Origin of the sequence: Streptomyces sp. enrichment culture (assembly GCF_964273255.1) — a bacterium.
In the GTDB taxonomy this organism is placed as follows: Bacteria; Actinomycetota; Actinomycetes; order Streptomycetales; family Streptomycetaceae; genus Streptomyces.
This window is the reverse complement of the sequence record NZ_OZ186835.1, coordinates 854,977-970,319: the sequence shown is the minus strand read 5'-3', so window position 1 is coordinate 970,319 and position 115,343 is coordinate 854,977. Positions and strand designations below refer to the sequence as shown.

Annotated in this window: 79 protein-coding genes, 1 tRNA gene and 3 pseudogenes (2 of these 83 only partly in view); 59 read left to right on the top strand and 24 right to left on the bottom strand. The window is 71.6% G+C overall.

The annotated features are described in order from the left end of the window. On the bottom strand, positions 1–459 hold the 5' portion of the coding sequence (locus ACSU53_RS04210; protein ID WP_437024813.1) for a helix-turn-helix domain-containing protein. 393 nt of this gene lie to the left of the window's left edge; the window shows 459 of its 852 coding nt (coding positions 1–459); it begins with the start codon at positions 457–459; the stop codon falls past the left edge of the window. Positions 460–596: 137 nt separating this feature from the next. Here ACSU53_RS04210 and ACSU53_RS04205 point away from each other — a divergent pair, with 137 nt between their 5' ends. The 5 genes from ACSU53_RS04205 (at position 597) to ACSU53_RS04185 (ending at position 4,364) form a co-directional block, all read left to right on the top strand. Beyond that, the gene (locus ACSU53_RS04205) at positions 597–902 is read left to right on the top strand and encodes a 4a-hydroxytetrahydrobiopterin dehydratase (RefSeq protein WP_437024812.1); all 306 of its coding nucleotides are present in this window, start codon (positions 597–599) and stop codon (positions 900–902) included. A gap of 5 nt (positions 903–907) precedes the next feature. Continuing rightward, on the top strand, positions 908–1,651 hold the full coding sequence (locus tag ACSU53_RS04200) for a class I SAM-dependent methyltransferase (RefSeq protein ID WP_437024811.1): 744 nt from the start codon (positions 908–910) through the stop codon (positions 1,649–1,651). Positions 1,652–1,865: 214 nt separating this feature from the next. Further along, a complete protein-coding gene (locus ACSU53_RS04195; protein ID WP_437024810.1) occupies positions 1,866–2,408 on the top strand; it encodes a SigE family RNA polymerase sigma factor in 543 nt (180 codons plus the stop codon). Positions 2,409–2,437: 29 nt separating this feature from the next. Further along, the gene (locus ACSU53_RS04190; RefSeq protein WP_437024809.1) at positions 2,438–3,226 is read left to right on the top strand and encodes a hypothetical protein; all 789 of its coding nucleotides are present in this window, start codon (positions 2,438–2,440) and stop codon (positions 3,224–3,226) included. 187 nt (positions 3,227–3,413) lie between these two features. Beyond that, complete coding sequence (locus ACSU53_RS04185; RefSeq protein ID WP_437024808.1) at positions 3,414–4,364, top strand: class I SAM-dependent methyltransferase; 951 nt, start codon at positions 3,414–3,416, stop codon at positions 4,362–4,364. A gap of 139 nt (positions 4,365–4,503) precedes the next feature. Here ACSU53_RS04185 and ACSU53_RS04180 read toward each other — a convergent pair whose 3' ends face one another. Next, entirely contained in the window at positions 4,504–4,887 is a 384-nt protein-coding gene (locus tag ACSU53_RS04180; protein WP_437024807.1) for a winged helix-turn-helix transcriptional regulator, read from the bottom strand. 108 nt (positions 4,888–4,995) lie between these two features. On the opposite strand from ACSU53_RS04180, the gene ACSU53_RS04175 reads away from it, so the two are divergent. Continuing rightward, positions 4,996–5,397 (top strand): RidA family protein, encoded by a 402-nt coding sequence (locus ACSU53_RS04175; protein WP_437024806.1) that lies wholly within the window; start codon positions 4,996–4,998, stop codon positions 5,395–5,397. A gap of 175 nt (positions 5,398–5,572) precedes the next feature. On the opposite strand, the gene ACSU53_RS04170 is transcribed toward ACSU53_RS04175, so the two are convergent. Next, positions 5,573–6,364 (bottom strand): aldo/keto reductase, encoded by a 792-nt coding sequence (locus ACSU53_RS04170; protein WP_437033020.1) that lies wholly within the window; start codon positions 6,362–6,364, stop codon positions 5,573–5,575. A gap of 125 nt (positions 6,365–6,489) precedes the next feature. After that, on the bottom strand, positions 6,490–8,316 hold the full coding sequence (locus ACSU53_RS04165; protein ID WP_437024805.1) for an AMP-dependent synthetase/ligase: 1,827 nt from the start codon (positions 8,314–8,316) through the stop codon (positions 6,490–6,492). 448 nt (positions 8,317–8,764) lie between these two features. On the opposite strand from ACSU53_RS04165, the pseudogene ACSU53_RS04160 reads away from it, so the two are divergent. After that, positions 8,765–8,956: pseudogene (locus ACSU53_RS04160) on the top strand (bile acid:sodium symporter); the annotation flags it as partial. On the opposite strand, the gene ACSU53_RS04155 reads toward ACSU53_RS04160, so the two are convergent. Then, positions 8,892–10,127, bottom strand: coding sequence for a DUF4185 domain-containing protein (locus ACSU53_RS04155; protein WP_437024804.1), 1,236 nt, complete (start codon positions 10,125–10,127; stop codon positions 8,892–8,894). The pseudogene ACSU53_RS04160 and the gene ACSU53_RS04155 sit on opposite strands and share 65 nt — an antisense overlap. Positions 10,128–10,207: 80 nt before the next feature. Then, a complete protein-coding gene (fdhD, locus tag ACSU53_RS04150; protein ID WP_437024803.1) occupies positions 10,208–11,056 on the bottom strand; it encodes a formate dehydrogenase accessory sulfurtransferase FdhD in 849 nt (282 codons plus the stop codon). Positions 11,057–11,608: 552 nt separating this feature from the next. Here fdhD and ACSU53_RS04145 point away from each other — a divergent pair. Beyond that, a complete protein-coding gene (locus ACSU53_RS04145) occupies positions 11,609–12,547 on the top strand; it encodes a beta-ketoacyl-ACP synthase III (protein ID WP_437024802.1) in 939 nt (312 codons plus the stop codon). 17 nt (positions 12,548–12,564) lie between these two features. Here ACSU53_RS04145 and ACSU53_RS04140 read toward each other — a convergent pair whose 3' ends face one another. Next, the gene (locus ACSU53_RS04140) at positions 12,565–13,329 is read right to left on the bottom strand and encodes a hypothetical protein (protein ID WP_437024801.1); all 765 of its coding nucleotides are present in this window, start codon (positions 13,327–13,329) and stop codon (positions 12,565–12,567) included. Next, complete coding sequence (locus ACSU53_RS04135) at positions 13,326–15,044, bottom strand: protein kinase domain-containing protein (RefSeq protein WP_437024800.1); 1,719 nt, start codon at positions 15,042–15,044, stop codon at positions 13,326–13,328. Before ACSU53_RS04135 ends, ACSU53_RS04140 begins: the two co-directional genes overlap by 4 nt. 366 nt (positions 15,045–15,410) lie before the next feature. Here ACSU53_RS04135 and ACSU53_RS04130 point away from each other — a divergent pair, with 366 nt between their 5' ends. The 15 genes and pseudogenes from ACSU53_RS04130 to ACSU53_RS04060 all read left to right on the top strand — a co-directional run bounded on the left by ACSU53_RS04130 (position 15,411) and on the right by ACSU53_RS04060 (position 36,411). Next, positions 15,411–16,592 carry an ROK family protein gene (locus ACSU53_RS04130; protein WP_437024799.1) on the top strand — a complete coding sequence of 394 codons (1,182 nt, stop codon included), beginning with the start codon at positions 15,411–15,413 and terminating at the stop codon, positions 16,590–16,592. Between the two features lie 364 nt (positions 16,593–16,956). Continuing rightward, on the top strand, positions 16,957–18,474 hold the full coding sequence (locus ACSU53_RS04125; RefSeq protein WP_437024798.1) for a sugar ABC transporter ATP-binding protein: 1,518 nt from the start codon (positions 16,957–16,959) through the stop codon (positions 18,472–18,474). Further along, entirely contained in the window at positions 18,471–19,490 is a 1,020-nt protein-coding gene (locus ACSU53_RS04120; protein ID WP_164336297.1) for an ABC transporter permease, read from the top strand. Before ACSU53_RS04125 ends, ACSU53_RS04120 begins: the two co-directional genes overlap by 4 nt. Before the next feature lie 16 nt (positions 19,491–19,506). Then, positions 19,507–20,556, top strand: coding sequence for a substrate-binding domain-containing protein (locus ACSU53_RS04115; protein WP_437024796.1), 1,050 nt, complete (start codon positions 19,507–19,509; stop codon positions 20,554–20,556). 80 nt (positions 20,557–20,636) lie between these two features. Further along, positions 20,637–21,848, top strand: a complete 1,212-nt coding sequence (locus ACSU53_RS04110; protein WP_203625861.1) for a Gfo/Idh/MocA family protein — start codon at positions 20,637–20,639, stop codon at positions 21,846–21,848. A 15-nt stretch (positions 21,849–21,863) separates the two neighbouring features. Then, positions 21,864–22,862 carry a sugar phosphate isomerase/epimerase family protein gene (locus ACSU53_RS04105; protein WP_437024795.1) on the top strand — a complete coding sequence of 333 codons (999 nt, stop codon included), beginning with the start codon at positions 21,864–21,866 and terminating at the stop codon, positions 22,860–22,862. A gap of 269 nt (positions 22,863–23,131) precedes the next feature. Then, entirely contained in the window at positions 23,132–26,845 is a 3,714-nt protein-coding gene (locus tag ACSU53_RS04100) for a ThuA domain-containing protein (protein ID WP_437024794.1), read from the top strand. A 197-nt stretch (positions 26,846–27,042) separates the two neighbouring features. Beyond that, a complete protein-coding gene (locus tag ACSU53_RS04095; RefSeq protein WP_437024792.1) occupies positions 27,043–28,341 on the top strand; it encodes an inositol-3-phosphate synthase in 1,299 nt (432 codons plus the stop codon). Positions 28,342–28,619: 278 nt separating this feature from the next. Beyond that, positions 28,620–29,651, top strand: coding sequence for an SCO3242 family prenyltransferase (locus ACSU53_RS04090; RefSeq protein WP_437033018.1), 1,032 nt, complete (start codon positions 28,620–28,622; stop codon positions 29,649–29,651). Continuing rightward, positions 29,648–30,658, top strand: coding sequence for a sugar phosphate isomerase/epimerase family protein (locus ACSU53_RS04085; protein WP_437024790.1), 1,011 nt, complete (start codon positions 29,648–29,650; stop codon positions 30,656–30,658). The genes ACSU53_RS04090 and ACSU53_RS04085 overlap by 4 nt, the downstream gene beginning before the upstream one ends. Further along, complete coding sequence (locus ACSU53_RS04080; RefSeq protein ID WP_437024789.1) at positions 30,655–31,554, top strand: EboA domain-containing protein; 900 nt, start codon at positions 30,655–30,657, stop codon at positions 31,552–31,554. Before ACSU53_RS04085 ends, ACSU53_RS04080 begins: the two co-directional genes overlap by 4 nt. Then, positions 31,554–32,444 (top strand): TatD family hydrolase, encoded by an 891-nt coding sequence (locus tag ACSU53_RS04075; protein ID WP_437024788.1) that lies wholly within the window; start codon positions 31,554–31,556, stop codon positions 32,442–32,444. The genes ACSU53_RS04080 and ACSU53_RS04075 overlap by 1 nt, the downstream gene beginning before the upstream one ends. A 3-nt stretch (positions 32,445–32,447) precedes the next feature. Then, positions 32,448–33,617, top strand: coding sequence for a metabolite traffic protein EboE (gene eboE, locus ACSU53_RS04070; RefSeq protein WP_437024787.1), 1,170 nt, complete (start codon positions 32,448–32,450; stop codon positions 33,615–33,617). Beyond that, positions 33,614–34,990: pseudogene (locus ACSU53_RS04065) on the top strand (nucleotide pyrophosphatase/phosphodiesterase family protein); the annotation flags it as partial. The gene eboE and the pseudogene ACSU53_RS04065, both read left to right, overlap by 4 nt. Before the next feature lie 212 nt (positions 34,991–35,202). Beyond that, positions 35,203–36,411: a sugar phosphate isomerase/epimerase family protein gene (locus ACSU53_RS04060; protein WP_437024785.1), complete on the top strand. Its 1,209-nt coding sequence runs from the start codon at positions 35,203–35,205 to the stop codon at positions 36,409–36,411. A gap of 106 nt (positions 36,412–36,517) precedes the next feature. Here the strand turns inward: ACSU53_RS04060 and ACSU53_RS04055 are convergent, their stop codons facing one another. Further along, positions 36,518–37,849, bottom strand: coding sequence for a DUF2254 domain-containing protein (locus ACSU53_RS04055; RefSeq protein ID WP_437024784.1), 1,332 nt, complete (start codon positions 37,847–37,849; stop codon positions 36,518–36,520). A 142-nt stretch (positions 37,850–37,991) separates the two neighbouring features. On the opposite strand from ACSU53_RS04055, the gene ACSU53_RS04050 reads away from it, so the two are divergent. Next, a tRNA-Leu gene (locus ACSU53_RS04050) sits at positions 37,992–38,076 on the top strand. A gap of 671 nt (positions 38,077–38,747) precedes the next feature. Beyond that, positions 38,748–40,877 carry an elongation factor G gene (locus ACSU53_RS04045; protein WP_437024783.1) on the top strand — a complete coding sequence of 710 codons (2,130 nt, stop codon included), beginning with the start codon at positions 38,748–38,750 and terminating at the stop codon, positions 40,875–40,877. A gap of 109 nt (positions 40,878–40,986) precedes the next feature. Here ACSU53_RS04045 and ACSU53_RS04040 read toward each other — a convergent pair whose 3' ends face one another. Continuing rightward, positions 40,987–42,798 carry a coagulation factor 5/8 type domain-containing protein gene (locus ACSU53_RS04040; RefSeq protein ID WP_437024782.1) on the bottom strand — a complete coding sequence of 604 codons (1,812 nt, stop codon included), beginning with the start codon at positions 42,796–42,798 and terminating at the stop codon, positions 40,987–40,989. Between the two features lie 736 nt (positions 42,799–43,534). Between ACSU53_RS04040 and ACSU53_RS04035 the strand changes: the two genes are divergently transcribed. Continuing rightward, on the top strand, positions 43,535–44,893 hold the full coding sequence (locus ACSU53_RS04035) for a GH1 family beta-glucosidase (protein ID WP_437024781.1): 1,359 nt from the start codon (positions 43,535–43,537) through the stop codon (positions 44,891–44,893). Between the two features lie 201 nt (positions 44,894–45,094). Here ACSU53_RS04035 and ACSU53_RS04030 read toward each other — a convergent pair whose 3' ends face one another. Continuing rightward, on the bottom strand, positions 45,095–45,988 hold the full coding sequence (locus ACSU53_RS04030; protein ID WP_437024780.1) for a restriction endonuclease: 894 nt from the start codon (positions 45,986–45,988) through the stop codon (positions 45,095–45,097). A gap of 257 nt (positions 45,989–46,245) precedes the next feature. Between ACSU53_RS04030 and ACSU53_RS04025 the strand changes: the two genes are divergently transcribed. Continuing rightward, positions 46,246–46,593, top strand: a complete 348-nt coding sequence (locus ACSU53_RS04025; RefSeq protein WP_437024779.1) for a hypothetical protein — start codon at positions 46,246–46,248, stop codon at positions 46,591–46,593. A 121-nt stretch (positions 46,594–46,714) separates the two neighbouring features. On the opposite strand, the gene ACSU53_RS04020 is transcribed toward ACSU53_RS04025, so the two are convergent. Continuing rightward, entirely contained in the window at positions 46,715–47,461 is a 747-nt protein-coding gene (locus ACSU53_RS04020) for a TioE family transcriptional regulator (protein WP_437024778.1), read from the bottom strand. A 107-nt stretch (positions 47,462–47,568) separates the two neighbouring features. Here ACSU53_RS04020 and ACSU53_RS04015 point away from each other — a divergent pair, with 107 nt between their 5' ends. From ACSU53_RS04015 to ACSU53_RS03990, 6 genes are all read left to right on the top strand, one after another. Beyond that, positions 47,569–48,771, top strand: a complete 1,203-nt coding sequence (locus tag ACSU53_RS04015; RefSeq protein WP_437033016.1) for an erythromycin esterase family protein — start codon at positions 47,569–47,571, stop codon at positions 48,769–48,771. Between the two features lie 315 nt (positions 48,772–49,086). Next, complete coding sequence (locus tag ACSU53_RS04010; protein WP_437024777.1) at positions 49,087–50,511, top strand: FAD-dependent oxidoreductase; 1,425 nt, start codon at positions 49,087–49,089, stop codon at positions 50,509–50,511. A 462-nt stretch (positions 50,512–50,973) separates the two neighbouring features. Further along, positions 50,974–51,516: a hypothetical protein gene (locus ACSU53_RS04005; protein WP_437024776.1), complete on the top strand. Its 543-nt coding sequence runs from the start codon at positions 50,974–50,976 to the stop codon at positions 51,514–51,516. After that, positions 51,513–51,668: a hypothetical protein gene (locus ACSU53_RS04000; protein WP_437024775.1), complete on the top strand. Its 156-nt coding sequence runs from the start codon at positions 51,513–51,515 to the stop codon at positions 51,666–51,668. Before ACSU53_RS04005 ends, ACSU53_RS04000 begins: the two co-directional genes overlap by 4 nt. Positions 51,669–52,034: 366 nt before the next feature. Continuing rightward, the gene (locus tag ACSU53_RS03995; RefSeq protein ID WP_437024774.1) at positions 52,035–53,924 is read left to right on the top strand and encodes a DNA/RNA helicase domain-containing protein; all 1,890 of its coding nucleotides are present in this window, start codon (positions 52,035–52,037) and stop codon (positions 53,922–53,924) included. 174 nt (positions 53,925–54,098) lie between these two features. Continuing rightward, positions 54,099–56,240, top strand: coding sequence for a DUF2075 domain-containing protein (locus ACSU53_RS03990; RefSeq protein ID WP_437024773.1), 2,142 nt, complete (start codon positions 54,099–54,101; stop codon positions 56,238–56,240). A gap of 58 nt (positions 56,241–56,298) precedes the next feature. On the opposite strand, the gene ACSU53_RS03985 is transcribed toward ACSU53_RS03990, so the two are convergent. Further along, entirely contained in the window at positions 56,299–56,427 is a 129-nt protein-coding gene (locus tag ACSU53_RS03985) for a DUF6408 family protein (protein WP_437024772.1), read from the bottom strand. A 414-nt stretch (positions 56,428–56,841) separates the two neighbouring features. Here ACSU53_RS03985 and pglW point away from each other — a divergent pair, with 414 nt between their 5' ends. Both pglW and pglX read left to right on the top strand, forming a co-directional pair. Further along, the gene (gene pglW / locus ACSU53_RS03980) at positions 56,842–61,518 is read left to right on the top strand and encodes a BREX system serine/threonine kinase PglW (protein WP_437024771.1); all 4,677 of its coding nucleotides are present in this window, start codon (positions 56,842–56,844) and stop codon (positions 61,516–61,518) included. Then, positions 61,515–65,126 carry a BREX-2 system adenine-specific DNA-methyltransferase PglX gene (pglX, locus tag ACSU53_RS03975; RefSeq protein ID WP_437024770.1) on the top strand — a complete coding sequence of 1,204 codons (3,612 nt, stop codon included), beginning with the start codon at positions 61,515–61,517 and terminating at the stop codon, positions 65,124–65,126. Before pglW ends, pglX begins: the two co-directional genes overlap by 4 nt. On the opposite strand, the gene ACSU53_RS03970 is transcribed toward pglX, so the two are convergent. Then, a complete protein-coding gene (locus tag ACSU53_RS03970) occupies positions 65,053–65,616 on the bottom strand; it encodes an ATP-binding protein (RefSeq protein ID WP_437024769.1) in 564 nt (187 codons plus the stop codon). The two genes, pglX and ACSU53_RS03970, sit on opposite strands and share 74 nt — an antisense overlap. Before the next feature lie 191 nt (positions 65,617–65,807). Here ACSU53_RS03970 and ACSU53_RS03965 point away from each other — a divergent pair, with 191 nt between their 5' ends. The 3 genes from ACSU53_RS03965 to ACSU53_RS03955 all read left to right on the top strand — a co-directional run bounded on the left by ACSU53_RS03965 (position 65,808) and on the right by ACSU53_RS03955 (position 67,828). Then, on the top strand, positions 65,808–66,641 hold the full coding sequence (locus ACSU53_RS03965; protein WP_437024768.1) for a helix-turn-helix domain-containing protein: 834 nt from the start codon (positions 65,808–65,810) through the stop codon (positions 66,639–66,641). Next, complete coding sequence (locus ACSU53_RS03960; protein ID WP_437024767.1) at positions 66,638–66,841, top strand: DUF397 domain-containing protein; 204 nt, start codon at positions 66,638–66,640, stop codon at positions 66,839–66,841. The genes ACSU53_RS03965 and ACSU53_RS03960 overlap by 4 nt, the downstream gene beginning before the upstream one ends. Before the next feature lie 243 nt (positions 66,842–67,084). Then, complete coding sequence (locus ACSU53_RS03955) at positions 67,085–67,828, top strand: hypothetical protein (protein ID WP_437024766.1); 744 nt, start codon at positions 67,085–67,087, stop codon at positions 67,826–67,828. A gap of 71 nt (positions 67,829–67,899) precedes the next feature. Here ACSU53_RS03955 and ACSU53_RS03950 read toward each other — a convergent pair whose 3' ends face one another. Both ACSU53_RS03950 and ACSU53_RS03945 read right to left on the bottom strand, forming a co-directional pair. Beyond that, positions 67,900–68,538, bottom strand: coding sequence for a DUF6879 family protein (locus tag ACSU53_RS03950; RefSeq protein WP_437024765.1), 639 nt, complete (start codon positions 68,536–68,538; stop codon positions 67,900–67,902). Then, positions 68,531–68,800: a hypothetical protein gene (locus tag ACSU53_RS03945; RefSeq protein WP_039986430.1), complete on the bottom strand. Its 270-nt coding sequence runs from the start codon at positions 68,798–68,800 to the stop codon at positions 68,531–68,533. Before ACSU53_RS03945 ends, ACSU53_RS03950 begins: the two co-directional genes overlap by 8 nt. Positions 68,801–69,029: 229 nt before the next feature. Here ACSU53_RS03945 and ACSU53_RS03940 point away from each other — a divergent pair, with 229 nt between their 5' ends. From ACSU53_RS03940 to pglZ, 4 genes are all read left to right on the top strand, one after another. Then, on the top strand, positions 69,030–69,440 hold the full coding sequence (locus tag ACSU53_RS03940; protein WP_437024764.1) for a hypothetical protein: 411 nt from the start codon (positions 69,030–69,032) through the stop codon (positions 69,438–69,440). Further along, complete coding sequence (locus tag ACSU53_RS03935) at positions 69,437–71,572, top strand: tetratricopeptide repeat protein (protein WP_437024763.1); 2,136 nt, start codon at positions 69,437–69,439, stop codon at positions 71,570–71,572. Before ACSU53_RS03940 ends, ACSU53_RS03935 begins: the two co-directional genes overlap by 4 nt. A 377-nt stretch (positions 71,573–71,949) precedes the next feature. Further along, positions 71,950–75,834: a BREX-2 system ATPase PglY gene (pglY, locus tag ACSU53_RS03930; RefSeq protein WP_437024762.1), complete on the top strand. Its 3,885-nt coding sequence runs from the start codon at positions 71,950–71,952 to the stop codon at positions 75,832–75,834. Continuing rightward, positions 75,831–78,755, top strand: a complete 2,925-nt coding sequence (gene pglZ / locus ACSU53_RS03925; RefSeq protein ID WP_437024761.1) for a BREX-2 system phosphatase PglZ — start codon at positions 75,831–75,833, stop codon at positions 78,753–78,755. The genes pglY and pglZ overlap by 4 nt, the downstream gene beginning before the upstream one ends. Before the next feature lie 145 nt (positions 78,756–78,900). Here pglZ and ACSU53_RS03920 read toward each other — a convergent pair whose 3' ends face one another. The 3 genes from ACSU53_RS03920 to ACSU53_RS03910 form a co-directional block, all read right to left on the bottom strand. Beyond that, complete coding sequence (locus tag ACSU53_RS03920; protein ID WP_437024760.1) at positions 78,901–79,953, bottom strand: CBS domain-containing protein; 1,053 nt, start codon at positions 79,951–79,953, stop codon at positions 78,901–78,903. Beyond that, positions 79,950–81,767 carry a GmrSD restriction endonuclease domain-containing protein gene (locus ACSU53_RS03915; protein ID WP_437024759.1) on the bottom strand — a complete coding sequence of 606 codons (1,818 nt, stop codon included), beginning with the start codon at positions 81,765–81,767 and terminating at the stop codon, positions 79,950–79,952. The genes ACSU53_RS03920 and ACSU53_RS03915 overlap by 4 nt, the downstream gene beginning before the upstream one ends. 123 nt (positions 81,768–81,890) lie before the next feature. After that, positions 81,891–82,106, bottom strand: coding sequence for a hypothetical protein (locus tag ACSU53_RS03910; RefSeq protein WP_437024757.1), 216 nt, complete (start codon positions 82,104–82,106; stop codon positions 81,891–81,893). Positions 82,107–82,520: 414 nt separating this feature from the next. On the opposite strand from ACSU53_RS03910, the gene brxD reads away from it, so the two are divergent. From brxD to ACSU53_RS03890, 4 genes are all read left to right on the top strand, one after another. Further along, a complete protein-coding gene (gene brxD / locus ACSU53_RS03905; protein ID WP_437024756.1) occupies positions 82,521–83,870 on the top strand; it encodes a BREX system ATP-binding protein BrxD in 1,350 nt (449 codons plus the stop codon). Further along, positions 83,870–86,068, top strand: a complete 2,199-nt coding sequence (locus ACSU53_RS03900) for a DEAD/DEAH box helicase (protein ID WP_437024755.1) — start codon at positions 83,870–83,872, stop codon at positions 86,066–86,068. Before brxD ends, ACSU53_RS03900 begins: the two co-directional genes overlap by 1 nt. Positions 86,069–86,865: 797 nt before the next feature. Next, a complete protein-coding gene (locus ACSU53_RS03895) occupies positions 86,866–87,300 on the top strand; it encodes a hypothetical protein (protein WP_437024754.1) in 435 nt (144 codons plus the stop codon). Further along, positions 87,297–87,707, top strand: coding sequence for a hypothetical protein (locus tag ACSU53_RS03890; protein ID WP_437024753.1), 411 nt, complete (start codon positions 87,297–87,299; stop codon positions 87,705–87,707). Before ACSU53_RS03895 ends, ACSU53_RS03890 begins: the two co-directional genes overlap by 4 nt. Before the next feature lie 91 nt (positions 87,708–87,798). On the opposite strand, the gene ACSU53_RS03885 is transcribed toward ACSU53_RS03890, so the two are convergent. Next, a complete protein-coding gene (locus ACSU53_RS03885) occupies positions 87,799–88,881 on the bottom strand; it encodes a hypothetical protein (RefSeq protein ID WP_437024752.1) in 1,083 nt (360 codons plus the stop codon). A gap of 484 nt (positions 88,882–89,365) precedes the next feature. Between ACSU53_RS03885 and ACSU53_RS03880 the strand changes: the two genes are divergently transcribed. From ACSU53_RS03880 to ACSU53_RS03865, 4 genes are all read left to right on the top strand, one after another. Further along, positions 89,366–90,637: an outer membrane protein assembly factor BamB family protein gene (locus tag ACSU53_RS03880; RefSeq protein ID WP_437024751.1), complete on the top strand. Its 1,272-nt coding sequence runs from the start codon at positions 89,366–89,368 to the stop codon at positions 90,635–90,637. Positions 90,638–91,084: 447 nt separating this feature from the next. Then, positions 91,085–92,755, top strand: coding sequence for an N-6 DNA methylase (locus ACSU53_RS03875; protein ID WP_437024750.1), 1,671 nt, complete (start codon positions 91,085–91,087; stop codon positions 92,753–92,755). A gap of 823 nt (positions 92,756–93,578) precedes the next feature. Next, positions 93,579–94,172, top strand: coding sequence for a DUF4352 domain-containing protein (locus ACSU53_RS03870; RefSeq protein ID WP_437024749.1), 594 nt, complete (start codon positions 93,579–93,581; stop codon positions 94,170–94,172). A 406-nt stretch (positions 94,173–94,578) separates the two neighbouring features. Then, the gene (locus tag ACSU53_RS03865; protein WP_437024748.1) at positions 94,579–94,878 is read left to right on the top strand and encodes an NIPSNAP family protein; all 300 of its coding nucleotides are present in this window, start codon (positions 94,579–94,581) and stop codon (positions 94,876–94,878) included. On the opposite strand, the gene ACSU53_RS03860 is transcribed toward ACSU53_RS03865, so the two are convergent. The 3 genes from ACSU53_RS03860 to ACSU53_RS03850 all read right to left on the bottom strand — a co-directional run bounded on the left by ACSU53_RS03860 (position 94,872) and on the right by ACSU53_RS03850 (position 101,660). Further along, complete coding sequence (locus ACSU53_RS03860) at positions 94,872–98,453, bottom strand: nSTAND1 domain-containing NTPase (protein WP_437024747.1); 3,582 nt, start codon at positions 98,451–98,453, stop codon at positions 94,872–94,874. The genes ACSU53_RS03865 and ACSU53_RS03860 overlap by 7 nt on opposite strands. 419 nt (positions 98,454–98,872) lie before the next feature. Continuing rightward, entirely contained in the window at positions 98,873–99,985 is a 1,113-nt protein-coding gene (locus ACSU53_RS03855; protein WP_437024746.1) for a PASTA domain-containing protein, read from the bottom strand. 421 nt (positions 99,986–100,406) lie between these two features. After that, positions 100,407–101,660, bottom strand: a complete 1,254-nt coding sequence (locus ACSU53_RS03850; RefSeq protein WP_437024745.1) for a hypothetical protein — start codon at positions 101,658–101,660, stop codon at positions 100,407–100,409. An 814-nt stretch (positions 101,661–102,474) separates the two neighbouring features. Here ACSU53_RS03850 and ACSU53_RS03845 point away from each other — a divergent pair. The 4 genes from ACSU53_RS03845 to ACSU53_RS03830 all read left to right on the top strand — a co-directional run bounded on the left by ACSU53_RS03845 (position 102,475) and on the right by ACSU53_RS03830 (position 109,450). Further along, a complete protein-coding gene (locus ACSU53_RS03845) occupies positions 102,475–103,941 on the top strand; it encodes an aldehyde dehydrogenase family protein (protein ID WP_437024744.1) in 1,467 nt (488 codons plus the stop codon). Between the two features lie 167 nt (positions 103,942–104,108). Next, positions 104,109–105,683, top strand: a complete 1,575-nt coding sequence (locus ACSU53_RS03840; protein ID WP_437024743.1) for a GMC family oxidoreductase — start codon at positions 104,109–104,111, stop codon at positions 105,681–105,683. A 588-nt stretch (positions 105,684–106,271) separates the two neighbouring features. Continuing rightward, the gene (gene betT / locus ACSU53_RS03835; RefSeq protein ID WP_437024742.1) at positions 106,272–108,401 is read left to right on the top strand and encodes a choline BCCT transporter BetT; all 2,130 of its coding nucleotides are present in this window, start codon (positions 106,272–106,274) and stop codon (positions 108,399–108,401) included. A 509-nt stretch (positions 108,402–108,910) separates the two neighbouring features. After that, complete coding sequence (locus ACSU53_RS03830) at positions 108,911–109,450, top strand: hypothetical protein (RefSeq protein ID WP_437024741.1); 540 nt, start codon at positions 108,911–108,913, stop codon at positions 109,448–109,450. Positions 109,451–109,729: 279 nt separating this feature from the next. On the opposite strand, the gene ACSU53_RS03825 is transcribed toward ACSU53_RS03830, so the two are convergent. Continuing rightward, positions 109,730–110,521: a CDP-alcohol phosphatidyltransferase family protein gene (locus tag ACSU53_RS03825; RefSeq protein WP_437024740.1), complete on the bottom strand. Its 792-nt coding sequence runs from the start codon at positions 110,519–110,521 to the stop codon at positions 109,730–109,732. Positions 110,522–110,629: 108 nt separating this feature from the next. Here ACSU53_RS03825 and ACSU53_RS03820 point away from each other — a divergent pair, with 108 nt between their 5' ends. The 5 genes and pseudogenes from ACSU53_RS03820 to ACSU53_RS03800 all read left to right on the top strand — a co-directional run. Further along, positions 110,630–111,607, top strand: a complete 978-nt coding sequence (locus tag ACSU53_RS03820; protein WP_437024739.1) for a zinc-dependent alcohol dehydrogenase — start codon at positions 110,630–110,632, stop codon at positions 111,605–111,607. 732 nt (positions 111,608–112,339) lie between these two features. Beyond that, entirely contained in the window at positions 112,340–112,738 is a 399-nt protein-coding gene (locus tag ACSU53_RS03815; RefSeq protein WP_437024738.1) for a 6-pyruvoyl trahydropterin synthase family protein, read from the top strand. Beyond that, positions 112,735–114,045, top strand: coding sequence for a glycosyltransferase family 4 protein (locus ACSU53_RS03810; RefSeq protein WP_437024737.1), 1,311 nt, complete (start codon positions 112,735–112,737; stop codon positions 114,043–114,045). Before ACSU53_RS03815 ends, ACSU53_RS03810 begins: the two co-directional genes overlap by 4 nt. A 95-nt stretch (positions 114,046–114,140) precedes the next feature. After that, positions 114,141–115,199, top strand: coding sequence for a class I SAM-dependent methyltransferase (locus ACSU53_RS03805; protein ID WP_437033014.1), 1,059 nt, complete (start codon positions 114,141–114,143; stop codon positions 115,197–115,199). Further along, positions 115,196–115,343 (top strand): annotated as a pseudogene (locus tag ACSU53_RS03800) (lysylphosphatidylglycerol synthase transmembrane domain-containing protein) (its annotated part continues 905 nt past the right edge of the window); the annotation flags it as partial. The gene ACSU53_RS03805 and the pseudogene ACSU53_RS03800, both read left to right, overlap by 4 nt.

Below are 115,343 nucleotides of genomic sequence, written 5' to 3'. Positions count from 1 at the left end.
CAGCGACCGGGGCACCCCCTCGATCAGCTCCATGACCCCGCTGTTGGCCGCCACGACGTCGTACAGGGCGTTCACCACCAGCGCCGGGTACGGTTCGAAGCCGGCGATCAGCCGCTCGATGCCCTCGCGGAGGGCGCCCAGCGCCGGGTCGTCCAGCGGGGTCTCCGGGAAGCGGGGCGCGTAACCGGCCGCCAGCAGCAGCGCGTTGCGCTCCCGCACGGGGACGTCCAGGTGCTCGGCCAGGCGCAGCACCATCTCCTCGCTGGGCCGGGCGCGACCGGTCTCGACGAAGCTGATGTGCCGGGCGGAGGAACCGGCCCGCAGGGCCAGGTCCAGCTGGCTGACCCGCCGCTGCTCCCGCCAGGCCCGCAGCAGGGGACCCACCCCCTCGCCCCGGGAAGGGGCGGGGGACGGAGAGGGGGAGGGGGAGACGGGGGAAGCGGGCGGGACGGTGGCCATCCGGTGACGTTAACCGACGGGCGCCCGCCCCGGGGAGCCGTACGCGTGCCCGCGGGTCCCCCGTCGCCCCCTGTGGCAGGCTGAGGACGAGCCCCCAGCGGGCGCGAGCGACGACCCGACCAGCGAAGGAGCACGCCATGCCCGTCGAACCGCTGTCGCCCGAGGAGATCGAGGACCGGCTCACCGAGCTGCCGGGCTGGACCCTCGACGGGGACCGCCTCACCCGCTCCTACCGGCTCGCCTCGCACGCCGCCGCCGCGGCGATGGTCGTCCACATCGCCCAGGTCCAGGACGAGCTCGACCACCACTCCGACCTCACCCTGGGCTACAACACCGTCGCCCTGTCCGTGCACACCCACAGCGCGGGCGGTGCCGTCACCGAGAAGGATCTCGAACTGGCCCGCCGAGTGCGGGACCTGGCGCCCGCCCACGGGGCACACTGAGGTGCGTGCTCGACTACGACGAGGAAGCCGGACGGTACGACGCCTCGCGCGGCGGTGAGCCCAGGGCCCGCGCCGCGGCCGAGGCCGTGCTCGCACTCCTCCCGGCCCGCCCCCGGGACCTGCTGGACGTGGCCTGCGGCACCGGCATCGTCACCCGGCGCTTCGCCGCCGCCCGTCCCGGGCTGCGCGTCACCGGTGTCGACCTCGCCCCCGCCATGACATGCCGGGCCGCCGCCCGCCTCCCCGGCGCCGTGGTGCGCGGCGACAGCCGCCGGCTGCCGGTGCGCGACGCCTCGGTCGACGCGGTGGTCAGCGTGTGGCTGCTGCACCTGCTGGCCGGTCCGGGCGAGGTGCGCCGGGTGATCGGTGAGTGCGCACGGGTGCTGCGCCCCGGCGGCATCTGGGTCACCACCGTGGGCAAGGCGGCCTCCCACAACGTCGGCAGTGACATCGACGCCGTCCTGGCCGCCCGGCCGCCCAGCCCGGTGCACGACGGTCCCGAGGACGTGACGGCGCACGCCGCGGGACTGGGGCTCCGGCCGGCCGGGCACGGCCGGTTCACCGGTCACGGCCAGGGCCGCAGCCCTCGCCGCACCATCGCCGACCTGCGCCGCGGCTGGTTCGTCACCCTGCCGCCCGGCGACCCGCGCACCGAGGGCTTCGCGGACCGGCTGGCGAGCCTGCCGGACCAGGACCGGCCCCGCCCCGACCCGGTGTTCCACCTGCGCGCCTTCCGCAAAGGGGGCTGAGGGGTCGCGGTACAGGAAGCAGCCCTGAGATGGATCGAGGCCCTGGGCCGTTGTTCCCGGTCCTGTCCTCCCGAGGCCGCCGCGAAGCGACAAGCAGCTCTCTGCGGCCGGAGTGCCGCCCGGTCAGAGGTGTCGGGGCGAGGATTCCGTTGGTGAGGCAACGGTCTCGGCCTCGCATGGACTCTCTTGAGCATCTACCAGGAGGGAGGTGCTCATGGGGGTTCGAAAGCAGGCGGGGGACGGAGAGTTCCACGATTTCGTCGTCGGCCGCTGGCCGCGCCTGATGCGCACGGCATTTCTGCTCACGGGTGAGCAGCACGCCGCGGAGGATCTGGTCCAGTCGACGCTGGAACAGGTCTATGTGGCCTGGCACAGAGTCGCCTCGGCCGACGCCCCTGAGGCGTATGTGCGACGCGTGATGATCAACACGCACGCCCGCAGATACCGAAGGAAGCTGCGGGAGTTCCTGTTGCCCAGGAGCGGGGACGCGGGCCTGACGCACGAGGTGGCCGACACCGGTGACCGGATCGCCCAGGCCGACGACCGTCACACGCTGCTGAAGGCGCTGGCCGAACTGCCGGCACGGCAGCGGGAGGCAGTGGTGCTGCGCTACTGGGAGGACCTGACCGAGACCCAGACGGCCGAGGCGATGGGCTGTTCGGTCGGCACGGTGAAGAGCAACGCGGCCAAGGGGATCGCGAAGCTGCGCGCGGCATTGGGACGGGTGGAGACAGTGACGCAGGGAGGACGAAAGTGAAGAGCGCGGACTGGGAGACGGATTCCGACATGACACAGCACGACATCGCCTTCCTGCTGGCCGACGCGACCGACGAGGTGAAGATCGGCACAGCCCCCGCCCAGGCGCTGATCCGTGGAGGCCGCCGCCGCAGGGCCCGTCGCTGGGCGGTCGTGGCGACCACCACCCTGGTCCTGGCCGGCTCCACAGGGGCGCTGGCACTGAACGGGCTGTCCGGTGACGGGGAACGGAAGGTGTCGTCGGCGAGCCGGCCGGTCGCCAGCGCGGAGGCGGTCGAGCCGCACATGCGGACGACCCTGGCGAGCGGCACCGACGCGGGAGTGCCGTGGAGGGTGTACATCGACGTGTGGGAGGCTCCGGCGGACACGGCGGAGGCCAAGGCCACCCTGGCGGCCATGGCGAAGTTCGGCGAGCACCCGCAGGACGTCTCCTCGCCCTCCGAACTGGTGGGCAAGGTCGCGCACTTCGTGCACCGGGTCACCGGCGAGGAGGCGAGGACCACTGAGATCGGGAACATGGTGGTGTCCGAGGGCGACGTCCTGACCGGCGGCGAGTACGGGACCGTGTCGCTCCCGCTGCTCCCGGGGGACGGCACGTCCACCCCGCGCCTGGTCTTCGCCCAGGTCGCCAAGACCGCCCAGGAGGTCACCTGCACGTGGAAGGACGGCACCTCCACCAAGGTCGGCCGTACGTCCGCGGACACCGGGGCGAACGCCGACGTTCCGGTCATCCACAGCCCCGAGCACTCCCCCTACGACTGGTTCGCCATCCTGGCGCCGGAGTCCACCGAGTTGAAGGGGATCAAGGTCACGAAGTAGATCAAGCGGGAGACCGACGCCGCGAGGGGCGCTGCGAAGTGGCCCTCCGCGGGAGCTGAGCGACGGTGGCGTCCCGGAGCAGGAACCGCTCCGCACCGGGGGAGGGCTTTGCGGAAGCGGCAACCCTGTTTGCCTCCTCCGGTGCGTCACCGCACCCTGGGGCTACCCGAGCGGAGAGGCTGACCCCATGGCGCACGATCACCACCCCGGCCACCACACCCCCGGCCCGCACGACCCGGATCGCCACGACGCGCCCGGTCACGGCGGGCACCACCACGGCCACGGCCACGACCACACCGACATCGACTGGGCCGAGCTGGCCCCGCTGCTCGAATCGCAGGCGGAACTGTTCACGCCGTTGTACGAGCGGGCGCTCGGCTGGCTGGCGAAGGAGGTCACCGAGCCCGGACTCGTCGTCGACGCCGGCAGCGGACCCGGCGTCATCTCCACCCTGTTCGCCGAGACCTTCCCGGGGGCCCGGGTCGTCGCCGTGGACGGCTCCGGCCCCCTGCTGGAACGGGCCCGGGAGCGCGCCGCCCGCCACGGGGCCGCCGACCGCTTCAGCACCCTCTGCGGCGACATCCCGGACGTGCTGGACGAGTTGGACTATCCGGCCGACCTGCTGTGGGCCAGCCGCAGTGTGCACCACCTGGGCGACCAGGCCGCCGCGCTGACCGCCCTCGCGGCCCGGCTCGCACCCGGCGGCACCCTCGCGGTGATGGAGGGCGGGCTGCCCGCGCGGTTCCTGCCCCGGGACATCGGCTTCGGGCGGCCCGGGCTCCAGGCCCGGATCGACGCGGTCGAGCAGGACTGGTTCACCCGGATGCGCGCCGACCTGCCGGGCGCGGTCGCCGCGACCGAGGACTGGCCCGCGCTGCTGGTGGCCGCCGGGCTCCGCCACACCCGTACCCGCACCTTCCTCCTGGACCTGCCCGCCCCCACCACCGACCGGGCCCGCGCGTACGTCGCCACCAGCCTCACCCGTACCCGCGAGACGCTCGCCGAGGACCTGGACGCCGAGGACCGTGCCACCCTCGACCGCCTCCTCGACCCCGACGACCCGGCGAGCGTCCACCACCGCCCGGACGTCTTCGTCCTCGCGGCCCACACGGTGCACACCGCCGTCCGGCCGGCGTGAGGGCACGGGGCCGCCGCCGCGCCGGCGGGTGAACGGGGCGGGCGTACGGGGCGCGCGGGCCGCGAGGGGCCGCAGGCGCACGCCGGAGCGTCCGGTGCCGCGCGGGCCCTCGGCCGTCGAGGCGCGGAGCCCCGCGTCCTCAGCCGTCGAAGCGGTGCCGCGCCGCCTCGATGTGGCCGAGGTGCTCGTGGGTCCAGCCGCAGATGGCGTCGACCGTGGTGCGCAGGGCCCGGCCCGCCCCGGTGAGGGTGTACTCGACCTTCGGCGGCACCGTGGGGTGCACCGTGCGCTCGGCCAGGCCGTTGCGCTCGAGCATGCGCAGGTTCTGGGTGAGCATCTTGTGGCTGATGCCCTCGACCTCGTTCCGCAGCTCGCTGAAGCGCAGGGTGCGGTCGCCGAGCGCCTCGATGATCAGGAGCGCCCACTTGTTGGCGACGTCGGAGAAGATCTCCCGCGCCAGGGAGTCCGCGCGCCTGAGGTCCGCGTCCGCCGGCAGGTCCTCGAGCAGTCGCTTGGTCACCATGAGGTTCCTCGGTTACTGAAAAGTGCGTTCTTCCAGGTCAGCCGTCACTCTCCTATGGTTTCCGAGTAACCGCAAGAGAGTGACCTGTCACCAGGAGAGGCGATCCCCATGGCCACCATCGATGTCTACAACCACGGCGTGCCGGCCGAGAGCGCATTCGGCTACTCGCAGGCGGTCAGGTCCGGCGACCTGATCCACGTGTCCGGCCAGCTCTCGCTCAGCGACTCGGGCGAGTTCGTCCACGCCGACGACTTCGCCGCCCAGCTCCGGCAGACCTACGTCAACCTGGACAAGGTGCTGGACCACTTCGGCGTCACCCGCAACCAGGTCGTCTCCCAGACGCTGTACGTGGTGGACCTGCAGCGGAACTCCGAGGCGATCATGAAGGGCAATCCGGCCTACTTCGGTGACCATCGTCCGGCCAGCACCGTCTTCGGGGTCACGGAACTGACCTTCCCCGGCCAGGCCGTCGAGATCGCCTTCGTGGTGGACATGAAGCTGCCCGCCTGAGCGGTGCCGCGGGGCGGGGGACGGCGGGCGGCCGGGCGCGGGCCGCCCCGCCGGTCCTTCCCGCCGGGACGGCCGCCCGTGCAGTCCTCCCGGGCCGGACGCGCGACGGCCTCCCCGCGGCCCGCGGAGTGCGGGAGCGGGGAGGCCGTCGCGGGCGGGCCGGGTGCGGTGGTGCTCAGGCGCCGTTCAGCCGGGCCGGGTCCGGGCCGAGGCGCCGGTCCTCGTTCAGCGCGCTGATCGCCGCCAGATCCTCGGCGTCCAGGGAGAAGTCGAACACGTCGAAGTTCTCCCGGATCCGGGACGGCGTCACCGACTTCGGGATGACGACGTTGCCCAGCTGGAGGTGCCAGCGCAGCACCACCTGTGCCGGGGTGCGCTCGTGCTTGCGCGCGATGGCCACGATCGCCGGGACCTCCAGCAGCCCCTTGCCCTGGCCCAGCGGCGACCACGCCTCCGTGGCGATGCCCCGCTCCGCGTGGTACTCGCGCGACGCGTGCTGCTGCAGGTGCGGGTGCAGCTCGATCTGGTTCACCGCCGGCACCACCGACGTCTCGGCCGTCAGCCGTTCCAGGTACTCCGGCAGGAAGTTGGACACGCCGATCGCCCGGACCCGGCCGTCCGCGTACAGCTTCTCGAACGCCTTGTACGTCTCCACGTACAGGTCGCGCTCCGGGGTCGGCCAGTGGATGAGGTACAGGTCCACGAAGTCCAGGCCCAGCTTCGACACGGACGCGTCGAAGGCGCGCAGCGTCGCGTCGTACCCCTGGTCGCTGTTCCACAGCTTGGTGGTGACGAACAGTTCCTCGCGGGGCACGCCCGACCGTGCGATCGCCCTGCCGGTGCCCTCCTCGTTGCCGTAGGCGGCCGCGGTGTCGATGCTGCGGTAGCCCGCCTCCAGAGCGGTCGCCACGGCCGTCTCGGCCTCGGCGTCCGGGACCTGCCAGACGCCGAAGCCCAGTTGGGGCATCTCCACGCCGTTGTTCAGGACGATCGGGGGGACCTTGCTCACGAGCTCTCGATCCTTCGGTTGTGGACGGTGAACAGCCCCATCCTCAACGATCACACCCCGCCGCGCATTCCCGACCGCACAATTCACGCGTGGTACAGCGCCTCGACCTCCTCGGTGTACGCCTTCTCGATGGCTCTGCGCTTCAGCTTCAACGACGGCGTGAGCAGTCCGTGCTCCTCGGTGAAGGGCTGCGCCAGGATGCGGAACGTGCGGATCGACTCGGCCTGCGACACCAGCGTGTTGGCCGCCACCACCGCCCTGCGCACCTCCGCCTCCAGCTCGGCGTCGTGCACCAACTCGGCGGCCGGCAGGGCGGGTTTGCCCCGCATCGCCAGCCAGTGCTCCACGGCCTCCGGATCCAGGGTGATCAGCGCCGCCACGTACGGCCGGTCGTTCCCGACGACGATGCACTGGTTGACCAGCGGATGGTCCCGCACCCGCTCCTCCAGCGGCCCCGGCGAGACGCTCTTGCCGCCGGAGGTCACCAGGATCTCCTTCTTGCGGCCGGTGATGGTGAGGTATCCGTCCTCGTCCAGGGTCCCCAGGTCACCGGTGGCCAGCCGGCCGTCGCGCAGTGCCTCGTGCGTGGCCTTCGGGTCGTTGAGGTAGCCCTGGAAGACGTTGTCGCCGCTCAGCCAGATCTCGCCGTCCTCGGCCAGGTGCACCGACACACCCGGCACCGGCCGGCCCACGGTGCCGAAGCGGGTGCGCTCGGGCGGGTTGGCGGTGGCCGCCGCCGTCGACTCGGTCAGGCCGTACCCCTCGTAGACGTGGATGCCCGCGCCCGCGAAGAACAGCCCGAGCCGGCGGTCCATCGCCGAGCCGCCCGACATGGCGTGCCGGATGCGCCCGCCCATCGCGGCCCGCATCTTCCCGTACACCAGCTTGTCGAACAGCTGGTGCTGCATCCGCAGGCCCGCGGACGGTCCCGGTCCGGTGCCCCACGCCTTCGCCTCCATGGCGTCCGCGTAGTTCACCGCCACCTCGACGGCCTTCTCGAACGCCCCCGAGCGGCCCTCCCGCTCGGCCTTGCGCCGCGCCGCGTTGAACACCTTCTCGAAGATGTACGGCACGGCCAGGAAGAACGTCGGCCGGAAGGCGGCCAGGTCGGGCATCAGCGCCGCCGCGTTCAGCTGCGGCTGGTGGCCGAACGTCACCCGCCCGCGGATGGCGGCCACCTGCACCATCCGTCCGAAGACGTGCGCGAGCGGCAGGAACAGCAGGGTCGCCGCCTCGTCGCCCTTGCGGGAGTGGAACACCGGCTCCCAGCGCTCGATGACGGTGTCCGCCTCGAACATGAAGTTGCCGTGCGTGAGCAGACAGCCCTTCGGGCGGCCCGTGGTGCCGGAGGTGTAGATGACGGTGGCCACCGTGTCGGGGGTGACCGCCCGGCGGTGCCGGTGCACGACGTCGTCGTCGAGGTGGGCGCCGGCGTCGTACAGCTCCTGCACCGCGCCGGCGTCGAGCTGCCACAGCCGCCGCATCCCGGGCAGCCGGTCGATGACGGTGGCGATGGTCATGGCGTGGTCCTCGTGCTCCACGACCGCCGCGCTGACCTCCGCGTCGTGCAGCATCCACAGGACCTGTTCCGCCGACGACGTCGGGTAGACCGGTACGACCTGCGCGCCGACCGTCCACAGCGCGAAGTCGAACAGCGTCCACTCGTAGCGGGTGCGGGACATGATCGCGACGCGGTCGCCGAACCGGACGCCCTGCGCGAGCAGGCCCTTGGCGAGGGCGAGCACCTCGTCGTGGAACCCGGCGCTGGTCACATCCCGCCAGGCGCCGTCGGCGTCCTTGCGGCCGAGCGCGACGCGCGACGGGTCCTCCTTCGCGTACCGGAACACGACGTCCGCCAGACCGCCCACCGGAGGGGGCAACGCCAGCGCAGGACTGGTGAACTCGCGCACGGCCGCTCCCGTTCTCCGCTCCCCGGTGACTCGCACGATTCGGACACTGGACCGCGCCGACGGGTGACGCCCGGCGCGGCGCGCTGAAAGGTACCCCACCCTCCCGGGACGGCGGGAGGGCTGGGAAACCTGAACGTCACTCGCGTTCGCGCAGGTCAGCGTCGCGGAATGCCCCCAACACGGGAAGGGCCGGACAGATTCCTGACTTTTGAGTAAGGATTGGGGAGGAAATCTCCACCGAATCTGTACGCCGGGGTTACCGGCGCTTGACGGTCGGACGCGGGAGGGCGGCGGGTCCCCGCGGCCGTGCCCCCGGACTCCACCCGCCCCTCCGGGCCCCAGCCCCGGCCCTCACCCGCCCCGGTGCAGCCGGTCCCCGCCCGCCAGGATGGCCCCCGCCAGCGCCTGCGCCGCGTCCCGGGCGGACGTCCGGCGGTCGCCGCGCGCGGCCGTGCTGCCGCTGATGCTGTTCCACCGGATGCAGCTGATGGTCTGCGCGGTGATCGCCGGGCGCCGCTCGCACGACCCGGAGCCCGGCGCGGCCCGCTCGGACGGCCCCGCGTCCGGCGAGGGCGTCACCCCACCGGGCCGAGCCGCACCGTCAGGAACCGGGGCCGGTACAGGGCCACGTTCCGGCTGAGCATCACGGCCGCGCCGGCCGTCTCCATCCAGTTGACGTCGTAGCTGAGCACCAGCTGCCCGTCGCCGCTCAGTTCGGGGTGCGTCTGGGGGTTGTAGGCGGCGGTGCCCTCCTGCGGCAGCCCGGGGCTGAACTCTTTCACCGGCCCGTGCCAGGGCCCGGCCGGCGAGCACGCCCAGTACGACGCCACCGTGGTGAGCCCCTTCGCGCCCGCCGCCATCGTGAACAGCACGTAGGTACCGCCGTCGCGGACCACCGAGAAGGCGCTGCCCACCCCGGCGCTCCGCCCGTCGCCGAGGACCGGGCGCGGGTCCGCCCGGGTCTGCCAGTCCGTGCCGTTCCAGAACTCCCAGGCCGCCGGATCCGCCAGGCCGCCCTCCGGGATCCGGGCCACGTACGCCCGCGAGACCGGCCGGGACACCGCCCGGCCGTCGTCCCCGCCGAAGACGTACGTCCAGCCGTCCACCTCGGTCAGGGTGGTACCGAACAGCACCCGGCGGGACGGGTCGGCCACCTGCTGCTGGTCGTGGACCGTGGTGACGGACTCCAGGCGCAGCCCGGGCAGCGAGAGCGTCGCCACCTCGGTGGCGGTGGGCACCCCGTAGATCCACGGGGACGGCCCCGTCCGGCGCACCCACAGCAGCACCCGCACGACCTTCTCGGCGGAGCCGGGGGAGCGGGGTTCCACCCGGGCGGCGACCGGCCAGCGCCAGTGGTCGGGTGCCGGGTCCGCGAACAGCGGGGCGGGCAGGGTCCGTTCCAGACGGCCGTCGCGCATCACCACGGCCGAGTTGCGGACCATCGGCGCGGTGGGCTCCCGCCAGGTGTACGACTCGCCGACCGGGTTCGGCGGGCCGTTCACCCGGCCCAGGAAGGTGTCGGAGAACAGCCACAGCAGCCGGCCGTCCGGCAGCCGCACCGAGTGCGTGCCGTCACCGCCCGTCCAGTCGTCGGTGCGGGTGGCGTCGTCGCCGTAGCGGGCGAACTCCGAGGTGAGGGAGTCGTCGGCCGACCAGGAGGCGACCGTGCGCGGTGCGCAGGCCTCGCTCCCGGGCCGGCCGTCGTCGTCGTGAGGGCCGGAGAGCAGCACGGCACCGAGCACCAGGGCCAGCAGCACCACGCCGATCCCGGTCCCCGTCCGCCGCCGTGCTCGTGCTGTGTCGTCGGGCACGCTCCGCGACGTTAGTGGCCGAAGCGGCCCGGGTCCATGGCGCCCCCGCGGATCCGCCGCCCCGGGAAGGCGGGGAGTCGTCAGGCACGGGCGGCGGTCTCCCGCAGCACGATCCGTTCCTCGCCCGCGTACACGTTCATGGAACCGCCCCGCAGGAAGCCCACCAGCGTCAGTCCCGTCTCCGCGGCCAGGTCCACCGCGAGGGACGACGGCGCGGACACCGCCGCCAGCATCGGAATGCCCGCCATCACCGCCTTCTGCGCCAGCTCGAAGGAGGCCCGTCCGGACACCAGCAGCACCGCCCGGGACAGGGGCAGACCGCCCTGCTGGAGGGCACGGCCGATCACCTTGTCGACCGCGTTGTGCCGGCCGACGTCCTCCCGCACGTCCAGCAGTTCACCGCTCTCGTCGAACAGGGCCGCCGCGTGCAGGCCGCCCGTCCGGTCGAAGACGCGCTGGGCGGCGCGCAGCCGCTCGGGCAGTTCCGCCAGGAGTTCCGGAGTCATCCGCAGCGGGGGAGTGTCGGCGACGGGCCAGCGGGTCGTGGTGCGCACGGCGTCCAGGCTCGCCTTGCCGCACAGCCCGCAGGAGGAGGTGGTGTACACGTTGCGTTCGAGGGTGATGTCCGGGACCGGGAGACCGGGGGCGGTCTGCACGTCCACCACGTTGTAGGTGTTGACGCCGTCCTCGGTGGCGCCCGCGCAGTAGACGATGGTGCGCAGGTCGGAGGCCGCGGCGAGGACGCCCTCGCTCACCAGGAAGCCGGCCGCGAGCGCGAAGTCGTCGCCGGGGGTGCGCATGGTGATCGCCAGCGGCCGCCCGTTCAGCCGGATCTCCAGGGGCTCCTCGGCGACGAGCGTGTCCGGCCGGCTGGACACCGCCCCGTCCCTGATGCGGAGCACCTTGCGTCGTTCCGTGACTCGTCCCATGTCCCCAGTCCCGATCGGTCCCCGTCCCGTCGTGGGTGCCGGGGCCGCGGCGTCCTTCGACGCCGGGTCCGCGCACCACGGCGGGCGGGAGAACTGCCGAGGTCACCCGGCCGCCGTGCGGCGGACGACCTCCGGACGTCCATTGTCCCGCACGCGCCGGGGGGACGGCCGGGCGGTCGGCGGGCGGACGGTGTGGCGGGCCGACGGCCGGGCGGAGGGGCCGGCGGCGGGCGCGGCGGAGGGGCACGGTGGGAGGGGCGCCCCCGGGCGCGGGTCCCGGATGCGGGCCGCCGGATGCGGCCGCGGTGTCCGGCGGCCGGGGTGTTCGGCGCCCGGGGCGCTCCGGGGCGGGTGGCCCGGTTCCGGCCGCCCGGGACGCGTCCCGCCGTGGCTGCCGCCGCACGGACGGTCGCCGCCCGTCACCCCGCGCCCGGCCGGGGCGGAAGCCGACAACACCGGGGCCCGATTCCTGTCGCTTCACCTGCACTCGTACCCGTGAGTCACTGATCAGACTGAGGGATCCCGCTTCCGAACGACGAGGGGACCCCGCCCATGATCGGCTCGCGCATCGCCGCCGTCGGCCACTACCAGCCCGCCCGGGTGCTCACCAACGAGGACCTGGCGGGCAGGGTGGACACCAGCGACGAGTGGATCACGAGCCGCGTGGGCATCCGCACCCGCCACATCGCCGGACCCGACGAACCCGTGGACGCACTGGCCGCCCAGGCCGCCGGCAAGGCCCTCGCGGCGGCCGGCCGGACCGCCGCCGACATCGACATGGTGCTGGTGGCCACGTCCACCGCCATCGACCGCTCGCCCAACATGGCCGCCCGGGTCGCCGCCCGGCTCGGCATCCCCGGCCCCGCCGCCCTGGACCTCAACGTCGTGTGCGCCGGCTTCACCCACGCGCTGGCCACCGCCGACCACGCCGTGCGGGCCGGTGCGGCGACCCGGGCCCTGGTGATCGGGGCGGACAAGATGTCCGAGGTGGCGGACTGGACCGACCGCTCCACCTGCGTGCTCGTCGGCGACGGGGCGGGGGCGGCCGTCGTGGAGGCGGCGGACGAACCCGGCATCGGGCCCGTGCTGTGGGGGTCCGTCCCCGAGATGGGGCACGCGGTGCGCATCGAGGGCACCCCGCCGCGCTTCGCCCAGGAGGGGCAGAGCGTCTACCGCTGGGCGGCCACCCAACTGCCCGTCGTCGCCCGCCAGGCGTGCGAGAAGGCCGGACTGGCCCCCGAGGAGCTGGCCGGGGTGGTGCTGCACCAGGCCAACCTGCGGATCATCGAGCCGCTCGCCGCCCGCCTCGGCGCGGTCGACGCCGTCGTCGCCCGGGACGTCACCGAGTCCGGCAACACCTCCGCCGCCAGCATCCCGCTCGCCCTGTCCAAGCTGGTGGAACGGGGAGAGGTGAGCACCGGCGACCCCGTCCTGCTGTTCGGCTTCGGCGGCAACCTGTCCTACGCGGGCCAGGTCGTCCGCTGCCCCTGAGGACCCGGGGGGCGGGGTCAGCGGCAGTCGTAGGCGACGTCCACCCGTGCCGTGCGCTCGGCCGGCGTCAGCAGGCGAAGTTCGGCGTGCCCCTCGTAGCGGCCGCGGCCCTCGAAGCTCCACAGCAGATGCAGCCGTGCCTGCGTCCGGCCCCGGGGCAGCTCCTCGCGGAGCACGCCCGAGGAGGTGCCGTCGCTGCGGGTCCAGCGGTAGGTCAGCACCCCGGGGCGGCCGTTCGTCGTCACGGTGCCGACGAGGTCCGCGGTGCCCTCGCAGCCCACCGTGGCCGGCCGGGCCGTGACCGCCGCGTCCCGGACCGCCAGGTCCGGACCGAGGCGCTGCCAGGCCAGGAAGGCCAGCACGCACAGCAGCACGACCGCCGGCAGTGCGTGCCGCCGCACCCCCCGCCGCACCGGCGGCGCGGACGGTGCGGGCGGCACCGGGACGAGGGGCGCCCCGTACGAGCGGTGCGCCAGCGCGCCCGCGACACCCGGGCCGAACCGCAGCACCGTCCCCTCCACCCGGTCCGGCATGACGGGGGGCGGTGGTTCCGGTGCCGCGTCCGCCGGGGGGTCCTCGCGGCGGGTGTCCGCCGCCCGCAGTGTCGCCGCGTCCGGGGTCCCGTCCCGGCCGGGGCCCTGGTCGTCGGTCCGCTCGCGGAGCGTCGCCGTCTCCGGTCCGGGCCGCTGGATCCAGTGGCTGGCCAGCACGGTGGCGCTGTAGTCGTCGTCCTCGCCGGGCGGGTTCCCGGGCCGGGAGGCGGGGTCGTTCGCCGAGGTCATCGCAGGTCGCACCGCCGGGTGAGGAGCTGCTGCGACGCGCCTCCGTCCGCCGACGCCGGCGAGGTGGCCGCGCGCACCGTCCAGTAGCAGCCGGGGGTGGCGAAGGAGTGCTCGGCGGTCACGGTGTACCGGGTGGCACCGCTGCGCCGGATCACCTGCGTGGCCCCGTCCTGGGCGGACGGCCGGCCGGACACGTCACCCGTGAACCAGCTGAGGGAGACCGACACCGGGCCGGTCCCGTCCGTCACCACCGTGACGGTGGTCATGGCGGTGGTGGCACCGGTCTGCCGGAACTCCGAGACGGCGATGTCCTTCACCGCCGGTGCGGCGGGCGCGGTGTCCGGCGGCGGGGGAGGGGAGGTGGGAGTGCCCGGGCCGGTCGCCGGGCCGCCCGGTGTGCCGGTGTCGGTGCTGGGGTCCGTGTCGGGGCCGGTGCCCGGGTCGGTCCCCGCGTCGGGGTCGGTGCCCGGGGCCGCGTCGGTGCCCGCCGGGTCCGGGCCGCCGGGCTCCGCCGCCGCCGTGCCGGACGGCTCGGGGGAGGCGTCGGCCGCGGTGGCGGACGCCGACGGGCCCTCCGGCCCGTCCGGACCGGCCGTCGCGCCCGGCGCGGTGGGGCCCGCGGTGACGCCCGGGCGGGCACTGGTGGTGGCGAACGCCTCGGCCGCCCGGCGCTCCGTGTCGCCGCCCGACGGCTGGGCCTGCGCCAGCAGGACGGCCAGGACGACGGCCGCCGCCGCGGCCAGCAGCCCCGGACCACTGGGCCGCCAGGCCCGCGCCCACCCGCCGCCGCCCGGCCCCTGCCGCAGCACCGTGCGCGCGGTGTCCGTCGTGGAGTACGCCTCCGAGCGGGCCGACGGCAGCAGCAGCGGCAGCAGGGCGGCCAGCGCGGCCAGCCGGCCCCGGCCGCGCTCCTCCCAGCAGGGCCCGTACGTGGCGCCCGCGACCGCTTCCAGCTCCGCCACGAACGCCCGCGCGTCGTCCGGCCGTTGCCCCGGGTCCTTGGCCAGCCCGCGACGCACCAGCGGCCGCAGGGCCTCGGCCACCTCGCCGTCGGGGACGGGCGCGTCGACGTGGCGCAGCGCGAGTTCCGCGACGTTCTCGCCCGGGTAGGGCTTCCGGCCGGTCAGGCACTCGAAGAAGGTGGCCGTCGCCGCGTACACGTCGGTGGCCGGCGAGGCGGGCTCGCCCCGCCACTGCTCGGGTGCCATGTAGGCGGGGGTGCCGGCCACCCCGGCGCGCGTTCCCGCGTCCGCCGCGATGCCGAAGTCGACCAGCTTCGAGGCCCCGTCCGGGGTGACCAGAACGTTCTCCGGCTTGTAGTCGCGGTGGACCACCCCGGCCCGGTGAGCGTCGGCCAGCCCCAGCAGCGACCCCTTGAGGACCGTCAGCGCGGCCTCCGGCTCCAGCGGGCCCCGCCGGGCCAGCAGGGCGCGCAGGGGGACACCGTCCACCAGTTCCATCACGATGGCCGCGCCGTCGGGACTCTCCACGTACTCGTACAGACCGGCGACATACGGACTGTCCAGGCCGCCCAGCAGCCGGGCCTCCGCGCGGAAGTCGTGCACGAAGCCGGGGCGGGTGCGCAGCGACGAGCTGAGGTACTTCACCGCCACGGGCACACCGGTGCCCTCGTGCACGGCGAGAACGACCCGGCCGCTCGCCCCGGCCCCCAGTTCCAGCGACTCGGTGTACCCCGGTACCGCCCATGTGCTCATCGATCCCCCCGGACCGCAGTCCGTCCCCCGGAGCATGGCGCGCCCCGGGGCATCCGGCCCTCGCGAACACAGACACGATTCAGGCCACCGCGGTTGCGGTCACCGGCCGACCGGCGGTCCGGGCCACCGGAGCCCCGGCGTCCGCCGCGACGGGCGGCAGAGCCGCGGGCACCCTGCGCGCGTCCGGTTCCGAGGGCTCCCCGCCCCGTCTTTGTCCTGTGAGTGGAAAAAGTGGGGGGCAATTCCTGCACGACTTCTTCCCAGCCCGGGCAGCCGCTGCTACGTTCCCTTCCGAAAGCAGGCCGCACACGTGGCCGGAATCCGGTGCGCGATGCCGATCGAGGCGGGGAGGGGCTCGTGAGACGCATGACAGCCCGACCCGCGAACGCCCACCAGGCCCGGCTGCTGCGGCTGCTGCGCGACGGCGGCCCCAACTCCCGTGCCCAGCTCGGCGATCAGGTCGACCTCTCCCGGTCCAAACTGGCCGTGGAGGTGGACCGGCTGCTGGAGACCGAGCTGGTCGTGGCCGACGGCCTCGCCGCCTCGCGCGGCGGACGGCGCTCCCACAACATCCGGCTCAACCCCCGTCTGCGCATGCTCGGTGTCGACATCGGCGCGACCTCGGTCGACGTCGCCGTCACCAACGCCGAGCTGGAGATCCTCGGACACATCACCCAGCCCCTGGACGTGCGCGAGGGACCGGTCGCGGTCTTCGAGCAGGTCCTCGCCATGGCCGCCAAGTTGCGCGCCTCGGGACTCGCGGAGGGGTTCGACGGCGCCGGCATCGGCGTCCCCGGCCCGGTCCGCTTCCCCGAGGGCGTCCCGGTGGCCCCGCCGATCATGCCGGGCTGGGACGGCTTCCCCGTGCGGGAGGCCCTCAGCCAGGAACTCGGCTGCCCCGTCATGGTCGACAACGACGTGAACCTGATGGCGATGGGCGAGCAGCACGCGGGCGTCGCCCGCACCGTCGCCGACTTCCTCTGCGTCAAGATCGGCACCGGCATCGGCTGCGGCATCGTCGTCGGCGGCGAGGTCTACCGCGGGACGACGGGCAGCGCGGGCGACATCGGCCACATCCAGGCCGTGCCCGGCGGCCGGCCCTGCGCCTGCGGCAACCGGGGCTGCCTGGAGGCCCACTTCTCCGGCGCGGCCCTCGCCCGGGACGCCACCGAGGCCGCCCAGCAGGGGCGTTCCGTGGAACTCGCGGCCCGGCTGGAGGCGAACGGCACGCTCAGCGCGGCCGATGTCGCCGCCGCTGCCGCCGCCGGGGACGCCACCGCCCTGGACCTGATCCGCGAGGGCGGCAACCGCACCGGCCAGGTCATCGCCGGACTCGTCAGCTTCTTCAACCCCGGCCTGGTGGTGATCGGCGGCGGAGTGACCGGCCTCGGCCACACCCTGCTCGCCGCGATCCGCACCCAGGTCTACCGCCAGTCGCTGCCCCTGGCGACCGGCAACCTCCCCATCGTCCTGGGCGAGTTGGGCCCCACCGCCGGCGTGATCGGCGCGGCCCGGCTCATCAGCGACCACCTGTTCTCACCGGCCTAGGCACCCCGCACCACGGCACACCCGCACCACGGCACACCCGCACCACGGCACACCTGCACCACGGCACACCTGCACCACGGCACGACGCACCGAGAGCGCACCGCGCCACCGCACCACAGCGCGACGCACCACCGCACACGGCACAACGACGCACCGCACAAGGCACCACCGCACAAGGCACCACAGGCACCACAGGCACCACCCAGCACCACCGAACTGCCGCACCGCGCACGGCCGCACCGCCCGACGACGCACCGCCGCACCGTTCCACCACCGCACGCCACCGGTACCACAGCCCTGCCCTGACAACGTTGGCCCGACCGCGCCCTGACACCGGCCCGCACGCCCGCCGAGGGGAATCCGCATGGCATCCCAAGCACCGCTGCTCCGCATGTCCGGCATCACCAAGTCGTTCCCGGGAGTCCGCGCCCTGGACGGAGTCGACCTCGACGTCCAGGCCGGTGAGGTGCACTGCCTGCTCGGCCAGAACGGGGCCGGCAAGTCCACCCTGATCAAGGTGCTGGCCGGGGCCCACCAGCCCGACACCGGCACCATCCACTGGCGCGGTGAAGCGGTCACGCTCCGCTCGCCGATCGCCGCCATGAAGCTGGGCATCGCCACCATCTACCAGGAACTCGACCTGGTGGAACACATGTCGGTCGCCGAGAACGTCCACCTCGGGCACGAACCCACCACCGCCGGCTTCGTCGTCCGCGGCCGGGCCGCCCGCACCGCGACCGCGGAGCTGCTCCAGCGCCTGGGGCACCCGGAGATCGACCCCGCCCGCCTGGTGGGCGAACTCTCCGCCGCGCAGCAGCAGATCGTGTCCATGGCGCGGGCGCTGTCCCACGACGTACGGCTCATCGTGATGGACGAACCGTCCGCCGCCCTGGACCCCGACGAGGTCGACAACCTCTTCCGGATCGTCGCCGGACTCACCGCCGAGGGAGTCGCCGTCGTCTACATCTCCCACCGCCTGGAGGAGATCCGCCGCATCGGCGACCGGGTGACCGTGCTGAAGGACGGCCGCGCCGTCGCCGGCGGGCTGCCCGCCGAGTCGACACCGACCAGCGAGGTCGTCTCCCTGATGACGGGCCGCAACGTCGAGTACGTCTTCCCCGAACGGCCCACCGGGCAGCCCCTCGGCGAACCGGTCCTGACGGTCGAAGGGCTGTCCCGCGACGGGGAGTTCGAGGCCCTGGACCTCCAGGTGCGGCCGGGGGAGATCGTCGGGCTCGCCGGGCTCGTCGGCTCCGGACGCTCCGAGATCCTGGAGACGGTCTACGGTGCCCGCAAACCGGACACCGGACGGGTCCTCGTCGACGGGCGGCCGCTCAGGCCCGGCAGCGTGCGGGCGGCCGTGCGGGCCGGGATCGGCCTGGCTCCCGAGGAACGCAAGGCCCAGGCGCTGCTGATGCTGGAGTCCGTCACCCGCAATGTGTCGGTCTCCACCATGTCCCGCTTCTCGCGGGCCGGCTGGATCGACCGCGGTGCCGAACTGGGGGCGGCACACGCGGCGATCCGTGAGCTGTCCCTGCGGCCCGACAACCCGCACGTGCCGGTGCGCACCCTCTCCGGCGGCAACCAGCAGAAGGCCGTGCTCGCGCGCTGGCTGCTGCGGGGCTGCCGGGTGCTGCTGCTGGACGAACCCACCCGCGGCGTCGACGTCGGCGCCCGCGCCGAGCTGTACGCGGTGGTCCGCCGGCTGGCCGACGAGGGCCTCGCCGTGCTGCTGGTCTCCAGCGAGGTGCCCGAGGTCCTCGGCCTCGCCGACCGCGTCCTGGTCCTGCGCGAGGGCCGGGTCGTCCACTCCGCGCCCGCCCGTGAACTCGACGAACACCGTGTACTCGACCTCGTCATGGAAGGAAGCCCGGCCACATGACGCAGCCCGTCTCCCCGCCGCGGGACACCATCGGCAAGACGCCGCCGTCCGCCGGCCCTCCGGCCTGGCGCGCCGTCCTGTTCCGCCCCGACGTGCGCACGCTCTCCCTGCTCGGGGTGCTCGCCGTCCTCGTCCTCATCGGAGGCTTCACCAAACCGGACGAGTTCCTCGACACCCGCAACCTGCAACTGGTCCTCACCCAGGCCTCCGTCATCGGTGTCGTCACCGTCGGCATGACCTTCGTCATCACCTCCGGCGGCATCGACCTGTCGGTCGGCGCGATCGTCGCCCTGTCCTCCGTCTGGGCGACCACCGTCGCCACCCAGGAGTTCGGCTTCGCCGGCATCCTCTTCACCGCCGTCCTCGTCGGCCTCGGCTGCGGACTGGTCAACGGGGTGCTCATCGCCTACGGCGGGATGGTGCCGTTCATCGCCACCCTCGCCATGCTCGCCTCCGCCCGCGGACTCGCCCTGCAGATCACCGACGGCCGCACCCAGATCGTCACCGTCGGCAGCGTCCTCGACCTCGGCGAACGCGACGCCTACGTGCTCGGCGTGCCGCCCCTGGTCCTGGTGTTCGCGGCGGTCACCGTCATCGGCTGGCTGCTGCTCAACCGGACCACCTTCGGCCGGCGCACCGTCGCCGTCGGCGGCAACGCGGAGGCCGCCCGCCTCGCCGGCATCGACGTCCGCCGCCAGCAGCTCTACCTCTACCTGCTGTCCGGCCTGTGCTGCGGCATCGCCGCCTTCCTCCTCATCGTCCTGGCCGGCTCCGGCCAGAACACCAACGGCAACCTCTACGAACTCGACGCCATCGCCGCCGCGATCATCGGCGGCACCCTGCTCACCGGAGGCCGCGGCACCATCGTCGGCTCCGTGCTGGGCGTCCTGATCTTCACCACGATCACCAACATCTTCGCCCTGAACAACCTGCAGAGCGACGTCCAGCAGATCGCCAAGGGCGCGATCATCGTCGCCGCCGTGCTGGTCCAGCGCCGTACCGCGAGCACGACCTAGGAAAGGGTTCACCGCCATGCCCAAGCCCATGCCGTCCACGAGCCGCAGAGGGCTGCTCTTCGGAGCCGCCGCCGTGTCCGCCGGTGCCCTGGTCACCGGCTGCACCAGCAACGAGCCGAGCGAGAAGGAGCCCGCCGCGGGCAACCAGCCGGCCGCCGACGACAAGCCGGGCAAGCCGGTCACCATCGGCTTCGCCGGACCGCAGGCCGACCACGGCTGGCTCAACGCCATCAACGACAACGCCAAGAAGCGCGCCGAGAAGTACAGCGACGTCACCCTGGAGATCACCGAGGGCTCCAACGACACCGCGCAGCAGATCGGCCAGATCGAGACCCTCATCAACAAGAAGGTCGACGTGCTGGTCGTGCTGCCCGCCGACGGCAAGGCCCTCACCCAGGTCGGGCTGAAGGCGATGCGGGCCGGCATCCCCGTCGTCAACCTCGACCGGATCTTCAACACCCCGCAGGCCTACCGCTGCTGGATCGGCGGCGACAACTACGGCATGGGCCTCAACGCCGGTCACTACATCGGCGAGAAGCTCAAGGACACGCCGGACGCCCGGGTCGTCGAACTCGCCGGCCTGGACAACCTGGAACTCACCAAGCAGCGCACCCAGGGCTTCGACGACGCCCTGAAGAACTACCCCAACATCAAGAAGGTGGCCCGCCAGGCGGCCGAGTTCACCGTCGAGACCGGCCAGGCCAAGATGGCGCAGCTGCTCCAGGCCCAGCCGAAGATCGACGCCCTGTGGAACCACGACGACGACCAGGGCGTGGGCGCGCTGCGCGCCATCGAACAGGCCGGGCGCGACGAGTTCCTGATGGTCGGCGGCGCGGGCGCGCTGTCCGCCTTCGAGGCCATCAAGGCGGACAACGGTGTCCTGAAGGCCACCGTGCTGTACCCGCCGACGATGGCGGCCTCCGCGATCGACCTGGCCCGCGCGCTCGGCCAGGGCAAGGGGGTCGGCGGGCTCGCCGAGTTCGAGATCCCCGCGTCGCTGACCTGCTACTCGGCCGTCGTCGACAAGGAGAACGTGGACCAGTACATGTCCACCGGCTTCAAGTGAGGAGCCCCGGCCCACGGGCCTGACCAGCCCACCGGGCGGGGCCCGCCCCCGCCCGCACGGACGACGAGGAGGACATCCGTATGGCACAGCCGCAAGCGTCAGAAGGGGCAGCAGGAACGGGGAAGCCACGCCTGCGCGTCGGCATGGTCGGTTACGCCTTCATGGGCGCCGCCCACTCCCAGGGCTGGCGCACCGCAGGGCGCGTCTTCGACCTGCCGCTGCACCCCGAACTGGCCGTGATCTGCGGCCGGGACGCGTCCGCCGTGCGCGCGGCCGCCGACCGGCACGGCTGGGCGGCGACCGAGACCGACTGGCGCGCCCTCGTCGAACGGGACGACGTCGACCTCGTCGACATCTGCACCCCGGGCGACAGCCACGCCGAGATCGCGCTGGCCGCGCTCGCCGCCGGCAAGCACGTGCTGTGCGAGAAACCCCTCGCCAACACCGTCGCCGAGGCCGAGGCGATGGTCCGCGCGGCCGACGAGGCGGCCGCGCGGGGCCGCACCGCCATGGTCGGCTTCAACTACCGCCGGGTCCCCGCGACCGCGCTCGCCCGGCGGATGGTCGCCGAGGGCCGCATCGGCACCCTGCGGCACGTCCGCGTGTCCTACCTCCAGGACTGGCTGGTGGACCCGCAGTTCCCGCTGACCTGGCGGCTGCGCCGGGACCAGGCCGGCTCCGGCTCGCTCGGCGACCTCGGGGCGCACATCGTCGACCTCGCCCAGTACCTGGCCGGCGAGCACCTGGCCGGGGTGTCCGCCCTGACCGAGACCTTCGTACGGCACCGGCCGCTGCCCACCGCCGCGACCAGCGGCCTGGCCGCCGTGTCCGCCGCCGGCACCGGCGAGGTCACCGTCGACGACGCCGCCCTGTTCACCGGCCGCTTCGCCTCCGGCGCCCTGGCCTCCTTCGAGGCCACCCGGTACGCCACCGGACGCAAGAACGCCCTGCGCATCGAACTCAACGGCGAGCGCGGCTCGCTGGCCTTCGACCTGGAACGGCTCAACGAGCTGTCGTACCACGACGGCACCGAGCCCGGCACGCACGCCGGGTTCCGCCGCATCCTCGTCACCGAACCGGACCACCCCTACCTGGACGCCTGGTGGCCGCCGGGCCACGGCCTCGGCTACGAGCACACCTTCGTGCACCAGGCGCGCGACCTGGTCCACGCGGTCGCCGAGGGCCGCACCCCCGACCCCTCCTTCGCCGACGGACTCCAGGTGCAGCGCGTCCTGGCCGCCGTGGAGGAGAGCGCAGAGAAGAACTCCGTCTACACGCCGATCGCCGCCTGAGGAGGACGGATAGGGATGCCGCGCAACTTCACGCTGTTCACCGGCCAGTGGGCCGACCTGCCCCTGGAGGAGGTCTGCCGCCTCGCCCGCGACTTCGGCTACGACGGTCTCGAACTCGCCTGCTGGGGCGATCACTTCGAGGTGGACATGGCCCTCGCCGACCCCTCCTACGTCGACTCCCGGCACCAGCTCCTCGAGAAGTACGGACTCAAGTGCTGGGCGATCTCCAACCATCTGGTCGGCCAGGCGGTGTGCGACGCCATCATCGACGAACGCCATCAGGCCATCCTGCCCGCCCGGATCTGGGGCGACGGTGAGCCGGAGGGCGTCCGGCAGCGGGCCGCCGCCGAGATCAAGGACACCGCACGGGCCGCGGCCCGCTTCGGCGTCGACACCGTCATCGGCTTCACCGGCTCCGCGATCTGGCACCTGGTCGCCATGTTCCCGCCCGCCTCCGAGGCGATGATCGAGCGCGGCTACGAGGACTTCGCCACCCGCTGGAACCCCATCCTCGACGTCTTCGACGCCGAGGGCGTGCGCTTCGCCCACGAGGTGCACCCCGGCGAGATCGCCTACGACTACTGGACCACCGTCCGCACCCTCGAAGCCGTCGGCCACCGGCCGGCCTTCGGCCTCAACTTCGACCCGTCCCACTTCGTGTGGCAGGACCTCGACCCGGTCGGCTTCCTGTGGGACTTCCGCGACCGCATCTACCACGTCGACTGCAAGGAGGCCCGCAAGCGCCTGGACGGCCGCAACGGCCGCCTCGGCTCCCACCTGCCCTGGGGCGACCCCCGCCGCGGCTGGGACTTCGTCTCCGCCGGCCACGGCGACGTCCCCTGGGAGGACGTCTTCCGCATGCTGCGCTCCATCGGGTACGGGGGCCCCGTGTCGGTCGAGTGGGAGGACGCCGGCATGGACCGCCTCCAGGGCGCCCCGGAGGCACTGACCCGCCTGAAGGCATACGACTTCGAGCCGCCCAGCGCCTCCTTCGACGCCGCGTTCAGCAGCTGACGGGCCCGCCCGTCCGCAGGTCGGGGACGGGGGCCGGCGCACCTGCCGGTCCCCGGCCCGGCCTGCCCGCATCCCGCTTTGTCCTGTGCGGGGAAAAAGTTCAACCCGTCGCGGTCCAAGGGCTGTTCGCCCCGGAAGAACGCGGTTACCGTCCCTGAAGTGTCCGCGACACATACGCCTCCGGGGTGACGGCGCACCCCGGTACCCACTCCTACCGCACGTCCACGCACCCGTTCCGTACGGCCCCACCCCGTTCCCGGAGGGACTTCGTGCACAGAAGCCGACTGAAGACAACGCGCACCGCGAGGCGTTCCAGATTGCGAACCGGACTCGCCCTGTTCACCGGCCTGCTCCTGGCCGTGGGCACCCCGGCGACCGTCGCCGGAGCCCACCCGGGGCACCCCGAGCACGACGGACCGGCCGCCGCCGAGGGACAGTTCCAGCAGGTACCGCTCGCCAAGGGCGAACCCGAGATGGGCGAGCCGATGTCGCTCGCCGTCCTCCCCGACCGCAGCGTCCTGCACACCTCCCGCGACGGCACGCTCCGCATCACCGACGAGGGCGGCGTCACCAAGGTCGCCGGCCGCATCCCCGTCTACAGCCACGACGAGGAAGGGCTCCAGGGCGTCGGCATCGACCCGGACTTCGAGAACAACCGGGCCATCTACCTGTACTACGCCCCGCCCCTCGACACCCCCGCCGGCGACGCCCCGGAGACCGGAACCGCCGAGGACTTCGCGGCGTTCGAGGGCGTCAACCGCCTCTCCCGCTTCGTCCTCAACGCCAACGGCACCCTGGACCTGTCCAGCGAGAAGAAGGTCCTGGACGTCGCGGCCTCCCGGGGCATCTGCTGCCACGTCGGCGGCGACATCGACTTCGACGCCGAGGGCAACCTGTACCTGTCCACCGGCGACGACACCAACCCCTTCGCCTCCGACGGCTACACCCCCATCGACGAACGCGCCGACCGCAACCCGGCCTTCGACGCCCGCCGCACCTCCGGCAACACCAACGACCTGCGCGGCAAGATCCTGCGGATCAAGGTCGCCGAGGACGGCTCGTACACCGTCCCCGAGGGCAACCTCTTCGCCCCCGGCACCGAGAAGACCCGTCCCGAGATCTACGCGATGGGCTTCCGCAACCCGTTCCGCATGAGCGTCGACGACAAGACCGGCGTCGTCTACGTCGGCGACTACGGGCCCGACGCGGGCGCCGCCGACCCGGACCGCGGCCCGGCCGGACAGGTCGAGTTCGCCAGGGTCACCGAGGCCGCCAACTTCGGCTGGCCGTTCTGCACCGGCGACAACGACGCCTACAACGACTACGACTTCGCCACCGGCACGTCCGGCCCCAAGTTCGACTGCGCCGCCCCGAAGAACACCTCGCGGCACAACACCGGCCTCACCGACCTGCCGCCCGCCCAGGCCGCCTGGATCCCCTACGACGGCGGATCCCTGCCCGAGTTCGGCAGCGGCTCGGAGTCCCCGATGGCCGGCCCCGTCTACCGCTACGACTCCGGCCTCGACTCCAAGGTGAAGTTCCCCGAGGCCTACGACGGCGACTTCTTCGCCGGCGAGTACGGCCGCCGCTGGATCAAGCGGATCGAGCAGAACGACGACGGCTCCGTCGCGAAGATCAACGACTTCCCGTGGACCGGCACGCAGATCATGGACATGGAGTTCGGCCCCGACGGCGCGCTCTACGTCCTGGACTACGGCCTCTCCTGGTTCCAGGGCGACGAGCACTCCGCGCTGTACCGGATCGAGAACGCCGAGGACGGCTTCTCCCCGATCGCCGAGGTCAGGGCCGACAAGACCTCCGGCGCCGCCGGGCTGAAGGTCAAGTTCACCGCCACCGCCAAGGACGCCGACTCCACCGACCTCACCTACAGCTGGGACTTCGGCGACGGCACCAAGGGCGAGGGCCTCACCCCCACCCACACGTACAAGAAGACCGGCACCTACTCCGCGACGTTCACCGCCAAGGACCCCGAGGGCAACACCGGCAACGCCAGCGTCCGCATCGTCGTCGGCAACACCGAACCCACGGTGAAGATCGACGTACCCGGCAACGGCAGCCTGGCCGCCTTCGGCGAACCCGTCCCCTTCAAGGTGACCGTCACCGACCCCGAGGAGAAGGTCGACTGCTCCCAGGTCAAGGTCGTCTACAGCCTCGGCCACGACTCCCACGCCCACGAACTGACCAGCGAGACGGGCTGCGAGGGCACCCTCAACCCGCCTCCCGGTGACGGCGGCCACGACCCCAACGCCAACATCTACGGCGTCGTCGGCGCCGCGTACACCGACGGCGGGGCGAACGGTCAGGAAGCCCTGACCGGGACCGCCCGCACCGTCCTGCAGCCGCTGCACCGCCAGGCCGAGCACTTCTCCACCCAGCAGGGCGTCACCGTCATCGACAAGACCGGTGCCCACGGCGGCAAGACCGTCGGCAACATCCACGACGGCGACTGGATCTCCTTCACCCCCTACCGCTTCGACGGGCAGAAGAAGATGACCGTCCGCGCCTCCTCCGGCGGCTCCGGCGGCTTCATCGAGCTGCGCACCGGCTCGCCCGACGGCAAGCTGCACGGCTCCGCGTACATCCCGCCGACCGGCGGCTGGGAGACCTTCCAGAACGTCGACGTCCCGCTGCGGTCCCTGCCGAAGAAGACCTCCGAGATCTTCCTGGTCTTCCGCGGCGGCGACGGCGCGCTCTACGACATCGACGACTTCGAGTTCTCCAAGGAGCGCTTCAAGGCCGGCAAGAAGGTCCTGGTCTTCTCCAGGACCGCCGGTTTCCGGCACGACTCCATCCCCGAGGGCATCGCCGCGCTGAAGGAACTCGGCGGCCCGGCCGGCATCACCGTCGACGCGACCGAGGAGGCCCGGCAGTTCACCACCTCCAACCTCGCCAAGTACGACGCGGTGGCCTTCCTGTCCACCACCGGTGACGTCCTGAACGCCGAGCAGCAGAAGGCGTTCGAGAACTACGTCAAGAACGGCGGCGGATACATGGGCATCCACGCCGCCGCCGACACCGAGTACGACTGGGAGTTCTACGGCGGCCTCGTCGGCGCGTACTTCGACTCGCACCCGGCCATCCAGAAGGCCACCGTGCGCGTCGAGGACCACGACCACCCGTCCACCGCGCACCTGGACGACGCCTGGGAGCGCACCGACGAGTGGTACAACTACCGCACCAACCCGCGGGAGCAGGCCAAGATCCTCGCCACCCTGGACGAGACGACCTACCAGGGCGGCACCATGAAGGGCGACCACCCGATCGCCTGGTGCCAGAACTACGGCGGCGGCCGCTCCTTCTACACCGGCGGCGGCCACACCAAGGAGTCCTACGCCGAGGAAGCCTTCCGCGCCCACCTGCTCGGCGGACTCCAGTACGCCACCGGCCAGGTCAAGGCCGACTGCAAGCCGGCCAAGGGCTACCGGACGATCTTCAACGGCCACACCCTGGACGGCTGGAAGCAGGCCGGCCCCGGCGGCTTCGACGTCAAGGACGGCACGCTGGAGTCCAACGGCGGCATGGGGCTGCTCTGGTACCAGGCCAAGGAACTGTCGTCCTACTCCCTGAAGCTGGACTGGAAGATGCGGGGCGACGACAACTCCGGGATCTTCGTGGGCTTCCCGGCCTCCGACGACCCCTGGTCCGCGGTGGACAAGGGCTACGAGATCCAGATCGACGCCACCGACGCGCCGGACCGGACGACCGGCGCGATCTACTCCTTCAAGTCGGCCAACATCAAGGCCCGTGACCAGGTGCTCCGCCCGCCCGGCCAGTGGAACTCCTACGAGATCAAGGTCAAGGGGGAACGCCTCCAGGTGTTCCTCAACGGAGTCAAGATCAACGACTTCACCAACAAGGACCTCGAGCGGAGCCTGACCGACGGCTACATCGGTCTGCAGAACCACGGCCCCGACGACAAGGTCTCCTTCCGCAACATCCAGCTGAAGGAACTGCCCTCCTAGGGTCCTCCGTTCGGACCAGGCCCGCTCCCTGATCCGGCCTGGTCCGGACGAGAGGCCCGCAGGGCGACCTGAACGGCGGCGGGCGGAGGACGCCGGACCTCCGCCCGCCGTCCCGCCGGGCCCCCAGGGGCCCGGCACCCGCTCGTCCCCGCCTCCGGCGGCTCACACCCGGTTCGCGTACGACAAGGAGGCTGCCCATGTCCGCCGAACCGTTCCTCCCCACCCCGCCCCCCGCCGCCCGCTTCGGCGTCTGGCTCATCGGGGCCCGCGGATCCGTCGCCACCACCGCCATCACCGGCTGCGCCGCCGTCGCCGCCGGACTCCACCCGCCGACCGGCATGGTCACCGAGACCCCCGACTTCACCGACTGCGGCCTGCCCCCGCTGTCCTCCCTCGTCTTCGGCGGCCACGACACCGTCGACTGCCCGCTCCCCAAGCGTGCCGAACACCTCGCCGCCGGCGGCGTCCTGCCCCACGGCCTGCCCACCGCCGTGCACGCCGAACTCCTCGCCGCCGACCGGGAGATCCGGCCGGGCGGGCCCCCGCCGGGCGCCCCCGGCGACACCTCGGTCGCCACCGGGGACGACGGGCCGGCCCGCACCCAGGACGACTGGATCGACGGCTTCGCCGCCGACATCCGCGCCTTCGTCCGCCGCAACGACCTCGCCGGCGCCGTCGTCGTCAACGTCGCCTCCACCGAGCCCGCCCCCGCCGACGGCACCCTGCCGCCCAGCTCCCTCTACGCGGCCGCCGCCCTCCGCGCCGACTGCCCCTACGTCAACTTCACCCCCTCCGCCGGCCTGCACCACCCGGCACTCGCCGAAGCCGCCGAGACCGCGGGCCTGCCCCACGCGGGACGCGACGGCAAGACCGGACAGACCCTGCTGCGCTCCGTCCTCGGCCCGATGTTCCGCCAGCGGGCGCTCGCCGTGCGCGCCTGGTCCGGCACCAACCTGCTCGGCGGCGGCGACGGCGCCGCCCTCGCCGATCCCGCGGCCGCCGCCGCCAAGAACGGCGGCAAGGAACGCGTCCTCACCGACACCCTCGGAGCCGCCCCCGAGGGCGAGGTCCACATCGACGACGTGCCCTCCCTCGGCGACTGGAAGACCGCCTGGGACCACGTCGCCTTCGACGGCTTCCTCGGCTCCCGCATGATCCTCCAGACCGTGTGGCAGGGCTGCGACTCCGCCCTCGCCGCCCCCCTCGTGCTCGACCTGGCCCGACTCACCCTGCGGGCCCGGCAGAAGGGCATCACCGGGCCGCTGCGCGAACTCGGCTTCTATTTCAAGGACCCGGTCGGCGACGGCCCGGCCGCCCTGGCGGAGCAGTACGCGGACCTGCTGACCCTGGCCGCACGGCTCCGTGAGGACGCCGGCGAGCCGGAGGGCCCGGACGGACGGGACGGCGGGGACGGCGGGGATGGAGGGGACGGAGGGCCGGGCCGGCGCGGCCCGCAGGGCGGGCATGACCAGCACGGCTCGGAGGTACGGCGATGACCGGCCGGGGCGCGTTCGCGGAGGGCCGGTTCCCGCCGAGCACGTCGGTCACGGGCGCGTCCGGATCGGCGTCGGGCCGGTCCGGGGCTGGCACGTCCGGATCCGCATGGGGCCCGTCCGGGTCCGCGGCGGGCACATCGGCGTCGAACGCGCACGACCCGCACGACGCGCACGACCTGTACGACGCGCACGACCCGTACGACGCGTCCGCCGAGGCCGGCACGGCGGACGCGCCCGCCCCGGCCTCCGCGCATGCTCCCGTCCCGTCCGCCGATGGCGTGCCCCGTCCCGCTGTCCCGGGCGTCGGCCCCGGCCGGCTCGGTGCCTGGGCCGAACTGCTACGCCTGCCCGCCCTGTTCACCGTCCCCGGCGACGCGCTGGCCGGAGCGGCGGCGGCCGGTGCGCGGCCCGGGGTGCGGACACTGCTCGCCATCGGCTCCTCCGTGTGCCTGTACGAGGCGGGCATGGCGCTGAACGACTGGGCGGACCGCGAGGAGGACGCCCGGGAGCGGCCGCACCGCCCGATCCCGTCCGGCCGCATCCGCCCGGCCGCCGCCCTCACCGCCGCGGGTGCGCTCACCGGAGCGGGTCTGGCCCTGGCCGCCGGTGCGGGACGCCCCGCCCTCGCCGTGGCCGCGCCGCTCGCCGCGACCGTGTGGGCCTACGACCTCACCCTGAAGCACACACCCGCCGGACCGGCGGCCATGGCGGCCGCCCGCGGACTCGACCTGCTCCTCGGCGCCGCGGCCACCGGAAGCGCCCAGGGCGACGGCGGCCGGGGCGGTGATGCGGGCCGTGCCACCCGGGCCGCCCTGCCCTCCGCCGTGCTGCTCGGCAGTCACACCCTGGCCGTCACCGCCGTGTCCCGCCGGGAGACCACCGGCGGGGCGGTCCTGGCCCCCCTCGCGGCGCTCGCGACGACCGGGGTGCTCACCCGGCTCGTCACCCACCGCCGCACCCAGCTCCCGGCAGGCCGGCGGGCAGCAGCCGCCCCCGGCCTGCCGGGCTCCGGCCCCGCCGTGCCCGCTGCTCCGGCCACCGACGTCCTGGCCACCGACGTCCTGGCCACCGCGCTGGGCGCCGCCTACGCCGCCACCGCCGCCCGGCCGTACTTCCACGCCGCGCTCAACCCGTCACCCCCGCTCACCCAGCGCGCCGTCGGCGGCGGCATCCGGGCGACGATCCCGCTCCAGGCCGCCCTCGCCGCCCGCTCCGGCGCCCCCGTGACCTCCCTGCTGGTCGCGGCCCTGGCCCCGGCCGGCCGGTGGTTCGCGCGGCGGGCCGCGATGAGGAAGGTGAGCGTCACATGAGCCACGACGCGTCGAGCAACCGGCACGGGGTCACTGGCGAGGCAGCACAGTCGCCCCCGCGGGAGCCCGTCCCGCTGCGTTTCGGCTACGGCACCAACGGCCTCGCCGACCTCCGTCTCGACGACGCCCTCGGCCTGCTCGCCGACCTCGGCTACGACGGCGTCGGCCTGACCCTCGACCACATGCACCTCGACCCCCTCGCCCCGGACCTGGCCGCCCGCACCCGCCGGGTCGCCCACCGGCTGGACGCGCTCGGCCTGGGCGTCACCGTCGAGACCGGTGCCCGCTACGTCCTCGACGCGCGCCGCAAGCACGGCCCGTCGCTCCTCGACCCGGACCCGGAGGACCGGGCCCGACGGGTCGACCTGCTCCTGCGGGCCGTCCGGGTCGCCGCCGACCTGGGCGCCCACGCCGTGCACTGCTTCAGCGGCGTCCTCCCCGAGGGCACCGACGAGGACACCGCCTGGAAGCGCCTCGAGCAGTCCCTCACCCCGGTGCTGGAGGCCGCCGACGCCGCCGGTGTCCCGCTCGCCGTGGAGCCCGAACCCGGCCATCTCCTGAGCACCCTCGCCGACTTCCACCACCTGCGCCGCCTCCTCGGCGACCCCCGGCCCCTCGGCCTCACCCTGGACATCGGCCACTGCCAGTGCCTGGAACCCCTCTCTCCCACGGACTGCGTCCGCGAAGCCGCTCCCTGGCTGCGCCACGTGCAGATCGAGGACATGCGGCGCGGCGTGCACGAGCACCTCCCCTTCGGCGACGGCGAGATCGACTTCCCGCCCGTCCTCGCGGCTCTCGCCGCCACCGGCTACCGGGGCCTGACCGTCGTCGAACTGCCCCGCCACTCCCACGCGGGCCCCCACTTCGCCGCCCACTCCCTCCCGTTCCTCCGCGCGGCCGCCCCGTCACCGGTGGGACCTACCCGGACCGCCACCACCTCCTCCTCCGATCCCGTCCCCTCACACGGCGATCCCTCCGCCACCCCCGAAGGGAGCACCACCCCATGAACAGCCCCGATGCCGTCCCGGCGACCCCGGAGGCAGACCCAGCGGGCACCACCCCCGCCACCGCCGCCCACCCCGCGACCCAGACGCAGGCCGACAGCCCCGCCGCCCACCCCGCGGCAGCAGCACAGACCCACCAACGGGCCGATCACCCGGCCGATCACCAGCCCGGCCACCACACCGGTCACCCGGCCGTCCTCCCGCCCGCCGACCTGCGCCGCGTGCTCGCCGACCGCCTGGACCCGGCCGCCCGCGCCTGGCTCGACCGGGCCCTGGAGGAGGCCGCCGAACACCCGGGCACCCACGGCCCCATCTCGGTGTGGGAGCTCCGGCTCGCCGAGGCGGGCCGCCGCTGCGGGCCCGACCACGCCGACGCCGCCCGCGTCCTCATCCTGGACGCCGCCCGCGCCGACACGGACGCCCTCACCCGGGTCTACTCCCAGGGCACCGCCGCCGAACGCCGCGCCGTCCTGCACGCCTTGGCCCACCTCGTGCCCGGCCCGGACGCCGTCCCGCTCGTCGAGGACGCCCTGCGCACCAACGACACCCGGCTCGTCGCCGCCGCCCTCGGCCCCTACGGCGCCCGGCACCTCGATCCCCACGCCTGGCGGCACGCCGTACTGAAGTGCCTGTTCACCGGCGTCCCCGTCGACCGGATCACCGACCTGGCCCGGCGCGCCCGCGGCGACGGCGAACTCGCCCGCATGCTCGGCGACTTCGCCGAGGAACGCACCGCCGCCGGCCGATCCGTCCCCGACGACCTGTACCGGGTCCTGACGCTGGCCTCCACCGACGGCCCCGCCCCTCCGACACCGGCCCCGGACCGCCCCCGCGCCCCGCACCACCCGCATGCGGACACCCCCCACCCGGACGACGCCCCCCACGTCAAGGAGACCTGATGCGCCTCTTCGACCCCCACATCCACATGACGTCCCGGACCACCGACGACTACCAGGCCATGTACACCGCGGGGGTCCGCGCCGTCGTCGAGCCGGCCTTCTGGCTGGGCCAGCCCCGCACCTCCCCGGCCTCCTTCCTCGACTACTTCGACGCCCTCCTCGGCTGGGAACCCTTCCGCGCCGCCCAGTACGGCATCGCCCACCACTGCACGCTGGCCCTGAACCCCAAGGAGGCCAACGACCCGCGCTGCGTGCCCGTCCTCGACGAACTGCCCCGCTACCTCGTCAAGGACAACGTGGTGGCCGTCGGCGAGATCGGCTACGACTCCATGACCCCCGCCGAGGACACCGCACTGGCCGCACAGCTCCAGCTCGCCGCCGACCACGGCCTGCCCGCCCTCGTGCACACCCCGCACCGCGACAAGCTGGCCGGACTGCGCCGCACCCTCGACGTCGTCCGCGAGTCCGCCCTGCCCATGGACCGCGTCCTGATCGACCACCTCAACGAGACCACCGTCAAGGAGGCCAAGGACAGCGGCTGCTGGCTGGGCTTCTCCGTCTACCCGGACACCAAGATGGACGAGGACCGGATGGTCGCGATCCTGAAGGAACACGGCCCCGAACGCGTCCTGGTGAACTCCGCCGCCGACTGGGGCAAGAGCGACCCGCTGAAGACCCGCAAGGTGGCCGACCTCATGCTCGCCGAGGGCTTCACCGAGGACGACGTCGACCGGGTGCTGTGGCGCAACCCCGTCGCCTTCTACGGGCTCAGCGGCCGGCTCGCCCTGGACGTCCCCGCCCCCCGCGACACCCACGAGGGCAACTCCATCCAGCGCGGCGCCCCCAAGGACGCGCCCGGCCCGGCCGCCGTCCCCGCCGCGGAGGCGTGAGCCATGCGCTTCCGCCACCCCGACGGCTCCACCGTCCACCTCGCCTACTGCACCAACGTGCACCCCGCCGAGACCCTCGACGGCGTCCTCGCCCAGCTCCGCGACCACTGCGAGCCCGTCCGCCGCCGCCTGGGCCGGGACCGTCTCGGCATCGGCCTGTGGCTCGCCAGGGACGCCGCCCGCGCCCTCGTCGGCGACCCCTCCGCCCTCCGCGGGCTGCGCTGCGCACTCGAACAGCGGGGCCTGGAGGTCGTCACCCTCAACGGCTTCCCCTACGAGGGATTCGGCGCGGACGAGGTCAAGTACCGCGTCTACAAGCCCGACTGGGCCGACCCCGAGCGGCTGGAGTACACGACGGCCCTGGCCCGCGTCCTCGCCGGGCTGCTCCCCGACGACGTCACCGAGGGCAGCATCTCCACCCTGCCGCTGGCCTGGCGCACCGCCTACGACGACCGGCGGGCCGCCACCGCCCGCACCGCCCTGCGCACCCTCGCCGAACGCCTCGACGCCCTCCAGGACCTCACCGGACGCTCCGTCCGGGTCGCCCTGGAACCCGAACCCGGCTGCGTCGTCGAAACCACCCGCGATGCCCTCGCACCGCTGACCGCGGTCGGCCACGACCGCATCGGCATCTGCGTCGACACCTGCCACCTCGCCACCTCCTTCGAGGACCCGCACACCGCCCTGGACGACCTCACCCGGGCCGGGGTGCCCGTCGTCAAATCCCAGCTGTCCGCCGCACTGCACGCCGAACAGCCCCACCTCCCCGAGGCCCGCGAGGCGCTGGCCGCCTTCGCCGAGCCCCGCTTCCTGCACCAGACCCGCACCGTCACCGCCGCCGGTCTGCACGGCACCGACGACCTCGACGAGGCCCTGAGCGGCACCGCCCTGCCCGACAGCGCACCCTGGCGCGCGCACTTCCACGTCCCGCTGCACGCGGACCCCGTCGCACCCCTCACCTCCACGCTGCCCGTGCTCACCTCCGCCCTCGCCCGCCTCGTCGGCGGCCGGCACCCGCTCACCCACCACCTCGAGGTCGAGACCTACACCTGGCAGGCTCTCCCGCCCGAACTGCGCCCGAAGGGCCGCGCTGCACTCGCCGACGGCATCGCCGCCGAACTCGCCCTGGCCCGCGACCTCCTGACGGACCTCGGCCTGAAGGAGCTCCCATGAGCGACGCCCCCACCCCCCTCCTCGTCCTCGACGTCGTGGGCCTCACCCCGCGTCTCCTCGACCACATGCCCCACCTGAAGGCCCTCGGCCAGGCCGGCTCCCGCGCGCCCCTCGGCACCGTGCTGCCCGCCGTCACCTGCGCCGCCCAGTCGACCTTCCTGACCGGCACCCTGCCCGCCGAGCACGGCATCGTCGGCAACGGCTGGTACTTCCGCGAACTCGGCGACGTCCTGCTGTGGCGGCAGCACAACGGGCTCGTCGCCGGCGACAAGCTCTGGGACGCCGCCCGCCGCGCCCACCCCGGCTACACCGTCGCCAACATCTGCTGGTGGTACGCGATGGGCGCCGACACCGACATCACCGTCACCCCCCGCCCCGTCTACTACGCCGACGGCCGCAAGGAACCCGACTGCTACACCCGGCCGCCCGCGCTGCACGACGAACTCACCGAGAAATTCGGCACCTTCCCCCTGTTCCACTTCTGGGGCCCCGGCGCCGACCTCGTCTCCAGCCGGTGGATCATCGACGCCACCCGCCACATCATGCGCACCCGCCACCCCGACCTGACCCTCTGCTACCTCCCTCACCTCGACTACGACCTCCAGCGCTACGGCCCCGACGACCCCCGCTCCCTGAAGGCGGCCGCCGACCTCGACGCCTCGATGGCCCCGCTGCTGGAGGACGCCCGCGCCGAGGGCCGCACCGTCGTCGCCCTGTCCGAGTACGGCATCACGCGCGTGAACCGCCCCGTGGACATCAACCGGGCCCTGCGCCGCGCCGGACTGCTGGAGGTGCACACGCAGGACGGCATGGAGTACCTCGACCCGATGGCCTCCCGCGCCTTCGCCGTCGCCGACCACCAGATCGCCCACGTCTACGTGCGCCGCCCCGAGGACCTCGACGCGACCCGCGCCGCCCTCGAGGGACTGCCCGGCATCGGGCAACTCCTCGACGACGAGGGCAAGAAGACCCACCACCTCGACCATCCCCGCTCCGGGGAGCTGGTCGCCGTCGCCGAACCCGACGCCTGGTTCACGTACTACTACTGGCTCGACGACGACCGAGCGCCCGACTTCGCCCGGCTCGTCGAGATCCACCGCAAACCCGGCTACGACCCCGTCGAACTCTTCATGGACCCCCTCGACCCCTACGTCAAGGTCAAGGCCGCCACCGCGCTGGCCCGCAAGAAGCTGGGCCTGCGCTACCGCATGGCGGTCGTGCCCCTCGACCCCTCACCTCTTCGCGGCAGCCACGGCCGCCTCCCCGCGAGCGACGACGACGGTCCGCTCCTCATCTGCTCCACCCCCGATGCCGTGGGCGACCGCGTCGCGGCCACCGATGTCAAACAACTCCTGCTCCGCCTGGCGGGACTCGACCGGCCGACGCAGGACGCACACCCGCGCGACGTGCGCCCCCGCGAGGCACAGCCGTACGACCCCGCGTGACGGCACGCCGCACGCCGCTCCGCACCCACGCACGGCCGACGACATCCGACTACCGGCTACCGAGAGTGAAACACACGACACTGACAACGACCGGTCCCGGTGGCCCCGGCACCGGCCGCGACCCGGAAGGCAGGCCCCTCGTGACGCTCCGTCCCGAACCCTCCCGCACCCAACCCGCCCCCCTCGGCGACGCACCCGACGAGGCCCTGCGCCGCAGCCTCGGCGTGGGCCGGCGCCGTTTCCTCACCACCTGCACCGCCGTTGCCGCCGGAGCCGTCGCGGCCCCCGTCTTCGGCGCGGCCCCCGCCCTCGCCCACGGCCGGGACAGAGACCACGGGCACGGGCACGACCACGGCCACGGGCGGGGACAGGTGCTCGTGCCGCCGCACAAGCGCGGCATCATCCTCTACACCGTCCGCGACGCCACCGCCCGCGACCCCCTCGCGAGCGACCTGCCCTCCGGCTTCCGCGAGGTCTTCAAGCAGCTCGCCCGGCACGGCTACCGCCAGGTCGAGTTCGCGGGCTACCGCCAGCACCCCAACGCCCCCGGCGGCGACGACCTCGAAACGGTCGAGGGAGCCAGGCTGCTGCGCCGCTGGCTCGACGACCACGGACTGCGCGCCCAGGGCAACCACGGCTTCATCCCGCCGTCCTGGCCGCTCACCCCGGCGGACAAGGACACCTTCAAGAAGCACCTGGAGATCGCCAACATCCTCGGCATGGACCACATGGGCACCGGCGGCGACCCCACCGGCAGCTCCCACCGGGCCGACTGGGACGTGGCCGCCGACAAGTGGAACGCCCTCGGCGCCATCGCCCGCCGCGAGGGCATCAAGCTCTACACCCACAACCACGACAGCGCCTACGGCTTCCTCCTCGACCGCGGCCCGCTCGACGACCAGGGCAGGCCCACCCGCAGCTCCGGCATCCGCAAGCTGGAGTACTTCCTGAAGGTCACCGACCCGAAGCTGGTCTGGCTGGAGATGGACATCTTCTGGGCGCACGTCGCCCAGTACAAGTTCCACACCTACACCGCCGCCGACGGCTCCACCCGCAGGAACGTCTTCGACCCGGCCGCCCTCGTCGCCCGCCACAACAAGCGCTACCCGCTCTTCCACGCCAAGGACGGCGTCGTCGACACCACCAACGGCATGGGCTGGGACATGGTGCCGTTCGGCACCGGCGACATCGACTACACGACGTTCTTCTCCCGGGTCGGGCTGCCGAACTACCGCAACCCGATGGTCGAGGACGACAACTCCCCGAGCGCCACCGACCCCGCGCAGTCGCTGCGGGAGGCGAAGATCAGCTACGACAACATGGCGGCCCTCCGCAAGCGGCGCTGCTGACGCCCCTGACCCGGACGACCCGAGCGTGCAGGGCGCCCGGGGCGGTGCCGCCGATGCCCCGGGCCGCTTCGGACCGCCACCCGATGCCGGTCCGCCCGTCCCACCGTCAGCCGATGCCCTGGCGGTCCGGCCGCAGCCCGAACGCCCGGTCCGCCGGAGTCGGCGCGACCCGCTCCACGGCCTGCCGCAGCAGCTCGCGGTGCCGCCGGAGCGGCTCGCACCGCTCCGGCGGCACGAGCAGCAGCAGGTCGTCCAGCCCGGCGAGCATGCGCCGCGTCACCTGCGGCGACTCGGCGGCGTGGGCCCGCACCTCGGCGAACCCCAGGTCCACCAGCGCCTCCCAGCCCGGCAGCGGCTGCACCAGCCGGACGGCGCCCGCCCGGTCACGGTGCAGCGACACGTCCAGCGGCCGCCGGGACAGCACCGCCAGCAACTGCACCACACGGTCCAGGGCCTGTACGGCGGTCGTCGGATCGTTGATCGCCGCGGACAGCGCCCGCAGCGCGATGTCCGACAGCTGGCGCAGCCCGAACCCCAGATCCTGGTGGAACGTCCGCTCCACCCCCACGCCCATCGTGTACCGCAGGACGCGCGCCGGCGGGGCCTGCCCGCCGTGCACCGCGAGCACGGGCGTTCCCGGCACCACGAAGTCCCCGATCCGCGGCACCAGCCGCAGGACGACCCCGTGCCGCCGGGCCACCCGCACCAGCCGCCCGATGTGCACGTCCCGCAGCACGCCCGCCCGCCCCTCGTGCGCGATCCACGCCGTCACCGGTCCCAGCTCGGGCCGCCCCTCACCGACCTCGGCCGCGGGCATCAGCGCGACCGCGCGGAAGGACTCCGCGGCGATCCGTGCGATCACATGACTGACCCGCATCAGCCGCAGCGTCGTGTTCACGTACATCACGAACAGCAGCAGGCTCAGGGCCACCATCCCCAGGGTGAGGACCGACTGCACCAGGGGGACGGACACCACCCGCCGTGGATCGGTGGTGCTGTCGAAGGCGGTCAGCACCAGCAGCGTCAGGACGAAGGTCGCGAGGAAGACGGCGAACGTGGCCTTGGTGATCCGGCTCCGGACGAAGATCCGCACCACCCGGGGCGTGAACTGCCCGCTCGCCATCTGCACCGCGACCAGCGAGATGCTGAACACCACACCGATGAAGGTCATCATCGCCGAGCTGACCGCACCGACGACGGTCTTCACGTCCTCGGCGAACCGCACCAGGTCGTCGAGCGTCTCGAAGTCGCCCTGGTCCCGCAGGGACTCGACGATCGCCGTGTCCAGTTCCTCGGTGACCAGCCACACCACGAAGACGACCACCATCGCGGCCGTCGGCGCGAACCAGAACGAGTCCCGCAGATGCTCCCTCAGCGGTGACAGGGCCCGCCGCCGACGTCCCGGAAGCGCACGGTGAGTCATCATCCAGTCACTCATGGTGCGACCCTAGGGTGCGCGGGGCTTCAGGTCCCGGACCGCCGCCGGAGCGAAGGAAACGCAGGTGAAGGCCACTGCGAAACCTTGGTATGGTTGTCCGTGTCGCCGCGGGGCCCGCTCCTGGCACGGCGACGGACACCTGGTCCGGGTGGCGGAATGGCAGACGCGCTAGCTTGAGGTGCTAGTGCCCTTTATCGGGCGTGGGGGTTCAAGTCCCCCCTCGGACACTCAGAACGACGCATGGGCGCGGGCCGGGATCGATCTCGGCCCGTTTCGCATGCCCGGACTCGTTTCGCATTCCGCGACTCGTTCCGCATTCCCCCGGCTCGTTCCGAAGCCGCCGACTCGGCCCGCACCTCCACGGCTCGGCCCGCACTTCCACGGCTCGTCCCGTATCCGCGGACTCCTTTCGCTCTCCCCGGCCCGGCGAGGCTTCCGGAAGGCCCTCGCCGTGCCCCTCGCAACGCTCCGGCGCGGGGACACGCGTGAGGCCCCGGGACCGGAAAATGCGTGGCTCGCCCTTCCCGCCCCTCCCTACACTCACCGTCCGAGAGGCGCCGCCCCGTCGTGGGACCGCGCACCGTGACCAGTGGGGGGAGCAGGCCGTGCGCGACCACGCCGCCGTGACCGCTCCCCGTCCCCGGACCGCCCGCACCGCCGGCCGGCCCGCCCGGTGCACCCAGGCCGCCCGCGCCACCCGGCCCGTCCGGCCCGCCCGGTTCGCGCTGTCCGAGGTGATCCTGGTGTCTCCGGCCGCCCGGTGCCCGCTGCGCGGCCGGCACCGGACGCCCGCGTCACACGCCTGAGTCCCGCACCCCTGCCTCGTTAGGGGGCGCCCCGCCGTGTGCCGGGCGACATCGCGCCGCCCTTTTCCGGAACTCCCGAGAGGCCACGGGCCATGCGCAGCAACCCGCTCACCACCGTCCGCAACCTCGGCATCCTTGCCCACGTGGACGCCGGCAAGACCACCGTCACCGAGCGGATCCTCTACGCCACCGGCACCACGCACCGGCGCGGCGAGGTCCACGACGGCACCACCGTCACCGACTTCGACCCCCAGGAACGCGACCGGGGCATCACCATCTTCTCCGCCGCCGTCAGCTGTGCCTGGGACGGTCACCGCATCAACCTCATCGACACCCCCGGGCACGTCGACTTCGCCGACGAGGTGGAACGCTCCCTGCGCGTCCTCGACGGTGCCGTCGCCGTGTTCGACGCGGTCTCCGGGGTGGAACCGCAGAGCGAGGCGGTATGGCGGCAGGCCGACCGGCACGGCGTGCCCCGGATCGCGTTCGTCAACAAGATGGACCGGCCCGGCGCCCGGCTCGACGACGCCGTCGCCTCCCTCCGTGCCCGGCTGCACCCGGCACCCCTGGTGGTCCAGCTCCCCATCGGGCAGGACGACACCTTCAGCGGTGTGGTGGACCTGCTGCGGATGCGTGCCCTCACCTGGAACGACGAGGGCGAGGCCCACGACCCCGCCCCCGTCCCGGAGGCCCTGCGCGAGGAGGCGCACCACCGGCGTCGCCACCTGGTGGAGACGGTGGCCGGACTGCATCCGCGCGCGTTGGAGGAGTTCTGCGCCACGGACGACCTCGGCACCGGCACGCTCGTGTCCGCCCTGCGGGACCTGACCCGCACCGGTGACGCCGTCGTCGTGCTGTGCGGCTCCGCCTACCGCAACCGCGGAGTGGAACCGCTGCTGGACGCCGTCCTCGCCTACCTGCCCTCACCGCTCGACGTGCCGCCGGTACGCGGCACGGACGATGCGGGCAGGGAGCACGAACGGGCCGCCGACCCTGATGCGCCGCTGGCCGCACTCGCCTTCAAGGTGACCGCCACCGCCACCGGGCGGCTGACCCACCTGCGCCTCTACGCGGGAACGATCGAGAAGGGGGACACCGTGTGGGACGCCACCGCACGCCGCACCGAACGCATCGGCCGCATCCTGCGGGTCCACGCCGACCGGCACGCCCCGCTCGACCGTGCCGTCGCCGGGGACATCGTCGCCGTCGTCGGTCCGAAGAACGCGCGGGCCGGCTCCACCCTGTGCGCTCCCGGCGCCCCGCTGCTCCTCGAACCTCCCCCCGTCGCCGACCCGGTGATGTCGGTGGCCGTCGAGGCGTCCAGGGGCACCGACACCGGACGGCTGGCTGCCGCACTGGCGAGGATCACCGAGGAGGACCCCTCACTGGTGGTGCGCACCGACCCGGAGACCGGGCAGACGGTGCTGTCCGGCATGGGTGAACTGCACCTGGAGGTCGCGGTGGAGAAGGTGCGGCGCGAACACGGGCTGGACGTCGCCGTGGGCCGGCCCCGGGTCGGACACCGGGAGACCGTCGGCGGCGGGGTGTCCGGGTTCGTGTACCGGCACGTCAAACAGGACGGCGGGGCCGGGCAGTTCGCGCACGTCGTCCTCGACGTCGAACCGTTCGGGCCCACGGGGCCCGGGGGCACCGAGCCCGGCGTCACGGAGACGGAGCCCGGCCTCACGGAGACGGAGTCCGGCTTCCCGGCGCCCGGCTTCACCGGACCCGTGTTCACGTTCCGCTCGACGGTGGTCGGGGGACGGGTGCCGCACGAGTACGTGCGGGCGGTCGAGGCCGGCTGCCGGGACGCCCTGGCCGAGGGGCCGTTGGGCGGTCATCCGGTGACCGGGCTGCGGGTGACCCTCACCGACGGTTCCACCCATGTGCGGGACTCGTCCGACACCGCGTTCCGCACGGCGGGCCGGCTCGGTCTGCGGAAGGCCCTGCGGGCCTGCGCCATGGTCCTTCTGGAACCGGTCGCCGAGGTCACCGTCACCGTGCCCGAGGATGCGGTGGGCGGGGTGCTCGGTGACCTGGCCGCGCGCCGCGGCCGGGTCACCGGCTCCGTGGTCCGGGCGGGCGCCACGGTCGTGACCGCGACCGTGCCGCTGGCCGAACTGTTCGGCTACGCCACCCGGTTGCGCAGCCGCACCCGGGGCCGCGGCACCTTCACCAGCCGCCCCACCGGCTACGCCCCGGCTCCCGCTCCGCAGCGGTAGGTCCCGCTCCCGGCGGGGGAGCGACCGGGTGCCCCTCCCGCGCCCTCGGTCGGGAGGGACACCCGGTGGCGGTGCGCGACGGGTCCCGGGGGCACCGCCGCGCGGCTGGTCAGGGGTAGGACACGATCGTCGACGGCACCGTGTCCGACCCCGAGGTCGGTGCCCCCGTGTCGTTGATGACGCACTCGTACTGCCCGTTGCCGCTGAGCGAGACGACCAGCAGGTGGTGGAAGCGCACACCGGGTCGCACCGGGGCGGCGAAACCGTGGTGCTGCACGATCGCCGGGTTCACGTTGTAGTAGCAGTAACTGCCCATGCCCCAGCCCTCGTGGCGGGTGACGTGGTCGCCGACCTTGTACGCGGCGTATCCCTTGACCCGGCCGTTCTGGATGGCGGCCTGGTCGGGGGCGTCGTACGCCTTCTCGTTCTGGAAGAAGATCGTGCGGCCGCGTTCGCCGTTCCACTGCACGTCGTACTTGTTGAAGTGTTCGACGAACAGGCCCGTCGCCAGGACGTCGTGACCGTTGACGACCACGCCGTAGTCGCAGCGGTTGGTCTCCCAGCCGACGCCCTCGCCGTGGTCGGCGCGCCACACCCAGGTGTGGTCGATGAGGGTGTGCCGGGCGTTGACGACCATGCTCGTGGTCGCCCGGCCGGGGCCCGCGCCGCCGATCCGGATGAACACGTCCTGGACGGTGATCGGGTTGGCGGAATGGTTCCGGGACGCCCCGCGCGGCCCCACCTCCAGCAGCACCGGTGAGTTGACGGTCCCGGCGTCGATGAGGAAGCCCGCCAGCCGCACGCCGTCGACATCGGCGACCCGCATCGCGGTCACGCCGTTGTCGGGGATGAGCGTGGCGTACCCCAGGCCCAGGACCACCGTGTTGGGCCGGTTCACGCGCAGGGGCCGGTCGACGTGGTAGATCCCGGGGGTCAGCAGCAGGTGCAGCCCCTGGTCGAGGGCCCGGTTGAGGGTGGCGGCGGAATCGCCGGGCCGGGCGACGTAGAACCGCTCCAGCGGCAGCGAGGTGCCGCGCGGGGTGCCGTTGCCCCAGGTCACCCCGCGGGCGTCGGTCCGCAGCGCGGGCAGGAACACCCGGTAGCGGTCGCCGTCGAGGTACAGGAACGGCTTCTCCCGGGAGCGGGGAGTGGTGTCCAGGGTCGTGTACGGCGGGTCGGGGAACCCCTGGTCGGGGGCGCCCCGGACGCCGGAGAACACCATGTTCCAGACCCCGTTGGTCCAGCCGCCGACGGAGCTGTCCCGGGTGTACCACTGCTGCTGCGAGTACGGTCCCACCGTGCCGTCGATACGGCTGTCGGCGATGTACCCGCCGCTGGCCCAGCCGTAGCCGTCCGGCGCCAGGTTGAGCCCGCCGTGTACGTGCATGCGCCGGAACGGGGCGGCCTGGGCGACGGCCCAGCGATTGGTGCCGCTGACCGGGACGACGGCCAGGTTCTCCGCCGAACGCCAGAAGTTCTGCGTGGCGTTGCCGTCGAACCAGCCCGCGTCGACCGTGATGTCACCGTGGATGGTGGTGTCGTCGGGGGACAGGCCCAGCCCCGAGATCGACGTGTAGAACCCGATCTGGGCGTTGAGGCCGTGGTACGTGCCCGGCTTGAACAGGAACTGGTAGCGGCCCGGACCGAACTGGTCCGACTCCTGACGGGTGAACACCTCGTCGAGTCTGGCCTGGATGTTCCGTGTGGACGGGTCGAAGACGATCACGTTGGGCCCGAGGTCACCGCCGCCCCTGAGCCGCCGGGGCCGTCCGCGGTGCCGGGGGGAGGCGGACGCGGTGGAAGGCAGGGCGGCCAGTACGGGAGCGGCGGCCGCGGCACCGATGACGGCGCGCCGGCCGACCGCGGGCAGCCGCGACGATCCGGGTGAACTCGCGGACGAGGTGGGGGAGTCGGACGTCATGGGGCGGCTCTCCTGTTCAGGAAGCGAACGGTTCCCTGTTCACGAAGTGAACGGGATGGGGCTTTGGGAGCGCTCTCTCGCCGGTGAATGGTTCATCCTCGGAACAGTTGAGTCAAGGGGTACGACGCCAGTCGGTCGAGGGAAACGGCCCCGGTCGGTCGAGGAAATCGGCGCCGGTCGGTCGAAAGAGACGCATCGGTCGGGCTGACGGCAGCGACACCGCTCGGCATCGGGCGCACCGCACCCGCCGTCCCGGACGGAGCGGGTCCGGCTGCGGGGAGCGGGGCCGGCTGCGAGAGCGCCGATGCCCCCACCCCTTGACGGCCGACGCCCGGAGCACTTGACTCACGCCATGAATTAAGTCGTGCGGGGCGCGTGACGGCACGCGTTGCTTCCCCCGTGCCGCAGCCCTCGTCCGCAGTGCGGGCCACAACCACGGCGCGGGGACGGCTTCCTGTCGGCATGTCCGGTGGGCGGCGCACCTCCCGAGGTCGCGCCGGTGGGCAGCGCACCTCCCAGGGGCGCGCCGGTGAACACTCCCGCCGGTCGCGCCGCAGATGAGGCACCGGCGCCGGAAGCCTGCCCCGCCGACGGCGTCACCGGACCGACGGAGGGCGACTCCACGAGCCGTGCACGCCAGCCGCCGCCCCCTGACCGATCACCGCACCGACCACCGCACCGACCACCGCACCGACCACCGGACCGCCCACCGCATTCGGACGACCGAAGGACCTCAGTGACCATCGACCACACCGCCCTGCCCGACGACTTCCTGTGGGGCACGGCCACCTCGGCCTACCAGATCGAGGGAGCCGTGGCGGAGGACGGCCGCTCACCGTCGATCTGGGACACCTTCTCCCACACCCCCGGCACGACCGACAACGGCGACCACGGCGACACCGCCTGCGACCACTACCACCGCTGGCGCGAGGACATCGACCTGATGCGCCGGCTGGGCACCAATGCCTACCGCCTGTCGGTCGCCTGGCCCCGCGTCGTCCCGGGCGGTGACGGACCGGTCAACCCCAAGGGCCTCGACTTCTACGACCGGCTTGTCGACGGACTGCTGGCCGCCGGCATCACCCCGTCCGTCACCCTCTACCACTGGGACCTGCCGCAGACCCTCCAGGACCGCGGCGGCTGGCCCGTACGCGACACCGCCGAGCACTTCGCCGCCTACGCCTCGGTCGTCGCCGAACGCCTCGGCGACCGCGTGCACCACTGGGCCACCCTGAACGAGCCCCTGTGCTCCGCCTGGATCGGCCACCTCGAAGGCCGCATGGCCCCCGGCCTCACCGACCTCACCGCCGCCGTCCGCGCCTCCTACCACCTGCTCCTCGCCCACGGCCTCGCCACCCGCGCCCTCCGCGCCGCCGCCCCCGGCGCCCAGGTGGGCATCGTCAACAACCTCTCCACGATCCACCCCGCGAGCGACACCCCCGAGGACCGGGCCGCCGCCCTCCGCATGGACGGCCACACCAACCGCTGGTGGCTGGACCCGGTCCACGGCCGCGGCTTCCCCGCCGACATGCGCGAGGTGTACGGCGTCGAGCTCCCGGAGAGGCCCGGCGACCTGACCACCATCGCCGCACCCCTCGACTGGCTCGGCCTCAACTACTACTTCCCCCAGGTCGTCACCGCCGACCCGGAAGGCCCCGCCCCCCGCGCCGTCCTGGTACGCCGGGACGGCGTCCCGCGCACCGGCATGGACTGGGAGATCGACCCCACCGGCATCGAGACCCTGCTCCTCCGCCTCACCCACGAGTACGGCGCCCGCCGCCTGTACGTCACCGAGAACGGCTCCGCCTTCCCCGACACCGTCCGCCCCGACGGCACCGTCGACGACCCCGAACGCCGCTCCTACCTGGAGGACCACATCGCCGCCTGCGCCTCCGCCGCCCGCAAGGGCGCACCGCTGGCCGGCTACTTCGCCTGGTCGCTCCTGGACAACTTCGAATGGGCCTACGGCTACGACAAGCGCTTCGGCCTCGTCCACGTCGACTATTCCACCCTGGCCCGCACCATCAAGGCATCCGGCCACCGCTACGCCGAGATCATCAGGGCGCACGGGAAGCGGACCGGGCAGGCGGACTGACCGAAACCTCGTCCCGGCTCCCAGGCGCCCGGCTCCCCTCCCCGGCTCCCCGGCTCTCTGGCCCGGGCCGCACGACGCCAGGTGGGTGCCGGTGCCGGCCCCGGCCCTCCCTGCGGCATCCCGTCCGTGGCGCGAGGAAGCGAGGACCGGAACTGGTAGGCCCACGAAGGGAGTTGAGGACCGGAGACGGACCGGGCCGCGTCAGGCGGCCGTGTCCCCCGCCTCCCAGGGGCTCGGCCCCGTACCGTCCCGCCAGCGCTGGAGGTCCGGACCGTTCACGCAGACGATCCCGCACTGCTCGGCGTACTCGAGCGCGGGAGCGGTGAAGTCGCTGGTGGTCACCATGACGGCCACGTCCGCCCCGTGCACCGTGAAGCACGTGCCGCCGAACCGCTGCATGTCCTGGGAACCGACCCGGTTCGTGTCGCCGTACCGCTTGCACTGCACGACGAGGAGGCGCCCGTCCGGGGTCCGCGCGACCACATCGGCACCGAGGTCTCCGGCCCCGCCCACGACCTCGACGTCCCAACAGCCGTCCCGGCGGCACAGTTCGGCCATCGCCTCCTCGAACTCGTAGGGATCCAGGGCTTCGTAGGCCGCGTCGAGCGGGTCCGCCGCCGGGCCGACGAGAACAGCGGTCTGTTCGGGCTCGACCGGACCGCCCCCGGTCGGCGCGTCCGCCGGCTCGGAGCCGTTCGGGGCGGCGGAACCCGCCGGGGTGACGGGAGCGGTGGGCAGGTCGGGGTCGCCGGGGCGGGCGGGGCCGGAGACGGGCGGAGTCTCGTCGAGCACGTCCACCGCCGTCTCCGCCGCGTCGTCCAGAGCCCGGGCGGCCCGGCGGGCGAGCTTCACCGCCGATATCCGGCGCCTTCTTCGCCAGAAGGCGATGCCCCCGGCCGCCACCAGGAGGGCCAGGGCGAACGCCCAGGCCGGGCGACGCTCCGCCGCGGCGGCCACCGTGCGGGCGGTCAGACCCGTCAGGGTCACGATGACGGCGAGGAGCAGGAAGTACATGGCTGTCTTGCGCAGTTCGAACGAGCGGCGGGTGCGCGCGGAGTCCGACGAGGTGGGGGCGTGTGATGCGGGCACGGCCATGGTGATGCTTCCTCCCGGGAGACGCCGACGAAGGTCAACCACCGACTGCCCAGGTACGTGTTGTTGTACCGGCAACGGTGATCACGACTTCGCCGTCCGGGTCCCAAGTCGCGGTTCCGGCGCTCCGCGGAGCACCACGAACCCGGCCGCACCCCAATGCGCCGTCGGCACATCCGAGATCCATGGGCGGGACGGATGCCGGTGCCCTTACATGACCACCACAACGTCCCCTCGTCACACGATCCGCTTGAGGAGCGATGGCTCACAACCCGCACCCGTACCTCCGCACGCCGCTCGCACCTTCCCGGCCGCGGATGTTCGCCTCCACACCCGCCAAGGTGCTCTGGACCCTCGTCCCGGTCGTCACCCTCGGCCTGGCCCTGGCGGTCCCGTTCGTGGTCGCCACCGCGAAGGGTGTCGTGAAGCTGTGGCTGGCCGCGGCCTACGTCATGGCGGAGATCACCGTGTTCTCCCTCGGCTTGGTGATCAGCCCGACCGACGACGAGGGGAGCGCGGTTCCCCGTTTCCTGCTGACCCTGCTGATCATCACGTCGGCGACCCACACCGCTCTCCTGGACCACGAGAAGGTCCGGCTCGCGAAGTAGGGAGACGGAGACGGCGGCCCGCCGGCCGGATGGCCCGCCGGCCGGAAGACACGCCTGCACGCGCCGATGACACCTCCGCGCGCCGAATACACCTTCGCGCGCCACTGACGCCTCCGCCGCCTCACGCCTCCGCGCGCAGCCGACGGAGGTACGCGTCCAACTGCGCCGCCCCCGTGAGCATCGCCCGCCCCCGGTCGGACAGCCGCCCGTGCCAATCGCGCAGAACCCCTTCCAGGGGCTCGAGCCCGCCCGCCTCCCGCACCTGCGCCAGCAGCGGGGCGATCTGCTCCAGCAGGTGCCCCCCGCGCCGGAGTTGGTGGACGAGTCGCGCGTCACGCACGTCATCCTCGTCGTAGACCCGGTACCCGGTCACCGGGTCACGCCGGGGCCGCACGAGCCCGGCGTCCTCCCACTTCCGCAGGGTCGCCGGCCGGATCCCGAGTTCCTGGGCCAGCGGGCCGATGTGCCGGCGCCCGGCACGCGGCCCGGGAGCGCGGTGGCCGGGCCCGGAGGACGGCGGCGCCAGGTCGCCGACAGCCCTCTCCACGGCCTGCAGAGTGCGCCGGTCGTCGAGCAACTGCGCATGACTCGCGTCGATCAGTCGCAACGCCTCGTCCACCGCGCCGCGGTTCACGGCCTGCATGATCGCCGTCGCCGTCCGGTGACCGTGCCCCGGTACCAGCGCGAGGAACGCCCGCAGCGCACCGGCGTGGACCGGGGTGTAGGTGCGGTAGCCGTGGGCGGTGCGGCCGGCGGCGGGGAGGATTCCGGCGTCCTCGTAGTTCCGCACCGCCTGGGTGGACAGACCGTGCGGCCGTGCCAAGTCCACGGGGCGCAGCTTCTCATCCGTTTGAAGGTTTCTCACCACGAACTGGAGGTTAGTGCGACCCAAGTCTCCACCGAAAGTTCAACGATACCGTTGAAGCCATGACAGACGACATGGCAACCGACGTGGCAACCGGCATGGCGACCGGCATGGCAACCGACATCAAAGACCTCGCCCGCGCCGTCGACGCCTCGGCCGTGATGAGGCTGTTCCCGTCCCGCCCGCACGTCCTCGCCCTGGGGGAGCCCACGCACGGCGAGGAGGACCTGCTCCACCTCCGCAACGACCTCTTCCGGCGGCTCGTCGAGGAGGAGGGCTACCGGACGATCGCCCTGGAGACCGACTGCACGGCCGGATTGATCGTGGACGACCACGTGACCGGCGGGAGCCGTACGCTCGACGACGTCATGGAGCACGGGTTCAGCCACCGCTGGGGCACCTCGGAGGCGAACCGCGCCCTCGTCCGCTGGATGCGCGAATTCAACGAGAGCCGCCCGGCAGGGGAGCACCTCCGCTTCGCGGGTATCGACGGCCCGCTGGAGATCACCGGCGCGCAGAGCCCCCGCCGTTCCCTCGTGGCACTCCACGCCTACCTGGCGGCGCACGTCGACCCGGCCCTGCTGCCCTGCACGGCCGACACCCTCGACCGCCTGCTCGGCCCCGACGAGCAGTGGACCGAGCCGGAGGCGATGACGGACCCCGCCCGCTCCGTGGGCCGCTCGGCGGAGGCCGGCGAACTGCGCCTCCTGACCGACGACTTGGCGTCCCTGCTCGACACTCGGACACCCCACCTCGTCACGGTCGGCCCCCTGGACGACTGGCACCGGGCACGCCTGCACGGCCGCACCGCCACCGGCCTGCTCCGCTACCACTCCTCGATGGCCGACACCACCGCGGCCCGCATGCCGCGGCTGCTGGCCACCCGCGACGCCATGATGGCCGGCAACCTCCTCGCCCTCGCCGAACGCGGCCCGGTACTCGTCCACGCCCACAACAGCCACCTCCAGCGCGACATGAGCACGATGAGCATGTGGGACCACCCGCACCTGGAGTGGTGGGGCGCCGGCGCGCTGGTGAGCGCCCGACTCGGTGACCGCTACGGCTTCCTGGCGGGCGCCCTCGGCACTCTCCCGCACCACGGAGTGGACACCCCGCCCGCGGACACCTTGGAAGGCCGGCTCCACACCCACCCCGGGGACACCTGCCTCGTGAGTGCCCGCCAACTGGCTCACGCGTTGCGGGAGACGACACCCACCCGCCGGGTCTCCCCGTACTTCGGGTACGCCCCACTGGACCCGGCCCATCTGCCGCGGATGGACGGGATCGTCTACCTGAGGGAGTCCCGGCAGTGACGACCGGACACACCGCCCTCCGCCCCGGGCACACCGCCCTCCGCCCCCACCACCCCGACCGAACGAACGAACCGCGCACCCGCGCGTCACCGGACCGCCGGACCGCTGGACCGCTGGACCGCCGGGCGGCCGAACCGCCGAACCGCCGAACCCCGGACAGGCGCACCGGCGGATCACGGCACTGGGGTCGCTGCCACCCCCACCCCCCGAACGGCCGTCGGCAGTCGGTCCTGAAGAGCCGGAAACCGTCATCCGCCCCTTCCGTACGGGCGATACTGGCGCTTTCTGACGATGTGCCAACCAGGAGCGGAAGCGATGCACACTGCGCAGGAAGATGCGGGAACGGGGAGCACTCGGGGCGGGCGCCATGCGGTGGTCGTCGGCGGCAGCCTGGCGGGTCTGCTCGCGGCACACGTCCTCGCCGCCCACGTGGACCGGGTGACCGTCGTCGAGCGCGACCGGTTCCCCGAGGAACCGGAGCCACGTCCCGGCGTACCGCAGAGCCGGCACATCCACGTCCTGCTCGAAGGAGGGCGGACGGCCGTCGAGACGCTGCTGCCGGGCTTCGTGCGCGAACTGGAGGATGCGGGAGCGCCCCGGGTGGGCATCCCCGCGGACATGGTGCAGTGGCAGAGCGGGCGCTGGTTCCGTCGGCTGCCTTCCTCGGCGCACTACCACACCGGTCCGCGCCCGCAACTCGAACACCTCGTACGGCGACGGGTTCTCGCCAACCCGCTGATCAAGGTGCTGGAAGGAACGGATGCGGTCGGTCTCCTGGGAGACGCCTCACGTGTGCGTGGCGTGCTCCTGCGCGAACGCGGCGCCACGGCAGGAGCGGAGCCCCGGCCGGTCGAGGCCGACCTGGTCGTGGATGCCTCCGGCCGCGCCACGAAGGCGCCGCAGTGGCTCACCGCGCTCGGAGCGCAGGCCCCGCACGAGGAGACCATCGACACGGGTCTCGCCTACGGCACTCGTGTCTACCGTGACCGGGACGGCATCCTCGGTACCGACGCACTCGGCTACTACATCGTCCCCAATCCCTCCCAGACCTACGGTGCCGTCGTCCTCCCGCTGGGAGACGGCACCCACCTCGTCACCCTGTCCGGCCTCCGTGGCGACGAACCGCCCACGGACGGAGACCAGTTCACGGCCTACGCCAAGAAGCTGCCGCACCCGCTCGTGCACCGGTGGCTGAGCAGGGCCGAACCCCTGTCACCGGTCCACGGCTTCCGCCACACCCAGAACGTACGGCGCCGCTACGACCTGCCCGGTCGGCGCCCGGCCGGTTTCCTGGCGGTCGGTGACGCCCTGTGCACCTTCAACCCGGTCTACGGACAGGGCATGACCGTCGCCGCCCAGAACGCGGTCGCGCTCCGCGACGCCCTGGCCGACCCCCGGCGCAGGCCCACGACGCGCCGCGTCCAACGGGCGGTGCTGTCCTCGTCCCGGCAGGCGTGGGACATCTCCGCCGGAGCCGACAAGCGCATGCCCGGCGCGACCGGCAACGCGGCAGCCCTCCGCGCCGGGGACCGGGCGGCCCAGTGGTACCTGTACCGGGTCCAGGACCGCTATCCCGGTGACCCCGTGGTGGGCGACGCGTTCCGGTCCGTCCTCAGCCTGTCCGCGCCGCTGACCGCCGTGTTCGCCCCCTCGGTGGCCCGAGCCGTTCTGTTCGGCACGCCCGTCCCGACCCCCACCGAGCCCCCGATGGCCCGTGAGGAAGCGGAACCCGGCTTGTAGGCGGGGCAGAGGCCGACGACATCGGCGTCCGACGACCGGAGACGGACGGCCGACGACCGAAAACCGCCGGACCGGTGGCGTTCGGTCAATCCCCACTGCGCCGCACACGGCGCGCCCGGTTCGGCATGTCGGCGGTAGGGGACAAGGGCGGGGACGCCGCCATGAAAGCGAGGAAGTGCTCGCCCTCCCCTCCCTCCCCGCCAGCCCCGCAGCCGTGCCCGCCTCGCCCGCCGCGCCCGCCCCGGCCGTCTCGTCCGCTGCGCCCGCCCCGGCCTCCCCGCCCGCCGCATCCGCCCGGCGTCCGTGGTGGCGCGGGTGTGGCCGGCAGCCATCGGCGCGGCCGGACCATCCCCGCCGAGGCGGCGAACCACCCAGCCGCGAGGCATGACTTGTAAGCTCGGCTCTGCCAGGCCGCGTGATCCGCTCGTTCCGTGTTCCTCGTGGCTCGTGTTCGGACGGGAAGTGATCGCCGTGATCCTGGGACTGGGGCTCTTCCTGCTCTGCGGTACCGGAGCCCTCGTCGCCCTGGCCGGGGCCGCGGCGATGGCGCTCCCCGGGAGGCCTCGCCCGTGGCCGGAGCACCTTCTGCGCCGTGTGGCCGTGGCGACGGCGTGTGGCGCGGCGGCCGTGTACTCCCTGGGCCTCTTCGGCGTTCTCGCCTCGGAGCAGGCGTTCGGCGACGGCGCGGACTCGATCCCGGCCCCGGCCTGCCGCGACGGCATCGCCCCGGAGGTGAAGCAGGGCCTCTCGCACCACCGTGCCTCCTACCTGCCGCTCCGCTTCGACTGCGTCCGCGACGACGGCACCGTGTATTCCAGCGACCCCGACTACGTGTGGATGAACTGGACGGCGGCATCCCTCGCCCTGGCCACCGCCACGCTCGCCATCGGCGCGGGCTACGCTCCCGAACTCCGTGCCCGGCGGACGGCGGCGGTGCCGGGCGCGCTGCCCGAGCCCTCGCAGGACGCCACGACCGACCGCTCGCGAGGGGCACGCCGACCATGACCCGAGTCGCGTGGGAGGAGGCCGTCCGGCGGCTGCTGGACGATGTGTACACCTCTGCAGCCACCGTCGAGGACGCAGGGCGCCGGGCCCGTCCCGATCGCGGTGGACCCGGCGCCTGGACCGGCGCAGCCGCTACCGTCGGCGCGGTGTGAACCGGCCCGACGGCAGCGCGGTCATCGCTTCACCACGACGTTGTCCCCGGACGACTTCGACGATCCGGTGGTGGTGTTGCCGTAGTACACCCAGCGCCAGGTACCGGTCGTGGCGGCCTTCACGGTCGTCCTGAGGTTGCCCGATGTCCACCAGTGGGCGGGAGGGCCACGACGGCGCCCTCCCTCGCCCCGCCACCCCGGTAGGCGACAGGACGCCTCCCAGGTCACCTGCATGTGACCCGGAGACGCCAGGTAGCCTCAGACCCGTCGTCAATGCGGCCCGACGGGCTTCCGCTCCATCCCGGTGGAGTCTCGAAGGACATGCCCCCACCCGCACGAGTGCTTCGTGCTGCCTGGGGGAAGTCCTTGCTGTTCCGCGCGTCCGCGAAAACGGTCGCCGTCATGGCGTTCGACGGTTCGCTGTTCCTGCATCTCACCGACCAGTTCGTCCATATGCACGGCTACCGGCCCGGCACCTCCGAGGTGCGCTCCTGGGAGCGCAGCATTCCCGTCCTCGCCGCCGCGCTGAACGACGCGGGCCTGGGCGACGTGGAGATGATGCTCGAGTACGCGCTGCCGCTGAACAGCAAGCGCGCCGACGTCGTGCTCGCCGGCGTGCACCCCGCCACCGGGGAGCCGTCGTACGTCGTGGTGGAGCTGAAGCAGTGGAGCGAGATCGTGCCTCACGAGGACGATCCCGCGCTGTGCCATGTCGGGCCCTACTCCCACCCCGTTCTCAACCCGATCGAGCAGGTCCGCCGCTACTGCGACTACCTGGTCAACTTCAACGGCGCGGTGGCCGGGCACGGTCACCGGATCAGCGGTGTGGCGTTCCTGCACAACGCCACGGAGTTCGACGTGGCCGCCCTGCGGGAGATCGAGCGCGACGGTCACGGACTGCTGTTCACGGGGCAGCGTCGTGGCGAGTTCCTCGACCATCTCCGTTCGAAGCTGAGCGACGGTCGATCTGGTGTCCGAGCCGCAGACGAACTGCTCTCCGGTGCCACGGTGCCGTCGAGGCAGCTCATGTCCGTGGCCGCAGAAGAGGTGCGGGAGCGCGAGCAATTCGTGCTCCTCGACGAACAGCAGGTCGCCTACCGCATGGTGCTCAACGCGGTGGAGAAGGCCAAGCGCGCCGATCACAAGGAGATCGTCGTCGTCACCGGCGGCCCCGGCACCGGCAAGAGCGTCATCGCCCTGCAATTGCTCGGCGAGCTGTACCGGCGGGGGGTGCCGGCCTTGCACGCCACCGGCTCCCAGTCCTTCACCAGGACGATGCGGAAGGTCGCCGGCTCCCGCAAACGTGAGGTGCAGGACCTGTTCAAGTACTTCAACAGCTTCATGACCGCCGAGAAGAACAGCCTGGACGTGCTGATCTGCGACGAGGCGCACCGCATCCGGGAAACCTCGGCCAATCGCTACACGCGTGCCGCCCTGCGGACCGGGCGTGCCCAGATCGACGAGCTCGTCGATGTCGCACGGGTGCCCGTTTTCCTCCTCGACGAGCACCAGGTGGTACGGCCGGGGGAGATGGGGACTGTGGCGGACATCGAGGCGGCGGCGGCGAAGCGCGGCATCCCCTGCCACGTCGTCCCGCTGGACAGCCAGTTCCGCTGCGGAGGCAGCGACTCCTACCTGCGCTGGGTCGTCCGGCTGCTCGGCCTGGAGGCCGGAGGGCCCGTCGTCTGGGAACCCGACGGCCGCATGCAACTGCTGGTCGCCGAGAGTCCGCAGGAGATGGAGGCGTTCCTCGAAGCCCGCCGCACCCAGGGCTACGGCGCCCGCATGTCCGCCGGCTACTGCTGGCGTTGGTCCCCGGAGCCCAAGCCCGGCCACCCGCTGCCGTTGGACGTCGTCATCGGAGACTGGGCCCGCCCCTGGAACCTGCGCGGTGACCGCTCCGTCTCCGGCGCGCCCCCGGCCGCCCTGTGGGCCACCGACCCGGCCGGCTTCGGCCAGGTCGGCTGCGTCTACACCGCCCAGGGGTTCGAGTACGACTGGTCAGGCGTCATCATCGGTCCCGACCTGCTCTGGCGCGGTGACCGTTGGATCACGGACCGGACCGCCTCCAAAGACCCGGTGTTCAAGAAGTCGACGCCGGACGACGACGTGGACCGCTTGATCCGCAACACCTACAAGGTGCTGCTGACGCGGGGCATGGTCGGCACGATCGTCTACTCGACCGACCCAGAGACGAGGCAGAAGCTGCGGGAGCTGGCGGGCTACCGACGGGAGCAGCACGCGTCCACCGTGTGACGGAGAGCAACTCCACGCCACGAAGCATGCGATCCGGCCATGCTGGCTACGCTTCACGTCGGCCACGGCCGGGGCATTGTCCGTATGGCGGCCGGTCTCCCTAAGATCCTGAGTACCGATCGCGGCCCGACGGGCTTCCCCACCAGGACACGCCCCCACCCGCACGAATCACTCGTGCTCTGGGGGATCCACCTCGTGTCCATGCTCCTGCTGCGGCTCGCGGCGCAGGACCTGCTGACCCTGAACAGACGGCGCCGTATGGTGCCCCATCTGGCCGCCCGGTGGCGGCACTTCCGAGGCGCCGACGCCTCACTGTCGGAACGTTCGGCCTGGGCCGAGAGCCTCGTGCACCTCGCGGGCGACCTGGTCGACGCCGGACGCGGAAACGTGGAGATGATCGTCGAGTGCGCCGCCACCGTGGATGAGGCCGACCGCCCGGGTGACCCCCGGCTCATCGATGTCGTCCTCGTCGGCCACCATCCCGAGGAGAGGCGGCTGTCCGTCCAGCTGGTGGAGTTGAAGCGCTGGTCCACGGTGACCAGGGTGGAGCGGGCCACGGCCGAGATGGTGCACGTACCGGGGATGGGCGGCAAGAAGCACCCCGCCCTGCAGTTGCGCGAGTACTACGAGGCGTTCACCGGCGGCAGGGGACCGCTGCACGGGCTGGACTTCGAGTGCGGTGGGTTCGCCTACCTGCACAATGCCACCGACGACTCCGTCCGGCCCCTGGTCGACGTGGATGCTCCGACCGGCGCCTACGCCCGCGTCTACACGAACGACCGGCGCGAGCAACTGATCTCCGACCTCCGCAGGCACTTTTCCGACGAGGGCGGCGCGTCTGCGGCCGAGTTGTTGCTGAAGAACATGGGCTTACACAACACGCCCCTGCTCGACGCCATGATCCGCTCCCGGGGAGAAGACACCGTCTTCACCTTGCGAGGCAAGCAGAAGGAGGTCGCCGACCAGATCCTCGACACCGCGGCCAAGGTACTGCCGGATCCCCAGCGCCCCGCCCTCGTGCCGGACGAACGGCGCGTCGTCTTCCTGGTCACCGGCGGCGCGGGGACGGGGAAGAGCGCCATCGGCCTCCAGATCAAGGCGGAGCTGGAGGCGAGCGGTCACACGGTCAAGTACGCCAGCGGCAGCAGAGCCTTCAACGGTGCGATCCAGGAGCACGTCGGCTACGGGGACCGGGAGTTCAAGGAAAGCTTCACCTATTTCAGCAGCTTCGTCACCCCGCCGGACCCGCCTCTGGACGTGCTCATCTGCGACGAGGCGCACCGCCTGAGGGAGCGTTCCACCAACCGCTTCTGGAAGCCCGAGGACCAGGGCACGAAGCCCCAGGTGGACGAACTCCTCGACGCGTCCCGCCTGACCGTGTTCTTCCTCGACGAGGGCCAGTGCGTGCGACCGAACGAGGTCGGTACCGTCGAACTGATCGAGGACGCGGCACGACGGTACGACGCCACGCTCGCCCGGTACGCACTGCGCGAACAGTTCCGCTGCGGTGGCAGTGACGCCTACATCCGCTGGGTGCGCGCCGTGCTCGGGGTGACGGACGAGGAACCGGACCAGTGGACGCCGGACGGGCTGATGCACGTGGAGGTCGCCGACAGCCCGGACGAACTCGAACGGATCATCCGCACCGAAGCGCTGGCCGGGGCGTCCGCCCGCATGGTCGCGGGATACTGCTGGCCCTGGACGAAACCGATCGGCAAGGAGCGGCGCCTGGAGCCCGACGTGCGGATCGGTGACTGGCACAGACCGTGGAACGCGGACAGTGACGCGTACTGCGAGAACGAAGCGCCGCCGTCCAAGATCTGGTCCGTGCACGAGAAAGGGCTGGATCAGATCGGTTGCGTGTACACGGCTCAGGGGCTCGAGTGGGACTGGTGCGGCGTGATCCTGGGGGAGGACATGGTCCGCCGGGACGACCGGTGGGTGTTCCGCAGGGGTAAGGAGCGGAAGGACCCGGACACCGGTGTCAAGCGGGTCGCCGTTCCCGGTTCGTTCGACCCCAAGGTGAGAGCCGGCAGTGTCGGCGACGACGAGTTCGCCCGGCTGGTCCGTCACGCCTACCACGTGCTGATGACCCGGGCGAGCCGCGCGACGGTGCTCTACTCCACGGACGAGGAGACCCGGAGCTACCTGAAGAAGATGGTCGGCGAGGTCCGGGTGGACGGGCTGCGGCCCACCTGGGAGAACCTTCCGGTGGAAGCCCGCGTGCCGCACCTTCCCCGGCCGCGCCGCGGCCGCCGCCCCCGCAGGAGGCGCCAGGACACGGGCCCGCAAACGCCCGACCTGCGTCTGTTCTGACGCGAACTCCTGCACGAGGTGTGGTGTGGCGGGCTCTCCGGGCCCGCCACAGGCCTGCTCAGAAGAACAGGCGCACTGCCGCCGCCAGGCCCGTCACCACGAGCTGGGTGACGACGCCCGCGGCGACGTCGACCAGGATCTCGCGAAGCCGGTGACGACGTGCAGGCTCGTACTCGACGGGATTCATCGGATGACCACTCCTTGGCGTGAGCTGGGAATGGCAGGGATCGCCCTACCGGGCATCCGCATTCACGCCGCGTGCGCAGCACGCAGCGGAAACCACTCGCCAGTCACCCCGGGAATCGGTATCCGAACCCGCAGACGTACCCTCCGGGAAGGTGCGCAGCGGAAGTCACCGTAGTGCACGACGGTTGGGTCCTCGGGGTTTTCGGCCACGAGCACGATCACGACCGCAAGTGACTGCGGATTTCGCACGGTTGTGTGAAGAGCGGTACTCGATGGTGACCATGCGGGCTTTATGTCCTATAGTCCCGTCCTTCACCGCCTCTTTTCATGTCGCAGGCAACCACTAGGATCTGCCGCGAGGACCTGGCCATGGGGAACGGCGGTCCTTGGAGGACACGAGGAGCGGGGAACAGGCATGCGGGAAGGCCGGTGGGTCACGGTCACCGAGTCCGAGTTCGAGCATGAACGCCGCGGCCTGGAGGCGATCCGCCAGAAGCTGCCGGACTCCGATCCCTGGCGGGCCTGGTCGAACTTCACCTTCACAGCGAACACCGGCCACGTCCGCGAGGTCGACCTGCTGGTCGTCGCCCCCGGCGGCCTGTGCATGATCGAGCTGAAGGACTGGCACGGTTCGGTCACCTCCGAGAACGGCACCTGGGTCCAGACCACCCCCGGCGGCCACCGCCGCACCCACGGCAACCCGCTGCACCTGGTCAACCGCAAGGCCAAGGAGCTGGCCGGCCTGCTCGCCCAGACCGGCGCCAAGCGGGTCTGGGTCGCCGAGGCGGTCTGCTTCACCGACAACAGCCTCCGCGTCCGGCTGCCCGCCCACGACCAGAACGGCGTCCACACCGTCGACGAGCTGGTCGACATGCTCAGGCAGCCCCCGCGCGACGAGCGCCGCCGCGTCACCGCGATCGGCTCCCGCGAGATCGCGGCGGCCCTGAAGAGCATCGGCATCCGCAAGAGCGACGCCCAGTACAAGGTCGGCCCCTACGAGCTGGAGCGGAAGTCCTTCGACTCCGGAGAGACCTGGGCGGACTACCTGGCCCGCCACAGCGACCTGCCCGAAGCCGCACGCGTGCGGATCTACCTCAGCGAGCGCGGCTCCGACGCCTCCCTGCGCCAGTCCGTCGAGAACGCCGCCCGGCGCGAGGCCGCGGTGCTGGGCCGGTTCAAGCACCCGGGTGTCGTCCAGCTCAAGCAGTACTTCCCCTCCGGGCACGCCGCCGGCCCCGCGCTGATCTTCGACTACCACCCGGACACCCTGAAGCTGGACGAGTACCTGGTCCGGTACGGCGAGAAGCTGGACATCCTCGGCCGGATGGCACTGGTGCGTCAGCTCGCCGAGACGATGCGCTCCGCGCACGCCAGCCGGATCCACCACCGCGCGCTCGCCGCCCGCTCCGTCCACGTCGTCCCCCGGCCGCGCGGCCGCAAGAGGCAGGCGGTCGGGGAGGAGGCCGCCTGGTTGACCCCGCAGCTGCAGATCTCCGACTGGCAGATCGCCACCCAGCGCAGCGGCGACTCCTCGCAGGGCCAAGGCATGACCCGGTTCGCGCCGACCGCCCTGTCCGCCCTGCACCTGTCCGACGACGCGGACGCCTACCTCGCGCCGGAACTCACCGCCCTCAGCCCCGACCCGGTCCACCTCGACGTGTACGGGCTGGGTGTCCTCACCTACCTGCTGGTCACCGGCAAGGCCCCGGCCGCCAGCCAGGCCGAGCTGCTGGCCCGCCTGGAGGCGGGCGAGGGCCTGCGCCCCAGCTCCCTGGTGGACGGCCTCTCCGAGGACGTGGACTTCCTGGTCCAGGCAGCCACCGCCTACCGCCCCGGCCAGCGCCTCTCCAGCATTGACGAGTTCCTGGAACTGCTGGAGGTAGTAGAGGACTCCCTCACCGCCCCCGCCGCGGCCCTCGACGGGCAGGCCGAGGAAGAGACCGGGGAGAGCGCCGACAAGGACCCGCTGGAGGCCGTCGCCGGCGACGTGCTCGCCGGCCGGTGGGAGGTCCGCCGCCGTCTCGGCACCGGTTCCACCAGCCGTGCCTTCCTCGTCCGCGACCTGGAGGCGGAGACCCGCAGGACGCGCCCGCTGGCCGTGCTGAAGGTCGCCCTCTCCGACAGCCGCGGCGAGATCCTCGTCCGCGAGGCCGAGGCCATGCGCCGCCTGCGCCCCCACTCCGGCATCATCCGCCTCGTCGAGCCCGAGCCGCTGCACATCGCCGGCCGCACCGTCCTGGCGCTGGAGTACGTCGGCGACGAACGCGACGACGACGCCCAGGGCGCCGAGGGCGCGGCCCGCCCGCGCCGCCGCGAGGAGACCGTCGCCCGCCAGCTCCGCGAGCACGGCCGCCTCCCGGTCGACCAGCTGGAGGCGTACGGCGACTACCTCTTCGGTGCCGTCGACTTCCTGGAGGGCGAGGGCGTCTGGCACCGCGACATCAAGCCGGACAACATCGCCGTCCGCGTCCGCCCCAACCGCACCCGCGAGCTGGTCCTCATCGACTTCTCGCTGGCCGGCTACCCGGCGAAGAACACCGACGCGGGCACCGACGGCTACCTCGACCCCTTCGTCGACGTCATCACACGCGGCTCCTACGACTCCCACGCCGAGCGGTACGCCGTCGCCGTCACCCTGCACCAGATGGCCTCCGGCGAGCTGCCCAAGTGGGGCGACGGCAGCGTCCTGCCCCGCATGACCGACCAGAAGGAGTGGCCGCACCCGACCATCGCGGCCGAGGCCTTCGACCCGGCCGTACGGGACGGGCTCGTCGCCTTCTTCCAGAAGGCCCTGCACCGCGACGCGGGCAAGCGGTTCCCCGAGCTCAAGCCGATGCGGGACGCCTGGCGCAAGGTTTTCCTCGACGCCTCGCAGACCGTCCCCTCCAGCCACCGCACCCGCCCCGCCACCCCCGCCGACGGGACCGCACCCGCCGAGGGCGCCGCCGCGGCGGCGATCGCGGACGCCGAGCCGGAGACCGCCGAGCAGCAGCGCGACCGCCTCGCCGCCGAGGCCGCCCTCGACACCCCGCTGACCGTCTCCGGCCTCACGCCCGCCGCCCAGTCCTTCCTCTACGGCCTGGGCCTCACGACGGTCGGCGAACTCCTCGACTACAGCCGCCGCAAGCTCGTCAACGCCCCCGGCCTCGGCGCCAAGACCCGCAACGAGGTCCAGCAGCGACAGCGGGAATGGGGCGAGCGGCTGCGCGAGGCCCCCGTCTCCCCGCTCACGCCCAAGGGCAGGGCGGAGGCGAAGGAGGAGCTGGAGCAGCTCACCGCCGCCGAGTCCGCCCTCGTCGGACAGCTCGCGACGGGCGAGTCGGCGGGCACGCTGTCCGCCCGCACCCTGCGCTCCGTCAGCCTCGACACCCTCGCCACCGTCCTCGTGCCGGCCGTCAACAACAACGGCTCCAACCGCAACAAGGCGGAGATGGTGCGGCTGCTGCTGCGCCTGCCCGACGAGCACGGCGTCCTGCCCGGCATCGGAGTCTGGCCCAGGCAGAAGGACGTCGCCGATGCGCTCGGCCTCAGTCACGGCCGCATCCCGCAAATGCTCAAGGAGGAGCGCAAGCGCTGGAAGGCGGAGCCCGCCGTCCAGGCGCTGCGGGACGAGATCATCGACCTGCTGGAAAGCATGGGGCGCGTCGCCTCCGCCGTGGAGATCGCCGACGCCCTCGCCGTCCGGCGCGGCACGCACCTCGCCGGGCGCGAGCAGCGGCGCGCGATGGCTCTGGCGGCGGTGCGGGCCGTCGTCGAGGTCGAGCAACTGGTGCCGCAGGAGGCCGAGTTCCAGCACCAGCCGAACCGCAAGGCGACCGACGAGTCGCTGGGCGCCGGCCTGCTCGCCCTCGACGTGCGCGAGAACGACGCCCCGGACACCCCGACCGCGCCCGGCCTGCTCGACTACGCGACCCGCCTCGGCAAGACGGCCGACCGGCTCGCCCGGCTGGACACCCTGCCGACGGCCGCGACCGTCCTGGCAGAGCTGGGCGCGCTGACGGTCCCGCCCGGCGCCGTCGACTGGGACGAGCGACGCATGGTGGAACTGGCCGCCGCCGCGTCCGTGAACGCCGCCGCCACTCCGCGCCTGGAGATCTACCCGCGCGACCTGTCGCTCGTCCGAGCGCTGCGGCTCACCCAGGCCGGACTCGTCCGCTGGATCCCGGGCGTTCCGGAAGGGCGGCAGCCCGGCCTGACAGGCGAGGACGTGCACGAGCGGGTCCGGGTCCGCTTCCCCGAGCTGGTCGTCCCGGACGGGCGCGGCGGCACGACCCACGAACTGCCGACCGGCGGCCCGCTCACCAAGGCGCTGCGCGATGCGGGCTTCGAGCTGTCGCTGAGCATGCGCGAGGACACGGGCACGCTGCGCTACCTGCCGACGCGGGTGGAGGACACCTCCAGCTACCTCACGACGGGCGCGTGGCGGCAGTCGACGCGCACGGGCACGGTGACGCGGTACGCGGACGACCCGCAGCTCGCGGGCGCGGTGCGCACGGAGGAACGGCTGCTCGCCTCGGCCCACCGGGACGGGTACCGGGTGCTGACCGTACGGCAGCAGCTCGTGCGGGACGCGGTACGGGAACTGAGCGCCGAGCGGCTGGGCGCACGGGCGGTGTCGGTGACCGAGCTGTTCCTGGAGGCCCTGCACGGGCAGGTCACGCCGGGCACCAAGCCGACCTGGGAGACCCTGCTCAAGGCGGACGCCGCCGAGCCGGGCTCGAAGGGCGCGGTGCGGTTCGCGGAGTACGCGCGCACGGCGTGGGGCTCGGTCGAGCCCCGGATCGCCGAGCTGCTGGGCAACGGTGGCGGTAGTGCAGGTCCGGTCCTGCTGACGGAGGCCGGGGTATTCGCCCGGTACGACGCGATGGGCGTCCTGGACCGGCTGGCGTCGGCGGCCCGGCGGGGCGGGCGGGGGCTGTGGCTCCTGGTCCCGCAGAACGACCCCTCGCGCGAGCCCCGGCTCGGGCAGGCGGCCGTGCCGTACCAGGCCGGCCTGGGGGAGTGGATCCAGCTTCCGGACACGTGGGTGGGCAACGCCCACCGCGGGTCCGGCGAGGTTGTGGCTAGTGGTGTCGAGGGAGACGCGAAGTGATCGACCGCAAGGTTCTGTTGGACGACCTGAAGCAGCAGGTCAAGGCGGTCGAGGCCGACCTGGGCAAGCAGGTGAAGGCGCTCGGTGAGGTCGGCGCGCGGCTGCGGGCCGAGTACGACCAGGCGCGCAAGCTGGGGCGTACGGCGGCGACGTGGAACTCGTGGCTGGACGAGCGGGTCACGCAGGTCGCGGTGGCGTGGGTGCTGGGGACTGTGTTCGTGCGGTTCTGTGAGGACAACCGGCTGATCCCGGAGCCGTACCTGACGGGGCCGGACGGAGACCGGCGGGAGCTGGCGGAGTCGCGGTACGACGCGTACGTGGAGTCGGACGAGGACCCGACGTACCGGGGGTGGCTGGAGAAGGCGTTCGACGAGCTGGGGCAGGGCCAGGCAGGTCGGCTTCTCTTCGACAAGCGGCACAACCCGCTGTATCAGGTTCCGCTGTCGCACGACGGTGCGCGGGAGTTGGTCGAGTTCTGGCGGCAGCGGGACGAGGCGGGCGTCCTCGTCCACGACTTTACCGACCCGCTGAACGAGGACGGCACGGAGGGCTGGGACACGCGATTTCTGGGAGATCTGTACCAGGACTTGAGCGAGGCCGCGCGGAAGACGTATGCGCTGCTCCAGACGCCCGAGTTCGTGGAGGAGTTCATCCTCGACCGGACGATGAACCCGGCGGTGCGGGAGTTCGGGTACGAGGGGCTGAAGATGATCGACCCTACGTGCGGGTCGGGGCACTTCGTGCTGGGGGCATTTCGGCGGTTGGTGCGGCTGTGGGCTGAGGGGCAGCCGGGGAAGGACGTGCATGAGCGGGTGCGGGCTGCGCTGGACTCGGTGCACGGTGTGGACATCAATCCGTTTGCGGTGGCTATTGCCCGATTCCGACTGCTGGTGGCGGCGATGGCAGCGAGTGGGGTGACATCCATGGCCGAGGCTGCTAAGTATGAGTGGCCTCTTCATTTGGCGGTGGGGGACTCGCTGATCAAGCATCGACACAAGCAGGAAAACCTCTTTAACGGGCTAGATAATGAAGGGGCGGACGAGCTCGCCGACTTCAAGTATGAGACCGAGGATGTGCACGAGCATCCGGATATTTTGAAGCCGGGGCGGTATCATGTAGTGGTCGGGAATCCACCGTATATTCAGGTCAAGGACAAGGGTCTGAACAGGCTCTATAAGGAGCTGTACGACGCTTGCGCACTCCAATATGCACTCTCCGTACCCTTTGCTCAGCGGTTCTTCGAACTGGCCAAGCAAGGCGACTCCGGCGGGTACGGGTATGGGCTGGTTGGGCAAATCACTGCTAACTCCTTCATGAAGCGAGAATTCGGCACCAAGCTCATTGAGACATACTTCGCATATGAGGTTGAACTGACCGAAGTCATCGACACTTCCGGGGCATACATCCCAGGGCATGGCACGCCGACAGTCATCCTGGTCGGCAAGAACCGTGGCGGCAGTAAGCGTTCCGAAAAAATTCGGACAGTGCGAACCGTCCAGGGTGAGCCGTCGACCCCGGAGCGAGGCGAAGATGGGTTGGTATGGCGAGCCATTGTGAAGCAGATTGACGAGCCTTGTTCCGCAAGTCCCTGGGTATCTGTGGATGATCTCGACAGGGATCAATATTTCGGCAAGCAGCCATGGATCTTGACTGACGGCGGCCGCGAGATGGTTGAGCAGATCAGGAACGCACAGGTGCAGCGGCTTGCAAGCGTCAGAAGCGTTATCGGGCGCTACACTCATACAGGCTTGGATGACAGCTATTTTGCTCCTATCGGAACGTGGAGACGTTCTGGCGTAGCAGCGGAAAGAATTGTTCCACTTGTCAGTGGGGATGCAGTCCGAGAGTGGAGTATCTCGACTGAAGTCGAGTCTCTTTTCCCTTACAATGAAGGTCTTGTCGCAGAACTCAGTTCAGATATTGCGCCTCTCCTTTGGCGACACCGTTCCCTGCTGCGTGAACGCAGGGAACCCGGCGGAACGCATGCAGAGATTGGGCTGACTTGGTATGAATGGAGTCGGTGGCATCCTGAGCGCTATTCGACCCCGCTTGGAATTTCATTCCCATTCGTGGCATCTCATAATCACTTTGCGATGAATCGTGGGAATAATGTCTTCAACCGTCATGCGCCCGTGATTAAGTTGCGTGGCGAGGCCGGTGAAGAAGAGTACTTGCAGTTGCTCGGGCTGCTGAACAGCTCCACTGCAGGATTCTGGTTGAGGATGGTGTGTCACGACAAGGGGAACCGAGGTGGAGAGCGCGGCACAGGCCGCTACGCTTGGGAAAGTTTCTACGAATATACAGGCACCAAGCTGGAAGATTTCCCGCTGCCTGCCGCTTCGCCCGCTACTCTTGCGCGTACTCTTGAGGCTCTCGCCCAGCGGCTCACGGCCATAAGCTCATCAGTTCTAGCCACTGGAGCTACCCCCTCCGGAACTGTCCTCCGCGAGACTGAAGCCAAGTGGAACTCCATTCGTGCTCAGATGATTGCCCTTCAAGAAGAACTGGATTGGCAGGTCTACTCCCTCTACAACCTCCACTCCGAAGATCTCCGCGTCTCCGAGGACCCCGACGACCCCAACATTCCCGAACTCGCCCTTGGCGAGCGTGCCTTCGAGATTGTCCTTGCCCGCCGCGTAGCCGCAGGCGAGGCCAGCGATGAGTGGTTCAAGCGGCACGGCTCCACGCCCATCACGGAGATCCCCGCTCACTGGCCTGCCCCTTACCGCGAAATCGTGCAGAAGCGGATCGATGCCATTGAGTCGAACCGTGCCATTGGCATGGTTGAGCGGCCCGAGTACAAGCGCCGTTGGGCGGCCGAGGGCTGGGACGCGCTGCAGGAGAAGGCCCTGCGTTCCTGGCTGCTCGACCGGATGGAGAACCGCGACCTCTGGTTCGATGAGAACGACCAGCCCACCATCCTCACCCTGGCCCGGCTTACCGACGTCCTCTCCCGCGACGAGAACTTCGTCTCAGTCGCCAAGCTCTACGCGCCGCGCAAGGAACTTGCGAAGGTCGTCGCCGAGCTGATCACTGACGAGCATGTGCCGTTCCTCTCTTCCCTGCGCTACAAGCCCTCCGGGCTGAAGAAGCGCGCGGACTGGGAAGAGGTGTGGGACCTGCAGCGCAAGGAGGACGCCGCGCCGGACGAGCCGGCCAAGCGGAAGATCCGGGACTCCATCCCCGTGCCGCCCAAGTACACCTCGGCCGACTTCCTCCGCCCCTCCTACTGGAAAGCGCGCGGCAAGCTGGATGTGCCCAAGGAGCGGTTCATCTCCTACGGGCAGACCAACGCCGCCACCCCCGAGCTGTACGGCTGGGCCGGCTGGGACCACAAGGAGCAGGCGCAGGCGCTGGCGACGTACTTCACCAACACCGCGCTGTCCACCGAGGAGATCACGCCGTTCCTCGCCGGCCTGCTGGAACTCCAGCCGTGGCTGTACCAGTGGCACAACGAGTTCGACATGTTCTACAGCGGCTCCCCGGCGGACTTTTTCGCCAGTTACCGCCAGCAGAAGCAGGCCGAGCACGGACTCACGGACGACGACCTCCGTGGCTGGCGTCCTCCGGCTGCGACCCGAGGTCGTCGCGCAGCAGTGAAGCAGTAGCCAGGAGTAGATCGACATCAGTCGGTTCAGGGGCCACCCGGTGCGTCAGCGGGTGGCCCTTTGTTCGTGTGTGCAGCTCTGCCCACACGGTCTTGCCTGGGGCGGCCTTGCGAGGGCTGACGCCCCAGTCGTCCGCGAGGGCGGCGACCAGAAGCAGGCCCCGGCCGGACTCGGACAGCGAGTCGGTCGCCGAAGGGCTGGCGGCCGGGGGCTGCTTCTCAGCGCGGGTGTCGGTCACCTCGATACGGAAGGTGCCCTCGGCCAGGGTGAGGTGGACGTGGAAGTCCCGGCCGGGGACGTGGCCGTGGCGGACGGCGTTGGCGGTGAGTTCCGCCGTGATGAGGGTGAGCGTCTCGTTGACCGTGGTCGCGTACGGGTGGCCCCAGTCGTTCAAGCGGTGCGAGACGAGTCTGCGAGCGAGGCGGGCACCGCGCGGCGTTGACGTGAAGCGCATGATGAACTCGCGTTCGGGCGCGGAGTGCTGCTGCATATGCCCATTCGGGGGAGTTGCTGACTTCATAGGGTCAACGGTGTCGGACTCTGCGTAGCGTTGACCAGGAGCGATGTGCTTACGGGTGCGGGCTGTACACGCCGTTGGTGCGCTTGTACGTGGTGTTGGGCGTGACCGGTTCCGGTCCCCGAAGTTGGCTGACTGGGCGGTTGTACGAGAGGAGCTGCGGCGTGGACGACGAGGTTCAGCAGCCGGAGGAGTACGAGGTCGGGACGGGCATGCTGTGCGTGTTCGGGCGGCAGTTGAAGCTGTTCCGGGAGCGGGCAGGCTTGGACCGTGCAAGGTTCGGGTCCCTGACCGGGTACTCGGCCTCGACGATTGCGTCGTTCGAGCAGGCACGACGTATTCCGCCGCCGAAGTTCATCGACCAGGCCGATGAAGTGCTGGAGGCGGGCGGGGTTTTGAGTGCGAGCAAGGAGGAGGTGGCTCGGGCTCAGTATCCGGCGTTCTTCAGGGATGCGGCACGACTGGAAGCGGAGGCCGTCGAACTGCATGTGTACGCGAACCAGGCGGTGCCCGGACTCTTGCAGACGGAGGAGTATGCGCGGGCCATTTTCATGATGATGCGGCCGCCCATGCACGACGAACTGATCGAACAGCGGGTGAGTGCTCGCATGGCTCGGCAGGAGATCTTGTCCAGCAATGACGCACCGCTCGCCAGCTTCGTCATGGATGAGGCAGTGTTGAGGCGTCCCATCGGAGGCCGGGGCATCCTGCGTGGCCAGCTTGAGCAGGTTCTCCTGATGGGGCAGCGCCGGAACGTCGAGATCCAGGTGATGCCGCTCGACCGTGAGGAGAACGCGGGTATGGCTGGTCCCTTCACCTTGATCGAAACCAAAGAAGGGCGGAGGATCGCGTACGCCGAGGTACAGAACGTCAGCCGCCTGCAGACGGAGCGGGACCGCGTCCGTGCGCTGGAGGTCAAGTACGGGATCATCCGGGCGCAGGCCCTAACTCCTCGTGAATCATTGGCGTACGTAGAGAAGTTGCTGGGAGAGCCATGAACGCGCACGTACATCAGTCGCAGATAGACCAGTTGGTATGGCGCAAGAGTAGCTACAGCAGCGAGGAAGGCGGCGAATGCGTCGAGGTCGCCGCACGCCCCGCCACCGTCCACGTCCGCGACTCGAAGGACACAACCCGCGCCCCACTCGCCGTAGAACCCACGGCATGGGCCGCCTTCGTAGAGTTCGCGGCACGCTGACAGAGACGGCACCGATCGCAGGGCCCTCGGCGGGCGTGTGCTCGCCAAGGGCCCTGCGTACCCCACCTCTACGGCACACCTTCAGCAGACCCGGCGCCCTGCTCGCCCGCGGTCGCCTTCCCGGGCGGTGATCGGCATCGTGAAGGAAGCCGGCTCTCATGTCACCGCCACTCTCGTAACGAGGTCTCAACGAAGCTGATCCGTGCTGAACGTCGCAGCTCGGAGGTACTGTAGGTTCCTGCCATGAAGCAGGGTAAAGAGGTCGAGAACCCCGAGTCGCGTTTCTTCGCGGTGCTGATGGCGGCGGCGAAGCTCCCCGGTGTGCGGATCCACAGGGAGGCGTACCTCCGCAGTGCGCTCGCTCGCCACTGCTCCGAGGAAGAGATCCGACGAGCGATAGAGGAGACTCCCGCTGCCGCGGGCATCACCGTCGAGCTCCTCGACAAGGTCGCCAACGAGTCCATCCGCTACGAAACCGTCAAGGTCAGCGCCCTCTCGGCCGCCGCAGGAATACCCGGCATCCTCGCCCTTCCCGCCACAGTGCCCGCCGACACGGCCCAGTACGTCGGCCACATGCTGCGCATCGCCCAGAAGCTCGCCTACCTCTACAGCTGGCCCGAGCTGTTCTCCGACGAGGGCGGTGACGTCGATGACGCGACCAAGGGGATGCTCACGCTGTTCTTCGTCGCGAAGTACCTCGGCGTCAAGATGACGACGCAGTCCTTCGCCAAGGGTGTCTCCAAGGCCATTCCCGTCATCGGGGCCGTCGTGTCCGGCGGGCTCACTCTCTCGACGTACCTTCCGATGGCCAAGAGGCTCAAGAAGCACCTCGCCGGCCTGCCCCTGGCGGACCCGTCGCACCGAGCATCGGAGGGAGACGTCGTGGACGGCGAAGTCGTGGAAGAACACGAGACGTTCGCCCCGGCGGACGCGGAACTACGCGACGCGGACACCACTGCCGTCAAGCTGGAGAAACCCAGGGACTGACGCCGCGCGTACCCGTCGCCGGGGCGGGGAACCGTCGACCTGCGGGCTTGCCCATCACCCCGTCCCGCTGATCACCGCTCCCCGCCACGACCCGTTGCAGCTCCGGTCCCCCGCGGCGGGGCCAGGGGGACGATCTCCCGGTCGAAGAAATCGTAGAACCCCTCGCCGCGCTCATACAGCGCATCGAATCCGGCGTTCGTTTCCCGGATCAGTGAGCTGTCCGTATAGCGATGGGCGCCCGCCGCATTTCCGTCCTCGTCGTACACGACCTCGTACATGACCACATCGCCGAGAATCACCACTTCCGGAACCAGGTGACGCTGCTCGATGCCGGCGATGTCCCGAGCGTCGATGACCTTGATCGCGTCGCCCACGTCCACCCGCACGCGCAGCACGTACAACTCCCACTGCACATACGGCGTCACCGGGAACTCCACCACCCGGAGACGGCGGTGCGTGACGCCCAGGTCCGACGCCCGCCGGATTTCCCGGGCGTAGTCCTCGCGCCTCTCGTCGGCCAGGGACAGGGCCTGCTCCCAGTCGCCGTCGGCGAAGGCCTCCCAGCTCGGGAAGCCGCGCTCCTGGAAGTGCTGGCCGCGTTCGAGCTTGTTGAGGAAGCCGATCCCGCTGGAGTAGATCCGGCCGAGTTCCGCGTGGTACGTGGGGCGGTCCAGGCGTTCGGAGACGCCGTCGGGGAAGGAGTCAAACACTGGGGATGTCCGGCTTCGCCGCGATGAGCATGTTCCTGGGGATGACCACGAGGCGCTCGTCCGACCCGATCGAGACCCCGTCGGGGAGGTTCCTGCCGAGCGACTGGGTGAGGTCCCGGCCGATGACGGCGACGTCGCCGTTGGCGAGTTCCCAGATGTCCGGGCAGTCAGGAGTTCCGGTGGTGTTTCCCAGTTCCTGGGGCGTTTTTCCCAGGCGTCGCTTGAAACTCGTGTCGGGATCCGCTTCCCACGGCCTGGCCATTTCCCTCGCCCCCTCGATCGGTCGGGAGGGCTCACCGTACCGCGCGAGAAGCCTGCCTGACCACGTGTCAGAGCCGGTCTCCAGGGGTATTGGCGAGGATTGGCTCCTCCTTGTTCCCTGCCGCGCAGAGGTGGAATGATATTGATCGCGCTGAAGATCGAGCAAAAATCTGACAGGTGACATTTTCCATCTGATGCTGTCGGAAAACAGGGTGAGCGGAGGGGTGGCTGTGGACGCTGAAGTGGCCCTGCTCGCGCAGAGCGCGGGAACCACCTTGGTCGCGTTGATGGCGACCGATGCCTGGCACCACGTGCGTGACGGGATCAAGCAGCTCTGGCGCCGGACGCAACCGGAGCGCGCCGACACCATCGCCGCCGAGTTGGAGGCCGGCCGCGAGGACGCGCTCGCCGCCGCGGCCACAGGCGACCAGGAGACCCTGGACGAACTACGGCTCCAATGGCAGGGGACGGTACGGCGGCTGCTCGTCGCCCGGCCCGCCGCCGTACAGGAACTGCGCGCACTGCTGGACCAGCTCGACCCCGACGGCTCGGCCGCCCGGCGGATCACCCAGCACGCCACCGCATCCGGTCAGGCGCGGGTCTACCAAGCGGGACGTGATCAGCACATCACAGAGCGATGACGGGCGGGACGGACGGTCACGCCGAGGACCACGGACGCGTCTACCAGTCGCACGGCGACCAGCACATCAGCGAGCACCACCACTACGGCGACGCCGGGCCGGACAACGGCGGGCCGGACTCCGTGCGACGCCCGGCGGTCGGCCGGCTCCCCGTCGCGCTCCGCGACCGCAGCGAGGTGATGGAACGTCTGCGGACGAGCGTAAGGACGGAGCGCGGCGGCCAGGTCTACGTGCTGTACGGGATGGGCGGCTCGGGCAAGACGGCGGTCGCCTGCGCCCTGTTCCAGGAGGTCACCGCGGAAGCGGGCCGGGTGGGCCTGTGGGTCAACGCCTCCGACCGCGCGAGCCTGCGCGCCGGCATGCTCGCCGTCGCCGCCGACCGAGGGGCGGACGACGGTGAACTGCTCGCCGCACGCAACGGTCTCAGACCCGCCGCCGACCTCGTCTGGAGGTACCTCGACCGCTCCGCCGAACCCTGGCTGCTGGTCCTGGACAACACCGACGAGCCGGAGATCCTGCGGGACGGTCACTGGCTGCGCACCAGTCCCCGCGGCACCGTCCTGGTGACCACACGGCGTGCGGCGGCCCGGTGGTGGCCGGGCGCCGAGCTGCAGTACATCGGTGTACTGCCCCGGGAGGACGCCGCGCTCGTGCTGCGCGATCTCGCACCGCACAGCGGCACGACCGAGCAGGCGGCGCGGGTCGCGGACCGGCTCGGGCGGCTGCCCCTCGCCCTCACCCTGGCGGGCGGCTTCCTCTCCCGGCAGGTCATCGACCCCTGGACGATGGACGCCTACGGGGACCAACTCGACTCGGACGAACGGGTCCAGCTCATCGACCGGGGAGCCGACGCTCTGTCCGAAGCCGACCCCCGTCATCTGGTCGGCCTGACCTGGCAGCTGACCCTCGACGCCTTCGAAGCGCGCGGACTGCCCGAAGCGGCGGCTCTGCTCAGACTGCTCGCCCGGTTCGCCGCCGAGCCGCTGCCGCTGGCTCTGCTCAACCACGCCGGCATCGGCGCCGTACTGCCTCGTGCCCGGACCGAGACAGCCCTCAGAGCGCTCCTCGACCAGTCACTGTCCGAACTCGTCGAGGCCGCAGGCACACGCTGTGCACAGAGTCACGGCATCCTGCTCGACAGCGTCTCGGCGGCGACCCCCGCAGACCTCGTGCCGGCCCTCGACACGACAGCCGTCCGGCTGCTCGACGGGGCCGTGCCCGCAGTACCCGATGCCGGTCCGCACGACCCCCGGCTGCGGCTGCTCGTTCCTCACGCGCTGGCCCTGCTCGGGCACGCCGGCGAGTCGTCCGCCGCCGACGCCCTGGCCGTCACGACGCGGCTGGCCACCGCCCTGCACCGGACCGGTGACTACGTCTCCGCCTGGGAGACCGCCCGGAACGCCGCCGATCTCGCGCAGCGACACCTCGGCGCGGATCACCGTGCGGTCCTCGCCGCCCGGTCCAGGGCAGGGCGGGCACTGTTCCGGCTGGGCCGGTACGCCGAGGCCGAGGCGGCGCTCCGCGCGGTCCGGGACGCCCAGGAGCGCCTGTTCGGCGCCGACGACCCCGACACCACGGACAGCGGCTACGGCCTCCAGCTCGTGCTGGCGAACCTCGGCAGACGGGAGGAAGCCGTCGCGCTGCTCCGCGACACCGTCGCCGGGCGGCGCTCCGCGCTGGGCGCCGCGCATCCGCTGACCCTGCGGGCCCGTGCCGGCCTGCTGGAGATGCTGCCCGCCGCCGAGGTGGTCACCGAGGAGGGCGGCGCACTGCTCTCGCTGCCGTCGGAGTGCGAACGCGTCCTGGGCCCCGACCACACCGTGACACTCGGCGCCCGGCACAACCACGCGTGGGCGCTGTACCTCCTGGGTCGCTTCGACGAGGCCGACCGGGAGATCCGGCAGGTCGCCGAGACGTATGAGCGGCGGTTCGGGCCCGAGTACCCGATCGTGCTCGCCGCCCGGCAGCTCCTGTCCCGGACCCGAGCCGCGCTCGGACACAGGGAGGAGGGGATCGCGCTGATGACCGACGTCGTCGAGCGGCGGGACCGCGGCCTGGGCCCCGAGCACCCCTTCACGGTCGCGAGCCGGAACCTGCTGGACGCCTACCGTTCGGGGCGATGGCGGCCGTAGCGCGCCACGGCCGGGACCGGAGCGGTCCGCGCGCGGTGCGGTTGCGCATTCGGCACGGGGCGGACGGGAGTACCGATGTAGGGTGCTGTGCGCAGGCCGTACGGGTGACGTTCAGTGCGAGGGGGGCGAAGAGTGCAGACGCCGCGAACGCACCCGACCTGACCCGTCCGACGCCGTGAGCGTGGTGTCCGTCCGCTCACGACCGGACCCGTCCGTGCCGCCGGCCAGGACAGCCGGTCCGCCGCACCGGCCGTCCGTACCCCTGAGCGCCCCGGCCCCACCCCCCCGGAACGGCCCCGAGCCTCGGCGGCGGACCCCGCGCGGCACCGAGTACGAGCAGCAGCAGCGACCACCGTCAGGGAGAGCGAGAACCCGCAATGGCCCAGCCGCCCCTCCTCCGCGATGTCATCGACATCAAGGAATCCATCTCCACCTCGGACTTCGTGCTGTCCCTCGCCGAGGCGACGACGCCCGAGGGCGCCCGGCACGCGCTCAAGGACTACGTCGTCACCGAGCGGCTGCTGGAGAACTTCGACGAGGCGCTGGCCCTGATCAAGTCCGCGCTGGACGGGCACCGCTCCAAGGCGGCCTACCTCCACGGCTCGTTCGGTTCCGGTAAGTCGCACTTCATGGCCGTGCTGTACGCGCTGCTCAGCGGCAACCCGGCCGCCCGTGCCCGCACCGAGTTCGACCCGGTGCTGACCAGGCACGAGTGGCTGAGCACGGACGGCAAGAAGTTCCTGCTCGTGCCGTACCACATGCTCGGCGCGAAGGCCCTGGAGCAGCGGGTGCTCGGCGGGTACGTGCACCACGTCAAGAAGCTGCACCCCGAGGCCCCGACCCCGCAGGTGTACCGGACCGATTCCCTCTTCGCCGACATCCGCGCCATGCGCGCCAACATGGGCGACGAGGCGGTCATCCGCGGTCTGGGCAGCACCGGCGCGGACGACGGGGAGGAGGACGAGTGGGGAGAGGGCTTCGCCTGGACCCCGCAGCTCCTGGACACCGCGCTCACCGCCGAGGAGAACCACGAGGCGGGCGTCCACCTCAACCTCACCAACCCCTCCACCCCGGCCGAGCTGCGTGCCAAGCTGGTCAACGACGCCGGCACCAACCTCCTCCCCGGCTTCACCAAGAACGCCGCCGAGGACGAGCACGGCTTCATCTCGCTGGACGCGGGCCTGTCCGTCATCGCCGAGCACGCCAAGTCGCTCGGCTACGACGGCCTGATCCTGTTCATGGACGAGCTGATCCTGTGGCTGGCCACCCTCATCCACGACCAGAAGTTCGTGGCCCGGGAGGCCAGTAAGATCACCAACTTCGTGGAGGGTGGCGACGCCCGCCGCGCCATCCCCGTCGTGTCGTTCATCGCCCGCCAGCGCGATCTGCGCGAGCTGGTCGGCGAGGAGGTGTCCGGCGCGGCCGAGTCGTCCATCCAGGACACCCTGAACCTGGCCTCCGGACGGTTCGACAAGATCACCCTGGAGGACCGCAACCTCCCGCAGATCGCCCACGCCCGCCTCCTCAAGCCCAAGGACGACGAGGCGGCCCAGCAGGTCGACGCGGCCTTCGAGCAGACCAAGCGGGTCGGACCCCAGGTGTGGGACACCCTGCTCGGTTCGGAGAAGGGCACCACCGGCGCGGACGCGGAGTCGTTCCGGCTGACGTACCCGTTCTCGCCGGCGTTCATGGACACCCTCGTCCACATCTCGTCCGCGCTGCAGCGCTCCCGCACCGGTCTGAAGCTGATGGGCCAGCTCCTCGCCGACCACCGCGACGAGATCCGCCTCGGCCAGCTCGTTCCCGTCGGCGACCTGTACCCGGTGATCGCCCAGGGCGGCGACAAGCCCTTCACCGACAGCCTCAAGGTCGTCTTCGAGGCCGCCGACAAGCTCTACAAGACCAAGCTGCGGCCCTACCTGCTCAGCTCGTACGACATCACCGAGGACGACGTCGAGCAGTACCGCAACCGGCCCGAGTCCCTCACCGACCCGAAGAAACTCAACGGCTGCCGGATGTTCCTCGGCGACAACCGGCTCGTGTGCACGCTGCTGCTGTCCGCGCTCGCCCCCAGCGTGCCCGCGCTGTCCGAGCTGACCATCCGGCGGCTCGGCGCGCTCAACCACGGGTCGGTCCTCGCCCCCATCCCCGGTGCCGAGGTCGGCATCATCAAGAACAAGGTCGCCGATTGGGCCGCCAGGTTCCCCGAGATCAAGGAGACCGGCACCGACGCCAACCCCGGCGTCCGCCTCGAACTCTCCGGCGTCGACGTGGACTCCGTCATCGCCAACGCCCAGGTCAACGACAACCCCGGCAACCGCGTCGCCCTCGCCCGCCGCCTGCTCTCCGAGGAACTGGGTGTCGAGCACGGTCAGTTGAGCGACCAGCTCCACTTCACCTGGCGTGGCACCGCCCGCACCGCCGAGATCGTCTTCGGCAACGTCGCCGACGAGGACGAGCTGCCCGACCACGACCTGATGCCGCAGGAGGACGGCCGCTGGCGCATCGCCATAGACCTCCCCTTCGACGAGGGCGAATGGGGCCCGGTCGAGGACGTCAACCGCATCCAGCGGCTGCGCGAACGCCAGCAGGGCGAGCGGTCCCGCACCGTCGCCTGGCTGCCCGCGCACCTGTCCGCGCAGCGCTTCGCCGACTTCCGGCGCCTCGTCGTCATCGACAAGGCCCTCGCCGACGAACACCGCTTCGACACCCAGTACGCCGGTCACCTCAACGCCGACAACCGCAGCCGCGCCAAGGGCCTCCTCGAAACCCAGCGCGAGGCGCTGCTCAAGCAGGTCAAGGGCGCCTTCAAGCAGGCGTACGGACTCGCCCAGAAGCAGGCCGCCGACGTCGTGCCCGACTTCGACGACCACCTCGTCGCCCTGCCCGACGTCGACGGACTCACCCTGTCCTTCGGGCAGAGCCTGCACGACGGCATCCGGCACGTCGCCGGCAAGCTGCTCGCCCACCAGTACCCGGCCCACCCCGACCTCGACCCCGACGCCACCGGCGCCGCCGTCAGGCCCGCCGACACCAAGAAGGTGTTCACCCACGTCCGGGCCGCCGCCGAGGCGCGCGACGGGCGGGTGGAGGTCCCGGCCGCCGACCGCAAGCTCATGCAGCGGATCGCCGGACCCCTGCGCCTGGGACAGCAGAAGGAGGCGTACTTCGAGCTGTCCCGCTACTGGGCCGACCACTTCCGGCAGCTCGCCCGCTCGCAGGGCGTCACCGGGGACCTGTCGCTGATCACGCTCACCGACTGGACCGACCAGCCCGACGCGAGGGGCCTGCCCGACTTCCTCGCCCGGCTCGTCGTCGCCTCCTTCGCCGAGATGGACGACCGGGTGTGGGTGCGCGGCGGCACCGTCCTCGACCCCGCGCCCGAACTGTCCGCGATCAAGGACCACGACGCGCTGCGCAGCCAGCCGCTGCCTTCGGAGTCCGACTGGGACACCGCACGACAGCGTTTCGAGACCATCTTCGGGGCGAAGCCGCCCGCGCTGCGGCGCGGCCGGATGGTCAACCAGTTCGCCCGCCAGATCATCGAGGCCGCCCGCACCCACCGGGACCACGCGGCCGACCTGGTGCACCAGTTGGAGGCCCACGCCTCCTTCCTCGGCCTCGACCAGACCGCCGACACCGGACGGCTCGCCCTCGCCCGCCGCTCCCTGGAACTGCTGGACGTGCTCACGGCGGAGGCCGGCAAGGGGGCGGCAGGGGCGAAGAAGACCGTGGAGGCCCTCGCCTCCTTCGACCTGGGCGAGACCAGCGCCGACCGGTACGGCACCTCCATCAAGAAGGCCCGCGCCGTCGCCGAGGCCGTCGCCTCCGCCCCGTGGAGCACCCTGGAGCTCGCCGCCGGGCTCGGCCCCGAGGGCGAGGCGCTGCTCGACTCGCTGCGCAACGTGGCCCGCGACGACCAGCGCACCGCCGACCTGCGCGACGCCCTGGTCCGCACCCAGCGCGAAGTCGTCGCCCTGATCAAGCGCACCCAGGCCGCCGCCACCCCGCCGCCCACGCCCGCCGCCCCCCAGCCCCCCACGGCCGACGGCCAGTCCCTGGACACGCCGACCAGCGACCCGCGCATCCCCTACACCCCGCAGGAGACGCCCTCCCCGGAGAGCGGCGGCGCGGCGCGGAAGTCGGGGCGCCGCAGCACGACCGTGCGCCAGGCCGCCGCCGACCTCCAGGCGGACTTGGCCGACCTGGCCGCCCGCCACCCGAACGCGACCATCGAGATCACCTGGCAGGTCATCGAATGACGGACACCGCCACGGTCGCACCAGGCGCGGTCCGGCTGAACACCGCGACCGTCACCCAGTACCTGTCCTCGCAGTCCTCTCTCGCCGCCTCCCTCACGGGGGAGGGCGAGGGAGGCAGGCGCCGGGTCGTGCTGCTGCGGTCCGCACCGCAGTGGGACGGGCCCGCCGAACCCGTCTGGGGCGAGGGCCGCACGGCCGGCGTGGCGGTCGCGCCGTCGCCGCTCGCCGTCCACGAACTCGTCCTCGACCACCTGGCGGGCCGCCGTCCCGGCCCCGCCGTGCTGGTCGTCCTCACCGACCGGGAACAGAACGAACTCGACCCGGCGATCCTCGCCCGCGTCCACAAGCTGCGCATCGACACGGTCGACAGCTGGGACGTCGTCCGCGAGGCGTTCGGCGCCCGGCAGATAGACCCCCGGCTCAAGGACGTCAACTGGGCCGCCGAGGCCCTGCTCGACGCCACCCCGCCCGGCGGCTGGCCGGCCGTACCCGGCGGCTGGCTGTCCCGCCAGTACGCCCTCACCGCGCTCGCCCAGCGCCGCCTGCGCCTGGGCCGCTACGACACCGAGGGCGGCACGCGCCGCCCCGGCGACGACCGGCTCGACGCCCAGGCCCTGCTGCACTGGTCGACCCGGCCCGGCGCCCCCGAACGGCTCCTCGCCCTGCGCGGTCCCGAACGCGCCGGACTGTCCGCCTTCCTCGGCGAGGAGGACCAGGCCGGCCTCGCCGGCCGGGCCCTGCTCGCCCTCGTCGACGCCGAGCGCGGCGCGGACGCCGCCGCCTTCGGTCTCGTCTGCGCGGCGCTGTGGCAGCACGCCGAGCCCGCCCCCGAGACCTACCGGGCCCGGGGGCGCGCCGAACGCTACTTCGGGGACCAGCCCCCGGCGACCGGCGACCAGCTCGACGTCCTGGTGGCCGTCCTCGGACGAGCCGCCGAGGAGTACGTGACCACGCTGCTGGCGGCCGGGCACCGCACCGGTGGCACCGACGCCGACCAGGCCCGTGAGGCACGCCGCACCACCGGCATCGTGCTCGACCGGGCGTCCGCCCTGGCCCGACAGTTCGGCGCGGAGGAGGCCGTGGCGGCGAGCCCCGTCCTGCGCGGTGGACTCGAGGCCCGGTTCACCGCCGTCGGCCGGGCCCTCGCGTCGGGCGACACGGCCGCGGTGGCGGACGCCGTCCGCCGCCTGGAGGACCACCGGCTCGCCGCCGAGTCGGAAGAGGCCGCCCGCATCGAACGGGCCCGCATGGGTCAGCGTCTCGCCCGCTGGCTGGCCACCGACCCCTCTGCCGACGCCCCCACCGTCGCCGACGCCATACAGCGGCACGTCTCGGAGACCGGCTGGGTGGACCTCGCCCTGGAGCACATCGAGGCCGGTGGCGACCCGGACCCCGTCCTCAAGGCCGCCTACGACACCCTAGGCACCCGCGTCAGAGACCGGCGTCGGCAGATCGACGCGTCCTTCGCGCGCTCCCTGGCCGCCTGGACGCAGGCCGGCACCCAGCCTGGCTCCATGCTCACCGTCGAGACCTTCCTCGACCGCGTGGTCGGCCCGGCCGTGCGGCGCGGGGAGGAACGGCGGGTCCTGCTGCTCGTGCTCGACGGCATGAGCGCGGCCATCGCGAACGATCTGGGGGAGGAGCTGCGCCGCTCCTGGGCCGAGTTCGACCCGCTGCCCGAGGGCGACTCCCCGCGCCGACGGGCGATGGCCGCCGCCCTGCCCACCGTGACGGCCGTGTCCCGCACCTCCCTCTTCGCGGGCACCCTGATGAGGGGCACCCAGGCCGACGAGAAGCGGCTCTTCCCCGCGCTGAAACTGTGGGGCGGGGCCCCTGCCGCCGTGTTCCACAAGGACGACCTACGCACCGAGACCGCGGGCGACACCTTCGGCCCGGCGCTCACGGAAGCGCTGGCCGACGGCAGGACCCACGTCGCCGTCGTCCTCAACGCCATCGACGACCGGCTCGCCAAGGAGCAGAAGCTCGGCGACGGCGCCTGGCGGATCGACGACGTGCCCGGCCTGCGCGACCTGCTGAGGGTGGCGGCCACCCAGGGCATGGCGGTCGTCCTCACCAGCGACCACGGCCACGTCGTGGACCGGCACGGCACGAAGGTCGACACCGCCGACGACCCCGCTTCCGCCCGCCATCGCCCGCCCGGCGGCGGCCCGCTCGCGGAACGCGAGATCGCCCTCTCCGGGCCACGTGTGGTCTGGCCCAACCCCGGGGCCTCTATCGTCGCCCTGTGGGATGCCGACTCCCGCTACACCGCACTCAAGGCCGGCTACCACGGCGGGGCGTCGCTCGCCGAGGTCACCATCCCGGTGCTCGCTTTCCTGCCGTTCGGCGCGGAGCCGCCCAAGGGGTGGCGGGAACTGGGCGACCAGCGGCCGGCCTGGTGGGCTTTGGAGGAGACCGGAAAGGCACCGCTGCCGGACGAGCACGCCGCTCGGCCGGTGACCGCGACGGCTTCCGCTCCCAAGAAGCCGACAGGCAAGGCCAAGAAGGAGCAGGCACAAGTCGCCCGGACGCACGACACGCTCTTCGACGTCGCGTTGACAGCCGGGGGAGACGACACCCTGCTCACCCCGACCGTCGTCTCCCGCACCGAATCGCTGGTGATGGCACTGCTCGACTCGGAGACCTACCAGGCGCAGCTCGGCGGACTGGCCCGCAAGCCGCAGCAGGAGCAGGTCCACAAGGCGCTCGCCGCCCTACTGGACGCGGGCGGCACCCTGCCCGTGACCGCGCTCGCCCAGCGCGCCGGCATGCCCGTCTCACGGGGCGACGGCTTCGCCGCCGTTCTGCGTCAACTCCTCAACTACGACGGCGTACAAGTGCTCGAGACGCTGCCGGACGGCCGCACCGTGCGGCTCCACGAAGCGCTGCTGCGGGAGCAGTTCGCCCTTCGCAGGGGGTGAGGACCCGCCGGGGGTGCCTCGGAACTCGTCCGAGGCACCCCGAGCGGTCCGTCCGCCCAACGGCTTCTTCTCCGCAGGCGGTGCACGCCCGCTCCTCCTGACGACGGACCAGCATGGCGTATGAGGAACTGCCCCGCCGGCCATGTCACGACGCGAACGCCCGCAACACCTTCGCGAAGGTCGTCAGGTCGTCGATCATCTCGGGTGGGAGCGGCTTCTCGTCGAAATGGGCGATGCGGTTACGGATGTCTTTCACCCGCTTCAGCAGGCCGACGAACTGCTCCCGGGGCATGTTGGGCCACTTCAGCGCCTCCCAGTTGTGATTGGCTCGCTCGGCGAAGGACTGCTTCGTCTGGTCGCCGTCCAAGAGCCTGAGGTAGTCGCCGAACATCAGGTCCGACACTTGGCCGGTGCGTTGCTCCGGCTTCTTGTTCGTCTGGACCGCCTTGATGGCCTCCGTGTCCAGTGCTGCACCCAGGCAGCGGCGCAGCAGCGACTCGATCTCGCCCACGATGAAGAAGGGGCGCGCCGCTCCCTCGAAGCGCTCCGTGACGTCCGCAGCGGTGACGATGCCCGACAGGCACCCGTCGTCGCCGCGGACGAGCAGGTAGCCGTGCTCACGGATGACCGGAAGGGCGGTGAAGAACTCCTGGCGGGCGTCGGCGACGGGAAGCGAGTCCTTCTCCATGGCGTTGTCGAGTGTGGCTTCCTTTCCCGCCTCGTACATCTTCGCCACGGACGCCCAGGTGACGACTCCGTGGACCTGCGCCATGCCGGTGGTCACCGGTACTTGGGAGAGACCCTTCGTGCGCATGAGGAAGGTCGTCTGGGACAAGGGCGTGCCGGGACCGACGGACACCAGGCCGCGCCGCGCCGACGGCATGTCGCCGAGCAACAGCCGTTGCGGCAGAGCGTGCGAAGGCAGGGCTTCGTCCGCCTCGTCGGCCTCACCCTCCGGTTCGGCGGGCGTGCGCTGTGCGGGGAGGGCGGCCAGTGGCACGACGTCGACAGTGCTGCGCAGGCCGCAGACGGCGAAGTCCGGCAGCGTGGTCAGCCCCGCGTCCGTCAGCGACTGCGAGATCCGGTGCACCGTCCGGTGGTCCCGAACCCTCACCTGGAACAGATCGAGGATCTCCTGCACGGACACGGTCCGGCCTTTGAGCGACGCCACATCCCGTTCGTGCGTCCTGATCGTCATCGTGCGTCACTCTCCGGCAGGTCACGGAGCATGGTCCGCTTGCCCATCGCGGAGTGCACCAGATCCTGCAACTGCTTGGAGCGGTCGCGGTAAAAGCGCTCGTAGTCGTTCTCGCGCAGCGCGTCCGGATCGATCAGGTGTGTGGTGAGGACGTCGTCGAACCACTCGGGACGCATGTCGGACGCGGCGATCATCGTGGACAGGTACGACGACGGCGCCCCCGTCATGTCCATCGCGGCGCGATAGGACAAGGGAGTCTTGTTCACGATTGAGTTCGTCGGCTGCCCCCCACTGTTGCCCTGGCGAAACCATGCCTTCGGGAAGACCTGCCGGATGTCTACGCTGTACTCGTCCAGACGGCCGGGGCTGAGCGGAGCGCCCGTGTAGTGCCAGTCGACAGCCCCCTGTTTGATCAACAGGGCGTAGATGCCCTTGTAGGCAGCGCTGTTGCGGGTCGTGAGGCTGTCGAGACGCTCGACGAAGAAGAACGCCTCCGTGACGGTTTCGGGGGCCTTGTCGTCCTGCGCGATCCAGGGGACGAGCTGCTCGACGTCCTTCGTGAAGCGCGTGTCCGTGGAGCCGCCGTACATCTCCCCGAGCACCCCGCACCAGTACCACTGCTCGATCTTCTCCTCCGCCCCCAGACCGTCCGTCCCCGTGTCGAGGATGGCCCGGACGGCCGCGAGCGGGACGAGCTGCGTCTTGTACGGCAGGTCGGCCGGGCGGACGATGCATTGCCGTTCCAGGAAGTCGCCCACCCAGGCGAAGGCGTCGGCGAGCTTGGGTGCCAGACGGACGAAGTCGGTCAGGGGAAGGTCCAACAGGTCACGACGCTTGCAGGACACCGTGGTCCCGGTGCGCTCCTGCTTCCGCTCCCAGGTGCGCACCAATGCGATCGCCTGCAGGAAGTCGATGCTGCTCAGCCCGTTCTCCAGGCCACTGTCGACGCGGCCGAACACCGGGTACTTGCTCGCAAGTGCCTGCTTGATCTCGCGCCACACCTCTGGGAGCTGGTAGTAGTCCCCGGTCCGCTCGACGTAGTCACGGTCCCCGGCGTAGGTCGCCGTGAGCAGTTCGAAGACGTTCAGGGGTACACCGCCCGTGTTGACCCGCTCGAACACCGCACAGACGGCGTCCATGGAGGTGGAGGCGGCCAGCCGGATCATCGGCACCTGGAAGGCGCGAACCTGCTGGAGGACCGCTTCGTCGAACTGGCCCCACAGGTCCCAGTTCCGGTCCTCGTCCGCCTTGATGTAAGCCTTCTTCCACTCGTTGACGCGCTGGGCGTCGAAGACGAAATGGAGTGGGAAGAGGCCGGCCGCGCACTCGGCTTCGGTGGTGCTCAGGTCCAGTACCACGGTGCGGTTGAAGTCCGTCCGGAGCACCTTGTCGGCCGGGACGGACACGATGGCCTCGTCACGGTCCGCGGACGGCCCCACGGCCTTCACGATGTCGACGTAGTACCAGCGCTGGATGGCCTTGCCCCGGGCGTCCGCCGTTTCCACCGGGGCGTCCAGCCACAGCGACTGGAAGAGCGAGGTGAGGCGCTGCTGCCCGTCGAGCAGCAGGAGGTCGGCCTCCGGGTCCCCGTCAGGCCGAGACCCCGTGAGGGTTCGGGACCGGAAGCGGGTCGCGCCTCCGGTCTGCAGCGTCATCACGACGCCGAGCGGGTAGTCGAGCGTCACCGTCGCGATGATCGCCCTGATGCGATCGTCGTCCCACTTCCAGTTTCGCTGGAAGTCGGGCAACTGTAAGGAGCCCGAGGCGACATCCGCCAAGACGTCCTTGAGTTTCACGTTGTCGAGGGCTGCCATGTGACTCCACTCCCCACCCTGATCCATGTACGGAGAGTGATTCCAGCAGTACGCCGCGGTGCAGTCAACTGATCCGTCAACGCAGGCAGTGGGGCGGCCTGCGGTACAGACCGCCCCGAAGCCCTACGCGTCGCGCCGCACGTGGTTCAGCACGTTCAGCCCCGCACTGATGGCGGCGATGAACGCCCCGCCGCTACTCGTGAGAGTCACCAACGGGCTGACCTCCAGGGCCATCGTCGTGACGGCTGTGCCGAGCGAGACCACCCCGGACGCGAGATTGACAATGCTGATGTCACGCGCGGGGTGGTGGCACACCTGACGGGTCGAATCGGTCGACACCGGTCCTCCATTGACTTGTTGGCTCGCTTAGGGAAAAGCACACCTCACTCACGTGAGGTGTCGTCTTCTCCCGGCGATGCGCAGACGAGCTCTACGGAGCCCGCAACCAGCCACTTGCTGGTAAGAGTGCGCACGCCCAGCGAGTCAATGTGTCCTCCGAGAACGCGGTCGTCGGTTGTGTGCGCCATCCTGCCGCCTCGCAGTCGGGCAGGGCGGCCGCCTTCCGGGAATGGTCGGTTGTTGTCGATATGTCGTCGCCGGGGAGCTTGAATATGAACGAGAGTGATCGCTCCTGGTTGTGTCGCTGGACTTGTGACCATTCGCGTGGCAGGAGGCCGCGCCATGGCAGCGCCTCCTCCGCGGCCACTCCCGGTCCTGCACGGAAGTCCAGCGGGGGATGGAACACTGTTCTCCGTGAGCACCACCGGATCCCCGCGCCCCGCCCAGGTGAGCGCCGCCCGCCGCCGTACCGTTGTCGACGCCCTGCGCCGCGGGGCCGTACCGGAGAGCGGGCTCGACCTGCTCGCCACCGGGCTCGACCGGTTCGAGACGGCCCTCGACGCGGAACTGGACGCGGTCGCGTCCGGCGGGTCCGTGTTCAAGGCCGTGCGCGGCGAATACGGGTCGGGCAAGACCTTCTTCACTCGCTGGCTGGGGGAGCGGGCCAAGCGCCGCAACTTCGCCGTGGCCGAGATCCAGATCTCGGAGAACGAGACACCCCTGCACAAGCTGGAGACGGTATACCGGCGGCTCACCGAGCGCCTCACCACTTCCAGTTTCCCGCCCAGCGCCCTGCGTCCCGTGGTCGACGCCTGGTTCTACGCTCTGGAGGAGGACGCCCTTGCCGCCGGAGCGACCGAGGAGGAACTGCCCGGTGAGGTGGAGAAACTGCTCGTGGCGCGGCTCGCCGAGGTGTCCCGGCATGCCCCGTCCTTCGCCACCGCCCTGCGCGGCTACCGATCCGCCCTCGCAGACGGCGACGAGGCGACCGCCGCGGCCGTCCTGGCATGGCTCGGCGGCCAGCCGCACGTCGCGGCGGCGGCTCGTCGGTCCGCGGGTGTACGCGGCGACCTCGACCACTTCGGAGCGCTCGGCTTCCTGCAGGGCTTGCTCACCGTGCTGCGCGACTCCGGGCACACCGGGCTCTTCGTCGTCCTCGACGAGGTGGAGACGCTCCAGCGGGTCCGCTCCGACGCCCGCGACAAGGCGCTCAACGCGCTGCGGCAACTCATCGACGAGGTGCACTCCGGCCGCTTCCCCGGCCTGTACCTCGTCATCACCGGCACACCGGCCTTCTACGACGGCCAGCAGGGCGTCCAGCGCCTGGCCCCGCTCGCCCAGCGGCTCGCCACCGACTTCACCACCGACCCGCGCTTCGACAACCCCCGCGCGGTGCAGATCCGGCTGCCCGGCTTCACCCAGGAGTCCCTGGTCGGCCTCGGCGTCATCATCCGGGACCTGTACGCGGACGCCGCCACGTCGCCCGAGCGCGTGCGCACGGTCGTCGACGACACCTACGTCGCCGACCTCGCGCGGGCCGTCGGCGGAGCACTGGGCGGGAAGGTCGGAGTGGCGCCCCGGCTGTTCCTGAAGAAGCTCGTCGGGGACGTGCTCGACCGCGTGGACCAGTTCGACGACTTCGACCCCCGGCAGCACTACGAGCTGACGGTCGCGAGCAGTGAGCTCACCGACGTCGAGCGGAACCTGGCCGCCACGGTCATCGGCGGTTCCGCGTCCGCCGACGACATCGACCTGGAACTGTGATGGCGGACGCCGACAGCCCGGCCGGGGCGGAGCCGACCGGGGGAGAGGCCGACGTACTCGACCGGCTCGACCCCGTCGTCCTCCACCACATCGTCAACACCCTCGGCTGGCCCGACCTGCGCCCTCTGCAACGAGCGGCGATCACCCCGCTCATGGACGGCGAGGACGCCGTCCTGCTGGCCCCGACGGCCGGCGGCAAGACCGAGGCCGCCTGCTTCCCGCTGTTGTCGGCGATGGCCGAACAGCGGTGGACCGGCACCTCAGTGCTGTACCTGTGTCCCCTCAAGGCACTCCTCAACAACCTGGTCGGCCGCGTCGACACCTACGCCCAGTGGCTGGGACGGCGCGCCGCACTCTGGCACGGCGACACCAAGGAGTCACAGCGGCAGCGCATCCGCACCGAAGCACCGGACGTCCTGCTGACCACACCCGAGTCGCTCGAGGCGATGCTGATCGGCGTCAAGACCGACCACGCACGGCTGCTGGGCGGCGTACGGACCGTCGTCGTCGACGAGGTGCACGCCTTCGCGGGCGACGACCGGGGGTGGCACCTGCTCGCCGTGCTCGAACGGCTGGAGCGGGTCACCGGTCGGCCCATCCAGCGCATCGGCCTTTCGGCAACGGTCGGCAACCCCCAGCACCTGCTGCGCTGGTTGCAGGGCGCCGCGGCCGGCCACCGCGCCGGACGGGTCGTCGCACCGGGCGTTCACCTGCCCGCCACCGGTGCGGACGGAGGCGTGGATCAGGCCGACGAAGCTCCCTCCCGCAGGCCCGCCGGTGAGGTGGAACTCGACTACGTGGGCTCCCTCGACAACGCCGCCAAGCTCATCGCCGCCCTGCACCGCGGCGAGAAGCGCCTCGTCTTCTGCGACTCGCGCCGCCAGGTCGAGGAACTGGGCGCGGCGCTCCGCGCTCGCGAGGTGACCGTCTTCCTGTCCCACGCCTCCCTCTCCGTCGACGAACGCACCCGCTCCGAGCAGGCCTTCGCCGAGGCGCGCGACTGCGTCATCGTCTCCACCTCCACCCTGGAACTCGGCATCGACGTCGGCGACCTGGACCGCGTCATCCAGATCGACTCCCCGGCGTCCGTGGCCTCCTTCCTCCAACGCATCGGGCGCACGGGCAGGCGCGCGGGCACCCTGCGCAACTGTCTGTTCCTCACCACCACCAAGGACACGCTGCTCCAGGCGGCCGGCCTGCTGCTGCTCTGGTCACGAGGCTGGGTCGAACCGGTGCTCCCGCCGCCCGAGCCCCGTCACCTCGTGGCTCAACAGCTCCTGGCCGTCACCCTGCAACAGCACAAGCTGGGCGACCGCCTGTGGGACCGGCAGTGGAACGGACTTGCCCCCTTCGACAGGTCGGCCGCACCGATCCTGCGCCACCTCACCGAGGAAGGCTTCCTCGACAGTGACGGCGGCATGCTGTTCGTCGGCCCCGAGGCGGAACGGCGTTTCGGAAAGCGCCACTTCATCGAACTCACCGCCTCCTTCACCGCACCGCCGCAGTTCACCGTGCTCTCCGGGCGCACCGAGATCGGCCGCACCGACCCGAGTGTTCTCACCGAGGAACGGCCGGGCCCGCGGCGCCTGCTGCTCGGCGGGCGTAGCTGGCAGGTGACCTACATCGACTGGCTGCGCAAACGCGTCTTCGTCGAACCCGCCGACGGTGGCGGCATCGCCAAGTGGATGAACGGTGGCATCGCGGGCCTCTCCTACACCCTCACCCGTGCCATGCGGGAGGTGCTGCTCGGCACGGACCCGCCCGTCTCCCTCACCCGACGTGCCGAGGCGTGCCTGGCGGAGCAGCGCGAATCCGACGCCCCGGACACCGTCCGTCCCAGCGGCACACTGATCACACGCGTCGGCGCTGACGTCCGCTGGTGGACCTGGGCCGGCTACCGGGCCAACGCCACTCTCGCCGCCACCCTCCCCTCGGTGGCCGACCCCTTGCAGCGTCCCACCGACTGCTGGGTGCGCCTGCGCGAGGACCTCACTCCGGCCGACTGGCGCGCGGCCCGCGAAAGCGCGGGCGAGGGTTTCGTCCTGCCGGATGTGGACCCGCGGGCCGTACGCGGCTTGAAGTTCTCCGCCGCTCTACCGGAACGCCTCGCCGTCGCCACGGTTGCGGCCCGCCTCGCCGACTTCGAGAGCGCCCGCGCCGTACTCGCGGAGCCGGTGCGTTTCCAGCACACATCATGAGACCGGGCGGACAGAAGGAGTCGGCCGCTCACCTCCGACCGGCTCCGGCGTCACCACTGGATCACGTTGCGGGCCCTTCCAGCGGCACAAGCCCCGACGGCCTTCCTCGACCGCATTCCGGACGAGGAGCCCGTCATTGTCCTGGTCGAATGCGGCCCGGATGTCCGGCCCCAGACGCAGCCATCCGATCTCGCCCCGGCCTGGCCTCCGATGCGAGACCCCAACAGCGGCGCCCGTCCCGTCCGATCCGTCCCCGTGCCTGAGACTCCCGATCGGGAAGAACTGACCGCACCGTTCCTGCGGTTGTGCCGCCTGGTTGCCCTCGTCGCCGGGGGCCTCGGTGAAGTACGCCGACGCCCGCTCGGACGCCATGGTGCTCGGGGCAGTGGACGGTGCCTGGCAGCCAACCCGAGACTGTCGGGCTTCGCCTCCCTGACGGCTCACCGGGAACGCTGCACCCGCAACGCCCACGAGGCGCTCGGCCGAACCGAATACGCATGCGCCTACCGGGAAGGCCTGGGCGTCGGACTGCGTCAGGCGGTGGAGACCGCCTTGAGCAGCAACAACCCTTCCCGGGAACACCAGGTAGACCCAGCCCATGGAAGACGCATCGTGACGGGCGCACGCCCCTGATCCCGGCCGCCCCCCACCCCTCGGCCCGCATCCACCCACCGGCACGAGCCGATCGGCTGCGCACTAGGGTCGGCGTGGCCGTGTGCAGCCCGGTCGTTCTGACGAGGCACCGACGGGACGTGATGCGCGTGATAGTGGGGTTGGGTCCCTCCCTGGCCTGTGGCGTGGGAGCACTCGTCGTCCTGGCAGACGTCGCGGCGATGGCCTTGCCGGGCCGGCCGGAGCCCTGGACGCGGTACCTCCTGCGCCGCGCCGCTGCAGTGACCGCCTGGGCCGCGGCAGCCGTCTACTCGCTGGGCTTCTTCGCCGTCCTGTCGTCCGAGCAGGCGTTCGGCGACGGCGCGGACTCGATCCCGGCCCCGGCCTGCCGCGACGGATCCTCCCCGGAGGAGAAGCAGGGCCTCTCGCACCACCGCTCCTCCTACCTGCCGCTCCGCTTCGACTGCGTCCGCGACGACGGCACCGTGTACTCCAGCAGCCCCGCCTACGTCTGGATGAACTGGACGGCGGCGTCCCTCGCCCTGACCACTCCCGTGCTGGCGATCGGCGCGGGTTACGCGTCCGAACTCCGCGCACCCAAGGCAGAGGCGACGTCATGACGCTGCTGTGGGTCTTCGCCGTCCTGGGCGTCGGCTGGGTCGCACTGCGCGGTCTACTGGTGCATCCGCACCTGCCGCTGTGGGTGCGGACCTCGACGTTCTGGGCGGTGCCGTTCGGTGCCATCACCTGGGTGGTCATCATGGTCGCGGACGACCCGTCCCTGTTTCCGGAGACCGCGCCCTGCCCCAGGGAGCCGTACCAGAAGGGCATCATCGGCGACGGGGAGGTCTCCGGCGTCTCCACCCCGTTCCCGCCACGGGCCTACTGCCTGTGGGAGGACGGCACGACCTATGAACTCGCGCCGGGCGCACAATTCCTCTTCTGGGTCTTCTTCGCCGTGACGGTCGTCCCGCTGGGGGCGGGACTGTGGCACGCGGTGCGTAACACGCATGCGCTATTGCGGTAGTCGCCCCGTCCGCTGCGCACGACCCGCGCCCACCCGGCCCTGCTCACGGGGAGCCGCCGGGAGCCGCCGGGAGCCGCCATCCGGACGACCCTCATGAGGTGAACCGCCCCTGCACGCCCTGGATCGCCCGGTCCCGCCACACGCAGTACACGGCGGCCGGATTGTCGAAGTACCGCCACGGCAGGGCGTCCACATGGCCGTCGACCAGGCGGAACTGCTGCAACGCCAGGTCGTACCGGCCCTGTCGGGTGAGGAAGTAGGCCAGCAGATGCCGTACGGACGCCGTGTCCGGGTGGTCCGGCGGGGCGGCATCCGCGTCGGCCAGAGCGGCGTCGACCATGGCGACGAGAGAGGGCGTCCGGAAGTCGTCCGTCTCGGCGGTCGTGTCATGGTGCTCGTACCACGCAGTCAGTGGCAGTGCGGTGAGGAGACTGCCGGGCGGAGCCGTCGCCGCGGCCTCCTGCGCGAAGGTGGCGGCCAGGCCCGCCGACCCGCGCCATTTCGCGCACCAGTACTGGAGGGCGGCGCGGTGCGCGCCGTAGTGGTGCGGGTCCCGGACGGCCACCTCCTTCCAGATCTGCCGCATCTGCTCCCGGGATGCGCCGAGGCCGAGCGCGGCCCAGATCTCGGTGACGAACGGGCACGGGTCGCCCGGGTTGAGGTGCGCGGCGCGGGCGCACAACGCCGGTGCCTGGACGAGGACGTTGTGGAACTCCTGGAACTGCTTCCGGCTGGTCTCCCGGGCCCAGGCGGCGCCCCGCAGATGCCAGGCCAGGGACACCGTCGCCCGTGCCCGGATCAACGCGGCGTCGGGATCGTCGGGACCGACTGCCGTCTCCCACGTCTCCAGCCAACTCCCGGGACGCGCGGCCTCGTGGTCGCCCAATACGTCGGCGTGGAAGGAGCGGCGCCCCCAGTCACCCAGCTCCCTGCTCCGGGTCAGCAGTTGGGCCGCCGGCTCCCAGTCGCCCCGGGAGGCTGCGGCGTGTGCCCGTTCCAGCTCGGGGTCAGCGGCGACCTGCCGGGTGTTCTGGGCCGATCGCGGGCGCAGGCCGAGTGCCTGCGCCCGCCGTGCGGATCCCCTCGGCGCGGCGGGTCCGGTCATGGTGCGGCGGTATGCGGCGACAGCGATCACCGCCACCAGCGCGATCACGATGACGCGTGCGACATCCACGGACTATGCACCGCCCCGGCAGCGCATGACCGTCAGGGGGCCGTGTACACATGGGTGCACACGCACGAGTCGACCCATCGTGCGAGGTCCTCCAGGGAAGGGGTATGGGGCGGCGGAGCGTCAGAAGATCGCGAAGAACCTGGAGTATGCCTGCTGCCGGCACCTGTCGCAAAGGTGTTCGCAGTAGCTCGTAGGAGCGGCTGGGTGCCGTGGATGTCTCACGTCCGGGCAGCCGTCGGCTTGTGCTCTCCGACGCCGCAGCCAACGGCGTCCGCGAACTCGTGGGTGCCTGTTGTCTCCATTGCTTCACGGTGCTGTGCCAGTTGGGATCTCTGGGCGGGCGTGGCCCAGGACACCGATTAACGTTCCTGGTCGCAGGGGTGGGTTGGCCCGCACGTTGATATCGGGTCGAGGCGCTTCCTGCTCGCGTTGCACAGGGTGGTGCACGTGTTCCTGATCAGACCGATGCACGGGGGTACGGCGAATGCCGATGCGAGCCAGTACGTCGAACGACAGATCGTCCGGGACCTTCAGGTCTCCGTCCCGTCGGCGTGTGCTCCGGTTGGCCGGAGGCGGTCTCGCCCTGGCCGCTCTGACCGCGGGCACCGTGGGCTGCGACGAGGAAGCGGTGGACGTCGAGGATCCCGCCGCCGGTGCCGACAAGCCGAAGGACGGCGGCAGGGCCTCCGTCGACGCGGACGGCGCCGGCACCGACGGCACAGCCCCGGAACCGCTGTGGACGAAGTCGACCTCGGCCGAGACCTACGGGGACAACGACGAACTCCTGGTCGCGGGCGGCGTCGTACTCGCCAGCGGCAGCCCCCTGGCCGCCCTCGACACTGCGACCGGCCGCCAGAAGTGGTCCCTGCCGGGCGGCACCGTCCCCGGGGCGCCGCTGCTGCTCGGCAAGGGCACCCTGTACCTGGCCGGCAACACGTACGACGGCACCGTCACCGGATACGACCCGGCCTCCGGCAAGGAGACCTGGCGCAGCCGCCTGGGCGACGGCTACCGGCAGCCGCGGCCGATCGCGGTGGACGACGGGCAGGTCTACGTCATCGCCGAGATCCTCGAGGACGACGGCTCCTCGAAGACGAACGTCATCGCGGCTCTCGACAGCACCACCGGCAGAATCGCCTGGAGGGAACAGCGCGACCTGGGCACCATGCAGAACGGCATCCATGCCGCCGTCCGCGGCCGTCACCTCGTCTACACCGACTTCAAGAAGAACCTCACCGTGCGCGACACCGCCACCGGCAGTCAGGTGTGGACGCGGAAGACGACCAGGACGAACTACGGCTTCTTCGCCGTCCACCAGGATGTGGTCATCGTCCCGCAGGGGCAGAAGCTCCAGGCTTTCGACGTGTCCGACGGCAAGGAGAGGTGGTCCCTGGAGGCGGCGGACTTCGCCCTCTTCAAGGAGCCGGCCGTCGTGGAGGACGTGCTCTACATCGCCGACAGCGCCAGGACGATGCGGGCCGTCGATCCGCGGACGGGTCAGCAGCTCTGGACGTCCGAGGCGCTCGCGTCGGCGGGACTCCAGGTGCCGCGCCAGTACGTCAAGGCGGGCAACACCCTTTACGGCGCGACGGACCTGGACAAGCAGGGCGGCATCATCGCCATGGACGCGAAGACCGGCGAGGTGCGCTGGACGTTCAACGACGGGACCGGCGACCACCACACCTGGCTGGTGGCCACCGACGGCAAGCGCGTCTTCGCCCTGCACGGCACGGAGTTGCACGCACTGCCGGTGTGACGCTCGGCCGGACGCGCGGCGGGGGGCGTGACGCCGGGACCCGGGTGAGCGCGGAGGGGGCAGTGCCACCGCGCGGACCCCGCGGCTGACCCGCACGGGGCACTCCGGGCACTCGGCGAAGTCCCGTGCGTGGCCCGCCCCGCTCAGACGACCAGCCGAGAGGCAGGACACCGCACCGGCTCGCTTCCTGGCATACCACCGAACGATCTCCTCGACCTCGGGGGGCCTGGTCCACCACGGGTCGGCGAGCCACCAAGAACGGGAGAGACGCAACCGAGTTGGCGGGAACGGATCCGACGTCGTCGTCTGCTGAAGTCCGGCGGCCGACGGCGTCGCGGCCCCTCTTTCCTGGAGCCGGACGGGTCGGTCCGGGGAGCGGCTTCCGTTGACGTCGTCAACGTCCGCCGTTTATTGTCGCTGAACAGTGACCTGTGTACCTTTAGCCGTATGGCCAAGACCCCTGCCAGCCCGACGAACCCGTTGGTGACCGGCTCCGAAATCGCCCGCATCGCGGGTGTCACGCGTGCTGCCGTGTCGAACTGGCGACGGCGGTACGACGACTTCCCGGCACCCGCCGGAGGCGGGGCGAACAGTCCGCTCTACGACCTCGCAGAGGTGCAGGCGTGGCTGGACAAGCAGCGCAAGGGGCAGGACGTCACCGACGAGGTTCAGCTGTGGCAGGTGCTGCGCGGGGCATACGGCGACGACATGCTCAGTGGTCTCGCCGATCTGGCTCAGACGCTGGCCGCTCCTGACGAGGGGCCGCCGCCCGCACTCCCCGGTCGGGCTGTCGAGCTGGCGGGGCGCATGGCGGCGGCGAGCGGCTCGGCCGAGGTGGTGAACGGCCTGGTCGAGCGCTTCACGGAGTCGGTGCGGCGTGCGGGGTCGGACCAGGTGACGTCCCCCCGCGTGATCCGTGCGGTCCGCCGGGCGGCGGCCGACGTCGCGAAGGACGCGACGGTGGTCTTCGACCCCGCGTGCGGTGTCGGCACCCTCCTGCTCACCGTCGGCGCAGGGAAGGCCGCCCGACGGTACGGCCAGGAGGTGGACGCCCGCAGCGCACGGCTGGCCCAGTGGCGGGCCCGGCTCGCGGAACCGGCGCACCTGGAAGTCGCCCACGGCGACTCGCTCCGGTCCGACCAGTGGCCGGACTGCCGGGCCGATCTGGTCGTGTGCGACCCGCCGGTCAGTGACACCGACTGGGGCAGGGAGGAACTTCTGCTCGACCCCCGTTGGGAGCTGGGCACCCCGTCACGGGCCGAGGGAGAGCTGGCCTGGCTCCAGCACGCCTACGCGCACACCGCGCCCGGCGGTCACGTCATCATGGTCATGCCCGCCTCGGTGGCGTACCGCAAGGCCGGGCGGCGTATCCGTGCCGAACTCGTCCGCCGGGGCATCCTCATCCAGGTGACCGCACTGGCACCCGGTACCGCCGCCTCGCACGCGCTCCCGGTCCACCTGTGGCACCTGCGTCGGCCCCGGACACCTGACGACACGACCGGCACCGTCCGCATGGTCGACCTGACAGGCAACGAGCCGGACGGCCCGCTGGAGCCGAGACCCGAACAGACCCGGGACGTGGCGCAGATCGACCTGCTGGACGATCTGGTGGACCTCACTCCGAGCCGTCACGTCGAGGAGTTCCACCGCGACTACGTCGCCGAGTACGAGGCACTGAGCCGAGAACTGACCGAGCATGTGCGCCGCGTCGGCGAACTCCTCCCGTCCCTCGCCGCCGGCGCGGGCACGGGCGCCCTGGACGGGCCCAGCGTCAGCGTGTCCGATCTGATGCGAGCCGGTCTGGTGGAGAACGCTGACCCGGAGCCCGTCTCGGTGAGCGATCAGCTCGACACCGACTTCCTGCGCGGCTTCCTGCACAGCGCAGCGAACAGCCGCCGCTCGACCAGCGCCAGTGGAACGTTTCGGCTGGACGGCAAGGGTGCGCGGATCCCCCAGATGGACATCGTTGCTCAGCGTCGGTACGGCGCGGCGTTCCGCGCGCTCCGGGAGTTCGAGGAGCGGGCCCGTCGCGTGGCGGAGCTGAGCAGACAGATCGCCGCTCTCGCGCAGGACGGACTGAGCAATGGCGCACTTGCGCCAGAGGAACGGAGCGGTTGAGCGGAAACCACCCCGACGCACAACGGCGGTGACGGACTCGGCCCGCGGGCGCGGCCGAACTGGGAAGTACAGCAGTACGTAGAGCCGGCCCTTCCGTAGAGCCACGCACGCCGCCGGCTGTGGCTTGCCGATGCTCCTCAGTACCCCGGTGAGCACCTGGTCCTCGACACCGAGTTCTCGCAGCACCTGATCGGGACCGTGAGCGGACAACAGAGGATCGGCGCCGGTGACCGCCTGCCTTCACCCACTGGGTGCCGGCTGCTCGGTCTCGGCCACCTGGTGAACGTCGACCGGCCGCGTCGCGAAGCTGGTTGGACACAGGCGCTCGGACGCGCCGGAGTAGGGCCTCGGTGTGCAGCAGCGTTAACGGGTGCAGAAACGTCGCTGCCGACGTCAGCAAGCGAGGCCAACGCCGTGCGGGCGTTCGTTGATGCGGACGGTCCGCAGGCGCGGATCGCGGGCCCTGCCGACATTCTCGAGTGAAGCACCTGTCCGCCCGCAGCTCGGCCACCGTGCGGTGCCGCACCTCTGCAGGGCCTCCCGTACGCGCTCGGACGGGCTGCTCCGAGACGTTCGTAGCTGTCTCACAGGCTGCTGGTGGGTGCAAGCCGTGACGCGAGGCCCACTCTCCACCCTGACGTCCGGACGATGCGTGCCGATCGCGCGCGGCCGCATCTCACCTTCCGGTTGCTCGACGACCATGTGACGCCATGAATCGTGTTGACATAGTTAACAGGTTCCGGATACGTTGACGCATGTCCGTAGGGGTCATTGGCCCGTGAGGGCTGGCTGTGAACTGTCAATACTGTCCTTTGGGGGGACCATGTACGCCCGTAGTCGCACCACACTCGCCGTCCTCGCGGCCCTCGGCGCGCTCACTCTGACCGCCTGTGAGACCGGAAACACTGTCGTGGACAAGCCGAAGAGCAGTGCCGCGGACGAGGACGAGGGGAGTGCCAAGGGCTCCTCGAAGGAGAAGAAGAAGGAAAATGCCCCTGACATCGCCGAAGTCGGGGACACCCTGACCTTGCGGGGGATGGAGAACGGCAGCCAGTTGGACGTCACCGTTGTCAAGGTCGCCGACCCCGCGAAGTCGGCGGACCAGTTCATGGAGCCGGATGCGGGCAAGCGATGGGTTGGCGTGCAGTTCAAGCTCGTCAACACCGGTGAGGCTGCCTACAGCGACAGCCCTTCCAACGGTGCGCAGGTCGCTGACAGCGAGGGGCAGCAGTTCGACACCACGTTCGGGGACATCACGGCCGGTCCCACCATGGCGTCCAGCGTGAAGCTCAAGCCGGGTGCCCAGGGCCTCGGCTGGGTCGTCTTCGAGGTTCCCGAGGCGGCGAAGCTCGCCACCGTGCAGTTCACCATGGACTCGGGCTTCGCCGACCAGACCGGCGAGTGGAAGCTGGCTTAGCCGGAGTGGTCGCAGGGGGTCGCGTCAGCCGCCGGTCATCCGCTGCGCGACCTCCTCGAAGCCGACGAGCAAGCCATCGGGTTGCTGCTTCGGGCCGAGGGCGTGCTGGTGAATCACCGGGCTCCACCTTGCCCACCGGCCCGGGGTGGTGGGGCGCAACTCCCGTGGAGTGATCGGAACTGCTCGGCAAGCGTAGCCACCAGGAGCAGTCCGTGGCCCTGTTGGCCCGGTCACGCTGCGCTCCGCGCACTCACCCGGACGGCGACACCACCCGACCGGTGTCTGAACCCAGCCCGTGCCGTGTGCCGTACGGTGGGAGCGGCCGCTCGGCCGGTCGGTCCGGCGTGCAGGAGCGGGGTGTCGGGCGATGTGCCGGTTGCTCGAAATCGACAGGGGAGCATGCGAGATGCCCAGGACCACGCAACTGCGTACCTACACCGTCCGCGAAGGGCTGCTCGACGAGTGGGTGGAGCGTTGGCGCAACGACATCGTGCCGCTGCGGCTGAAGCTGGGCTTCGAGATCGGCGGTGCCTGGGTGGACCGGGAGCGCAACCACTTCGTCTGGCTCATCTCCTACGAGGGACCGGAGACCTTCGCGGAGCGCAACGCGCTGTACTGGGCGTCCCCCGAGCGTGAGGCGATGGGCCTCGACCCGGACGACTACCTGCTGCACACCGACGACCGCACGGTCGAGCAGCGCTACTGACCGCTTGCCGCAGACGGGTCGTCGGGCGGCAGGAGATGCTGTCGCCGCTCCTCGGCATCCAGCGTGCGGAACACACGTCCGCGCGCCCGAGCCTCCAGCCGGTCGTGATCGGGGTCCGCCGGCCACACCCGCGCCGTGCCGTCGGCCGAAGCCGTGAGCAGCCGCGTACCGTCCGCGGACCACTCCACGGACAGCACCTTGTCCCGGTGGACACCGACGACCGCCAGCTCCTCGAGCGTGGCGGCGGACCAGAGCCGCACCGTGCGGTCGTCCGAGCCGGTCGCGACACGACGGCCGTCCGGTGACCAGGCGACGGCACGGACCCGCCCCTCATGACCCTTCAGCACGTCGATGCGCCGACCGGTCACCGCATCCCATACGGCGGCCGTCCAATCGCCGGAGGCCGTGGCCACCTGCGTGTCGTCCGGTGACCAGGCGGCGTCCTCCACGTAGTTGCCGTGGCCGCGCAGTACGGTCAACTGGGTGCCGTCTGCCACGTCCCACAGGCGGCAGGTGCGATCGTCGGAGCAACTGGCCAGCTTCTGCCCGCTCGGCGACCACGCCACGCGTCCCACCCAGTCCTGGTGCCCGGTCAGTTTCCGCAACTCGGTGCCGTCGACGGCGGACACGAGGCGTACGGTGCCGTCGTGGCCGCCGGTAGCGACCCGTCGGGCGTCCGGTGACCACGAGCAGCCCTCGACGGGCTCACCGCGCAGTTCGAAGACCGTGCCGCCGGTGCCGTCCACCACGCGCACCAGTCCGTCCGCGGTGCTGAGGGCGATTCGCTCGCCGTGCGGCGCCCACGCCACGCTCCACACCCGCTCGCCCGGCGTCGTCACCGGCCCGGCCAGGACGCCGGAGTCCGCGCTCCAGATCCGCACCGTCCCGTCGTCCGAGGCGGTGGCGAGTCGGGTTCCGTCGCCGGACCACACGGCCTGGTGCACCGGTCCCTCGTGTCCCTGGACCAGGACCGACTCGGCTCCCCGCGGCTGGAGCTCCCACACCCGGCCGGTGCCGTCCGTCGACGCGGTGGCGAGCTGCGCGCCCGAGGGCGACCACGCGACGGCCCACACCGTGTCGACGTGGCCGCGCAGCACCGCGACCTCCTTGGCGTCCTCGGTGCTGACGATGCGCACCGTCCCGTCGGACGACGGGGAAGCGAGCAGCCGGCCGTCCGGTGAGAAGGCCAGGTTCCACACGTAGTCCGTGTGACCGCGCAGCAGCAGCCGCAGGGCGCCCGTGCGGGCGTCCCAGATCCGGGCGGTGTGGTCGCCTGACCCGGTGGCCAGCGACTGCCCGTCCGGCGACCACGCGAGGCCCTCCACGAACTCGGTGTGCCCGGTCAGGGTCGTCGTGGCGGTTCCGGTCGTCGCGTCCCAGACGATCACCGTGCGGTCGTGCGAGGCGGTGGCCAGGCGCGAGCCGTCCGGCTTCCAGGCCACCCCCCAGACGTCGCCGGTGTGGCCGCGCAGTTCGTGCACGAGCCGGCCGCTGTCGGCCTGCCAGACCCGGACCACCTGGTCCCTGAACGAGGCGGCGATCAGCGTTCCGTCCGGTGACCACGCCACCCGCCGGCCGATGCCACCGGCGCCGGTGAGCTGCCGGACCGGCTCGCCGGAAGCGGCGTCCCAGACGCGCACGACCTGGTCGCGCCCCACGGTGGCCAGCTGTGCCGCGTCGGGGGAGAAGGACACCGACTCCACCATGGCGCCGTCGCACGGCAGCACCCGCAGCGAACGCCCCGACTCCGCGTCGTACACCCGGGCAGTACCGTCCCGGGACGCGGTCGCCAGCAACCGCCCGTCGGCGGACCAGACGATGTCCCGGACCGTGTCCGTATGCCCGTCCAGCCGGGTCCGCAGATGACTCATGGCCAGCGCCGTCATCAGCCCCCGCCGTGCGGCCGGGGTCGGCGCGCACTCATCGAGCGCGGCCAGGGAGAGCAGCAGCGCCCGCTCTGGCTCGGTCTCCGCGCTCGCGAGCACCTGCCGGCCGATGCTGTCGGAGACGCGGGACAGGAAGGCCAGGTCCCGGCGCTGTGAGGCGGCCACGAGCGCACGGGCGGGAGCAGACGCCTGCCCGGCCTCGTCCAACGCGGCCAGCCACCGCTGGGCGACGGCGAGGCGCTCCCCGGTGAGAAGGTAGTCCGCGCTGCGCCCGGACCGTTCCCAGTCCACGGCCCACCGCTCCAGCTCGGCCCGCTCCCGCAGCCTTTCCGCCCGTGCCTCCGCCTCCTGGCGCAGGGGAGCCCACTGCCGGAACAGCGCCTCGTGCGTCACCTCCGCGTACGTGTCCCGGTAGCCGTCCGCGCTCTCCGCGGCCCCCTCGGCGGCGTAGGAGCGGATCAGGCGCGCCTCGACGAACGCGTCCACCACGTACCGCTCACGGTCGGTCAACTCGGACAGCCGCACCGGACGACGGGCGAGGTCCCGTTCCTCGACCGTGACGAACTTCAGCAACACCCGTAACGCCAAGTCGATGCTGCCTGGTGCGCCGAGGGCGGCCACCGTGTTGTCGGCCTGCCGGGCCAGCGCCCCCACCACACCTCCGAGCTGCTGATAGATCTCTGCGGTGACCGTGCCGCCCGGACCGCAGGCGAAGTACAGCTCCTGCAGGAGGTAGGCGAGCAGAGGCAGCGCGTCGTCCGTGCCGGTGTCGTCCACGATGGTCTCGACGAGATCGGGCTCGAACGAGATGCCCACCAGCGCGGCCGGCCGCTCCACGACCTGAACGAGCTGCGCCCGGCTCAACGTGCCGATGGCGACCGGGTGCTGAAGGAACGGGGCATGCCCGGTCCCGAGCAGTCGTCCCAGCAGGTCCACCCGGCATGTGGCCAGGACGCGGGCGGAAGGCTCCTGCCGCAGGCCCGCGTGCAGCGCCTCCAGGAACTGGGCCTGTTCCCGTTCACCCGCGAGGGTGACCAGCTCCTCGAACTGGTCGATGACGAGCAGCACCCGATGGAACTGCCCGGCCCGCAGCCGCGACAACTCGGCCGGCAGGCTCTCCGGCCCCTGCCGCAGCCGCCGCAGCACCGCGTCGGGCGTCTCCCTGCCGCCACCGGCCGAGGCCAGGGACGCGGCCAGTGCGTGCAAGGGGTTCGGCCCCGGTGAAAAGGGCGGCACGATCGTCCACCGGCGCCGGCGCAGCCGGGGCATGACCCCGGCCCGGACGAGTGACGATTTGCCGCTGCCGGACGCCCCCGTCAGCATGATGAAGCGGTCGGCGGGGCGAGTTGCGGAGGCGTGCAGCCGACGTGTCAGTTCGCCGGCCTGCGCCTCCCGGCCGAAGTAGACGGCAGCCTCGTCCTCGCCGAACGCGTCCAGCCCCGGGTACGGAATCCGGTCACGCGGCCACTCCGACGGATTGGGCGCCGGGTTCTCCAGCCGGTACACGACGACCTGGCCGACCACCATGGCGACGACCAACAGTCCGATGGCCGGCACCGACCACTGCTGGATCATCGACAGGGCCCAGGGAGCGTTGTCCTCGCTGGTGGCGTAGTTGGTGACGATCCCGAGCAGGCAGGCGACCAGCGCCAGCAGAACCTGCAGGACGAGCTGAAGTCGCTGCCTCATACGGCATCGATCCCCCGCCGACCGGCTCGGTACCCGCGCGGCACTGTCACGCTCCCACCCCGTCCGTCACCCTGTGGCCCTGGACGCTCAGGGACCGTGCCATGTGCACGGACTCGTTGATGCGCCGGGAACGGTGAACATCATCCGCGGACGACCAGGATGGCTTCAAGGACACCTGTGGAATCCGGCCAGTACAGGGCGAGATCATGGCAGCTGGGCGGCAGCGGCGACAGCAACGAGTGGTCGATCACACCTCGGCTCGTTGACTGCTTCAGCGTACGTGCGCTCGGTGGCCGGCGCCCAGCGCGTCGGTTACGCCGGACGCCGAATTCCCCGAGCGGTGATCAATCAGCCGTCGACTCCCCGCCCTTCGTCACTTCGCGAGGTGTGAATTCGCGCAGCAGGTGAGGGCGGCGTGATCAGGAGGAGCGCCAGCGATTGCGGCCGTCGGACCCGGCGCCGCAGACCATGGGGGTTCCTGCCTTGGTCACACCCATGGCGCCGGCCGGGGAGCAGAAGGACCCGGGATGCACGGTGCCGACACTGCTGCCGCCCCCGGACGACGAGGAGCTGCCGCCGTTGGAACCGCCGCCCCCGGTGGTGCCGTTGTCGTCACGACCACGGCTACGGTCACGGTCACTGTCGTGGTCGGGGTCGTTGGCGGGGATCTTGTACGTCGTGTCCTTCTGCGACGGGCACTTCTGGACGAGGTCGACGTCTGTCCACTGCCCCAGGTCGAGACGGACCGTGGTGGATGACGTGACGTCGCTGTCCTCCTCGGGGCGTTGGAAGCACACCCGCCACTCGTCGCCTTCCTCGGCGGCCTCCTCAGCCGTAGGGGCGTCGATGTCGAGGTAGACGTCGTCGAGCGTGACGCTGTCGAGGTCGATACCGGCCCGGTCCAGCGCCTTGACCGCTGTGTTGTAGGTGTCGCCGACGACATCCGGCATGGTGGGCCACGGCAGCGGGTCGCCGTCCTTGGCGGGGCAGGGTTCGCCGTCCTTGACGGCGGAGAAGTCGACGGACTGCGCGGCCGTGTCGGTTCGCTGGAAGCACACCGTCCACGCCGACCGCACGATGATCGTGCGCTTTTCCGGGGACGCGTCGTGATGCCCCGGTGTGAAGCCGGCCGCGCGGGCGCCCTTCTCCGCTTCGTCGAGGGCCGTGCCCGTGTAGTCGGCGAGAGCAGGGGCCTTCGTGGCGGTGGCGGACGGAGTGGCCGCGGCGGCGGCCTTGTCGTCGTTGTCCCGCGCGCGGGCCACGGACTTGTCCGGCTCGCTGTCATCGATCTGCCCGCTCATGCCCGCGCTGATCAGCATCAGGAAGAAGGCGCCGAACGTGGCGCCGAGCCTGGCGTACCAGCGCCATGCGGGCAGCACCCACACGGCCACCATGGCGGCGATCATCACGAGGAAGCCGAGCCCGAGGCTCACCGCACTGAGCAGAGCCACGAGGGCCAGGAGACCGAGCAGGGCGGGAGTGGTCCTCCACCAGGGCCGGGACGGGGGCGGAGTGGTGTTGTACGGGTTCACGGGGACTCTCTGGTTCTCCGGTGTGGGTTGTTGGTCGGCGAGTGTGGATCGGGTCGGTGCCGAACTGATGCCAGGGCAAGGAGTTCAACAGCTGTGGCGGCGGTGGTGTTACGCGAGCCTCGGAGGTGCAGCGGAAGCCGGGCGCGGTGCATCGGCTGTAGTCCTCCGGCTACGGCAGCCCGCAACGTGGTTGCGGCTCTATTGGGCGAACCGGACCCTCGCGTAACGGGGCGCCGAGAACCTGGCGCCACGGCCGTCTGCCTTGCGGAATGAAGGCCGGGCGACACTTCGCGAGCTTGTGGGCGCCCTGTGCGGGCTCGTGAGCGTACTTCGCGAGCTTGGTGGGGACGACAGCACGACGAGGACTGAACGTGAGGAGGACAGTTGACGGCTCGCCCCCTGACGTCCGCCGGGGCGATGCTCATTCCTTCCTCGCGCCGAGCTCCCTCTCGTCCCCCCGCAGGCGGCGTGCTCGCTCGGCGATCTCGCTGGAGAGCCTGATCCTGACCGAGTTGGCTCGGTCAAGGCTCTCGGTGCTGAGGCTTCTGGCCGTACTGACGCCCTTCACCCCTGTTTGCAGAGCCTTGGTTCTCACCTCGGTCGCTGCTTCCATCCATCGCCGGGCCTGCGATGACTGGCGACCGGACTCGATCCCGAGCCGTGCGTGGAAGTCATGGACGCCGGTCACCACGTGGTTGCTCGACTGGACCACAGCGGGGGACTTGGCCGGGTGCAGCAACACTTTCGTGTTGGCCGCCTCGGCAGCCGAGTTCATCCGTGCCACCAGGCGCTCGGTGCTCCGCGAGATGAGATCCAGCCGGTTCTGCCGGGCGGCTCGGAGGCCGAGCCGATGCCGGTCCAGCTGATCCGGATGTGCGTCCAGCACCCGGTCGAGTTCGAGTACGGAGATCGCGTCCTGCAGTTGGAAGCAGCGGGCCAGAACAGCCAACCACTCCAAAACCCTGGGCTCCATCTCCCTGACCGTCGACGCGAGATCACCGATCTTGGGCGTGGTCTCCAATGTGTCGGCGAGATGGTCGAGTTGGCGCAATGCGTACACCTGGGTCTCCGCGACCGCGGTAGGCGCGGTCTGCACCTTCGACCAGGTGACTTCGGAGACGCCGCCCACCCGCTCCCGAATGGTCATGGTCTCCTCGATCACGAGGTCCATCCCGATCATGCGGGACAACGCGGCGTCCTTCTGGGCGCGGAGCACGTCGTCGACCTTCGCGTCGATCGTGGCCAGGTAGTCGGTGATCTCGTCCATCGTCTGCTGCATCGCGAGCTGGGCCATGAGCCCTGCCGCACCAGCCAGCCGCGCAGGGTTGGTCAGGAAGGAGCCGGCCCCCTTCTCGACCTGGAGCCAGTTCTTGATCGATCCGGGCCTCCCCACCATCGCGTGGGTGACGCCTGGCGACTTTCCTTCCATCAGTCCGAACTTCCGGACACGCTCCCCGGACTCCTTGGTCAGCTTCACCCAGCGTCCGGACTCGGCGGCAATGTCCGCACCCACCTGCGCGAAGGCGGCGCCGGTGCCGAACCCGGATGTCAGTCGCTGCACTCCGAGGGGCTTCGACGGCAGCCCTTCCGAGGTGAGGAAGCGGTCCACGTCCGTCTCGTTCCCGATGACCGCCAGGCCGTCGCCGTCGCTGATGAGCTGGATCTCGTTGTCCATCGCCTGCTCCTGTGTGGCTTGCCGTAGGGGAAGTGGCCGAGATTGGGGTGACGGACACGGGGGCGGCCGGTGACCACCCGGAGCTTGCGAGTGCATCCGTAGGAGTCCCGCAACGTCGCCTCGGGGGACTTCGGTTCGGCAGGCGGGAGGCCTAAAGCCGTAACCCAGAGGCTGGCTGTGCCGTGTACGTTCCGCGACCTGCCGTGCCCGGGTGAACGGGAGCCCCCTCATACGTCGCTGCCCACCCGTCATGACAGCGAGCGCTCGGCGGCAGGGCTACAGTACACGAATGTCGCTGCCGTGAATAAGTTGTCGTCTGTTGACATCGCCAACGTGCATCCTTGGTCAGGTGTGCGACGGGGTGGGAGGAAGAGCATGGCGCGTGGACGTGTGGGTGACTCCTGGGCCTCCCCTTTGCGGACGGGCGCGGAGCCTCGCGCTGGGGCGCCGAACACGAGTGACTGCCTCACGAGTTGGCTCGGATAAGGCTGCCCGTGGACTTGGAGGAATCGCACATGCACGCAGAAATCGACAACCCTGATCGTGAAAAGGTTGCACGGGACGGAGGAGAAGAGGGAGCCGCCATCCGGTCGCCGGTCACAGGGGCGTGGGGCCGCCGCCCGGGGGCTCCCCGGACCGACACCCGCGCGCGCCCGCATGCCATGCCCACCGATCGGCGACCGTTCACCCACCCGGGTCACTCCACCACCCGCACGCAACAGTGACCGCGCGCCCCCGCGCTCCCCACCGCACCATGGGCCTGTTACCGACCGGCCAACCGATCGGTACCGGTCGGACGAGAAGGAGGAGCCGGATGGGTGAGCTGTACATCGACGGCCAGTGGGTGAACGCGGAGGCCGGCGGCAGGCGGGACGTCGTCAACCCGTACGACGCCTCCGTCGTCACCACGGTCGACGAGGCCGACGCCACCGACGTGGACCGCGCGGTACGCGCCGCACGGCGGGCCTTCGTCGAGGAGGACTGGGCGAACGCACCCACCCGGCAGCGCGCCGACGTGCTGATGCGCGTCCACGACCTGCTGCTGCGCGACCGGGACGAGATCGCCCGGACCGAGACCCTCGACACCGGCAAGACGCTGACCGAGGCACGCATCGACGTGGAGGACGTGGCGAACGCCTTCCGGTACTTCGCGGAACTGGCGGGCAAGGACGGCGGCCGGATCGTGGACGTCGGCCCGGACGTGCTCAGCCGGGTCGTCTACCAGCCCGTCGGGGTGTGCGCGCTCATCGCACCCTGGAACTATCCGCTGCTCCAGGCGTCCTGGAAGGTGGCGCCGGCCCTCGCCGCCGGGAACACCTTCGTCCTCAAGCCGAGCGAGACCACCCCGCTCACCACGATCGCCATGATCCGGCTGATCGAGGAGGCCGGCGCCCCGCCCGGTGTCGCCAACCTGGTGCTGGGCGCCGGGGCGACCGTCGGCGCGGCGCTCACCTCCCACCCCGAGGTCGACCTGGTGTCGTTCACCGGGGGTCTGGCCACCGGTCGCGCCATCATGGCGGCCGCCGCCGAGGGGCCGAAGAACATCGCCCTCGAACTGGGCGGCAAGAACCCCAACATCGTGTTCGAGGACGCCGACTTCGACGCGGCCGTGGACTACGCGCTGGACGCGGCCTTCCTGCACGCCGGGCAGGTGTGCTCCGCCGGTTCGCGCCTGCTGGTGCAGGACTCCCTGCACGACCGGTTCGTCGACGCCCTCGCCGAGCGGGCCCGGGCGATCCGTCTCGGCAACGGCATGGAGGAGGGCACCGAGAGCGGACCGCTCAGTTCCGCCGAGCACCGGGACAAGGTCGAGCGGCACATCGCCGCCGCCCTGGAGGAGGGCGCCCGCCTCGTCACCGGCGGCACCCGCCCCGACGACCCCGCCCTCAGTAACGGCTTCTTCCTGCTGCCCACCATCTTCGCCGACTGCGACCGCACCATGAGCATCGTCCAGGAGGAGGTCTTCGGTCCGGTCGTCACCGTCGAGCGCTTCCGCACCGAGGACGAGGCCGTGGAACTGGCCAACGACACCCGCTACGGACTGGCCGGCGGTGTCTGGACCTCCGAGGCGAGCCGCGCCCAGCGCGTCGCCCAGCGACTCCGCCACGGCACCGTGTGGATCAACGACTTCCACCCCTACGTCCCTCAGGCCGAGTGGGGCGGGTTCGGCCGCTCCGGCGTCGGACGCGAGCTGGGGCCCACGGGTCTGCGCGAGTACCAGGAGGCCAAGCACATCTACCAGAACCTCGCCCCGGGCCCGTCCGGCTGGTTCAAGGGCTGAGCCCGCGCCCACGGGCGGAACCGGCACCGCCCCCAGCACCCCAAGAGCAGGTCAGAGCAGATCAGAGCAGGTCAGAGCAGGCCAGAGCAGGTCAGAGAACGGCAGAGCACGTCCGAGCGCGCAGAGCACCGCAAGAGCACGCGAAGAGCCCCGAAGAAAGGCACTCCATGGCCGCCCCCACCACCCCGCACGGCGCCGAGTCCTCGTACGACTACGTCATCGTCGGCGGAGGCACCGCCGGCTGTGTGCTCGCTGCCCGACTGAGCGAGGACCCCGACTGCCGCGTCTGCGTGATCGAGGGCGGCCCCAGTGACGTCGGGGACGAGCGCGTCCTGCGCCTGCGCAACTGGATCAACCTGCTGGGCACCGAGTACGACTACGGGTACACCACGGTCGAACAGCCCCGCGGCAACTCCCACATCCTCCACTCACGGGCCCGTGTGCTCGGCGGCTGTTCCTCCCACAACACCCTGATCAGCTTCATGCCGCTGCCGCAGGATCTCGACGACTGGGTGTCCGCCGGCTGCACCGGCTGGGACCCGGCGACGATCCTGCCGTACCGGGACCGCCTGCTGACCAAGATCGTCCCGGTGGCCGAGGCGGACCGGAACCCCATCGCGAAGGACTTCGTCACCGCCGCCTCCCGCGCCACCGGCGTCCCGGTCGTCGACGACTTCAACGCCGAACCCTTCGCCGACGGCACCGGCTTCTTCTCGCTCGCCTACGAGCCCGAGGGCAACCTGCGGTCCTCCGCGTCCGTCGCCTACCTCCACCCGGTCCTGGACCGCCCCAACCTCACTCTCCTCCTGGAGACGTGGGCCCACCGGCTGCTCACCGACGAGGCGGGCAGGCTCACCCGGGTCGCCGTCAGGGGTGCCGACGGGGAGCCCGCCACCGTGCGCGCGAACCGTGAACTCGTGCTGTGCGCCGGGGCCATCGACACCCCGCGCCTGCTCATGCTGTCCGGCATCGGTCCGGCCGACGACCTGCGCCGCCTGGGCATCGACGTCCATGTCGACCTGCCGGGCGTGGGGGAGAACCTGCTGGATCACCCCGAGTCCATCATCCTCTGGGAGACGGACGGCCCGTTGCCGCCCAACTCCGCCATGGACTCCGACGCCGGCCTGTTCCTCAGGCTCGACAAAGGGCAGCCGCGCCCGGACCTGATGTTCCACTTCTACCAGGTGCCGTTCACCGTCAACACCGAACGCCTGGGCTACCCGGTTCCGGAGCACGGCGTCTGCATGACGCCCAACGTGCCCAGGGCGCGCTCCACCGGCCGCATGTGGCTGCGCAGTTCCAACCCGTCCGAGCACCCCGCGCTGGACTTCCGGTACTTCACCGATCCCGACGGCCACGACGAACGCACCATCGTCGAGGGTCTGAAGCTGGCCCGTGAGGTCGCCGCCACCGACCCGCTCAAGGACTGGCTCGTCCGCGAGGTCGCCCCCGGCCCGACCGTCACCTCCGACGCCGACCTGTCGGAGTACGGGCGCCGCGCCGCCCACACCGTCTACCACCCCGCGGGCACCTGCCGCATGGGTGCCGCGGACGACCCGATGGCCGTCTGCGACCCGGAGATGAAGCTGCGCGGCGTCGAGGGCGTGCGGGTCGTCGACGCGTCGGTGTTCCCCACGATGCCGACGATCAACCCCATGGTGACCGTGCTGCTCGCCGCCGAACGCGCCGCCGATCTCCTCACCGGCAAGCAGGGGCCGAACGGCGGGAGCCGGACGCAGTGACGGGGCCGCGACCGCGACGGGTGCGCGGCGCCTTCGGACGTCCTGCGCCCGCGACGCGCCCCACCGGACACCCGGCTCCGCCTGCCGGTGGGGCGCCGGCTCCGCCCGCACGAGCCGCACCGGCTCCCCCTGCCCGTGCCGCACCGGCAGCGACCGCATGGGCCGCGCAGGGTCCGCACCGTCCGTCCCTGCTGCCCGGGGCTCCGCACCCCGTACGCGCGTTGCACGGGACCCGGCACCACCACCGCTGCGTGGTGCGCACCGCGCGGCGAGCGGCAGCGCGGGTGCCTGCCGCTCGCCGCCCGACGTCCGTCCGTGTCGCTCGGGACCGGGCGGCCCCGCCGACGCCGGCCGCGCGCCACCGGGAGCGTCCGGCTCACGAACCGCCGGGCCGAGTGGGTTTCCAGCCCGTCCGGCCGGTTCGATCCGCTGCCACCGGGGCATCAGGATTCTGCCTCGCCCCACGTGCCCCGTTCCCCCGGGGCGTTCGAGCAATGACCTGAGGCCCCGCGAGGGCCGCGGGCAGCGGCAGGGTGCCGCCCCGCACGGGACGGCACGTCCCGGGCCTCAGCGAAGGAGGAAGCGACCATGTCGAGAGCTGGCGACAAGGATCCCGCAGCGGTACCGGACGACTTGCAGGTGGCCGACGAGGTGACGGGACCGGCCCGGCTGAAGCCGGTCGTCTTCTTCGGCGCCGCCTTCCTGGTCCTCGCGATCTCGATCTGGGCGATCATCACCCCGAGCGGCGCGGAGACGGTCATCGGTGTGGCCGTCGGCAAGATCTCCAGCTGGTTCGGCTGGTACTACTTCGCCGCAGCGACCCTCTATCTGGTCTTCGTCGTGTTCATCGCGGTCTCCAAGTACGGCACCGTGAAGCTGGGCCCCAAGCACTCCAAGCCCGACTACGGGCTCTTCACCTGGGGGTCGATGCTGTTCGCGGCGGGCATCGGCATCGACCTGATGTTCTTCTCCGTCTCCGGGCCGGTCAGTCACTACCTCGCGCCGCCGCAGGGTGACCCGGAATCCCTCGAAGCCGCGCGTCAGGCCGTCGTGTGGACCCTGTTCCACTACGGCATCACGGGCTGGGCGATGTACGCGCTGATGGGCATGGCGCTCGGTTACTTCTCCTTCCGCTACAAGCTGCCGCTCGCGATCCGCTCGGCGCTCTATCCGATCATCGGCCGCCGGATCCACGGCCGGATCGGCGACACCGTCGACCTGGCGGCCATCATCGGCACGGTCTTCGGTATCGGCGTGACCCTCGGCATCGGCGTCGTCCAGCTGAACTACGGCCTGAAGGTCCTCTTCGACGTGCCGGAAGGGCTGGCCGCGCAGATCGCACTGATCGTCGTCGCCGTGGGCATGGCCACCGCGTCGGCCGCATCCGGCGTGGACAAGGGCATCCGCCGGCTGTCGCAGCTCAACGTCCTCCTCGCCGCCCTGTTGATGTTCTACATCCTCGTCGTCGGCGAACCGTTCCGGCTGCTGAACGCCGTCGTCCAGAACGTCGGTGACTACGTCAGCGGCTTCCCCTCGATGACCCTCAACACCTTCGCCTACGACCAGCCCACCGAGTGGCTGGACGCGTGGACGCTGTTCTTCTGGGCCTGGTGGATCGCCTGGGCGCCGTTCGTCGGACTCTTCCTGGCCCGCATCTCCCGCGGCCGGACCCTGCGCGAGTTCATCGCCGCCACGCTGATCATCCCGTTCCTGTTCACCGGGCTCTTCCTGGCGATCTTCGGCAACAGCGCCCTGTTCCTGGTGCGGGACGGCAACACGGAGTTCGGCGAAACCGCCATGAACGTCCCCGAGCAGGGCTTCTACACTCTGCTGGACCAGTACCCCGGCTTCCTCTTCAGTGCCGGACTGGCGACGTTCGTCGGACTGCTGCTCTACGTCACGTCCGCCGACTCCGGCGCCCTGGTCATGGGCAACCTCAGCGCCGAGCTGCCCACCCCGGTGACCGACGCGCCCACCTACCTGCGCATCTTCTGGGCCGTGGCGACGGGGCTGCTCACCCTCGCGATGCTCATCGTGGGCGGGGTGCAGGCGCTCACCAACGCCACCATCATCATGGGCCTGCCCTTCTCCTTCGTGATGTTCCTGATCATGGCCGGCCTCTTCCTGGCGTTGCGCACCGAACGCATGCGCGTCGAAGCGACGGCCACCACGCTCCCGGGATCGCTCTCCGGGCGCACGGTGACGCCGCAAAGCCTGCCGGGAGCCCCGAACTGGCGGCACCGGCTGGCCCGGACCATGGCCTTCCCCGGCCGACGGGCCGCCGCACGCTTCGTGGACCAGGTGTGCCGCCCCGCCTTCCAGGATGTCGCCGCGGAACTGCGGGAGCAGGGCAGGGAGGCCGAGGTCGTGGAAGGAACCGTCGAAGCCACCGGCATTCCCCACGTCGGCCTGCGCGTGCCGATCGGCACCAGTGACGAATTCGTCTACGAGGTCTGGCCCGTCGAACGCCCGACGCCCGCCTTCGCCACCCGGTCCGTCAGCACGCACGACTCCTACGTCCGCTTCGAGGTCCGGCTCGCCGAGGGCAACCAGGACTACAACGTGATGGGTTACACCAAGGAGCAGCTCATCGCCGACAGCCTCGACCAGTACGAGCGTCACCTGGAGTTCCTGCGGGTGCGCGACGAGGCGACCAGCCGGTCCGGCTTCCCGGACCACCGTCCGGACGCCCCGGACGCCCACCTGCCGGAGGAGTGAGGGACGGGGATGTCCATCCCGCGTGGGCATCGGGGGCACCCCGACCCCCGAACTGCGGACCCCGTGCCCTGAACTGCGGACCCCGGGCCATGGGCCTCGGGACCCGGGCCCCGGACCCGGGACCCCGGACCCGGAGCCCGGACCTCGGGACGGGGCGGGGCAGGGCGCCTCACAGATGTCCCTGCCCCGTACGGCTGGTCTGACGGCCTGTTCGCTGCGGCCCGGTCATCCGAGCGGTGCACTGTTCCTCTGTGCACCGCTCTCGACATCTTCGGGGTCGGGCGCCGTGGAGGATGGGGGCCAGGGACGAGTCACAGGCCTTCACCGGTCGCGACGTGGGGGAGCGGCGTCACGCGCACGACGTCGGGCAACCTGCGGCTTCGGGTCACTCGAACAGGTGAAGCTAGGGGGAACGGGCACGCGACGGCAGGCCGGACCGTTCGAGCAAGTGACGGGAACCACTCCCGTCGTGGTACGCACGTCGAAGCCGCAAGCAACGGGGGACACACATGAGCCTGCACTTCCACCGCAATCCCGACGGAACGACGACCGGGCGCAACGAGGCCAACGGCTTCACCGTGACGCTCTCCGACGAGGAGGAGGTGAAGCGGCAGTTGTACGAGGACGCCGGGTGGACGTACACGCCTCCGCCGCCTCCGGTCCCACAGGGATTCCACCGGTTTCCGCTGGTGCACGAGGTGTTCGAGGCGATCGGTTTCGGGGACGAACGATATGCGGAGGTGCGGAGGCGACCGCCGAAGGGCTGCGTTCCGGTCGACTGGGGCTGCTTCGCCTTGGAGTGCGAGCGGCCGGGGCGGACGCTGATGGACGCGGTGGCCGGCACCGTCGCGGAGATCCGGCGCGAGCACGGGCTGGTCATGACCAGCCTCGGCGTGGAGAAACCGGACGAGTGGCTCGGCTGCGACCGCGACGGTCCTGCGGCGCACACCGTGGCGCACCTGGTGCTGATGGCGGCCCACAGGGCCCGGTCGCTCGGGTACGGACGCAAGGACCTGGTCCGGCTGCTCGATGCGACGGGGATCGCTTAGGGCGAGGCCACGCCATCCCGGGTCGGCGGCCCCGAGGCCGAGGCCGAGGCCGGGGAACGGGGGACGGGGAACGGCGGACGGGGAACGGATAACGCGGAGCGGGGAACCGGGAACCGGGGACGGACAACGCGGAACGGGGAGCCGGGAACCGGGAACGGACGAGGATCGCACGGGACGGACGGGAACGACGCGTCTCGAACGTCGTGACCCTGTTTCGAGCCTCACCCGACCGCCCCTGACCAGGCCCTCGCCCGGCCGCCCTCGGCACGGCTCTCGGCGTCAGCCGGCGACCAGTTCCCGTGGGCCGGTCTGCTCGGACGGCTGCGGCCGTGCGGACCGCTCCGCCGTCCCTGCCTGGACCCGCGAGGTCCGCCACAGCCACAGCACGTCCCTGCCGAACGACCACAGCAGCAGACCGAGGGCCGACGCGACCACCGCGACATTGGCCGCGTGCGGCAGCAGGGCCGCACCCGCCAGCAACAACAGCACACCCTGCAGCGCGGCCACCGTCTTGCGGGCCGCACTCGGCGGGAGAGGGGCGGTCAGCCACGGCCAGATGCGTGCCGCGGCGACGAACACGTACCGCATGCCGCCGATCAGCAGCACCCACGGCCCCATGGCCATCGACAGGTACACACTCAGCACCAGGATCAGGAAGGCATCCACCTCCATGTCGAACCGGGCACCCAGCGCAGTCGACGTACCCGTCCTGCGCGCCACCTTGCCGTCGACGCCGTCGAGGATCAGCGCGACGGCCGTCAGGCCCACGAAGAGGGAAACGGGCGGGGAGTCGTGGAAGGAGTCGGCCACCAGGGCGGTGACGCCCCCGACGAGAATGGCCCGGCCGAGCGTGACACGGTTGGCGGCGCCGAAGGACCGTGACCCGGACCGGTGCAGAGCCCGCGAGAGGACCGCCCAGGTCGCGAGGGCGAACGCGAGACCGGTGAGCCAGCCCGCCGGCCCCATGCCGATCGCCGAGCCGAGCAGCACCAGCAGCAGGACCTGTACGCCCGCCCCCACGGCGGTCTCCTGCTGTACGAGCCTCGCGTCGTAACTGTTGTTCAGGGCCACCGAACACCCTCCGGCCGAGTGACAGATTTGATCAACGCCGCTACCTTGTGCGCGGCCTGTGCACCCCTCGGTACGCGTGCAGGTTCCCGATCGTTCAGGAGGATTTCGATGGACCGCACCGCTCGCGCGTTCTGGCTCGCCTCACCCGGGCGGGGTGAGATCCGGGAAGTGCGGCTGCCTCGGCCCGGTGACGACGAGGTGCTGGTGCGGTCGTTGTACAGCGGAGTGAGCCGGGGGACGGAGACGCTGGTGTTTCGCGGCGGGGTGCCGGAGAGCCAGCACGCGGCGATGCGGGCGCCGTTCCAGGAGGGCGACTTCCCGGGGCCGGTGAAGTACGGGTATCTCAACGTCGGGGTCGTCGAGGAAGGGCCGTCGCACCTCACCGGCAGGACCGTCTTCAGCCTCTACCCCCACCAGACGCGGTACGTCGTGCCGGCCGCGGCGGTGACCCCCGTCCCCGACGGGGTGCCCGCGGGCCGGGCCGTGCTCGCCGGGACCGTGGAGACGGCCGTGAACGCCCTGTGGGACGCCGCTCCCCTCGTCGGTGACCGGATCGCCGTGATCGGCGGGGGAATGGTCGGCTGTTCGGTGGCCGCCCTGCTGGCCCGCTTCCCCGGGGTCCGCGTGCAACTCGTCGACAGCGATCCCGCACGGGAGGCCACGGCTCGCGCCCTCGGGGTCGGGTTCGCCCTTCCGGAGGATGCCCTCGGCGAGTGCGACCTCGTCGTACACGCCAGTGCCACCGAGCAAGGGCTCGGCCGGGCCCTGGAGTTGCTGACCGCCGAGGGCACGGTCGTCGAGCTGAGCTGGTACGGGGACCGCCGGATCGCGCTGCCGCTGGGCGAGGCCTTCCATTCACGGCGGCTCGTCATCCGCAGCAGTCAGGTCGGTACGGTCTCGCCGGCTCGCGCGGGCCGCACCTACGCCGACCGGCTGGCCCTCGCCCTGGACCTGCTGGCCGATCCGGCGCTCGACGCCCTGATCACGGGGGAGTCCGCATTCGAGGAACTGCCGGACGTCATGCCCCGACTGGCCTCCGGCGACATCCCGGCCCTGTGCCACCGCGTGCGCTACGACACCGCCTGACCCGGCGCACACGCCGGCCCGACCGACCTGACCAAGCCGACCGACCCGACCGAACCACCCGACCGAATCACCCGAGCACGCGCGGCACCGGCGGCTTCCCGCCCGGACGGATCCGTCCCCGACGGCGCATCAGCACCCCGCACCCGCATCCGCACCCCGGCCCTCGCAGACCCATCCCCCCCACACCCCCGCCGGGCCTGCTGAGCCGGCCCGCCCGCCTGCCTGCCGCCCTTCAGCCTGGTGAGTGCGCCACGCACCTCACGGGCGACTCCGGCCGCCGCGCGGTTCCGTCGCCCCGCGGTTCCGTCGTCCCACCGTCCCGCCGTCCGGTTGCCCTGCCGTCCTCGCCGCGCCTTCTGACCGCCGCCCGCGTTCCTCACGTCGATGCCGCCCCGGGCGAACCACCAGGGCGCCGCCTCGCGCACGCCACCCAAGAGCTACCCCCACCCGGGCGACCGAGCCTGGCCCGGGCCCTGCACCACCACCCGCTCCCGCCGCTCCACCACCGGGCCCTGCCCAATGACCCGCAACCGACAACCGACAACAGACACCCGACAACCGGCACCCGGCCCCTCCCCATCGCGCCGGTGACCGCAAGGAACCGGCCGCACCGCCTGACCTGAGAAAAGAGGTACCGAAGGCTGAACACGGGAAGGGAGTCAGCCGTACTACACGACATCCCCGGCGGACTTCGGCCGGGGAGCAGACGCGCCGCACCTGGAGGGTCGTCCGTTGTTCAGCATCACCGTCCGCGATCACATCATGATCGCCCACAGTTTCCGCGGCGAGGTCTTCGGACCGGCCCAGCGCCTGCACGGGGCCACGTTCCTCGTGGACGCCACGTTCCGGCGCGAACAGCTGGACCAGGACAACATCGTCGTCGACATCGGTCTCGCCACGCAGGAACTCGGGGCCCTCGTCGGCGAGCTGAACTACCGCAATCTCGACAACGAGCCGGACTTCGCGGGGATCAACACCTCGACGGAGTACCTGGCGAAGGTCATCGCCGACCGACTGGCGGAGCGCATTCAGAAGGGGGCCCTCGGGGAGGGCGCCAAGGGCCTCTCGGGCCTCACCGTCACGCTGCACGAGTCGCACATCGCGTGGGCGAGTTACGAGCGTGCGCTGTGACCGACACGACCCTGCACACCGCCGACACCGCCGACACCGCCACGGCAACGGCCACCACCACCGCCGACGCGGCCACCGAAGCCGGCCACACGGTCACCGAAGCCGGTGGCGCCACCCCCGGCACCACCGCCGAACGGGCGAGGACCACCCGTCTGGGTTATGTTCCCCGACAGGCGTCCTTCCCCAGGAACGACGGGATCATCCCCATGTCCCTGCGCATGGTCCACTTCGTGATGCCGGGCGGCGTCGACGACCCGTCCGCGCCGAGCGGCGGCAACGCCTACGACCGCCGGGTCTGCCTCGACCTGCCCGGGTTCGGATGGGGCGTCCACAAGCACGCCGTGGCCGGTTCCTGGCCCCGCCCCGACTCGGCCGCCCGCGCGCACCTCGCCCGCACGCTGCGGCAGCTCCCCGACGGCACCGCCGTCCTGCTCGACGGGCTGGTCGCCTGCGGTGTCCCGGACATCATCGTGCCCGAGGCGGAGCGCCTGCGGCTGGCCGTACTGGTCCACCTCCCGCTCGGTGACGAGACCGGCCTGGAGCCCGCCATGGCCGCCGAGCTGGACACCCGCGAGCGGGCGGTGCTCCGCGCGGTGCACGCGGTCGTCGCCACCAGCGACTGGGCGGTGCGCCGCCTCGTCTCGCACCACGGTCTCGACCCCGAGCGGGTGCACGTCGCCGCGCCCGGAGCCGACATCGCGCCCCTCGCCCCCGGCACCGACGGGGTGTCCCGGCTGCTGTGCGTGGCCGCCGTGACCCCGCGCAAGGGTCAGCACCGGCTGGTGGAGGCCCTGGCGACGGTCGCCGACCTGCCGTGGACGTGCAGTCTCGTCGGCGGGACGGCCCAGGACCCCGAGTACGTAGCGCACCTCCGGTCCCTGATCCGCACGCACGGTCTCGAGGACCGGCTGGAACTGGCCGGACCGCGATCCGGCGCCGACCTCGACGCCAGCTACGCGGCCGCCGACCTGATGGTCCTCACCTCCTACGCCGAGACCTACGGGATGGCGGTCACCGAGGCGCTGGCCCGGGGCATCCCGGTCCTGGCGAGCGACGTGGGCGGGGTGCCCGAGGCGGTCGGGCGCGCACCGGACGGCGGAGTGCCGGGCATCCTGGTCCCGCCGGAGGACCCGGCCGCCATCGCCGCCGAACTGCGCGGCTGGTTCGGCGAGCCGGACGTCCGGCGCCGGCTGAAGGCCGCCGCCCGGGGACGGCGTGCCGCACTCGGCGGCTGGGCGAGTACCGCGCAGAGCCTGGCGGGCGTCCTGCGCCGGCTGCCGGCCGAGTCCCGGGGGAGGGCCGCGTGACCGAGCAGGCGACGACACCGCACGCCGGGGTGATCCCGGCCCAGCCCGGACCCCGGCAGGCCGCCGACACGGCCACCGGTTCGCGAGGGGGCACCATGCACGCCGGGAACCACGCAGCAGGACCCCCGGCCGGGTCGGCCGGGTCGGCCGGAACCTCCGTCATCCCCGGCGCCGGGCCCGTCGCTCCGGCGGCGGCAGCCGCCCCGACGGCCTCGCCCGCCCCACCCGCCGCGGGCGACGCGGCGGCCGGGTCCGCCGCCACGGGCGGGCTCCGGCCCGGTGAGCGGGCCACCGTGAAGCTGCGCGACACCGGCGACGAGGAACCGGCCCGCTACGCGCCCGAGTGGCTGCAACTGCGGGAGCCCGCCGACGCGGTCGCCCGCTCCCACGACCTCCTGGACCCGCTGCGCATCCGGCTCGCCAACCTGCCGCAGCGGGCCGACGGCCTGGTCATCCACGACATCGGCTGCGGCACTGGGTCGATGGGCCGCTGGCTCGCCCCGCACCTGGACGGCGCCCAGCACTGGATCCTGTACGACCGGGACCCCTACCTGCTGCACTTCGCGGCCGTGGGCTCCCCGCGGTCGTCCGCCGACGGCAGCCGGGTGTCCGTCGAGACCCGGCGCGGTGACGTCGCCCGGCTCACCCCGGACGCCCTGTCCGGAGCCTCCCTCGTCACGGCCTCCGCGCTGCTGGACGTCCTGACCCGGGACGAGGTCGGCGCACTCGCCGCCGCCTGCGCCGGCGCGGGCTGCCCGGCCCTGCTCACGCTGTCCGTCGCCGGACGCGTCGAACTGACCGCCCCGCATCCGATGGACCAGGAGATCACCGAGGCGTTCAACGCCCACCAGCGCCGGGGCGGATTGCTCGGTCCCGACGCCGCGACGGCCGCCGCCGACGCGTTCGCCGAGCACGGCGCGACCGTGCGGCTGACCCCGAGCCCCTGGCGGCTGGGCCCGGAGCAGGCCGCCCTGACCGAGCAGTGGCTGCGCGGCTGGGTCGGCGCGGCGGTGGAGGAGCGTCCCGCACTGGCGGAGCGCGCCGGGCGTTACCTGGCGGAGCGCCTGGAGGCCTGCGCCGCGGGGGAGTTGCGGGTCGTCGTGCACCACACCGACCTGCTGGCCCTGTGCCGGCCGTCGGGCAGCACCGCATGAGTACGCGGCCGACTGCCGCCACCGGGCCGTCCGCCGCCGCCCCGGCCGACGCGGGGCGGACGGCGCAGGACGGGCCCGAGGCGGGGGAGCGGGCGGCGGGACGGGCGGGTGTCCGGGCTCGTGCCCTGCTCGCCCGGTTCAACT

Bases quoted from the DNA above. Each gene is read 5' to 3' on its own strand.
- ACSU53_RS03880 (WP_437024751.1), top strand. From the start codon at position 89,366: ATGCCGATGCGAGCCAGTACGTCGAACGACAGATCGTCCGGGACCTTC.
- betT (WP_437024742.1), top strand. From the start codon at position 106,272: ATGTCGAGAGCTGGCGACAAGGATCCCGCAGCGGTACCGGACGACTTG.
- ACSU53_RS03935 (WP_437024763.1), top strand. From the start codon at position 69,437: ATGACGGGCGGGACGGACGGTCACGCCGAGGACCACGGACGCGTCTAC.
- ACSU53_RS03900 (WP_437024755.1), top strand. From the start codon at position 83,870: ATGGCGGACGCCGACAGCCCGGCCGGGGCGGAGCCGACCGGGGGAGAG.
- pglZ (WP_437024761.1), top strand. From the start codon at position 75,831: ATGACGGACACCGCCACGGTCGCACCAGGCGCGGTCCGGCTGAACACC.
- eboE (WP_437024787.1), top strand. From the start codon at position 32,448: ATGCGCTTCCGCCACCCCGACGGCTCCACCGTCCACCTCGCCTACTGC.
- ACSU53_RS03840 (WP_437024743.1), top strand. From the start codon at position 104,109: ATGGCCGCCCCCACCACCCCGCACGGCGCCGAGTCCTCGTACGACTAC.
- ACSU53_RS04045 (WP_437024783.1), top strand. From the start codon at position 38,748: ATGCGCAGCAACCCGCTCACCACCGTCCGCAACCTCGGCATCCTTGCC.
- ACSU53_RS04055 (WP_437024784.1), bottom strand. From the start codon at position 37,849: ATGAGTGACTGGATGATGACTCACCGTGCGCTTCCGGGACGTCGGCGG.
- pglW (WP_437024771.1), top strand. From the start codon at position 56,842: ATGCGGGAAGGCCGGTGGGTCACGGTCACCGAGTCCGAGTTCGAGCAT.
- ACSU53_RS04110 (WP_203625861.1), top strand. From the start codon at position 20,637: ATGGCACAGCCGCAAGCGTCAGAAGGGGCAGCAGGAACGGGGAAGCCA.
- ACSU53_RS03805 (WP_437033014.1), top strand. From the start codon at position 114,141: ATGCACGCCGGGAACCACGCAGCAGGACCCCCGGCCGGGTCGGCCGGG.
- ACSU53_RS04085 (WP_437024790.1), top strand. From the start codon at position 29,648: ATGAGCCACGACGCGTCGAGCAACCGGCACGGGGTCACTGGCGAGGCA.
- ACSU53_RS03970 (WP_437024769.1), bottom strand. From the start codon at position 65,616: ATGCAGCAGCACTCCGCGCCCGAACGCGAGTTCATCATGCGCTTCACG.
- ACSU53_RS04170 (WP_437033020.1), bottom strand. From the start codon at position 6,364: ATGCCCCAACTGGGCTTCGGCGTCTGGCAGGTCCCGGACGCCGAGGCC.
- ACSU53_RS04185 (WP_437024808.1), top strand. From the start codon at position 3,414: ATGGCGCACGATCACCACCCCGGCCACCACACCCCCGGCCCGCACGAC.
- pglY (WP_437024762.1), top strand. From the start codon at position 71,950: ATGGCCCAGCCGCCCCTCCTCCGCGATGTCATCGACATCAAGGAATCC.
- ACSU53_RS03955 (WP_437024766.1), top strand. From the start codon at position 67,085: ATGAAGCAGGGTAAAGAGGTCGAGAACCCCGAGTCGCGTTTCTTCGCG.
- ACSU53_RS04000 (WP_437024775.1), top strand. From the start codon at position 51,513: ATGACCCGAGTCGCGTGGGAGGAGGCCGTCCGGCGGCTGCTGGACGAT.
- ACSU53_RS03820 (WP_437024739.1), top strand. From the start codon at position 110,630: ATGGACCGCACCGCTCGCGCGTTCTGGCTCGCCTCACCCGGGCGGGGT.
- ACSU53_RS04025 (WP_437024779.1), top strand. From the start codon at position 46,246: ATGGCTCACAACCCGCACCCGTACCTCCGCACGCCGCTCGCACCTTCC.
- ACSU53_RS04205 (WP_437024812.1), top strand. From the start codon at position 597: ATGCCCGTCGAACCGCTGTCGCCCGAGGAGATCGAGGACCGGCTCACC.
- ACSU53_RS03920 (WP_437024760.1), bottom strand. From the start codon at position 79,953: ATGACGATCAGGACGCACGAACGGGATGTGGCGTCGCTCAAAGGCCGG.
- ACSU53_RS03945 (WP_039986430.1), bottom strand. From the start codon at position 68,800: ATGGCCAGGCCGTGGGAAGCGGATCCCGACACGAGTTTCAAGCGACGC.
- ACSU53_RS04190 (WP_437024809.1), top strand. From the start codon at position 2,438: ATGACACAGCACGACATCGCCTTCCTGCTGGCCGACGCGACCGACGAG.
- ACSU53_RS04130 (WP_437024799.1), top strand. From the start codon at position 15,411: ATGACAGCCCGACCCGCGAACGCCCACCAGGCCCGGCTGCTGCGGCTG.
- ACSU53_RS03960 (WP_437024767.1), top strand. From the start codon at position 66,638: ATGAACGCGCACGTACATCAGTCGCAGATAGACCAGTTGGTATGGCGC.
- ACSU53_RS03830 (WP_437024741.1), top strand. From the start codon at position 108,911: ATGAGCCTGCACTTCCACCGCAATCCCGACGGAACGACGACCGGGCGC.
- ACSU53_RS04115 (WP_437024796.1), top strand. From the start codon at position 19,507: ATGCCCAAGCCCATGCCGTCCACGAGCCGCAGAGGGCTGCTCTTCGGA.
- ACSU53_RS03850 (WP_437024745.1), bottom strand. From the start codon at position 101,660: ATGGACAACGAGATCCAGCTCATCAGCGACGGCGACGGCCTGGCGGTC.
- ACSU53_RS03845 (WP_437024744.1), top strand. From the start codon at position 102,475: ATGGGTGAGCTGTACATCGACGGCCAGTGGGTGAACGCGGAGGCCGGC.
- ACSU53_RS04175 (WP_437024806.1), top strand. From the start codon at position 4,996: ATGGCCACCATCGATGTCTACAACCACGGCGTGCCGGCCGAGAGCGCA.
- ACSU53_RS04120 (WP_164336297.1), top strand. From the start codon at position 18,471: ATGACGCAGCCCGTCTCCCCGCCGCGGGACACCATCGGCAAGACGCCG.
- ACSU53_RS03870 (WP_437024749.1), top strand. From the start codon at position 93,579: ATGTACGCCCGTAGTCGCACCACACTCGCCGTCCTCGCGGCCCTCGGC.
- ACSU53_RS04015 (WP_437033016.1), top strand. From the start codon at position 47,569: ATGGCAACCGACATCAAAGACCTCGCCCGCGCCGTCGACGCCTCGGCC.
- ACSU53_RS04105 (WP_437024795.1), top strand. From the start codon at position 21,864: ATGCCGCGCAACTTCACGCTGTTCACCGGCCAGTGGGCCGACCTGCCC.
- fdhD (WP_437024803.1), bottom strand. From the start codon at position 11,056: ATGGGACGAGTCACGGAACGACGCAAGGTGCTCCGCATCAGGGACGGG.
- ACSU53_RS04095 (WP_437024792.1), top strand. From the start codon at position 27,043: ATGTCCGCCGAACCGTTCCTCCCCACCCCGCCCCCCGCCGCCCGCTTC.
- ACSU53_RS03860 (WP_437024747.1), bottom strand. From the start codon at position 98,453: ATGAGGCAGCGACTTCAGCTCGTCCTGCAGGTTCTGCTGGCGCTGGTC.
- ACSU53_RS03875 (WP_437024750.1), top strand. From the start codon at position 91,085: ATGGCCAAGACCCCTGCCAGCCCGACGAACCCGTTGGTGACCGGCTCC.
- ACSU53_RS04135 (WP_437024800.1), bottom strand. From the start codon at position 15,044: ATGAGCACATGGGCGGTACCGGGGTACACCGAGTCGCTGGAACTGGGG.
- ACSU53_RS04180 (WP_437024807.1), bottom strand. From the start codon at position 4,887: ATGGTGACCAAGCGACTGCTCGAGGACCTGCCGGCGGACGCGGACCTC.
- ACSU53_RS03915 (WP_437024759.1), bottom strand. From the start codon at position 81,767: ATGGCAGCCCTCGACAACGTGAAACTCAAGGACGTCTTGGCGGATGTC.
- ACSU53_RS04040 (WP_437024782.1), bottom strand. From the start codon at position 42,798: ATGACGTCCGACTCCCCCACCTCGTCCGCGAGTTCACCCGGATCGTCG.
- ACSU53_RS04080 (WP_437024789.1), top strand. From the start codon at position 30,655: ATGAACAGCCCCGATGCCGTCCCGGCGACCCCGGAGGCAGACCCAGCG.
- ACSU53_RS04010 (WP_437024777.1), top strand. From the start codon at position 49,087: ATGCACACTGCGCAGGAAGATGCGGGAACGGGGAGCACTCGGGGCGGG.
- ACSU53_RS04030 (WP_437024780.1), bottom strand. From the start codon at position 45,988: ATGGCCGTGCCCGCATCACACGCCCCCACCTCGTCGGACTCCGCGCGC.
- ACSU53_RS04195 (WP_437024810.1), top strand. From the start codon at position 1,866: ATGGGGGTTCGAAAGCAGGCGGGGGACGGAGAGTTCCACGATTTCGTC.
- ACSU53_RS03985 (WP_437024772.1), bottom strand. From the start codon at position 56,427: ATGAATCCCGTCGAGTACGAGCCTGCACGTCGTCACCGGCTTCGCGAG.
- ACSU53_RS04145 (WP_437024802.1), top strand. From the start codon at position 11,609: ATGATCGGCTCGCGCATCGCCGCCGTCGGCCACTACCAGCCCGCCCGG.
- ACSU53_RS03865 (WP_437024748.1), top strand. From the start codon at position 94,579: ATGCCCAGGACCACGCAACTGCGTACCTACACCGTCCGCGAAGGGCTG.
- ACSU53_RS03890 (WP_437024753.1), top strand. From the start codon at position 87,297: ATGACGCTGCTGTGGGTCTTCGCCGTCCTGGGCGTCGGCTGGGTCGCA.
- ACSU53_RS04075 (WP_437024788.1), top strand. From the start codon at position 31,554: ATGCGCCTCTTCGACCCCCACATCCACATGACGTCCCGGACCACCGAC.
- ACSU53_RS04125 (WP_437024798.1), top strand. From the start codon at position 16,957: ATGGCATCCCAAGCACCGCTGCTCCGCATGTCCGGCATCACCAAGTCG.
- ACSU53_RS04140 (WP_437024801.1), bottom strand. From the start codon at position 13,329: ATGACCTCGGCGAACGACCCCGCCTCCCGGCCCGGGAACCCGCCCGGC.